This window comes from Psychroserpens luteus, from assembly GCF_015319355.1.
Taxonomy (GTDB): Bacteria; Bacteroidota; Bacteroidia; order Flavobacteriales; family Flavobacteriaceae; genus Psychroserpens; species Psychroserpens luteus.
This window is the reverse complement of sequence record NZ_JADILU010000005.1, coordinates 346,029-461,371: the sequence shown is the minus strand read 5'-3', so window position 1 is coordinate 461,371 and position 115,343 is coordinate 346,029. Positions and strand designations below refer to the sequence as shown.

Here is a 115,343-nt window from a genome sequence, read left to right as displayed (position 1 = left end):
AGCGACAACAGTTAAGCAAATTCCATTGTGAGCAACGCTTTGATCAATTTTTAATTCGTGAGTAATAGTACTTTTAACAGCTACATGTAAATTATCTTGTTCTTTATCAAGCTTTGTAACAATCCCTAAATCTTCAATAATACCTGTAAACATAGTGTCGAATAATTGGTTAAATTTGCAAGTATAAAATTACGTACAATTGATATATTCTATATGGAAAAAGATAAAAAAATAAAATTAGGGATTTCAATAGGAGACCTTAATGGAATTGGATCTGAAATTATACTCAAAACTTTTGAAGACAATAGAATGTTAGAGTTTTGTACACCTGTGATTTTTAGTTCGATCAAAACCATGTCTTTTTTCAAAAAACACTTTAATAGTAGTGTGAATTTTCATGGCATCAATCATACAGATCAAATTGTTGATGGAAAAATAAATGTAGTTAACGTTTGGAAAGAGAATGTCAATATTAATTTTGGCGAAGAAGATGTTAAGATTGGAGAATATTCAGTTAAATCATTAGAGGCAGCAACAAATGCTTTAAAAAATGATGCCATTGATGTTTTGGTTACTGCACCAATTAATAAACATAATATCCAATCAGATAGTTTTAAATTTCCAGGACATACCAATTATTTAGCTGAAAAATTAGGTGGAAAAAGTTTAATGTTCATGGTCACAGACACTTTAAAAGTTGGTTTGCTTACAGATCATGTGCCTGTAAAAGATGTGCCAAGTCAAATTACTGAAGAGCTTATTAATGAAAAGATTAATACCGTTTATAAATCTCTAGTACAAGATTTCAGAATTAGAAAACCTAAAATTGCAGTGTTAGGCATTAATCCACATGCAGGAGATAATGGAGTGATTGGTGAAGAAGATGATGCTGTTTTGAGACCAACATTAGAAGCTATAAAAGATAAAATGGTGTATGGACCATATTCTGCAGACAGCTTTTTTGGTTCAGGAAACTATAAAAACTTTGATGCTATAATAGCGTCTTACCACGATCAAGGCTTAATTCCTTTTAAAACAATAGCTTTTGGTCATGGTGTAAATTATACTGCTGGACTAAGTAAAGTAAGAACATCGCCAGATCATGGTACTGCATTTGAAATTGCAGGAAAAGGTGAAGCAGATAACGGTTCGTTTAAAGAAGCTGTATTTAAAGCTATAGAGATTTTTAAGAATAGACAAGAATATAATGAGTACTCTAAAAACCCTTTAAAAAAGTCGCCTAAACGTTTAGAAAAATCATCAAGATAAAGAGATTAATAGGTTATGAACATTTTTTGTTTATAACCATAGTTTAATTAATTAATATTTATATATTTGCAGGCTCAAAATGAATGCGATGATGAAGCCCTTAAAGGAATTTACAATACCATTTATTGGTCTTAAAGCTGAAAAGCACCATTTTGATTATCAGATTGATAAAAAGTTCTTTGAGTATTTTGAGTATGATGATTTTAATGATGTAGATATAAAAGCAGATTTGGTTTTTGAAAAGAAAACAACGTTTTTAGAATTATATTTTGAAATTTCAGGCAGTGTAAATGTAGACTGTGACATCACTAATGAGCCTTATGACCAAGTTGTTGAAGGTAAGTTTAAATTAATAGTGAAGTTTGGAGACGATTATAATGATGAATTTGAAGATATACTAATCATTCCTCATGGAGAATACGAACTTAATGTTGCACAATATATATATGAGTTAATCATATTATCAATGCCAGCAAAGAGAATTCATCCAGGAGTTGAGGATGGAACATTAGATTCAGACATACTTAAAAAGTTAGAAGAATTAAGTCCTAAAAGTTTAGGCGAAAAAGAAGAAACATCAGAGGAAACAGATCCTCGTTGGAATACATTAAAAAAACTATTAACGGATAAATAACATATAAAATGGCACATCCTAAGAGAAAAATATCGAAAACAAGAAGAGATAAAAGAAGAACACACTATAAAGCGTCTGTTCCTACTATAGCTACTTGTCCTACTACAGGAGAAGCACACCTTTATCATAGAGCTCATTGGCACGAAGGTAAACTGTATTACAGAGGTCAAGTATTGATTGACAACTCTGAAAAAGAAGAAAATTTAGCATAAGTATTATGCATGCATATAATAAAACGCTCATTCTTGGGCGTTTTTTTTATGTTTAATTTTTCAGAGTCTAAAAAAACCTTAATTTGCACGTTAATCGGCCAGGAATTAGTAAATTCATTAAAAATTCATCTTTTTTTTGCAAATTTCCTCTTTTTTTGAGTTGATATTAAAAATTTAATATGAGTAAAATCACAGCTGCGATTACAGGAGTAGGAGCCTATGTCCCTGAATATAAATTGACCAACCAAATATTGGAAACTTTGGTCGATACAAATGACGAGTGGATTACCAGTCGTACAGGTATTAAGGAACGTAGAATTCTTAAAGAAGAAGGAAAAGGAACTTCCTTTTTAGCAATTAAAGCAGCTCAAAATCTTATTGATAAAAAAGGAATCGATCCTAAAGACATAGAATTAGTAATTGTTGCAACCGCAACACCAGATATGAAAGCTGCCTCAACTGCAGCTTTTACTGCAACTGAGATTGGCGCAACTAATGCTTTTTCGTTTGATTTAGAAGCAGCTTGTTCTAGTTTTCTCTTCGGAATGTCTGTTGCATCAAGTTATATTGAGTCTGGAAAATACAAAAATGTCTTACTTATTGGAGCAGATAAAAATTCATCATTTATCAATTATAAAGATAGAGCAACATGCATTATCTTTGGTGATGGAGCTGGAGCAGTTTTGTTTGAGCCAAACCATGAAGGTCTAGGTCTTCAAGATGAGTTATTGAGAAGTAATGGAGAAGGACGTGAGTTTTTACAAGCCACATATGGAGGATCTTCGTATCCAATTACAGCAGATACATTTGCCGAAGGCAAACATTACGTATTTCAAGAAGGAAAAACAGTATTTAAAAATGCAGTTTTTAATATGGCAGATGTTACAGAGCGTATCATGAAACGAAACAATTTAACCAATGATGATATTTCATGGTTAGCAGCGCATCAAGCCAATAAAAGAATTATTGAAGCGACAGCAAATAGAGTGTCGTTAGATCCAGCTAAGGTGATGATGAATATTCATAAATATGGAAATACAACATCAGCAACCTTACCTTTACTTTTACACGATTACGAATCACAATTAAAAAAAGATGACAAGATAATTTTCGCAGCCTTTGGTGGCGGATTTACTTGGGGCTCAATTTATTTTAAATGGGCTTATAATTCATAACCAACTTTTTAACTAACTATTTAAAACGACTATTAATTATGGATATTAAAGAAATTCAGAACTTAATCAAGTTTGTAGCCAAATCTGGCGCAAGTGAGGTTAAATTAGAAATGGATGATATTAAAATTACCATTAGAACAGGTGGAGATGATAAAGGGGAATCAACGACCTACGTTCAACAAATACCTGTTAACCAAGCAGTAGCTCAAGCAATTCCTGCTGCAGCTCAAGCAGTAGCACCAGTAGTAGCAGAAGCAGTAGCTGCAGCTGCAGAAGATTCAAAATATATAACTATTAAATCACCAATCATTGGTACATTTTATCGTAAGCCATCTCCAGACAAACCTATGTTTGTTGAAGTAGGAACTTCAATCGGAGAAGGTGACGTACTTTGTGTTATAGAAGCGATGAAATTATTTAATGAAATCGAATCTGAAGTATCAGGAAAAATCGTTAAAATTTTAGTGGATGATGCTTCTCCAGTAGAATTTGATCAACCATTATTTTTAGTTGATCCATCATAACCAAATTTAAAGTTCCAAAATACAATTCTTTTATTATTAGGAATTTGGGATTTGAAATTTTAAATACAAAACAGTTATGTTTAAAAAAATATTAATAGCTAATAGAGGGGAAATAGCACTACGTGTTATTAGAACCTGTAAAGAAATGGGCATCAAAACTGTAGCTGTATATTCTACAGCAGATGCAGAAAGTTTACATGTTAAATTTGCTGACGAGGCAGTTTGTATTGGTCCTCCTGCAAGTAGCGAATCTTACCTTAAAATATCAAATATCATTGCAGCAGCAGAAATTACAAATGCTGATGCTATTCATCCTGGATACGGATTTTTATCAGAAAATGCTAAATTTTCAAAAATCTGTGAAGAGCATGACATCAAATTTATTGGTGCATCTCCAGAAATGATTGATAGAATGGGAGACAAGGCAAATGCAAAATCTACAATGATTGAAGCAGGTGTACCTTGTGTGCCAGGAAGTGAAGGCGTTATAGAAGATTTTGAAGATTGCAAAAAAGTAGCCCTAGAAACCGGTTATCCAGTAATGCTTAAAGCATCTGCAGGTGGTGGTGGAAAAGGAATGCGTGCAGTTTGGAAACCAGAAGACTTACAAAATGCATGGGAATCTGCAAGAGCAGAATCTAAAGCAGCCTTTGGAAACGACGATATGTACATGGAAAAACTCATTGAAGAGCCACGTCACATCGAAATTCAAATTGTTGGAGATTCAACAGGTAAGGCTTGTCATTTATCAGAAAGAGATTGCTCTATACAAAGACGTCACCAGAAATTAACCGAAGAAGTTCCGTCACCTTTTATGACAAAAGCTTTGCGTAAAAAAATGGGTGAAGCTGCAGTTAAAGCTGCCGAATATATTAAATATGAAGGCGCAGGAACTGTAGAATTTTTGGTAGATAAACACCGTAATTTCTACTTCATGGAAATGAATACTCGTATCCAGGTAGAGCATCCAATTACAGAGCAAGTTATTGATTTTGATTTAATTAGAGAGCAAATATTAGTAGCTGCAGGTGTTCCAATTTCAGGAAAAAATTATTTACCACAACTACATTCTATCGAGTGTCGTATCAATGCAGAGGATCCTTTTAATGATTTTAGACCATCACCAGGACGCATCACAACATTGCATGCTCCAGGAGGTCATGGTGTACGTTTAGATACGCATGTTTACGCAGGTTATGTGATTCCGCCAAACTACGATTCAATGATTGCAAAGTTGATTACCACTGCGCAAACTCGTGAGGAAGCGATCAATAAAATGAAACGTGCCTTAGACGAATTCGTAATTGAAGGTATTAAAACAACAATTCCTTTTCATAGGCAGTTGATGGATCATCCAGATTATTTAGCGGGAAATTATACCACTAAATTTATGGAAGATTTTGTAATGCAACCTATCGAAGAAGATTAAAATAGCAACTCCGAAATTAACGTTTCGGAGTTTTTTTATGCTGTTTCCCTTTTCCGCAGAAAGCTCCAAAGTGTCAGGCTCTCGTGGCTCGCTCTCTACGAGGAGCTCAAACAAACCACTTCATCCTTAACAGAGGTGAAAACCAAGGAGCACATCGCCTTTTTTGAGTTTTAGCAATCCAAAAATCACTATTTTTACTCAATAACCTAACAAACTACATCTTTGAATTTAAGTTACTGGGAAATAAAATCATGGCTCACCAATATTGATTACACCATTGTTGGTAGCGGTATCGTTGGACTCAATTGTGCATTACAACTTAAAAAACGTTTTCCTACATCTAAAATTCTAATTCTAGAAAAAGGAATGTTGCCACAAGGTGCAAGTACAAAAAATGCTGGATTTGCTTGTTTTGGGAGCTTAAGTGAAATTATAGATGATCTTAAAACACACTCAGAAGAAGACGTGTTTGATCTCGTAAAAAAACGGATTGATGGTTTGCGATTATTGAGAGAAACTTTAGGTGATTCAATAATAGATTATCAGGAGCTTGGAGGTTTCGAGTTGTTTACTAATACAGATTTATTAGAGCGATGTCAAGCTAAAAAAGAAGATATAAATTCGCTATTAAAACCACTTTTTAAAGAAGATGTATTTAGTTTTAAGTCTAATCCTTTTGGTTTTCAAAATTGTAATAATACTTTAGGGTTTAATCAATTTGAAGGTCAAATTGATACCGGGAAAATGATGGTGTCATTGACACAATTAGTATTGAGTGCAGGTATAAAAATTATAAATAGTATTACTGTCGAATCTTTTTCGGAATCACAGAATTCAGTAAAAATAAAAACAGATCAATTTGAGTTTTCTTCTTCAAAGCTATTAATTGCAACAAATGGATTTGCTTCAAGTTTAGATATTTCCGAAGTAAAACCAGCTAGAGCACAAGTGTTGATTACAAAACCCATAAAGGATTTACATATTAAAGGCACTTTTCATTTAGATGAAGGTTATTATTATTTTAGAAATATTGACAATAGAATCCTTTTTGGAGGTGGTCGAAACTTAGATTTCAATGGTGAAGAAACTACAGAGTTATCTCAAACCGAACTCATTCAAAATAAACTTGAAGAACTTTTAAAATCAACAATTTTACCAAGCACACCTTTCGAAATTGACCATCGTTGGAGCGGGATTATGGGAGTTGGTCAACAAAAGAAACCAATCGTAAAACGAATTAGTAATAATGTCTATTGTGGAGTTCGTCTTGGCGGAATGGGTGTTGCTATTGGCAGTTTAATTGGAAAAGATTTAGCAAATCTATTATAGTTTAACCATGAAATTTATAAAACGCTTCTTCAGATTTGTGTTCAAAACCTTGTTTTGGCTTTTCGTGTTTTCTATAGTCATCGTAGTTGTTTTTAAATGGGTTCCTGTACCAATAACACCTTTAATGGTGATTAAAAATATAGAGCAAACCGATGAAAGTAAAAAAGGTTGGGAGCATGATTGGGTAGCTATTGAAGATATTTCTAAGAATTTACAGCTCGCAGTGATTTGTAGTGAAGACCAAAACTTTTTAAAACATCATGGTTTTGATGTTAAAGCAATTGAAAAAGCTTACGAAAACAATAAAAAAGGGAAGCGTTTAAAAGGTGCAAGTTCTATAAGTCAGCAAACCGCAAAAAACATATTTCTTTGGCCACAGCGTAGTTATTTACGTAAAGGTTTAGAAACTTATTTCACGTTCTTAATCGAGTTGATTTGGAGTAAAGAACGCATCATGGAAGTTTATCTCAATAGTATTGAAATGGGTCCAGGAATTTATGGGGCAGAAGCTGCATCACAATATTGGTTTAAAAAATCGGCAGCTAGTTTAACTAAATACCAAGCTTCGGCAATTGCAGCAATTTTACCAAGCCCAATGAGATATAAAGCCAATCCTGCAACATCTTATATTGAAGGTCGAAAGACATGGATTGTCAAACAAATGAATTATTTTGGACCATTAAATTACCAAACACGCGATGACAAAGACGAATAATATCAAACAAGACTTGTATAGCCAATGTCTCACATTTGTTGATAATCGCTTACAAACGATTCAAAATACGATTAGTGAAATTCAAGAATCATTAACGTCAGAAACTAAAAGTTCTGCAGGTGATAAGCACGAAACTGGTCGCGCTATGTTGCATATCGAAAGAGAAAAAGCGGGACAGCAGTTAGCAGAGATTCAAAAAATTAACCAAGCACTCACTAAAATTAATGTTTCTGAGACTTCGGAAATCGTTGTACTAGGAAGTATTGTCTTCACAACTCAAGCTAATTATTTTGTAGCTGTAAGCGCAGGAGAAATAACAACATCTAGTGATAAGTTCTATGCCATTTCTGCGATTACACCAATTGCTCAATTGCTCTTAGGGAAAAAGAGTGGTGATGATATTCAATTTAGAGATCAAGTTTTCAAAATTATTAAGGTTATCTAATTCAATCTAAATCAATTTCGGCTTATCTTTAAGAAAAAGATTAGAAACGACATTGAATACTATTTCCTCAACTTTTGACATTATTATAGTTGGAGGTGGATTGGCTGGCTTGTCTAGCTCAATTCACTTATCAAAAGAGAATTTGAGGGTTTTAGTTATTGAGAAAAATAACTATCCTAAACATAAGGTTTGTGGTGAATATATCTCTAATGAAGTTCTGCCATACTTAGAGTTTTTAGATATTGATGTGTTTAAACTAGGTGCTAAAAAGATTAATAAATTTCAACTATCTACAACCAAAGGACAGCTGATTTCAGCAGATTTACCTTTAGGTGGTTTTGGGATTAGCAGGTTTTGTCTAGATGAAGCTTTGGCAAATAAGGCTATTGAAAATGGAGTTGAGATGCTTCAGGATACGGTTGAGGATATTCAGTTTTCTAATGATTCATTTTCTGTAGAAACAAAAAGCAGAAAAACATTCAAAGCTAAAATAGTTATTGGTGCTTACGGTAAACGTGCAAACCTCGATGTAAAGCTTGATCGTAAATTCATAAAAACGAAGTCGCCTTATTTAGCGGTAAAAACGCACGTAAAAGGTGATTTTCCAAATGATTTAGTGGCACTTCATAATTTTGAAGGTGGTTATTGTGGTGTTTCTAAAGTAGAGGACGACAGTATTAATTTGTGTTATATCACGAATTTTAAATCGTTTAAAAAATATAAAGATATTGATGAATTTCAAGAGAAAGTAGTTTTTAATAATGAGCATTTAAGAGCTATTTTTAGTGAGACAACTCCAGTTTTTGAGAAACCATTGACGATTAGTCAGATTTCCTTTGAAGATAAAAAGCCAGTAGAAAACCATATCATTATGTGTGGAGATACTGCTGCATTGATTCATCCGCTTTGTGGCAACGGGATGAGTATGGCAATTAGAAGTGCTCAAATAGCATCTGATTTGATTATTGATTTTTTTAATTCGGAAACTCCTAACAGAGAAGCCTTAGAAAAGCAGTATCTTAGAGAATGGAACGCAGCATTTAAATCCCGTTTAAAAACTGGTCATGTTGTGGCAGATTTTTTTAATCAACCTAAAATTTCCGAAGTCATGATGCAAGCCCTAAAATGGTTTCCTGGTATTTTACCTCATATTATAAAACGAACCCATGGAAAATTAATAAAAGTCAAATGAGTCTGTTAGTCAGTACAAAATATAGAAGCGAGGAAGAAGAAATCATGGATGATTTAGACTATAACGGTCCAATACTTCATGATGCGTTAGATAAATTGGCAAAGATCAATCAATGGTTAGGTGGAAACATAGTTACCATCAATGGACTCAAAAAAGCACTTAATAATCTCGATAAAAGCAAACCAATTACAATAATAGATTTAGGTTGTGGTGGTGGAGATATTTTGAGAGACGTATCCCGTTTTGGAACACAAAATGGTTATCAATTTAAACTGATTGGAGTTGATGCGAATCACCATACTGTAAATTATGCGGAGTCGTTATCGAAAGACTATAACAATGTTGAATTTAAAGCGATTGATATTTTCTCTAGAGATTTTGAAGATCTAGAATACGATTTAGTATTAACGACTTTATTTCTCCATCATTTTAAGGAAGATGCGTTGGTGACATTTTTAAAACCTGTTTTAGAAAAAGCCAAGTTAGGAATAGTGGTTAACGATTTACATAGGCATAAGTTGGCTTATTATTTATTTAAGCTTTTGTGTACGACTTTTAAAAACAAAACGATTGTAGAAGACGGATTAACCTCAGTTTTAAGAGGTTTTAAACGCAACGAATTAGAGGATATATCACAACAGTTAAATGCAAACTATCAATTGCGTTGGAAATGGGCTTTCCGTTTTCAATGGATTTTGAAGCAAAAATAATATGAGCGTAAAAATAACAGCAGTAGCAAAACAGTTACCAAAATATACAAGAGAGACTAAGGATATCATTCCGTTTTTGAATATTTGGATGGAGGGTCAAGAAGACCGTTATAAACGTAAAGTGATTAAGCTTTTTGAAAATGCAGGAGTAGATAGACGGTATTCTATAATGGATGCCGAAGAAGTATTTACAAACACCTCTTTTGAAGAAAAGAACAATATATACGCGCGTGAAGTTGTTAAATTAGCAGAGCAATCTTTGGTAAAAGCTTTGGATAAAGCCAGCTTAAAACCAACAGATATTGATTATATCATTACTGTAAGTTGCACAGGGATTATGATTCCGTCTGTAGATGCCTACTTGATTAATAATCTTAATATGAAACAGGATATTGTAAGACTTCCTGTGACTGAAATGGGATGTGCAGCTGGAGTCTCTGGGATTATTTATGCAAAGAATTTTTTAAAAGCAAACCCAAATAAACGAGCTGCAGTAATTGCGGTAGAATCTCCAACAGCAACTTTTCAATTGGATGATTATTCTATGGTTAATATTGTGAGTGCTGCTATTTTTGGTGATGGTGCTTCTAGTGTTATTTTATCCTCTTACGACAATGAAGAAGGTCCAGAAATAATTGATGAAGCGATGTATCATTTTTATGATGCAGAAACGATGATGGGTTTTAAATTAGTAAACACTGGGTTGCAAATGATATTGGATAAAGCAGTTCCTGAAACTATCTCAGAACACTTCCCAATGATTGTGCATCCGTTTTTAGAACGAAATAATATCACCATAGAAGATATAGATCATTTGATTTTCCATCCAGGTGGAAAGAAAATAGTGCAAACCGTTGAAGACTTATTTGGATCTCTTGGTAAAAATATTGATGACACTAAAGATGTGCTTAAGCTTTATGGGAATATGAGTAGCGCAACTGTGCTATATGTATTAGAACGCTTTATGGATAAGAAACTCCCTAAAGGAGATCGAGGCTTAATGCTCAGTTTTGGACCAGGGTTTTCGGCACAACGTATATTATTAGAATGGTAGTTTAATAATTATAATGTAGTTTTAATCAACTAGTCAACCTAAGATTGTTTTACGTAAAAAATGAATTGAAACGAAGGGTTAAACAAAAATCGTTTCTTTCAAAATATTTTTAGATAAGTTCGAAGTGATATTTTAGACTAATTAATCTGAAATTATAAGAATTTTATTTTTGTGCCAAAGTGAAAGAGATTTTTAGTAAAACAATGTTCAGTTTTGATTTTTTTGCTTCGTTTTTTTATCAAGAAAAAAATGAAGATAATTATTTTAGACTTTTGAGTAAACAGAATAGGAATGGAAGAATTCAAAAATAAAAACTATTGGGCATTAATTCTAGGAGGTTCAAGCGGATTAGGTTTAGCAACAGCAAAAAAGCTAGCCAAACATGGTATGAATATTTGTATCATTCACAGAAACTCAAGAACTCAAGAGGATGCCATTAATGCAGAATTTGACATTATAAAAGCTGAAGGAATTCAGTTTAAATCATATAATCTCGATGCCTTTAAACCTGAAAAACGAAAGCAAGTTATTTCAGAATTAAAAGAATTGTTTTCTTCGGAAGGTAAAATAAGAACACTCGTTCATAGTGTTGCAAAAGGGAATTTGAAACCGATGATTTCCGAAGAAAAATCCACGTTAAAAAACGACGATTTTAATATCACAATTAATGCGATGGCTATTAGTTTGTATGATTGGACGCAAGCTGTTTTTGAAGCGAAACTATTTGCAGACGATGCTAGAATTATCAGTTTTACAAGTGAAGGAAATACTAAGGCTTGGCAAAATTACGCAGCAGTGTCTGCAGCAAAAGTAACTTTAGAAGCCATCTCTAGAAACATTGCTTTAGAATTTGCGCCTTTTGGGATTAGAGCAAATTGCATACAAGCAGGCGTTACAGATACTGCATCATTACGAATGATTCCGGGAAGTGATCAAATAAAAGCACACAGCTTAAAACGTAATCCGTTTAAAAAATTAACGCAGCCTGAAGATGTCGCAAATGCAGTATATCTATTGTCAAAAGACGAGGCGAGTTGGATAAATGGTTGTGTGATTCCTGTAGATGGAGGCGAACATATTAGTTAGCAAATTCCTACGAAGGCAGGAATCTCATACTCGAAAATGCTGTTACTTTTTAAAGTAATAAGAAATCAAATGATTTGTCATTCCTGCGGAAGCAGGAATCTACAATCAAAAACAAAATATGACAAGTAAAGACATCATAAACCTTTTACCATATCAAGAACCATTTCTGTTTGTTGATGAACTAAACATGATTTCTTCGGAAGGTGTTACAGGTAATTATACGTTCAGTAAAGATGCGTATTTCTATAAAGGACATTTTAAAAACAATCCAATTACACCAGGCGTCATTTTAACAGAATGTATGGCACAAATTGGGCTCGTATGTTTAGGGATTTATATGCTGAAAGATGAGCTTTCAGAAGGGAATCCGCAAATAGCATTAACGTCAAGTCAGGTTGATTTTTTTCTTCCTGTTTTTCCAGGAGAGAAAGTGACTGTGGTTTCAGAGAAAGAGGTGTTTCGTTTTAATAAACTGAAATGTAACGTCAAGTTATATAATGAGAAGAATGAATTGGTTTGTCGCGGAAAAATCTCAGGAATGATACAGAAAGGTTAAATTATCCTGCAAGGTTTTAAAAACCTTGTAGGTATGAATAAAAAGTTTAAAGTTTTAGTTTAATTAAAAAGATTCCTGCCTGCGCAGGAATATGATATGAGTAGAGTCGTCATCACAGGTTTAGGAGTCGTTGCACCAAATGGAGTAGGGCTCGAAGCGTTTTCAAAAGCGATTAAAAATGGTGAATCCGGAATTACGTTCCATCAACAATTAGCAGACTTAAATTTTTCATGCTGCATTGGTGGTATTCCGCAAATTTCCGAAGAACAAAAACTCGAGTATTTAACACCTTTGCAGTTAAGAGGGTTTAATAGTTCTGGGATTTTGTATGGCTGTATGGCTGGAATTGATGCTTGGAAAGATGCTGGATTAGAAGTAGACGCAGATAGTAAATTAGACTTTGATAGCGGAACCGTTTTTGGGACAGGAACCTCTGGTGTAGAAAAATTTAGAGAAGCGATTTATAAACTCGATGATAAGCAAGTAAAACGTTTAGGAAGTACAGTTGTTGTTCAAACAATGGCTAGCGGAATTAGCGCGTTTCTTGGTGGAATTCTAGGTTTAGGTAATCAGGTGACCACAAATTCTTCAGCATGCACAACTGGAACCGAAGCGATTTTAATGGGTTATGATCGCATAAAAAGCGGACAAGCAAAACGAATGCTGGTAGGAAGTTGTAGTGATGATGGACCTTATATTTGGGGCGGATTTGATGCCATGCGAGTGATGACTTACAAACATAATGAGTCGCCAGAAAAAGGGTCAAGACCAATGAGTGCAACTGCTTCTGGTTTTGTGCCTGGAGCAGGAGCAGGCGCTTTAGTTTTAGAATCTCTAGAAAGTGCATTAGATCGTAACGCAACGATTTATGCTGAGGTTTTAGGCGGAAATATCAATTCAGGAGGACAACGTGATGGTGGAACAATGACAGCTCCAAATGCTGAAGCTGTGCAACGTTGTATCAAAGACGCGATTATAAATGCAAATATTTCGTCAAATGATATAGATACTATTAATGGACATTTAACAGCAACCTCAAAAGATGGTTTAGAGATTGAAAACTGGACTAAGGCTTTAAATAGAAAAGGTGATGATTTCCCATATATCAACTCTTTAAAATCAATGGTTGGACATTGTTTGGCTGCAGCAGGAAGTATAGAGTCTGTAGCAACCGTACTTCAGTTGAAAGAACAATTTGTGTTTCCAAATATCAATTGTGAGGATGTGCACCCTGAAATCTTAACATTAATTTCAAAAGAAAAAATTGTAACGCAAAAGTTAGAAACCGACTTAAATATTGCTATAAAAGCAAGTTTTGGTTTTGGTGATGTTAACGGTTGTGTTATCTTTAAAAGATATAATTAAGCTATGACAAACGACGAATTAATTGCCAAATTAAAAACTATTGTTCAGCCCTATATTCAGGATGAAGAGGCTTTTAAAAATCTAAATGAAGATACAGATTTTATTAATGATTTAAAAATAAATTCTGCCAATCTAGTCGATGTGATTTTAGATGTAGAAGATGAATTTGATATTAGAATCGAAAACGATGATATGGAGAAAATGATCTCTGTAAAAGCTGCCATGGAGATTGTAAATGAAAAGCTAGCTGCAAAATGATAGGCAATGATATTGTCGATTTAAAATACAGCGCTTCTAATTGGAAGCGTCCTCGGTTTTTAGATAAAGTCTTCACTCAAAATGAACAAGCCCTTATTTTTTCTTCGGAAAACAAACATGAAACGCTATGGTTGCTTTGGAGTATGAAAGAGGCTGCTTATAAAATTCATGTGCAGCAATTTGGTGAACGGTTTTTTAATCCGAAACGATTGGTGTGTGAGCTCATTTCTGAAGATAAAGGATTGATAAGAATAGATGACAATAATTATTTTACAACGTCGGCAATTACTGAAAATTATGTGCATACAATTGCAACACTGAGTGCGTCTACAACAAATATGAATTCTGTTTTTAAAGCTGAAATAGCATCACATCACATTCAAAGTGATATCTTGAAAAAAGCATTGCTAAAATCTATTTCTAAAACGAAACAATTGCCACTTCAAGATTTGGAGATTAAAAAAACGACGATTGGAGTTCCTGAATTATTTTGTGATGATTCTAAACTACCAATGTCTTTTTCATTGACACATTGCGGACGGTTTTCTGGTTTTGTGTATTAGATAAATTTAAAAAGCAGACCAACCGAAGTCAGCCCACTTTTTCCCTTTCTAAGGTATGCTATTTATTGCGTTTTCTTTTCTCTCTTTTAATTTTCCAAGGTGCATTTTTTTGCCAGTCTCCTGCCATAATGCTACCATAAGGCATGACTTCATCAATGACAGTACCTAAACCAAATTCGTCCATTTGTGCTCTTACCGTTTTTGCATTTTTATAAGCACTAGGTAACTCGGTAATATCAATTTCCTTTGAGAAAAATCGTGCATCAATGCCTCGAGTTTCTTCTTTAAAAATTTGCATGATGGTTCCTGTTTTACTTTTTCTATGTTGTGTTCTACTCACATTTCGACCAGCACCATGTGGTGCAAAACCTAAATTTGTTTTTGTTGTAGACCCTTCAACAATCAATACAGGTTCGCTCATGTTTAAAGGGATCAATCTAGGACCTGTAATATCTGGCATAAACCTAGCGTCTAATGGTGTTGCACCTTTTGCGTGGTAAAATAAATCACCATCCTTAAAGACAAAATTATGTTCGTTCCAGTATCTGTTATCAATATCAATCTCTAAATTTTGAGCTACAGCATCGTGCAATACTTCATGATTTTTTTTAGTCCAATCTCTTATGATTTGCAAGGCATCCCAATAGGATTGTCCTTCTTCGGTATCAAAAGGAATCCAAGCATTTTGCTTCTTTGTTTCAGGAGATAACTCTTTTCTATAACGTTCGGCAATTTTCATTCCTTTAGAATATAAACGTGCTCCTGGACCTCTAGATCCATGATGTGTCACCATCATTGTGTTTCCTGTTTTTTTAGAGGTACCAACAAATAAGAAATGATTACCATCACCTTGAGTTCCTAAATGTGATCTTGCAATTTGAAGCATGTTACCATCACTCAAAAAATAGTTAGACTCAAAAGCGTCTAATAATGCCTTCGGAAATTGAAATTGCGAATCTCTATCTCGTCCGCCAGGACCAAAATGCGTACTAGCATGTGCTGCATCTAAAATGTCTTTAGGATCTGCTTTTCCAAAATCGGTTAACATCACCGAACAGCAAATATCTGCACTATGCATTCCTGGATGAATAGCATTTTTTGCAACAGCAACACCACCAACAGGAATTGTTCCGTCTGGACCTGCAGGACAAGCATCTGGCATAATCGCGCCATCAACTAATGTTGGCGTTTTCATTAAGGTTTGCATAGAGTTAATCACTTTAGCGACGTTATCCTTTTCTTCTTCATTTTCTGCTTTTATATTGATGGAAAAATCAACTGATTTTGCATGTAATGCGATAGGATCTGGTGATTTAAATTGCTCTAAATATGAGTTCATAGCGTCACCTTCTAATTCGTTTTCATTGATATGAGCAATGGCATCTTTCATCCATTTTCCTTGTCTGAAACCTAAGGCGATTACATCGTGTCCTGTTATTTTTGTTTTCATTTTAATTTGTTTTTCATGAGATTCTTCGCTATGCTCTGAATGACATTTTAATTACACTACAAATATTATAGTGTACTACGCGATGTTTTTGCGTAGGTAAACTTATTATTAATTATTTTGATGAGATTCTGAAACAAGTTCAGAATGACGTTAATTTTATCAATCTCGCGTAAGCGATTGCAGCATTGTTGAAGCTCCTCGAAGAGAGCGACTGCGAAAAGCGCGACCCAAACTTTTTGGTTTGGGTTACGCCAAAATAATCCGCTTACTTATTCACAGAGAAAATATCTTTTAATTGTTCAATCACGTTACCGTTACCAGCAACTGTGATTTCGCCAATCTTATCGGCAATTTTCTCAACATATTCCATCTCTTTCAATTTGAACAACATGGTGTTGTCTTCCATTAATTTCGCAGTATTTAACAAGCTTCGAGTGGACGCAGTTTCTTCACGTCTTGTTACTACATTGGCTTGCGCTTTTTTATGAGCAATCAATACCTGATTCATGATGTCTTTCATGTCGCCTGGCAAAATCACGTCACGCATACCTGCATGCAATACGTTTACACCTAAAACTTTTGCCTGTGTTTTCACGTCTTCTAAAACCGCTTGTGCAATCGTTTCTTTTTGCTCTAACAATTCATCTAAAGTGTAAGCACCTACAAATGCTCGCAATGCCAATTGCAATGTAATGTACAATTGCTTTTCGTAATCTTTGTTATGCATCAAAGCGGTTTTGATATCTGTGACTTTGTATTGTGCATAAAAGTTAATACGAACGGTTGCTTTATCTTTAGTCAACAATTCTTGACCAGCAATTTCTAATTGCAATTGGCGCATATCGGCTTTTAAGATCTTGATGGTTTGTTCGTTTTTCCAGAAATGGTAGGTACCATGTTCAAGAATTTTAATGAACGTATCATCAACAATCATAATTGCCTTTTCAAAGGCTGCAACTTCAAATACACGAATGTATTGACGCAATTGCATAGTGCTAAACAAAACGTTGTTTACGTTTTCTGTAATGTCGATTTTACCTAAATCGACAGTTACAAATTTATAATCGACCAAGCTGTTCCAAAAGGTGTAACGACCAGCAGTCAATACACTTTTAAAGTTTTTGTTTTCGTATACCAAAACGATTTCGCTATCGGTGACTTCAACAACGGTCAACATGTTTGCCAAAGCTTGATCTTTAAGTAAGATCTCTAATGCTTTTGGTGCGTTGAAAGCTTGGGTCAAGTCATATTTTATGACCTGCTCGCTAAATCTTATCCAATGTTTTCCTGCTGTAATAACGCGAGCGTAATTACCGTTTTTAAACACTAAACCTACTGTACCTGCATGAATTCTTACTCTTTTCATGATTTCTAATTTTTTGTTCTGATGTTTTAATTATTTCAGAACGGTTAAACATTTATAATAGAATTCTCTTTTTGAGAATGACTACTCTAGTTAAAACAAAGCGAAAGAAAACCATCTTTCTAACTACGGAAATACAACCAATTTAAAGTGTTTTAAGTGTCGTTTTACAGATGATTGATTAACTCAAATTCATGAATTTCATAAATTGTTATTAAAGAATGAGTCTTTAAAAGAACCTCTAAAACTTCTCAAAATTCTTGTGTATTTCAAGGTGTTTTCTGGACTGCTCAAGCAACGAATTGCTATTGCCAGTTTTAATTCACTTTGTTTTTGCCATTTAAAGTGTGACGCACTTGTTGACCTATTTTTAAAAGTTGGTCTTCTTTTCTAAAGATGGATTTTAAGTCCATTGCATGCTACAACCGAAATGTAGTGTCTTTGACCGCTCGACCACAAAACCGTTAGGTTTTGGTAGGATTCGAACCTACGATTGCTTCTACTGCTATACCGCTTAGCTACTTCAATTAAATGAAGACAGGATTCGAACCTGTGTACATAGATGAGATTATTTATTTGGTCAAATAATCAAAAACCTTCAAGTCAAGTTGGATATAAAAGCCGAATACCAAATGGCAAGGATTTACACAATCGTGCTATACCGAAACACGTAACAAGACTTGCTTGATGTGGAAGCAGTAGGACTCGAACCTACATGCTTATAAAAGACCTGATTTACAGTCAGGCGAGCCAGCCAATTGCTCAATACTTCCATTTTATTTTTTAAAGAACTTTTTATTAAGCTCCACCAATTCCCTCGATTGGTGGAGCACTACTACCAAAGTCTGATTCCCATTTTCATGAGAATGACAGTTAACTGTTTTCTTGATGAAGACATCAAGAAGCTTTTAACAATTAGACTTCTTTATGATTACACTGCAAATATTTAACCCTATTGCGCAATCTTTTTGCGTAGTAATAAAAAAATATAAATTATTTATTTTTAAATGGTGGTTCCCAAATTTTCTTACTCATAATATCTTTGACTTCGTCATAGGTTAATGGGTAGAAATCGTGGCAATCTACACCTACATCAAAACTGTTCATTGTTGGGTCGTCTTTTAGACTTCCGTGAGAATGACCGTAGAGATGCCATGTGCCCCTAAAACTTGATCGCCAAACGCGCATTGCGTAATGCATGAGCATGATTTTTTGCTTACCGTTAGGTGCATTTGCATCATTGACATTGAGCTCGAAGTAATCTTTAATCCATTCAAATCGGTTAGGGTTTGCTTGTGCAGCACCTTCGTGGTTGCCTCGTATTAAAAATATTTTTCCGTTTAATTGCTCAAGAATGTCTCGCATTCGCTCTGCTTTACAGAGTCCGAAATCACCTAAATGATAAACCTTGTCGTGTTTGTTCACGCGACTGTTCCATCGTTTTATGAGTTCTTGATCCATTTCTTCAACACTACCAAATGGACGATTGGTGAATTTTATAATATTCTCATGACCAAAGTGATGGTCTGAAGTGAAATATATGTTTCTTGTTTTATTCATATTTTCTAATTCCTAACAAATCGGGAATCTCTTATTTAAAACCTACAAGGTTTTAAAAACCTTGCAGGTTGGTTATATTTTATTCTTTTTCTGCTTCCGTTTCTTCTTGTTTTTAGATTTGGAAGACTTCTTTTTCTTTAGTTTTAACTTGTTTTTGACTCTGTTCATTTCAGAATCTATAAACGAGGTATAACCTTTGTTGTAAACAAACAACTTCGCTTTTTTAAAAGTTTTTAATGCTTTTTTATACGCTTCTTGATATTCAAAAAGTTGAGCTTGTAAAACTAAAAGTTCTCCTTTCCCAACAGCTTTCACTGTTTGAGCAAAATCGATTAGTTTTTGCGCTTCGTCGAAATCGTGATTCCAGATTAAAACCATGATATACATTGGATACACTTTTATGCAATCCATTTTACTTGCTAATGCCTCAGCAAAATAGTATTTGGCTTTTTCGTAATCTTCAAACTGCTCTGCCTGCAAACGTCCCATGAGGCATAATGCATAAGCGTTATTACTCTCGTAAGACAGCGCGTAGTTTAAGTTTTCTACGGTTTCTTCTAATTCGTATGGATAAGCATCTATGGCTTTTAACACGTAGTTGTTTAACAAATTCGTGTCCATTATGTTTTATTTTAATAATTCATTTTGCGACACTTCGATTTAGCTCAGTGACCGCTTTGTGCGAAAAAATATTTCGCGTAAGCCCAATTGATGAGCTTAATATTCTAACTGTTTTGGAGGAGGTTTAACCGAAATGGTTAACGATTGAAAACAAAAAATCCGAAACAGAGTTTTACTTGCTTCGGATCTTTCATTTATAATTTTGGAAAGTTTATCTAACGATAATCACGAAGCATCACAAAAGGCGAAATTCCTTTTGGATTGTTTTGATATGTTATAAATAAACTCATAGTTTCTAATTTTTAATTCAACTTCTGTTTGTTGTATTCTGGTTGAAATGCGTTGCAAAGATTTACATTTATTTTTCTTTTTCCAGAAAATGGGCTGCCATAATACGAAGTATTATATTTTTTTGAAAAAAGCAAATATTTTGAAACAGTTTTTTGTTTTCTTCGGAAATTTTAGATTACGCATAATAGTTGCGTAGTAATTTTATACCTTTAATTCGGAATGTTATTTACAGTGTTTTTCTATGAAATTTAATTATGTTTTAGTCTTAATGTTTGCGTTTTTCTTTCAGTTTGGAAATGCTCAACTGAGTTATGATGACAAACAGGTTTTGGCTAGCTTACTTTCAGAAAAAATAAATACTTTAAGACAAGAAAAAGGGAAGCTAATACTTGAAAGACACGAAGATTTAGCAAAGGCTGCCGAATTACATTCTAAATATATTGCTAAACGAAATAAGCTTACTCATGTTCAAGTTAAAACCGCATTTCCTCATCCAAGAGATAGAGTAGAACACTTCAATAAGTCATTTACCAATATTGGAGAAAATGTGTTGTACACGAAGCCAATAAGGATAGCTGTAAATAAGGCAGATTTAAAGAAATTAGCTATTGATATGTATCGCTCTTGGAAAAATTCTCCTGGTCATTATGCGAATATGATTTCAGACGATTTTAAATACGGAGATTTCGGGTTTACTTTTAACGAAAAGTCTAAATGTGTTTTTGCGGTTCAAGTATTTGCTAAAAAAGGTTATGTGATAGAAAATCAATTGTCAGATAATGCTTTTTCTGTGCTACCAAGCGATCTTACTTGTGGTGATTTAATTGGAAATAAGGATAATGTTATAGTCAATGTTGGGAATGCTTTATCGATAACTAATGATGAGGTTTTTTTAGGGTATCACAACTTGAAAATGATAAAAGAAATCTTAGAAAATAGTAATGATGGTTTTGCTATTGATTTGGTTGAAAGGGAACAGCTTTCTTGTGGAGAAGATAATAGATTAGATGTGTCTGAAATATATGAAGGCGTCATGTTAAAACCAATTTATAGAGATGAATTACTTGCTAATAATATTGCTCAAAGTCCAAATAGACTTATTGTCTCTCTAGGGGAAATTCCAAATCACCTCAAAGGAAAAAGTTTGAGTGCTAATCTTATCGTAATCAAAAATGGTAAAAAATGCAGTTATAATGTTTCGTCTAGAATTCCTAGCAGGAAATATGATTTAAAGCACATTGAGCCAGAAATTTATTCGCCAGAGATTGTTTTAAAAACTCAAGGAATTAATGGTATTTATGAAGTTGATTTTGATTTTGAAAGTGGTCAAATAACACCTGTTAAAAATCCAGTTATTCAAATTGATGACAATAAGATTCACTCTATAGATATCAAAAGTTTTACATCTGTAGATGGAAACTCAAAGACTAATGAGAGATTACATAAAGAGCGGGCTGGGTATATTTCTGAATTTTTAAAACAACAGATTAATATTGATTCTGAATCTATCCATATTGACGCTAAAGAGAACTGGGAGCTTTGTTATTATCATATTGAGCTTTTGGGTTTAGAAGAAATTTTGGGTAGAGATAAAGAAAAAATTAAAAGTTTTTTAGCAAAAAATAAAGATGAAAACTGGAAAGAAGCTTTGAGTTTTCAAAGGCAATCTAAAGCCATAATTTATGTAAACGGAACATGGGAGTCTGATAATGCAAATCATTTAAATTATAATCTCACAGATGCATTATTAAATGAAGATTATAATTTGGCAAATAGAGTGCTCGCAGAAATGTATTTAAAAGAGTCTAGTAATTTATTTCTTAATGAAGAATTTATATTAGATAAGTTGTTTGATAAGCCTGAGTTGGTTCAAAATGTGTCTGCATTATTATTAAAGAATATTAATTTTTATGCGACAGATAATATTGTTTTTTTCGTTAGAAATTGGCTTTCAAAACCAGAAGTTCTTTCAGAATCTGCTCAAAAAAACCTGCTTAATTTATATACAATTACAGCAAGGAGATTACTAAAATATTGGGATAGTAGCTCTGATGATTTTTCAAAAGTGATGCACCCAGAAAAGGTTGAACCTTTATTTGATAGCTATAAAAATCAGGATAAAGTCAATCCTTTATTTCTCAATTATCATATGGCTAGTATAGAGTATTTTGGACAAATTAATTACAGTCCTAAAATTGGTGAGTCGTTTGAGTTTATATCTAATTATTTTAGAAATCACTCCAAGAGTATTGAGGATGATACAAATTTGAGTCTGTTTTTTAATAATTGGAGTATGTTTCACATGACTATTGAAAGCTTATCAAACAGATTTGATTATGATGAACTTGATGAAGCATTAACATTTGTACTTCTAAAAACGCTGGCTGCTTATCATAGTGATTATGCTATAGAATCATTTTTGGCTATTCATAAACTAGCTATAAAATTTAATAAGAAACGATGGTGTGAATGGATTGATGAAGATTTTCAAAATTTGCGACATGAAGGTGTTAAAACCCTCTTTTGTAAAACCTGTAATCCATAAAATATGGCAGTCAACAAAAACGCATTAATTAGATATAAAACTATAGATAAATGTCTTCAAAATAAGTTTAGACAATGGACGCTTAATGATTTAATTGAAGCAGTGTCTGATGCGCTTTACGACTATGAAGGTAAAGATGTAGATGTGAGTAAACGCACAGTTCAATTAGATCTTCAAATGATGCGTAGTGATAAATTAGGTTATAATGCACCAATTACAGTTTATGATCGTAAATATTATAAGTATGAAGAAGAAGATTATAGCATTACTAACAGTCCTATTTCTAATCAAGATTTGGGTAAATTATCACAAGCTGTTTCATTTTTAAAACAGTTTCAAGGATTTTCTCATTTTGCTGAGTTAGGCAGTATGGTTCAAAAACTAGAAGATCATGTGTATACTCAAAAAACTCACGAAAAGTCATTAATTGATTTTGAGAAAAATGATAACCTTAAAGGATTAGAATTTTTAGACCAACTTTATAAATTTATTCTGAAAAAGGAAGCGGTTGAAATGACCTATCAATCTTTTAAAGCGAGACATGAAAGCACGTTCACGTTTCACCCTTATTTGCTAAAAGAATTTAGAAATAGATGGTTTGTTATTGGAAAACGAAAGTCTAATGAGGGCATTATGAATTTGGCTTTAGACAGGATTATTTCCGTAGAAAAAAGTGATAAGAAATTCATTTTAGATCAGAGTTTTAATTCTGAAATCTATTATAAACAGGCGATTGGTGTTTCTGTAAGTCCAACTATGGAAACCGAAACTGTTTTACTTTATATCAATCATAAACACGCACCTTATGTGGTAACCAAACCTTTTCATCATTCGCAAAAAGAGGTTGCACGTGATAATTATGGTGTTACAGTGTCTTTAGATGTTCAGTTGAATTTTGAGCTTGAAAAAGAAATTCTCGCTTTAGGAGAAGGTGTCAAAGTGATTGCTCCAGAGCGTTTGAAACGAAATATAAAAGAACGATTATATGATGCAGTTGATGCCTATGAAACTGAAATAAATGACAAAAACTTGCGAACGATTGCAAAGCGATTAGAATATAAGGGTTTCGGAATATTGAAACATGTGTATTCTAAGCGTGACATTCGAAAGTTAAAAGCGAAATTTGATAATTACATTAAAAACCATGATGAACTCCCTTTTGGAATGCGAGAAGTGCTGGTTAAAATGCCAGAATTAAAGGAAATTCTATTTAATAAAAATTTCAAAAAGATCATAAAATCCATTAATAAGGATGTGTTTTTAACCAAGGCTATTTATTTTGATAAGTCTCCAAAAGATAATTGGTATGTGACTTGGCATCAGGATGTGCCAATTAATGTTTCAGAAAAAAAAGACGTGGATGGATTTACGTCTTGGACGAATAAAAAAGGAGTGATTAGTGCTTGTCCACCAGAAGCCATTTCGAAAAACACATTTTCTATGCGTATTCATTTAGATGATACGACTGTTAAAAATGGTGCTTTAAAAGTGATTCCTGGATCACATCAAAAACGATTAAATGATGATGAGATTAAGTTGATTACTTCAAATTCAATTCCTTTTGTTAGCGAAGTTGGTTCTGGAGGTGTACAATTGTTAAAGCCATTATTATTGCATGCATCGTCTGAATCTAAAGTTCAAAAACGAAGACGTGTGTTGCATTTGGAATTTTCGTCTATTGAATTACCTAATGGTTTGGAATATGCTGAGAGAGAGAATTTATGATTTTCTCTATTCATTTTGCCTTGATGCAAAACGAACCAAAAAATCATGCTGAAATGAGGAATTTTTATTCCGTTTCTTCGGAACAAAACCGAAAATAAGATCTAAAATTTTTCCAAGGCTTCAAAATTTATTCACGATTTTATTTTCATATTCTGCATTTCAGATGTCAATTCTCTGAATTGATTTGGGACATGTTTATTTACTTATTTTTAGATAGATGATTTTTTTGTTTTCAAGTTTACTGACATTCTCAAAAAATACTTTTTCATCATCTAAATCTGCTTCAACTAAATAATAATTTCCTTTAAAATAACTTTCAGTTACTGTTGCTTTAAGTTTAGATTCATCAACAACTTGAAGTTGATGAGCGTAAATAATCTTACCTTTTATAACATTAAACTCTCCAAAAAATGACGCTATTAATGGTGTTTTAGGATTTTTGTATAAAGCCTCTGGAGTATCATAAACTTCTATTATATTGTTATTGAGAAGTATCATTCTATCTGCAAAACCAAGTACATCGTTGTTGTCATGAGTCGCTACGATACAAGTGATGTTTTTCTCTTTTAAATATTTAAAAACATTACGTCTCAGGGATTGTTTTTTGAAATTATCAATATGACTAAAAGGTTCATCTAACAAAATAATTTCTGGTTGTTTTGCTAATGCTCTAGCTAAAGCAACACGTTGTTTTTGTCCGCCAGATAATGTCTTGACTTTCGTCTTAGCAAAAGGGGTAAGTTCTACCACTTCTAGTAATTCTGCTGTGCGCTCTTTCTTTTCCTTCGGAAAAAAATTAGAGAGGAACTTTCCTATGTTTTCTTCTACCGAAATAAATGGCATTAGTTCAAACTCTTGAGCTACATATTTCATGAAATCATAACCAACAACCAGATTGTGTTTTGGCCCAAGGATTTCATTGTCTTTCCAGTAGATATTTCCGAAGTTAAGATCATATTCACCATACAACACTTTTAGAAGTGTACTTTTACCTGAACCACTTTCTCCAATAATTGCCAAGTTTTCACCTTGTTCAATCTTAAAAGATAAGTCTTTTAAAATAGGTGTTTTGTTGTATGAAAAGGTAAGATTTTTTACGTTTAGCATTTGGTATATATAACTAGACCTACAAGGCTTTAAAACCTTGTAGGTCTGAAAATGATATTTTATTAATAATTATCCTTTTACTTTCTCTTTAATTTTGCTTGGTAATACATCAAATCCCATGTTGTAAAGCGTGAATCCAAAAATATCTGCATATTGCTCAATAGTTTTCGACACTGGAGTTCCTGCACCATGACCAGCATCTGTTTCAATACGAATCAATGTAGGATTGTTTCCTGTTTGTTTAGCTTGTAGCTCTGCAGCAAATTTGAAACTATGTGCTGGTACTACACGATCATCATGATCTCCTGTGGTTATCATAGTTGCTGGATACTGTACGCCTTCTTTTACATTGTGTACTGGAGAATAACCTTTAAGGTAATCAAACATTTCTCTGTTGTCATCTGCTGTACCATAGTCATAAGCCCAACCTGCTCCAGCAGTAAACGTATGATATCTCAACATGTCTAAAACTCCAACTGCTGGCAATGCTACTTTCATTAAATCTGGACGCTGTGTCATTGTGGCACCAACTAATAAACCACCGTTTGAACCTCCTCTAATTGCTAAATAATCACTAGATGTATACTTCTCAGCTATTAAATATTCTGCAGCAGCTATAAAATCATCAAATACGTTTTGCTTTTTAAGTTGAGTTCCTGCATCATGCCAAGCTTTACCATATTCTCCACCACCTCTAAGGTTGGGAACTGCATAAATACCACCTTGTTCCATCCAAACTGCATTTGCGATGCTAAATGAAGGTGTTAAACTAACGTTGAATCCGCCATAACCGTAAAGAATTGTTGGATTTTTACCGTTGAGTTTTAATCCCTTTTTATGCGTAATAATCATTGGGACTTTTGTACCATCTTTAGATGTAAAAAAGACTTGATTACTTTCATAATCCTCTGGATTGAAATCGATGTCTGGTTTTACGAAAATTTCTGACGTTCCATTCTTAATATCATATTTATAAATACTCCCTGGAGTTACATAGTTTGTGAATGAGTAATATAATTCTGTTTCTTCTTTCTTGGCACCAAATCCGCCTGCACTACCTAAACCTGGTAATTTTACTTCTCTTACTAGTTTGCCATCATAATCATATTGCATGACTTTTGAAACTGCATCAACCATATATTCTGCAAAGAAGTAACCTCCACCTGTTGATGGACTCAGTACATTTTTTGTTTCTGGTATAAAATCCACCCAGTTTTCTGGTCCTGGATTTGAAGCATCTACAGTTACAATTTTCTTGTTTGGTGCGTTTAGATTGGTCACCATATATAATTTACTGCCAACATTTTCAATAGGATATATATCACTATCTGTATGATTTAAAACTGTTACTAATGGACTATTAGACTTCGAAAGATCTTTTATGAATAGTTTATTTCCTGAAGTTGATACACTTGCAGTAATTATTAAATATTTATTGTCTTCTGAAACATTACCACCAACATAACGGTGTTTTTCAGCTGCTGTTCCTCCAAAAATTACAGGATCATTCTTTTGAGAAGTTCCTAGTTTGTGGTAATATAATTTGTGTTGATCTGTTTTAGCAGAGAGCTCACTTCCTATTGGTTTGTCATAACTGGAATAGTAGAAGCCTTCGTTTTTGTACCAAGACATACCGCTAAATTTAATATCGACTAAAGTATCTTCTACAATTTCTTTAGTTTCAGTATTCATAATGAGAACTTTTCTCCAATCACTGCCTCCTTCGGAAATAGCATACGCCAAGGTTTTTCCGTCTTTTGAAAAGCTTGCTCCTCCAAGTGAGATTGTTCCTTCATCATTAAAAGTGTTTGGATCTAAGAAAACTTCTGCAGATTTTGGATCATCACCTGTTTTATAGCGATAGATGACATACTGGTTTTGGAGACCATCATTTTTATAAAAATAAGTGTAGTCACCTTCTTTGAAAGGAGCACCTACTTTTTCGTAATTCCATAGTTTAGATAATCTTTCTTTTAACTCTTCACGATAAGGGATGTTGTCTAAATAACCATAAGTAGATTCGTTTTGAGCTTTCACCCAATTTTCGGTTTCGGCACTTTTATCATCTTCTAACCATCGATATGGGTCTTTAACTTGTGTTCCGAAGTAATCGGTAATTGTATCTACTTTTTTGGTTTCTGGATAATTTACCACAATATCTCGTTTTTGTTCTTTAGCCTCTTCTTTGCATGCGCTAAATGCAAGTATTGCTATTAATATCAATGAAATGTTTTTCATAATTCACACCTATTTTAGTTCTACCAAAAATAAACAAAAAAGCCTCTACAAATAAATGTAGAGGCTTTTTTTAGATTTTGTTAAAAGTTTATTGTTTAATAAACTTCTGACTTTTAATACTGTTACCAGAAACAATTCTTAAAATATAATTCCCTGTGTTAAGAGTGCTTACATCAATCGTGTTTTGGTTTAATTTAGAATTCATAACACGTTTACCATTGATATCAAAAATAGTATAAATAGCATCCTGTAAACTTTCTGTACTTGATATTTTTAATACGTCTTTAGTTGGATTAGGGTAAATTACCAAATCATTTACAAAAGAATTTTCTAAAGAAAGCGTTGCTCCTTCAATAACTTCAAGAGGTGTGTTAATTGCTGGGTCAGATATAACGTCGATTACACCAGATGGCCAGTAAATAGTTATATTATCAATTTCAGTTTCAGTTCCAATTCCGAAGTGTGTATTTAAAGTACTCATGAATTCAAATCCTTCTCCACTTCTTACATCTCTAATTTGAGTACCGTTACTAGTTGTAATTTCAACTCTTGCTCCAATACCATCAATGTTACTCTGTACACCAACTGTATTAATTGTAATCCAATTGTTAGGTGTTGTAAGGTTCCAATAGATGGTTCCGTTATAATAAGCATCTATAAAACCATCACTATTTAAATCTCCAAATGATCCGTTTTTATAGTTTAATTGCCCATTATCTGCGTCTTCGAATGTTAAATCTCCTTTTCCGTAGAGAATAGTACCATTACATAAGATATCTAAATACCCATCATTATCAATATCATAACTTACATTTTCATGTCCAGTAGGCGCTCCAGTAACTCCCGCTCCTGTAGTCACATCTGTAAATGTGCTATTTCCATTATTTCTCATAAGTTTATGATTTCCTGAACTTGCGCCAACGAATACATCCATGTCACCATCGTTATCATAATCTCCCCAAGATGAAGACCAAGTTTGAATAATATCGGCAAGGCCTAAAGCTTGTGCATTTTCACTAAAAGTACCATCACCATTATTAGTCATCATAATGTTTGTTCTTCTAGCTTCACTACCTCCACATTTAGCAATAAACATATCCATGTCTCTATCGTTATCATAATCTATCCAGATAGAGCCATAATTTCCTCCAGAAGCATAATCTCCTAAGTTTACAGGAGCGGTAGGAGTTACATTAGACTGGTAGAATGTAAGATTTCCTGATCCATCATTTATATAGTATACATTTGGCGCTACATCATGACAAACAAATGCATCGAGGTTACCATCATTATTGATATCTATAAAATTTGAGCGTTGAGAAAAAACATAGTCTGGTACAGAAAACTGTGTAAAACCTGTGCCAGTACTGTTTGACTTCATAAAACTTACACCACTACCAGAGCCATATAATAAATCTGTTTGCCCATCTCTATTATAATCTGCAGCTGCCATACTCCATCCAGGTAAGAAATCTGCGTTAGGAGTAGAGATATCAACTTCGTTAAATCCTCCTGTGCTTAATTGATAATGAACATTAACATTAGATGAAGACGCAGAGACAATATCATCTAAATGATCTCCATTCATGTCTACTACAGTAAGATCGTAATTTCCAATTGAAATTGATTGCGTTGAAAAATTAACACGAGAGTCTAATAATGTAGTAAAGGTTAAAGGACCAACCCAATTACTGTAATCTGTACCACCACAAAAACCTCTTACAAAAATCTCATAAGACGTAGATGAAGCCAATCCAGAAACTGGATAAGGGTTATTTGATGTTGTAGAAGTGCCAGAACCAGAAGGTATTCCAGAACCTGGAGCTTGTACAGCAATTTCCCAACTTGTTTCTGTACTACCTTGTTGCCAATATACATTAGCTGAATTTACATTAATATTAGATATGCTTAAATTTGAAATATTTGGACAAGCAGGAGGTATTTGAGAACTTATGGTAGGAGAATTAAAACAAAAACCATATCCCCAAATATTGTTGTCATCATAAGAAATTCTATATCTAAAGTTACTTAATTGATTTGTACTAAATGATGAGATATTTAATGGATCAGATGAAAAATTTTCATAAGTTCCAGAACAAAAATTATCTGTTGGCGGATTTTGAGTTCCCGATAATTCATTTCCCCAATTAACCCAAGAACCTGAATCTGCATCCCAATATTGAAGGATTAAAATTTCACCAAAATCATGAAACACATAACTAGTTCCAACAGTAATCCAAGTTTCAGTGGCATTGTAGGCAGCTGTTAAGTTTATCACAGGAGATTCTGCTGCAATATCATCGTCATGACCATTTAGAGCATCATCATCGTCATATGCGAAGTTTGTACTTACAGTAGGATCTGCCTCAAATATTGTTGCGCCTGTTAGATAATTACCTGTAATAGTCCAATTTGAGTTGGGCCAACTCGCAGGTTGATTTAAAGTTTGAGAAAAGCTAAAAAATGCACTAAATAAAAAAAGTGCGAGGGTAATTTTTTTCATAGTTGAAGTAATTAATGTGCTTAAAAATAGTAAAAAAAGCCTCTAAATTATTAATTTAGAGGCTTTAATGTTTAATATTTGATAAATTTTTGACTCTTTATCAAATTTCCTGATACAATTCGTAAAATATAATTACCAGGCGATAAATTGGAAATATCAATTGATGAGTCTTTAAGTTTAGAATTCAAAACTCTTTTACCTGTAATATCAAAGATTGTATAAATCATAGCGTCATTTAATTCTAATGAACTAATGTTTAAAACATCTTTTGCTGGGTTAGGATAAATGATTAATTCATTAGTTAGAGAGTTTTCTAAACTTAATGTATCTCCTTCAATAATTTCTAATGAACCATTAATAGTTGGATTTGTAATGGTATCTATTACACCAGAAGGCCAATAAATTACAACGCTATTAATAGTCGCATCTGTACCTATACCTATATGTGTGTTTAATGAATTCATATATCTAAACCCATCACCACTCTTTACATCTCTAATTTTAATACCTGATGGTGTGTGTACTTCAACACGAGCTCCAATACCGTTTATGTTACTTACAGTTCCTATAGTATGTATTTTAATCCAATTGTTATTGCTTTCAGCATTATTAAAATATATAGAACCAGAATTGAAAGAATCAATATATCCATCATTATTTAGATCACCGTAAGAACCAGATCCAGGAAAAACATTTGGGTAAACATCAAAAGTCATATCACCTTTACCATATAAAATGTTACGACCAGATACTAAGTCTAAGTTACCATCATTATCAAAGTCAAAGGTTACAGTTTCTGTTGAATTACTTGTAAGTGTACTAATACCTGAGCCTGTAGTTATATCTGTGAATATACCGTTATCATTTCTCATTAATTTATGAGATCCAGAACTAGCTCCAATAAAAACATCCATATCTCCATCACTATCAAAATCTCCCCAAGCAGCAGACCAAGTTTGCATTGGATCTGCTAAACCAATTGCAGCTGCATTTTCGGTGTAGTTTTCATTTCCATCGTTTGTATACATTACATTTGTACGACGAGCTACTTCACCACCGCATTTGGCAATAAATAAATCTAAATCCCTATCGTTATCGTAATCTATCCATATAGATCCATAATCACCACCTGAAGAATAATTACCTAGCTCATATGGAGCACTGGGATCATTAGATTGGTAAAAATTAAGGTTTCCGCTACCATCATTTAGATAGTAAACGTTTGGTGCAACATCATGACAAACAAAGGCATCGAGATTACCATCATTATTTATATCTACAAAGTTTGAGCGCTGAGAAAAAATATCTTCAGGACCAGAAATTTCAGTAAAACCTGTTCCTGTGCTATTTGCTTTCATAAACGTTACACCACTACCACCTCCATATAATAAATCCGTATAACCATTTCTGTCATAATCTGCAGCCACGAAACTCCAAGTTGGAGGGTAATCTGCATTTGAGGTTGTAATATTTTTAGTTGTAAAACCACCAGTGCTGTTTTGTTCTCTAATATTTACATTAGTTGAAGAAATAGAAACCATATCATCAAGGAAATCACCATTCATATCAACTACTCCAACTTTATAACTTCCAGATGTTCCAGAAGATTGTGAAGTAAAGGTAACTGGAGAAGGAGGAGGAGGAGTGTAATTAATAGCTTCTAAACAGAAAGCTACATCAGAATCTGTCGCAAAATCATAAATTTGAATAATTAAATCATCACCAATGTTCCAGCCATAGACATTTTCGGTTACAATTGTATTTGCGCATGTAATTTCAGTAGTTCCTGCTGCATTCCATATTACTATTCCAGGATATCCTGGACTGTTAGATTCAAAAAACAAAGCGTTAGTTGTTGCAGTCCATGTGAAGAATTGATCATTACCAGATGAGGTACAAGATCCTTGAAGACCACTATCTGTAGTTCCATCTGTTGAAAAAGGCAGATAAAAACTTGGTGAAGAACAACCCGTTCCTTCTGGAGAAGGGGTAATTGGAATAGCACCACTAATAACATCATTAGCCGGTTGTCCAAAAGATGGGACGCAAAATGCTATCGCCAAAATTGTTAATACGAGTAATTTTGATTTCATAATTTTATAATTTTAATTTATTGACATTCTCCACTAAGAGAGTTTATCCATTCTTCTATTAATCTAACACCTTCTTCATGTTTGAGAGTTCTTCCCAGTAAAGGCATTCTATTTTGTTCTTCAATTGATGATATTCTAAACGTTAATACAGAAGCATCTATATTTCCAGGCGCTACTATAAAAGATGTACCGTCAATTTGTGTATCTGGTTCTACACATACACCTTTGTTTGTATCATCTTCATTTTCATTAAAAGCAAAACGCATAGGTCTATATTCACAATAGCTTTCTTCTGAGTGACAATGCGCACAATTAATATCTAAGTATGAGCGTACTCTTAAATTTAAATCTAAAGTCTCATCTTCCCAATTAACTGTTGTGACTATTGATGTAGGAAGACTATTTTCTAAATACCCAATTTCAATCCATTTTTGTAATTGATTTGCAGTACTACCATCTTGATAACTTAAATCTCTATTTAAGTTTTGTGGTTTTGGCCCTATTGGCACAGGTGTACCAAACTTATTATGACAAGCAAAACATTCATTTATTGAAGGAACTCTATAAGTAGCATTTTTAATTATGCCATTTTCTACCCATTCAACATCGGTAACGCTTCCATCATCTGTAAATGTTGCTTCAGTTTGTTCGTTATTCCATATATAATTTGCGAAATCCCATCCGTCTGCTGTCATATACATTAACCTTGTTTCTATAATTCGCGATGTATTACTTGGTTGTACATTATCATAATAAAAATTTTTGATAAGAACAGACCCTACAGGGAAATCTAAAGGTGTAAAATCACTATTGTAATTTGCTTTAGTACCATCTGGCATCCATACAAATCTTTTTTTATGTGCGTAATCTGTAAATAATGTTGAATTTAAATCATAAGGTATTACACCATATGCTGGATTCAAATTATTCAAGGCGCCATCAAAAAAGTTGTATTCTGAAAGCGTATCGTAAGGCATTTCATCTAAATTGAAACTTACTGTAGATATTGGAGTTACAGTAATGTTGACCGTTCCTATTCCGCAGTTATTATTGCCATCACATATTGTATATTCAAATGAATCGCTTCCAACAAAGTCTATATTAGGTGTGTATAGTATAACATCATCTAATGGGTTGTTTGGAGTTGAATTTGGGTCTAAAACTTGAGTTGTTCCGTTTTGAGTTGTCAAAGCATCCAATATTCCGTTATTAGGGACATTAGTATCATTAACTAATACATCAATTGTTATAAAACTATTTTGAGATACTTCAACAACATCTATATTTGCGTCAATTGTTATTGGCACATAATTATCGTCATCGCCACATGAAATAAATCCCAAGACTAACGAAAATATACTCAAAAACTTTAGGTAATTTCTCAACATTTATAGTAAAATTTGGATAGTAAATATAATTACAAACTAATTCTAAATATAATTAATTAGTTGTAATGCGCTTTTTATCAGACAACAAGAAGTGGTTTGGTTGAAAAAACCATAAAAATCACTTGTTGTAAAATAACATCATAATGTTTCTACTAATAAAACAATTTGAGTCTACAAAACCCTACCTAAAAATGTGAAGTCACTATAATAAATTTCGTTTTAATAAATGTTCAGCAATTTGAATGGTATTTGTTGCAGCACCTTTTCTAAGATTATCACTTACAACCCATAAATTTAGAGTGTTGGGTTGTGAACCATCACGACGAATTCTACCAACGAAAACATCATCTTTTCCGTTAGCATAAATTGGCATTGGATATGTATTTACATCTATATTGTCTTGCACAACTATTCCTGGAGAATTGTTTAATAAATGCCTTACTTCAACTAAATCAAAATCATTCTCAAATTCAACATTTATAGCCTCACTGTGTCCGCCAGCAGTAGGAATTCTTACAGCAGTTGCTGTTACTGCAATAGTGCGATCATCCAATATTTTCTGCGTTTCTCTCACCAATTTCATTTCCTCTTTTGTATAACCATTGTCTTCAAAGACATCACAATGTGGAATTGCATTTTGGTGAATAGGATAAGGATATGCCATTTCACCTTTGATACCAGCCATCTCATTTTCTAATTGTTTTACAGCTTTTATACCAGTTCCTGTAATAGATTGGTATGTAGACACAACAATACGTTTGATTTTGTATTTTTTATGAAGAGGAGCTAAAGCCAAAACCATTTGTATGGTTGAGCAATTTGGATTTGCAATAATTTTATCTTCGGAAGTTAATTGATCAGCATTAATCTCAGGAACAACGAGTCTTTTTGATTGATCCATTCTCCAAGCCGAAGAATTATCAATAACAGTAATACCAGCTTCAGCAAATTTTGGAGCCCATTCTAAGGACGTATCACCACCTGCAGAAAATAATGCTACATTAGGTTTCATGTCAATAGCAGTTTGCATCCCAACCACTTCATAGTCCTTATCTTTAAACGAAATTAGCTTCCCAATTGAGCGCTCTGAAGCAACAGGAATTAATTCTGAAATAGGGAAATTACGTTCAGCAAGAACTTTAAGCATGACTTCGCCAACTAAACCAGTGGCACCAACTACAGCAACTTTCATAATATGAGATTTTAAAGGATAAAATTATAGTTTTTATTAGATTAAACCATTTTAGAAACATACTTTTTTTGTTAAAAAAACTAGTTATTAAGTGAGGTTTAATGATTTTAAAATCAAAATTTTAAGAATTCAATAAAAAAAACCGCTTCAGTTATGAAGCGGTTTAAGTTTAATTAAAATATATAATGTAGCGGTAAGCTATAAGTCATTATTTTTTTAATGCGTCTCTGATTTCCATTAATAAATCATTATCAGATGGTCCTGCTGGAGCCGGAGCTTCAACTGGTTTTTTTGTTTTGTTGTAAGCTTTTACAAGCATAAACATTACAAAACCAACTACGATTAAACTAACGATGGTGTCAATCCATGCACCATATTCTACAGCCGCAACGCCTGCTTCTTTGGCAGCTGCAACTGTTGCATAAACTTCATCTCCTGGAGTCCAAAACATGTCCGAGAAACTCTTCCCTCCAGTTGCTAAACCAATAAGTGGCATAGCAATTTTAGAAACGAAACCGTTTATAACAGCACCTAGAGCACCAGCCATAATAACAGCAACTGCAAAATCTATGACATTACCTGTCATAATGAAATTCTTAAATTCTTTCAACATAATTTTTAATATTTATTAGTTAGATAATTATAAGACACTAATGTAGTTAAAAAGTCACAGTTTTTAATGTAAATTATCTAATTATCTATAATTAAGCGTTTTACGCGTTGTGAGATTGCGGTGATAATTTCGTAGGATATTGTATTTGCTGTTCGTGCAAATTGAGAAGCGTTAGGGTGATTACCAAAAATAATAACTTCATCACCTTCATGGCAATCAATATCTGTGATATCAATCATAATCATATCCATACAAACATTTCCAATGATTAGTGCTTTTTTTCCATTTATAGTAACAAAGCCTTTTTTATTACCATATTGTCTGCCAATTCCATCTGCATGACCAATTGGTATTGTAGCTGTTTTTATTAAACCGTCACTTTTATATGCTCTATTGTAGCCTACGGTTTCTCCTTTTTTGATAATATGAATTTGGGAAATGACAGATTTGAGTGTTGCAATAGGAATTAGGTGTTCATTTTCTTTTTCAGAATTTCCATAACCATACAGCCCAATGCCAGTTCTCACCATGTCTAAATGTGCTTCAGGATAGTTTAAAATACCAGATGTATTTGCTAAATGTAATATAGGCTTATAGCCAATAGCGTTAGAGAATTTTTCTGAAATAGACTTAAATGTTTTTATTTGACGCTCTGTAAATGCTTTTTCAGTGAGATCTTCGCTTGCAGCTAAATGTGAAAAAATAGATTTCACTTTAATGGCAGATGTTTCCGAAGCTTTAGAAACCACATAATCCACTTCATTTTCTCCAAAACCTAATCTATTGAGTCCAGTATTAAATTTAATATGAACAGGATAGTTGCTTTGTTTTTCTTTGGAAGCAATAGTTATAAATTCATTTAAAATTTTAGCGTTATACAAACTCGGTTCTAAGCAACGTTCAATTAAGGTTTTAAAATTTATAGCTTGAGGATGGAGTACTAAAATTGGTGTTTTAATTCCAGCATCACGAAGAGCAACGCCTTCACTAAGGTAAGCAACTGCAAAATAATCTACTTCTAAATTTTGTAAATAATTAGCAATCTCATTAGCATCACTACCATAGGCAAATGCCTTAACTACCGCTAATATTTTGGTATTACTCTTAAGTTTTGATTTAATATACTCATAATTATGTTTGAGCGCTTTTAAATCTATTTCTAAAACAGTTTCTCTAGCTTTAGGCATTTTATTTACCGTCTTTATTTGGGATTTCTTGTGGGTCATTAACCTTCATTTGAGGTAATTTTTCACGTAACATTGCTTTGTAATACGCTGCACGACTAAGCGGTTCATATTCGTCAACTTCACCTAATAAAACGAGCGCTTCACTTGAGGCTTTTCTATAACTATATTGTGCTAAATTTCCTGTTCTAGTACAAACAGCATGGACTTTAGTGACATACTCTGCTGTAGCCATTAAATTTGGCATAGGACCAAAAGGATTACCTTTAAAATCCATATCCAACCCAGCAACAATAACACGAATCCCTTTATTAGCTAGGTCATTACAAACTCTAACAATCTCATCGTCAAAAAACTGAGCTTCGTCTATACCAACAACATCACAGCCATCTGCCAAAATTTGAATATTAGCAGCAGCAGGCACTGGAGTAGATCTTATCTCATTGGCATCATGAGAGACTACCATCTCTTCATCATAACGTACATCAACTGCAGGTTTGAAAATTTCAACCTTTTGCTTTGCAAATTGCGCACGTTTAAGCCTGCGAATTAATTCTTCGGTTTTGCCAGAAAACATTGAGCCACAAATGACTTCAATCCATCCAAATTGTTCTTTCTGATTTACTGTATTTTCGAGAAACATTTTGTAATTTTAACACTAAAACAAACATATGGTTCGTTTTTATAAAGGTGAAGCAAATTTATTAAAAATCAAAAACCTAATCGGGAATAAAAAATAAAAGTTATGAAGAAGAAGCTTGAAGCCGACTTAATAAGCATTGCACATAGAATTTTAAAGCTTAAAGGAAAAGAAGATGTTGTAAAATTACATGCAGAAGCTGGAATTTTATATGAAAAACTAAGTGTTCTCAAATTCGCAAACGAGAATTTTGAAGGTCATTTACCAACAATTGGAAACGATTCTTCATTTTTTGGAATGTTAGATACCGCATTTAATAATAAAGTAAGTGACAATATTGAGCATGACGATAAAATTTATGTCAATCTAGATGAACAAGAAGATGATGGTATTTACGAACCAGTCATGGAGAAAATTAAAGATATGTTTGCTCAAATGCCACAAGAGTCTGAGCAAGTAGATGATATGATTGAAACTGCTTTTGCAGATAAAGAAAAACTCAAAACACCAGAAGCACCAAAAACACATTTAGAAGATATTACTGCTGGCTTTGAGGAAATTCCTGTTTTTGAACCTGTAGATCAAGCTAATGAGAATTTTAGAAAGTCATTAAATGATAAACTCAAAAATGGCGGATTAAACATAGGTCTCAATGATAAACTAGCCTTTATAAAGCATTTGTTTAATGGTAAGATTGAAGATTACGAACGTGTTTTATCTCAATTAAATACGACCAATTCTTTTCAAGAGGCATCACACCTTCTTAAGGATATTGTTAAACCAGATTATAATAATTGGGCAGGAAAAGAAGAATTTGAAATACGCTTTCTAAATATTGTTGAACGTAAGTTTGAGTAAATGATTAATAGTTGAGGTACAACCAACCTATTAAAGGTTTTTGTCCAGTATTTAAATCTAGTATGTAGAAATAAGTCCCAACAGGAAGTTTCTCTGATGTTGATGGAATTCCCATATTTGGTTTACCGTCCCAATCATTTAAGTAATTGTTACTTTCATAGATTTGAACACCATATCTATTGTATATTTTAAGTTTATTGTCTGGAAACTCTTCAATACACTCAATATAGAAGGTATCATTTAGTCCGTCGTTATTTGGTGATAATCCATCTGTGATATAAAAGCAGTTATCAACAGTAACTTCAGCATCATCCATATTATTAGTAGCATCTCTATCTGGTTCATTTAAAGAACTAAGTGATGCAACGTTTAATAACTCTGTACTTGATGTTACTTGAGCGACAATAGTTAAAGTTTCAGATTGATTACTTGATAGCGCATCAATTGTCCATATAAAGGTTGAATTATCAAATATTCCTTCGGAAGCTGACGCAGACACAAAGTTCATCCCATTAGGAAACATATCAAGAATTTCAATGTTTGTAGCTTGCGTAGTACCAATATTTGTGGCTGTAATTTGAAATGTCACCTGATCTCCAATGGAAGCTTCTTGAGGAAATACATTTTTAAGTATTTCTATGTCAACATCTGAGCCATCATCTAAAACGGTAAGTGTTGCATTAGTTTGGGACGTGTCTATATTGTTTTGATTTTCAAAATTATTAGTATCGTTTAGATAAACTCCAGGAGTATTAGAAGTCACATCAACACTAAAAGTACAAGAGGCTACACCTTCTGGAAACATCAAATTTGAAATACCAGAAAAATTATCTCCACTATTACCTACAAAATTTGCAGTACAGCCATTTTGTGTGACCCATTGCGGTTGTGAGGTTAGCGTAATTTCCGAAGGAAAAACATCTGTAAACGAAATATTGATTTGTGATGAATTATCAGAAAGATTATTGACTGTAAACGTTAGTGTGCTCTGCTCTCCAACTGTAATTGTTGAAGGGTTGTAACTTTTTAGAAGTTTTGGTGCAACAACCTGAATGTTACTAATTGAGGTATTAGTTTCTGGAGATACTTCGCGATTATCATTGTCGTCTGGTGTTGCAATTGCAATATTATTATAAGCACCTCCAAAACTTGGTGCAGTAACTGGAATTCTAATTCTAATGGTTGAGCCAGCATCCATATTTGCAATAGTTCCTGTAACACTGTTGTTATTTGTTGTGAGATTTGTGATACAAGTTGCATTTCCGTTGGTGACCACACAGGTTGGTGTTCCTGTAATTGTAAACACATCATTTACGGTATCTTCAAAGGCGATGTTTATGGCATTTGAGCTGTTTACACTGTTGGTAATATCTATAATCCAATCAAAAGGTTCATTGACATTTACTTGAGTAAATTCTGGAAAAGTTTGAACCACCAAATCGACACAAGGCGCAAAAAAGGTGACGACTTCTGCTTCATTATCATTTAAGTCATTATCTACATTACTATTTGCATTACTTACATTTACAGCATTAGTTACAGGAATTGGATTTACAGAACAATCGGTATCCCAAAGTACAGTAAGCTCAAAAGTAACAGAACTATTTGCTGGCAAACTCCAATTATCTTCTGGCAAAATTTCCCAAAACGTATCTGGTTCTCCTCCTTGAGGAATGCCATCAAACTCTACACCAATATTGGTATTTAGAATTTCAAAACAAGACGCAGTTCCTGTAGTTGATATACAATCGACAGATACTAATGTACCTGTATAAGCAACCATTCCTGGTCCAGGAATAAATTCCTGTAATTCAATAAAGGTATCTAAATCACTTGGGTTATTTACTGTGATTTCATAAGTAACTTCACCCAATTCCATAGGGTTTTGAGCAGATTGGCCATTTGGTAATTCTGGGTTTATTTGTGTTTTTGTTACATTAAGATTAACAGTCTCACAAGCAGAAGTTGCTGGCAATGATACATAATCGTTTTGAGTATTATTTGTAATATTAGAATCTAAAATATCTGATTCTAAAACATTAATACCACTTCTAATGAGTGCTTGATTAGGCTCAGTACTTGGAGAGCAATCAGGTTCTAGAAAAACCGCGATTGTTCTCACAGTAACAGTTGCATCTACAGGCATTATAAATGCGTCACTCACCCAAAAAATGTTATTGTTATTGATATTAACATCATCACAAGTTATGGTTCCTGTTGTTCCAATACACGCTACAGATAAAATATCCCATTCTATTGTTGGAGCTAAATTTTGCAGAAAAAATGAAACATTTGCATCTAATGGTCCATTGTTGCAAACGGTTGTTTCAAAAGTGACTTCTTCGTTCCAATTGACTAAAGTTATAGGATCTGGATCTGTTTGTATGGTGTCTATGCAAACATCTGTAGTTTGACATAATTGAGATTCTAAAAGATTTGTAACTATTGGATTAGAAAGACTATTACCAGAATTAGTATGATCCAAAGTGATTTCTACTCTGCTTTGTACATTAATTGGATTTAATTCTATAGCGCAAGAAGGGTCTAAAAATTGATACACAACCTCAAAAGTAATAGATCCACCTGCAGTATAAACATGTGGTGTCAAATAGGTTAACAGATTTACAGTTGCACTTAACAAAACAGGATTTCCAGATATACCAGCAACATTTGGACATTCTGTGCCATTGGTTGCTTCTATACATTCCACAGATAAAAGCTGAATATTAGGTCGTCCATAATCTAAATTAGTCAGCAAAGTTAATCGCGCTTCAATGGCATCTACAGGGAAATCTATCTCACTATTATTAGTAATTGTAAATCGATAGGTTACAGGAGAATTCCATGATGGTATTGGTGTTCCTACCGTAGGAGAAATTTGTTGATGAGTAATAGAAAAGTTGATATCAATATCAATAACATCAATAGAAATTAAAGATTGATTGTTACTGGTATTCGTATCTGTTGTTCCGTTTGGAGGAGAAACCGATGCGTTTATGGCAATACCTCCAACCGATGAAGGTGCGGTAACTTCAATTTTTATGTCTACACTAGAGTCCGTTGGTAAATTTGCAACCGTTCCTGTCAATACATTTGATGCAGATAAATTAAAACCACCAGCATTAGAAGCGCCTCCTGTGTTATTTTGAGAGGTAATACTTGTAAGTGCGAGGTTTTGCAAATCCTCATCCATAATGATTTCAAAACTAGCATTACTAACTGCATTCCCTGAGTTTATAATCGTCACTATATATTGAAAATCTGCGAATATTTCAATCTGAGAAATGTCTGTGCCTGTTGTACTTTGAGCTTGAGCAACAATTGACAAATCTGTTGTTTGTGCGTTTAGTTGTGCACAGCAAAGGAAGAAAAATGTAAAGCGGACAATTTTTTCAATCATAAAACAGTTGGTTTCTATAAAGATGCTAAATATCTATAAAGGTTGCGTCAATATAAATGAAAACATTGTAAATTTGAAATGAAATCTCTTACCAAATGAGCAAACTCTATATTGTACCAACACCTATCGGAAATTTAAAAGACATGACTTTTCGTGCTGTTGAAGTTTTAAAGGACGTCGATTTAATTTTAGCTGAAGATACGCGAACCTCTGGAAAACTATTAAAACATTATGAGATTGGTACACAAATGCAAAGCCATCACATGCATAATGAGCATAAAATGGTTGATAATTTGATTCAGAAATTAAAAAGTGGAATTACAATTGCGCTCATCAGTGATGCAGGAACACCAGCTATTTCAGATCCTGGATTTTTATTGACTAGAGCATGCGTAGAAAATGATATTGAAGTAGATTGTTTACCTGGAGCAACTGCTTTTGTTCCAGCATTAGTAAACTCTGGATTGCCAAATGATAAATTTGTATTTGAAGGATTTCTACCTGTAAAAAAAGGACGACAAACGAGATTGTTATTACTTGCGGAAGAAACCCGAACCATCATTTTTTATGAAAGTCCGCATAAACTCATAAAAACACTCACTCATTTTTGTGAATATTTTGGAGAACAGCGTCCTGTTTCAGTATCTCGAGAACTCACAAAACTCTACGAAGAAACTGTGAGAGGAACTGCAAAAGAAGTTTTAGAACATTACACGAATAAACCACCAAAAGGCGAGATTGTGATTATTGTTGGAGGAAAGCCTTCAAAGGGTAATTAATTATTGTCATTCAGAACGAAGTGAAGAATCTCTTTCCTTTTATGAAAGATTCTTCAGTCGTTTCCTCCTTCTGAATGACAAAACACACTTTAGTAATGGAAAAACTATTACACGATATACGACAATGCAAAATCTGCGAAGCGCATTTACCACTTGGTCCACGTCCAATAGTTACAGCACATCAAGATTCTAAAATTGTAATTGTTGGTCAAGCTCCAGGAATAAAAGTTCATGAATCAGGAATCCCTTGGGATGATGCAAGTGGTAAACAACTACGTAAATGGTTAAATGTCACAGATGAGGATTTTTATGACGAAACCAAATTCGCTATAATACCAATGGGATTTTGCTATCCAGGAAAAGGAAAAAGTGGTGATTTACCACCCAGAAAAGAATGTGCTCCACAATGGCACCAACCTTTATTTGACCATATGGAAAATGTGGAATTGGTTATTTTAATTGGGATGTATGCTCAAAAATATTACTTGCAAGAACTAGCCAAACGTACATTGACGGAAACAGTTGCTAACTATAAAGAGTATTTGCCTAAATATTTTACGTTGCCACATCCTAGTCCGAGAAATCGGTTTTGGTTGACAAAGAATCCTTGGTTTGAGGAGGAAGTTTTGGGTGAGTTGAAAAAGGAAGTGAATAAAATCATCTGAGGTTTTATTAATGTCATTCAGAGAGAAGCGAAGAATCTTTATTTTCATAATAACCTATACCTTCAATTTTCGAGCGATCTAAATTTGCTATTATTTCTAATCGTTTTGTTTTATGATTTTCTATAATATTCCTTCTAATTGTTATTCCTAATTGGATTAAAAAATGAGCAATAAAATAAAATATAACTATCTGCCAAAATTCCATAATAAATATTTTTGCTATTCTAAGACCAACTCATACTTTCTAACGTGATATGGTTTGATATAAAGATTGTTTATTGTTTTAAAGAGCAAACATAATTGAAGAATTCTAATTAGAAAATGACATTTTAAATAATTGACAGTCAATTACTTAATTTTAAACTGTGTTTATTTTACTTCAAATTTTAACATTTTACTGCGATTTTAAAGGACACGATTGTACTAATTCTTTTCTATGTTAGTATCAACAAGGGTTGAGAGAGATTTTTATGCTTTAATTAATGTAATAAGTCATACTAGATTTGTCATTTTAACCAAAAAACCTCCAATTTCCGAAGCATCGAAAAAAAAGAGGTTTCATTATAATATTTACGTGATACTATTATTTAGTATTCAAAAATTTATTTCCCTTTTTAAGCTTGTGCTCTTCAAAAGAATTCACTAATCCATATCCTAAAAACGCAATGGCAACAAATTTCCAAATAATTCCTTGAAATAAAAGTTGAGGATCAATTGTGTACAGAAAGGTATAATATGCTAAAAGAAGAATTAATGCCAAAGAGATAAAAACCAATGGTTTTCTAGGTGAAAGAAAACCGAAGACAACAAATAATAAGCCTAAAATGATATAAAACATATAATCGGCCATTTCAAAGTCTCTATAGATAGCTAAAAAACCATTAAAAATCTGAAATCCACCTATAATATAAAGAATGAGTCTTACTTTATTTTGAGACTCTTTAGCGTTTCCAATTTTAGATTTATTTGCAATTTGTTTACCAATAAAAATAGATTTTTCTTTCTCAGTTCCAGATGTTGGAAATCCACAGTTAGAACAATCAAATTCTATTTTTGAAATCAATTCTTTACAGTTAGGACAATTAGAATCTTGCATATTTTAATATTTAGACCCATCATGCTTCCCAACCTCAAAACCATGCTTCCCTAAATATTGGTTTCCACTTTCAACAGCACCTTCCTCAATGTCTGTTCCCATAGAATCATTCCAGCGGTTGAGGTAACCAAATAAAGAAATAACACCAAGCATTTCTACAATTTCACCTTCATCCCAATGTTCATATAAACGTTTTTTGATATCTGCATCAACTCCGTTTGGTACTTGAGAAGCTGCCAAACTAAAATCTAGCGCAGCACGCTCAGCATCAGAAAACGCACTGTGTGTTCTGTACTCCCAAATATTATCTAATTGTTCTTGCTCAGCACCATAACGTTCTGCAGCACGAATTGCGTGTGCTTGGCAATAACGACAACCTGTTGAGTTACTAGAAACCCAAGCAATCATACGTTTTAAAGCAGATGTTACTCGACCTTCATTTGCCATAACCGCTTTGTTGAGGTTGATAAAAGCTTTTGAAATTGCAGGACGACGTTGCATCGTTAATACTGAGTTTGGACAAAAGCCAAGAGTCTCATTAAAAAATTCTGCTAATTTTTTTGTTTCTGGATCGTGTTCTGCAGATAAAGGAGTAACTAATGCCATAGTTTTGTTTTTTTTAGTGGTATTTTTGAGTTAACAATAAACGAAAAATTCTTTAGATATGTCTCATAAAGTAGTCACTCATTGGAAAGGAAACTTACAGTTTGAATCTGATAATCCTAGCGGAAGACTCCTCACCATAGATACCTCACAAGAAAATGGAGGTCACAATTCAGGATTTACTCCAAAAGCATTAATGTTGTCATCTTTGGCTGGTTGTTCTGGTCTTGATGTGGTGTCTATTCTTAAAAAAATGAAAGTACCGTTTTCCGATTTTAGAATTGATACTTTTGGAGAATTGACCGACGAGCATCCTAAATATTATCATACTGTTTCTGTTGAATATCATTTCTACGGAAATGAGCTAGACGAGAACAAAATTGAAAAAGCAGTTAATCTGTCTATAGAAACGTACTGTGGTGTGATGGAAATGTTCCGAAGATTTGCTGATGTAAAAACATCTATTCACTATCATAATTCCTAAAATAGGTCTGGTTGAGAGCAATTGAGGTCTCAAAAATTGGTAAGGTTTATTAATTTTTATCTAAACGAAACTTAAACACTATGAAACAATTATTAATTCTTACAACTTTTGTGTTTTTCAGTTCGTTTACATCACCATTATTAGCGCAAGAGGATCCTTTTATTAAGGACTTTTTAGAACGATTAGAAAATTCTCGAAAGTATTTAATTCTCGTAGCTGAAACAATGCCTGAAGATAAATACGACTTTAAAGCTTCTCCAGAATCATTGACTTTTGCTGAAAACTTAATGCATATAGGATATGCAGTAGATTGGCATAGTCAGTCTTTATTAGGCGCAAGAGCATCTAGAGATTGGGAAACCGATACCATATTTAAAGTTGCTAATAAATCTAAAAAGGAGATGATTGCTACGATTAATGAAACATTTGATTCTACTATAGATTTAATTAAGCAATTTGACACAAAACAACTTGGCGATGAGTTAGACTATTTTGGTTTAAACAGAACAAAACGACAAATTTTCTTATTGCTCGCAGATCATATAACGCATCACAGAGGACAAATGTTAGTTTATATGAGACTAAACGGACTCGTTCCACCTAGATATGTATTGTTTCAATAGTTAGAAACACTTTAGAAAATTTTAAAAACTATGCGTTGGACATTAAAGCCAAAACCAGATTCTAAAACCGTTGAAGACTTACAAAAAGCACTTCAAGTAGATCAATCTGTAGCAACCTTACTCGTTCAAAGAGGCATTGAGACCTACGAAGAAGCTAAACGTTTTTTTAGGCCTAGTTTTGAGGAGTTGCATGACCCATTTCTTATGAAAGACATGGATAAAGCTGTCGCTAGAATTGAAGCTGCATTAAGTAACAATGAAAATATTTTGGTGTTTGGAGACTATGATGTAGATGGAACAACGTCTGTTGCTTTGATGTCTTCATATTTAAAAACCAAATCAGATAGTATTGCCACATACATTCCAGATCGTTATGATGAAGGTTACGGGATTTCTTATAAAGGGATTGACTTTGCTCAGGACAATGACTTTTCATTAATTATCGCATTAGATTGTGGTGTAAAAGCTATTGATAAAATAAATTATGCTTCGGAAAAAGGTATCGACTTCATCATCTGTGATCACCATAGACCAGGTCCTGAATTGCCAAAAGCAGTTGCAGTTTTAGATCCAAAACGAGACGATTGTGAGTATCCGTTTAAAGAATTGTGTGGTTGTGGCGTAGGATTTAAATTGATTCAAGCTTTAGCATCAAAAGATGGAAAAACAATTGAAGATCTAGGAGAATATTTAGATTTGATAGCTACTGCAATTGGAGCAGATATTGTTCCTATTGTTGGAGAAAATCGTGCTTTGGCTTATTTTGGTTTGCAAATAATCAATACGCAACCAAGACCAGGAATTAAAGCCATTATTGAGCAAGTCAAAAAAGATGTACTCACAATTACCGATGTTGTTTTTATTGTTGCACCAAGAATAAATGCTGCAGGTCGTATGAAACATGGTAATTACGCAGTGACTTTATTGACAGAAACTAACGAAGAATTAGCAAAAGAATACGCACAAGAAATCAACGAATTTAATCTTGATAGACGAGAAACAGACCAACGAATAACTCAAGAAGCACTTGTTCAAATTGAAGAAAATAAAGAAGAAGATCGATTAACAACCGTTGTGTATCATGAAACTTGGCATAAAGGTGTCATTGGGATTGTAGCTTCTAGATTAATTGAAACACATTACAGACCAACATTAGTTTTTACAAAAAGTGGCAGTAAATTAGCAGCATCTGCACGATCAATAAAAGGTTTTGACGTTTATAATGCTTTAGAAGCTTGTGCAGAACATATTGAGCAATTTGGCGGACATAAATATGCAGCTGGATTAACACTTGATCCTGAAAACTATGAAGCTTTTAAGCAAGCCTTTGAGGATGAGGTCACCAAAACTATTGATAGAAGTTTACTTACTCCAGAAATTAGAATTGATTCTCAAATCAAATTAAAAGATATTACACCTAAATTTTATCGTATTATTAGTCAGTTTGCACCTTTCGGGCCAGGAAATATGACGCCAATTTTTATGACTGAAAATTTAAAAGATACAGGTTATGGAAAATGCGTTGGTGAGGATGATAAACATTTGCGATTAACTGCAACTCAAGGTAAAGATAAAATAGTCTGTATTGGATTCAATTTAGGTAATAAATGCGATTTAATAACACATAATAAACCTTTTGATGCTGTGTATTCAATTGATGAAAACCATTGGCAAGGGAATGTGAGTTTGCAATTAAAATTGAGAGATATTAAAGCCTAATGTATGTCTAAAAAAGATCCATACGCAGCATTACGTTATAGAGAATTCAATATGTTTTTATTGGTGCGTTTTGCACTAATTTTTGGTTGGTCTATGCAATTTATTGTGATAGAGTGGCAGGTTTATGCATTAACAAAAGATCCTTTGAGTTTAGGTCTAATTGGGCTTTGTGAATTTGCACCAGCATTTGTTATGGCTTTATTTGCAGGTCACATTGTAGATCAGCGAGAAAAACGAAACCTTTTAGCAGTATGTATCGCTGCTTTTTCATTAATAAGTTTTGGACTGTTTTGGTTGACTTCTCAAACTATTATTGAGTCTTGGTCAAAAAATAGTATCCTATATTCGATTTATGCTTTGGTGTTTTTTGGTGGATTTCTAAGAGCCTTTTTTGGACCTACTATTTTTTCTTTAGTCGCACTTATTGTTCCGAAGAAAATATATCCTAACGCAGCAACTTGGAATAGTTCTACTTGGCAAATGGCTCGGGTTTTAGGTGTTGCCTTTGCGGGTTTTTCATTTAGCTGGATTGGTGTTCACTGGTCTTTATGTGTTGTTTTTGGATTAGTGTTATTTTCATTTGTTATGATATTTCAAATTCCTAGAAAGCCAATACTTAATCCAAAAATTGGTGAGAATATTTTGTCTAGCTTATCAGAAGGCTTATCATTTGTTTTTAATACTAAAGCCATATTAGGTGCTATTACCTTAGATATGGTTTCTGTTTTATTTGGAGGAGCTATAGCTTTAGCTGCAGTTTTTGCACAAGATATTTTAAAAGTAGGCCCAAGAGGCTTTGGGATTTTAGTTGCAGCACCTTCTGTTGGAGCATTTTTGACGATGTTGGTGACAGCATACATCCCAATTAGTAAAAATGCAGGGATGAAATTACTCGTTGCCATTTTTGGTTTTGGAGTTTGCATTATCGTATTTGGGTTGTCGTCTATTTTCTGGGTTTCTGTCATTGCATTGTTTTTTAGTGGAGTCACAGATGGTGTATCAATGGTAATTAGACAAACGATTTTACAAATAAAGACACCAGATCATATGCGTGGTCGTGTGTCATCTGTGAACTCTATGTTTGTAGGATCTTCTAATGAATTGGGTGCGCTGGAAAGTGGACTCACAGCTAAATATATGGGAACAGTGACTGCTGTTGTTTTTGGAGGTACAATGACTTTGATTACTGTAGTCGTTACAGGTTTGGTTTCTCCTTCGTTTAGAAAATTAGATTTAAGAAAGGATATTGAGGAGCATGAGAAGGAAGAAGGTTAATTACTTATAAGTTTTCAACTCAAAATCCTTACCATCAAAAACACCATACGTAAAATAAGTGATCCAATCACCTAGGTTTACATATTTAGAATTTTGACCTAAATCCAAGTCCATAGGTAAATGACGATGACCATACAAGAAGAAATCACGATGTTGTTCTTGCAATTGTGATTTACTATATTGGATAAGCCACTCATTATCTTCTCCTAGATATTTTGCATCATCATCTCCAGAAATGAGTTTATTTTTTACAGATAAATATTGAGCTACTCTCATACCTATATCTGGATGCACCCATTTGAATAGAAACTTAAATACAGGGTTTGTAAACACTTTTTTCATGCGTTTGTAACCTTTATCATAAGGTCCTAATCCGTCGCCATGTGCAATGTAAAATGTTTTATCGTTGAAAGTAAATTCTTTAGGCTTATGAAATACAGGAATATTGAGTTCTTTTTCAAAATACCCATTCATCCAGAGATCGTGGTTACCAACAAAGAAATAGATTGGAATTCCAGAATCACTTATTTCAGCCAATTTCCCTAAAGTTCTTACAAACCCTTTAGGGACTACAGTACCATATTCAAACCAAAAATCGAATAAATCTCCTAACAGGAAAATAGCTGCAGCATCTTTCTTAACATCATCAAGCCAAGCTACAAATTTCTTTTCACGAGGTCGTGAAGCTTCATTAGTAGGAGCGCCTAAATGATTGTCTGATGAGAAGTAAATTTTCTTTCCCTCAGGAATTCTTATGTTGGTAGGTTTAGTCATTATCTGAAGCAAACCACTGTGCGTAAGAAGTTGCTGTTTCTTGTAATTTTAAAGAATGAAGCTTTATATTATTTGGGAGGCGTTTTTTGATTTTTGAGGCAAAATCAATCACCATCATTTCGCTTGTAGGTTGATAATCTACCAAAAGCACATTATGATCTCTCATTTGAAGTTCTTTTGCTAACTCTACATGTGGTGTGTTCTTATTGAAGACTGTAGCATGATCAAATACATCTACAATTTCTTCTTTCACGATTTTCTTTAAATCAGTAAAGTCAATAACCATCCCAAATTTCACATTGGTGTTATCTGTGATTGGTTTTCCAATAACCGTTACATTCAAACGGTAACTATGACCATGAACATTTTTACACTTTCCGTCGTAACCATATAAAGCATGGCCAGTTTCAAAAGAAAATAGTTTTGTGATGCGAATATTGCTCATTTAATTATGTGTTTTCAGTGCAAAGATATTCATTTTGCGAAAGTAATTGGTTTTTAGATTACATTTGCGCGCTTTTAACGTTGGAAGCTCAAATTTTATAAAAGGAAAGTCATGATTGAAGCTGTGCCTAATCAACTTTTTGAAGAGATTCCTTTTGTTGAAAACCCAGTATATGAGCAGATAATCCAAGATATCGGATTACAAAAATTTAGTATAATTGATGATTTCTTTTCTTCGGAAATCGTCTCACTTTTAAGACAATCTCTCCAAAACAAACATGAGGAAGATCGATTTAAAAAAGCTGCCATTGGCAATCGCGTTAATGAGTTAATCATAAAATCTATTAGAGGCGATCATATTTTATGGATTGATGAAACTAAAACTAATCCTGCAGAAGATTTATTTTTTAGTCAAATAAATGACTTGGTTTCTTATCTAAACAAAACCTGTTTCATGGGAATTTTACATAAAGAATTTCATTATGCATTGTACCCTAAAGGCACCTTTTACAAACGTCATATTGATACATTTCAAAATGATGATAGACGTAAATTATCTTTTGTATGTTATTTAAATACCGAAGATTGGAAACCAGAAAATGGAGGAGAACTCGTTTTATATATTGACGACCATGGTATTGAAACCGAAAAAGTAATTTATCCGTTTCCTGGACGCATTGTTATTTTTGAGAGTCAAATTATTGAGCACGAAGTTAAACCTGTAGAAACCGAACGTTTGAGCATTACGGGTTGGTTAAAAACGAGATAACTATCGTCTCTTGTTACGGTTGTAAAAATAAACGATGACTAAAACTATTCCTAAGATGAGGAAGAGTCCGCTTCCGCTAATAAATGACATGAAATCCATAAGCTTACTTTTTATTTTTAAAATATCTAAACAGAAAAATTGCAATAACAACTAGAATTATGAAAGGTAAATATTTACCAATTGAATAGCCAATAGTATATCCAGAATCATAAGCAGATGAATCTTGAATGAGATTTATTAAAAGCATAACTTAATTTAAGTTGATTATAGATCAAAGTTAAGTCTTTTGTGAAAGTGACAAAAATAGTTGTCTAAATTTTATGATTAACGGAAACCCTCTGGCAATAATCCATACAGTAAGCGCAATAAAAACCGCATATAATTTAAGACCATAACTGTCTAATAAAAATAGTAACGGGATAAATACAAGACCAGTTGAGAGCAAGAGTAAATTTCTAAGAAATTTCATTTTACCCATACCTTTAAACATGCCATCAAAAATAAAAGCAAGAGCACAAAGCGGTTGCATGGCAAGAACAATCCAAAATACGTTATAAAATTCTTCAAGTACTTTTAGGTCTTTTGTGAATATAGGACCAATAAAATTATAAAAGATTAGACCTAAAATAGTCAGTAGAAAACCTACACCAATGCCACATTTAATTAAGAAGTTGCTGAGTTCTACCAGTTTCTTGTAGTTTTTTTCGCCTAGCAATTTTCCGGAGAGAATATTTCCAGCACTTGCATAACCGTCAATAATAAAAGCACCCAAAAACCAAAGGTTAATTGCAATTGTATAAGCTGCAATGTACTCTGTGCCATAAGAGGTCGCAAAACGAGTTGCAAAATAAAGTGTTGCATTTAATGCGAGTGTGCGCACAAAAAGGTTAAGAATCATTAAGCTAAAAGTCTTGATTTCTGGATTTAGCGGAAATGTAACTCGCAAAGAAATATCTGTCTTTTTCAGTAAATAGTAAGCAGAACACAATGCCATTATTATTTGAGCAATCACACTTGCGTAGGCTGCACCTTTAATGTGCATTGGGTTGATAATACCTTCAATTCCATAGACAAAAGCGAAGTCTAAAATAATATTTACAATACTACCAATAATAGCAATAATCATTGGATAATAGGTGTTTTGAAGCCCTCTAAAGGTTCCAAAAATGGCGATTGTAAAGAGTGTAAAAGGAAATCCAAAAACGCGAATATTATAATATTCAACGCTATAATTTAAAATGGTACCAGACGCGTTGTAGAGTTTAAAAATTTCCGAAGAAAAAGGTAAAGTTGTTACAATGATGAGAATACTTATGGATGTGATAATGAAAATAGCTTGAGCAGGAAGGTTTTTAACATGATCCAATTTGTTGGCGCCAACATGTTGAGAAACGATAGATGAAATGGCGCTTCGTGTTTGACCTAAAACCCAAATGAGCATAGAAATAAAGGTGCCCACAATGCCAACAGCAGCTAGAGATTCCGGAGCATTATAATCTACATTACCAATAATTGCAGTGTCAGTTAATGATAAGATAGGTTCTGCAACTCCCGAAATTAATGCAGGAATGGCTAATTTATTAATGTTTTTTAATGAGATGTCTGTTTTCAAAATACGAACTCATAACAGTGAAAAGGATATTCACTTTGTTTTGGGAAATAGATGTTTCCTAATTTTTCATAACCACGACGTTCATAAAATTTCTGGTTTCTATAATTTTGTGAAAATGTATCTAGTCTTACAGAAGCATACTTATTTTGTTTTGCATAATTTTCGGCATAATCCATAAGTTTTTGAGCAAAACCTTGTCCTTGATGTTTCGGATGGATAGCTAAACGATGAATATACATATTATTTTTATTTGATGTGAGCCATTTTATAGGTTTGTATTCATCATCCATAATTGTCGAAATAACAATACAACCAGTAATTTCGTTTTTGATTTCTAAAACATAAAGTTCGTGTCTATCAATATCATTTTCAAATGCTTCACGTTTTGGGTAATGTTCATTCCATTGTAGGATACCTTGACTAATCATGTGGTTTGCACATGCTTTAGTGATTTCTAGAATAGTATCAATATCTATTGGTGTTGCTTTACGTATCATTATTAATAATTACCTTTGCCAAATAGTAACACAAAGTTACTTTTAAATATTTGATTATGAAGTCTATTCTTGTTCCTGTTGGATCCTCTAAAAATGCAGAAAGTCATTTACAATACGCTGTAGATTTTGCACGTACTTTTGGTGCTAAACTTTATGTGGTACAAATTTATAATGTCTATACAAAAGCAGGCACTATGATTAAGGTAGATCATATTTTGGAGCGAGAAAGTTTATCATTTTTGCAAGAACATGTTGCTAAAATAGATACCAAAGGAGTTGAGGTTGTTGTTAAAACTTTTAAAGGAAAATTAGTAGATACCATTGAGTTGGCTTGTGAGGCTTTAGATGTGGATCTTATTTTATTAGAACCAAGAACTAATTCTATTAAAGACGAAGTGTATTTAGGTAAGACTTCAGGAAAGATAATTAAGCAAACCAATATTCCTGCTTTAATTGTACCAGAAGGATATACATATAGACCTATTATTTATATTTTAATGGCGTTAAAATCTGCTCAGATTAAGAAACCTGAAGCGTTACAACCATTAAAAGAAATTAAGAATCAATTTAAATCTATTGTTAATTTATTACTAGTAAAAACAACGTTTTATAACGAAGGTGATTTTACTGTGAATGAAGATTTAGCATCTATGATTACTAAAACGACGTATTCTGAAAATCCAACAACTTTTCAAGGTGTTTTAGAACATCATCAAGCTAATAAACCAGATTTATTGTGTGTTGTGAGACGTAAACGTGGATTCTTCACTAAATTATGGGAAAGCAATACAATTTTAAAGAAAGATTTTCACAGTTCTAGTTTACCAGTATTGGTGTTAAGCGGATTGAAATAATCTGTTTTATAGATTATTCATTTATTTTGAAATTAATTAGTCTTTTATAAAATCAATACTTTTTTCAACTACGGTTTTTAATGCTATTGGCAGTTTATTATTCTCCCAAGGATGATTTGCATCAAATACGTGGTTAGAATTTTCAATTTCAATAAGACTATTTTTTGTATTCCAGGAGTGTAATGCTTCTGCTTCATCAAATGTTACGGAAGGATCATCTTTAGCATGAATAATTAAAACAGGAACATCAATTTGTTTTACAGCAGTTTCAATATGTAATCGTTGTTCATTAGCTTTAAAATCTTCATAAAATTGAAAATTATGAGGCATTTGCTGTTTTGTTCTTCCGTTTAAAACATATTTTACACCATCTTTTCGCCATTGTTTTAATTCTCCTGTGGTAGCAGTTCTTTTTTCAAAATCACAAATGCTAGCCCAAGTAATGAGCTTTGTTATGCGATTGTCTTCGTGTGTTTTTATGATTGAAATTCCGCCACCTCTAGAATGTCCAATTAAAGTGATATTTGATAAATCGATTTCATTTTTATGTTCAAATTCTTCGGAAATGAGATGATTTAATATCTCGTCTAAATCATTAAGTTCTTTGCTGTAGTTGTTTTGGGCAAAGGCTTCCAAGTCAGGAAAATCTATTGGGTTTTCAATAGTGCCACCATTATGTGAGAAGTTAAATTTTACAAAGAATAAATTCTGTTTACTAAAATGTTCTGCAACCAAATTCCAAGCTCCCCAATCTTTAAATCCTTTGTAGCCATGACAAAAAACAACTAAAGGTTTTCGTTTTCCGTTAGGTTGAAAAAAAGCATCCCAAACGATAGGTTTCTCTTGAGGTCTATTTAGAATTTGATTTTTGATAGTCATTTAAATTTCTTTTTCTTCAAAATATAAATCCTCATTAAAGATTTCTAAAATTAATTTTTTGAGCTCAATTTCAAATGCGTCTAAAGTTTCCGAAGTAATAGTATAATCTTTCGTTCTACTGTTTGATGAGGGTTTAGTCGCAAATTTTAATAACCCAGAACTTAAATTTTTAAAGGAGATGATACCAGCCTCTACAGGCAGGTTTATTTTATTATCCTTATGCATCATATAAGCATACATGAGGATTTGAAAGCTTTTACTGTATTTGTTATAATCTGTTGTGATGTCTTCCCAATCAACAATATTTACTTTTCCAGAATCTACTTTACCTGTTTTGTAGTCAATTATTCTAATGACACCATTGTATTCATCAACACGATCTACTTTACCTGTAAGGTTTACAGTTTTTGATAGTGATTCTAAATACATTGGAACTCTATTTTCTGTTTCTATTGCTAAGATTTTTATGCTATTTCCTTTTTTAATATCATTCATTTCAAGATCTAAAAAATTAGATATATACTGTTTTGAAATTTCAAATATGATGAGGTTTTTACCATTGGTAATATCTCCTTCTTTAAACTCTTCTTTAAAATGAAATGCAACTGTCTCTATGATTTTTGATCTCATTTCTTTAATGTGATTTACATCAAGGATTTGACCAACTAGAGGTTTATAAAAATCTTCTAGCGTATTATGAATTACTGTTCCTAAGGTGTTAAAAGCAACACTTTCTTCTACCTCTTCATATCTTTTAATACCTAAGATTTTTTCATAATAAAAATCCACAGGATTTCTCATATAGTTTGTTAAAGAAGAAGGTGAAAACCCTCTATTAGCAACCTTATTGAGTTTATCAATGACTTTTGATGTCTTTTTTATTTTTATTAAATTCTTCTCTAAAGAAGGCACTTGAGCAGAAACTATGTGATGTTTGATTTGATGCTTGTTTTCAATTTCAAGTTGCGTAATAAACCTGCTCTTTTCTCCTCCATTTAGTACATCTGGTTCTGTATTGTATAGAATGTAAGCGTTTTTTGCACGTTGTAATAAACGATAAAAATGGTAGGTGTAGACTGCATCTTTCTCTTTGTAAGTTGGTAACTTATTTTCGATTTTAACATCAAAAGGAATAAACGAATTATTACTTTTTCCAGCGGGTAAAATGCCCTCATTTACAGATGTAATTATGACTGTTTCAAAATCTAATACTCTTGATTCTAACATTCCCATAATTTGTAAACCTTTAAGTGGTTCTCCTTTAAAATCTAAGGTTTCACTTTTTATGAGTTCTCTGTATAGGCTGAATAATGTTGCAATTGAGTTAATATGAGAAAACGATTTGTTTAAAGTATCTAGAGTGTTAAATACTTGATTGAAACGAAATAAATATTCTAAGGGTAGAAGGTTATTAGATTTATTTTTTTCTAAACTTGTCTTAATCTTATAAATAAGGCTAGAGCAGTTTTTAAGAGCCTTTTCTGGTTGGTCTTCCCAATTGTCAAAAAGAATATCTATAAGATCACTATGGTCGCTAATAACCTCTTTAATATTCTCTAGAGTCAAGTAAACTTTATTGTTAACTTGAATATGATTAATCAACTGTTCTGCACTGTTTGAGGTTTCATTATCAAACAAAGGCATTACAAATGGGTTAGACAATAAATTAATTATGTCTTTATAATATAAGTTTAATGAAATCGATTTATGAATATTAAAAAGGCTTTCAAATAATGAGGCTAATGGAATTGATTTAAGAGGTAATCCCATTGTAATGTTAATTGCTTTAATAGATTTTGGAATAGAATTAAGCAACGGAATTAGTAATGTTTCATCACCAAGGATGACTGCAGTATTTTGGAGGTTTTGTTTTTTATTTAGTACCTGTTCTAAAAGTTCTCCAACATATTTAATCTGACTAATATTTTTTGGAGCACCAATAATTTCAATGTTTTTTTCTTCGGAATAATGTTTTTTTACCCAATCAAATTCGTGAGTATTAAAATAAGTCCAATTTTTTTTATGTGCTCTAGTAAACAATCCTGCATCATGAATTGGATTATCAATAAATGTTCTATCTATATCCCAATATATAAGAGCTAATTCTTGTTCTAGTAATTGTTGTATGATTAAATCTTCTGCTTTGTTTAGTGCATTAAAGCCAACAAAAACATGAGTTTTAGTTGAATTTAGGGCTATATATTGCTCAATATTATTTACAGCTTCCTTATATATTAATCCTTGATATCCTTTTTTCTTAGTTGCAAGCTGTTTTTGAAAATGAGAATAATAGGTTTTTAAACGATTCCAAAATTGAAGATAGTTTTTTATGTATTGTGTAGGTTCTTCATCTAAAGACCAATGTTGGTTTTCAATTTCTTTTATAGCAGTTAAATAATCAAAAATTTTGTTTGGTTGAATTAAATAACGATCTAATTCATTAAAATCTTGTAGTAATATTTGAGCCCATTTAGAAAACTTATCAAAAGGCTCTATATGTTCTTTAGGAGTGTTTTTAATATAAACATCATAGAACTCAAAAAGCAACTCAGCATTGGTTGCATATTGGAAATCTGAAAGCGTTTCAATAAATTCTTCAATAGAGACGATACTGGGAGAAAATATGGTCTTGTTTACATGTGTAGAAATTGCATGCTTTAAAAAAGTACCAGCACGTTTGCTTGGTAAAACAAATGTTAATTGAGAAATATCATAATCTTTCTTTATTAAATCTGTAATAACGTCATCTATGAATGTTCTCATAGTATAAAAATAAAAAACGCTCCGAATTTTGGAGCGTTTTTTTTACTTATTTATGTCGTGAATGTGAAACTTATTTAAGTTTTACTTCAACACGTCTGTTTTCTGCTCTACCAGCTCTTGTTTTGTTATTAGCGATAGGATAATCTTCACCGAAACCAGCAGCAGTTAATCTGTCAGCATTAATTCCGTTAGAGATTAAGTAATCTCTAACAGCATTAGCTCTTCTACTTGATAAAGCTTGATTAGTAGATTTAGAACCTACACTGTCAGTATGACCTTCTATTGCGAAATCTGCTCTTGGGTATTCTTTAAAGATTACAACCATAGCTTGTAATACTTTGTCAGTTTGCTTTTGGAAAGAAGCTTTACCAGTATCAAATAAGATAGATCTTGCGTAAGTGTTTAACGCTTTTACTACTTCTGGAGTTGGCTTAACTTCTGGGCAACCATTGTTTGCAACAGTACCAGCTTCGTTAGGACATTTGTCATCTTTATCTAAGATTCCGTCACCATCAGTATCAGGCCAAGGACATCCTTTGTTAGCAGAAGGACCTTTTTCGTTAGGACAAGCATCATCTTTATCAGAAACACCATCACCATCAGCATCTGGACAACCTCTTAAAGCTTTTAAACCAGCAACAGTAGGACAGTCATCATCCTTGTCAGCAACACCATCGCTATCTCCATCAGGACAACCGTTAAACTCAGCTAAACCAGCTTGATTAGGACAATCATCTTTAGAATCTTCGATACCATCGTTATCAGAATCTGGACATCCGTTGAATGCTTCTAAACCAGGAACATCTGGACAAGCATCATCTTTATCATATACACCATCACCATCAGTATCTTTTCCACCAAATTTGATAGCTAAACCAACAGTATGTTGCCAGTGACTAGGAAGGTAATCTTCAAAAGAATGTTTGTATGAAGTTTGAGCAGTAAGACCTACGTTTTCAGAAAACCAGAAGTTGATACCAAAAGTACCGTTTAAAGTACCAGCACCAATATCATCTATCCAAGTATAACCACCACCTGCACCCAAGTAAGGGTCAAGCCAATCTTTCTTGATAAGATTTTGAAAACTATAAGATACAGCACCATCTAAACCGTAGTAAGATAAATCATCAGCGCTAGAATCTCCAATTTTGCTTATTTCATTGATAGAACCAGCAGCAGTAAATGTAAAACCACTATCTATATATCTCGATACAGAAAGAGATGATAATGATGGTAACATATTCCAGTGGTCTTCAGCATTGAAGAATTCATCAAAATACTCACCACGTGGTGCGTCTTCTCCTACAGGATAAAGATCAACTGCATTAGCACCAAGAACGATTTTCCAAGGATTGTCGCTATCTTGTGCATTTGCATTGAAGCTTAATACTAGCAACAAAGCGAAAAATAATCTGCTAAGATTTTTCATATTCAAAATAATTTAATTTTTAAGTGTTAATTAAAGACAAAAGTAAGTTGTTAAATTTTATTAACAAAACAAATATATAAAAATATTGATTACTAGTACTAAAAATAGGGTGTTTGGAATTATTTTAAATAATCTCTAAAGCTTTTCCAACCTTAATAAATGCAGTGATTGCCTTATCTAAATGCGTTTTTGTATGTGCAGCAGATAGCTGTACTCGTATTCTAGCCTTGTCTCTTGGTACTACAGGAAAAAAGAATCCTATAACATAAATCCCTTCTGCTAAGAGCATTTTAGCCATAGTTTGAGATAATTTTGCATCATAAAGCATTACTGGAACAATTGCAGAATCTCCATCAATAACATCAAAACCAGCGTTTATCATTCCTTTTTTGAAATAATTAGTATTGCTTTCAAGTGTGTCTCTTAATGATGTATCATTAGCAAGCATATCAAAAACTTTAATTGAAGCCCCTACAATAGCAGGAGCTAACGAATTTGAAAACAAATAAGGTCTAGAACGTTGACGTAAAATTTCAATAACTTCTTTCTTAGCAGTTGTATAACCACCCATTGCTCCACCCATGGCTTTACCAAGAGTTCCGGTTATGATATCTATACGACCCATCACACCTTTTTCTTCAAGAGTTCCTCTTCCCGTTTTACCAATAAAACCGGTTGCGTGACACTCATCAATCATGACTAGTGCATCATATTTATCTGCCAAGTCACAAATCTTATCTAATGGAGCAACGATGCCATCCATAGAAAACACACCATCTGTTACAATAATTTTAAATCTTGCACCATTTTCATTAGCTGCAATTAGTTGTTGTTCTAAATCTTGCATGTCGCTGTTGGCATAACGATAACGAGCAGCTTTACATAAACGTACTCCATCTATAATAGACGCATGATTTAAAGAATCTGAAATTATTGCATCTTCCTTTCCTAGCAATGGCTCAAAAACGCCTCCATTTGCGTCAAAAGCTGCTGCATATAGTATGGTGTCTTCTGTACCATAGAAATCTGCTATTTTTTGTTCTAATTCTTTGTGGATATCTTGTGTTCCGCAGATAAAACGAACAGATGACATACCAAATCCATGCGTATCCATTGCATCCTTTGCAGCTTGAATAACATCTGGATGAGAAGATAAACCTAAATAATTGTTGGCACAAAAGTTTAAAACAGTTTGTCCTGTAGATAAACTTATTTCTGCTCCTTGAGGAGATATGATAATACGTTCTTCTTTAAAAAGACCATCATTTTTTATAGATTCTATTTCGTTTTGTAAGTGTTGTTGGATTTTCCCGTACATAATTGATTTGATTTTTTACAAAGTTAAAATTCTTTTATCACAATATCTTCGTTAATATAGATCAAGATTTTTTTTATGACTTTAAAATTCATCTCTTCTAATATGTATTGATAATCAAATAGTTGCTCTTTGTGTTTTGAATCTTGTAATCCAGTTTTATAATCAATTATTGTGGCTTGATTGTTTGAATCCACAACAACTCTATCTGGTCTAAATATTTTTCCGCTATTAGATAAGATATCTCGTTCATTATATATGGTCTTAGTATTATCAAAATACGATTGTAATTCCTCGTGATTTACAATGCGAGTAATAAGATCATGAAGTTCTTCATATTGATTAAAGTTAATGATTCCTGAATTTAGGAAATGTTCTAATGCAGAAACCACGTCGGCAGCTGTTTTAATGTGAGCCATAATATGGTGTACAAGATCACCACGTTCAATCGCTTTTTCTTGGGCAGTATCCCACAAGTATCCAGAATTAGTAATTATATTGAGATTGTGTTCCTCTTTTCTTGTAGAAATCAATTGATTTTGCTCAATTGTAATGTGCTGTTCTTCTTTTATTTTTTCTTCGGAAGTTTTTCCAACCTCGCCAAAGTTATATTCCATTTCATTGTCATTCCATTGACCAATAGATTTAATATAATTAATGAAAAGTCCCGAATAATGCGTTAGTTTTTCACTCTTAGTTTTTTTATCTACATCGTATTCTGAAATAATATACAATTGCTCAATCGCTCTCGTCAAAACAACATAAAGAAGATTTAAACTATCTAATTCTAATTGCGAACGATAATTCGTGTAAATATAAGCTCCCAAATCATTAAAGGATTCTAAATCCTTATTCATATTAATATATAGGTAAGAGAATCCATTAAAATCGTCCTTATTTACAGGAAACCAAATTTTAGGGGTCATATCAAAATAGATATCTTGATTTGCATATGGAAAAATAACTACCGGAAATTCTAATCCCTTAGATTTATGAATGGTCATAATCTGTATGGCATCCTTACCAGAAGGAGATACAATACTTAAACTATCTTTTTTTCGTTCCCAATAGTCTAATAGTCCTTGAAAACTTGCGTTATACTTTTGAGAGTAATCAAAAACTTCATCTAAGTAAAATTGTAAATATGCGTTAGACGTTTTATTTAATTCAAATCCTCGAATGATACTTTCTATGGCTTCATAGATTGGAAGTTGCAAAAACTCATTATAATTAAATTCAAAACCATGAGTATTTAGTTTTTCAAAAAACGTATTATTTTTTAAGTGTACAAGACCTTCATAAAAGTTGTGCTTATCATCTAGTTGTAATTTGTTTTCAGCAATGAAATTTAAAAGCGTTGTTTTTATTTCATCATTCTCTGGTTGCAAACTCAATGTAATAATCTGACTTATAAATTGAACTTCTGGGGAGTTTTTGATGAGTAAACTTTCCGAAGAAATAATATCAATATTTAAATCGCTTAGAAATTCTGCAATAGCAAAGCCTTCTTTCTTTTTTCTAACAATGATGCAAATGTCTTTTCTTTTAAAACCGTTGCTTTCTGCTTTTTTTATAGTGTTTAAAACCGCTTCACATTGTAATTGGTTTTTATCTTCATCTTCAGTATTTAAAAAGGATATTTCTACATAACCCGTTTTATCAATAATGACATTTTGTGATGCGTTTTTATAGATTTGTTGGTGCTTTTCATTCGTAAATGCAACATCTGCAACATGGTTAAAAAACGTATTGTTAAACTCTACAATAGTTTTATGACTACGATAATTATCTGGCAGGTTTTTAACAACTTGTTCTATAGCAAGAGGTTTTGAGTCTTTATTATAAAGATCTATAAATTGTTCTGCACGTCCGCCACGCCATCTGTAAATCGCCTGCTTTGCATCACCAACTAACATAGCTGTTCCTGTTTCTCCTTTTAAATTTTCTCCAGAAACCACATTATTTATTAACGGAATTAAATTCTCCCATTGCAATTGTGATGTATCCTGAAATTCATCAATAAAATAATGTTTAAATTTCTCACCTATACGTTCATAAATATATGGAGCAGGTTGTTCTTTTATTTCAGTATTGATAATAGCATTAAACTCAGATATCAATAAAATATCATCTTCCTCCTTAATAACTTGAAGCATTTTACTTATTGCGCTCAAAATAGATAAAGGTGTAATGTTTTTTAGAGCGTTTTTTAAAAATTTGATTTTAAATAGTGCAGTTTTTGTGCCTAAAAAAGCATCAATCAATTGAGAACGTAAACTTTCAATTGTATCTCCCACTTCAGGTGATACTCTTTTAGGACACATGGAGCCTCCTTCTATTAAATCAATTTGCCACTTAGTAGAAAAAGAGGCATTAAAATTTTTTTCTGAAAGTTTGATAAAATGTTTTGGTAAATAGCTGCTCGTAAAATCATTATGTTCTAACTGTGACTTTTCAATTAAAGACAGAACACTATTTGCAACTTCAGTAATATGAGAAGTCAATACTTTAAGTTGTTGCTGTAAATTTGTTTTAAGAGTTTTAAAGTCACTTAAGTTTTTATCCTTTAGATCATTTAAATATTCAATATCATTTTCTTTAACTAAGAGTTGAGCTATAGCATTAAAGTCATAAGAAATGTCCCAACTTTTATCGTCATCGGTCTTCTCAATCGCAAAATCGACCAATACTTTAGTAAGCTCTTCATCACTTCCAGCTTTATCAATAAGTTTATCTACCGCTTTTGCTAAAATAGAAGCTGTATCTAATTCAACTTCAAAATTTATTGGTAATTTGAGATCAAAAGCAAAAGTTCTAATGAGTTTATGATTAAACTTATCTATTGTAGAAATATCAAAAGCAGCATAATTATGAACAATAATCTCTAATAATGTTTTTGATTTATAATGAAGATCTTTTTGAGAGATAGCAAGTTCTTTTGCTAAATCTTTAAACATGTCATTTGGTTTGTCAATTATTTTTTCTTCGGAAAATTCTTTGAGCATATCAATAATGCGCTCTTTCATTTCACCAACAGCTTTATTTGTAAAAGTTAACGCTAGAATATTTCTAAACGCCAACCTGCTTTTAGATTGAAACAAAAGCCTGAGATAATCCTTAACGAGTGTATAGGTTTTCCCGCTTCCAGCAGAAGCATTATAAATTGTAAATTGAGATTTATTTTGCACGCTTAAAATTATATTAAATATCTATGAACTCATAGATATTTAATATTTTTAATTGCGCTGTATTATGCTTAAATTTGAATGAATTAAATATTAACATTTAAAACCAATAATATTATGGCTTTCGAATTACCGAAATTAAAATATGCATACGACGCTTTAGAACCAAATATTGACGCTCGTACAATGGAAATACATTACACTAAACATCACCAAGGTTATACTAATAAATTAAATGCAGCAATTGAAGGCACAGATTTAGAAGGAAAATCTATTGAAAATATCTTAGGTAATCTAGATATGAAAAATAGTGCTGTTAGAAATAATGGAGGAGGTTTTTATAACCATTCTTTATATTGGGAAGTAATGAATCCAGAAGATAGAGGGTATCTTTCTGGTGATTTAAAAGATGCTATTGATGCAGCTTTTGGATCTAAAGATGCTTTTATTGAAACTTTTAGTAAAGCTGCAGCAACACAATTTGGTTCAGGATGGGCTTGGTTATGTGTTCATAAAGGAGGAAAAGTTGAAGTATGCTCAACACCAAATCAAGACAATCCATTAATGCCAGGAGTAACATGTGGAGGAACACCAATTTTGGGAATAGATGTTTGGGAACATGCATATTACTTAAACTATCAAAATAGAAGACCAGATTATATCGATGCCTTTTTTAAAGTTATCAATTGGAATGAAGTTGAGAGACGTTACGCAGAAGCAAAATAAATTATAACCTCATTGTGGTAGAACGAATTTAAAGCCACAAATGTGTAGAAATTTTATAATACTAAGAAAGCAAACTCAATTGGGTTTGCTTTTTTTTATGCTTCGGAAATAGAAAAGTTAAAATCAGGTATGGACTGAAAATGAAAAAAGGTGAACAGATGTTCACCTTTTTTGCCCCAAATCTACCATAAACTTAACCTACTTATGTTATGGTGAAACAAATATAACAGCACTTTTAGTTAATGCATTAATTTTTAGACCAACGACGAATAAATTGGCTTAAACGAGAAAATGAGTCTTTTCTTTAGGAAATGTATGTTGTAAGAATGCATATTGAATACTGTTTGCACACAAACAAATTGTCTATAACATAAAAATTTAGGGGTAAATCACGAATTGTTTGTTGAAAACACGAGAGTTTTATCCATAAAAAAAGGTGAACAGATGTTCACCTTTTTTTGCCCCAAATCTACCATGAACTTAACCTACTTATGTTATGGTGACTCCAATGTATGCGTTATTTGGATATACGTTGATAAATATTAGATAAAAAGCACATTTATCAGTCAAGAAGCATATTATCTTAGATAAAACGACAATTTCATGTCGTTTATCTAGTAAGCTCTTTCTTTATTTCCTTCGTAAAAATTCACAAATGCTCTGTTAACCACACGATTACCACCAGGAGTTGGATAGTTACCTGTGAAATACCAGTCTCCTAAATTTTTAGGACATGCCTTGTGTAAGTTTTCGATAGGTTGGAAAATAGTCTTCACTTTTGCTTTCACAGAAGGAGCAGAAATTAACTCAGCAATCTTATCTGAAATTTCATCTGCAGTGAATTGACGATATAAATCCTTTACATAATTTTTAACTTCTTTATCCTTAAGCTCTAATTGAGCTTTACATTTATGATAAACTTCCTCTATAAGATGATATTTATTATTCTCTTTTAATAATGCTAACATTGCTCTAAACGCTATCAGGCTTTCAAGATTTGCCATATCAATACCATAACAATCTGGATAACGGATTTGAGGAGCAGAAGACACAACAACAATTTGTTTTGGGTTGAGTCGATCCATCATTTTAATAATACTCATTTTAAGGGTTGTACCTCTAACAATACTATCATCAATAATAACAAGATTATCTGTAGGTTTGATAACACCATAAGTGACATCATAAACGTGAGCTACTAAATCGTCACGACTACTATCTTCTGTAATAAAAGTTCTTAGCTTAACATCTTTAATGGCTATTTTCTCAATTCGAGGTCTTTCAGATAGAATTTCGATAACTTGTTCTTCAGAAAGTTTTCCATTACCATCCAATATTGCTTGCGTTTTACGTTCATTTAGATGTTGTTCTACGGTTTCAATCATTCCGAAGAAAGAAGTTTCCGCAGTATTAGGAATATATGAAAATACCGAATTTTTTGTATCTCCATCAATCGCTTCTAATACTTTAGGCATTAATAATTTACCTAATGTTTTACGTTCTTGATAGATTTCGGCATCACTTCCACGAGAAAAATAAATACGTTCAAAAGAGCAAGCTTTGCGTTCTAGAGGTTCTAGGATTTGTTCTATAAATACTTCTCCAGATTTCTTTGTAATAATTGCATGACCAGGAGCAAGTTCTTTAACATCATCAAAATCAACGTTAAAAACAGTTTGTATTACTGGACGCTCTGAGGCAACAACAACAATTTCATCATCTTCATAGTAGTATGCAGGACGAATTCCAGAAGGATCACGCAATACAAATGAATCTCCATGACCTAATAATCCAGCCATAGCATAACCACCATCCCAGTTTTTAGCTGCTTTTTTTAATATTTTAGCAACATTTAAACGCTCTGCAATTAGTGGAGAGCATTCATTTTTATTATAGCCTTCTTTCTTTAATTTTTTATAAATTTTAGAAACTGCATCATCTAGAAAATGACCAATCTTTTCCATGATGGTTATAGTATCTGCCTTTTCTTTTGGATGTTGACCGATTTTTACTAATCCATCAAATAACTCGTTAACATTGGTCATGTTGAAGTTTCCTGCAACAATGAGGTTTCTGTGCATCCAGTTATTTTGTCTTAAAAATGGATGAACACTCTCAACACTGTTTTTCCCGAAGGTACCATAACGAACGTGACCTAAAAAAAGTTCACCAATATAAGGGATATGTTGTTTTTGAAGCGCCACATTATCTTGGTATTCTGGATGTTCTGTTAGCTCATCATTAATGCGCTCATTAATTTGAGCAAAAATATCTTGAATAGGTTGCTGCGCGATGGAGCGTACTCTGCTTATATAACGCTCACCAGGTTTTGTGTCTAATTTTATACTTGCGAAACCTGCGCCATCTTGTCCGCGATTGTGTTGCTTCTCCATTAAGAGGTACATTTTATTGACTCCGTAAAATGCACTTCCATACTTTTCTTTGTAGAATTCTAATGGTTTTTTGAGTCTTATGAGTGCAATTCCGCATTCATGTTTTATAGCATCGCTCATTGGTATGTTATTGTTGTTTTATAGTATTCCAAAATTATAAATTTTGGATTTAGTATTAAATAAAAAACGCGCTCAAAATTGAGCGCGTTGGTTTATGATAATTCAATATTATATTGAGTGAGTTTTTTAAAATCTTTTAATCGATACTCGACGTCATCTTTTGTTAAGTTTTGCATTCGTTCTGTTCCAAATTTCTCTACACAAAAGGATGCTAGCGTTGATCCATAGATAACTGCATTTTTCATATTTTCAAAACTATAATCTTCTGTTTTTGCTAAATAACCAGCAAATCCACCAGCAAATGTATCTCCAGCTCCAGTTGGATCAAAAACTTCTTCTAATGGTAGAGCAGGTGCATAGAACATATTGTCATCATGAAATAATAAAGCGCCATGTTCTCCTTTTTTAATGACCACATATTTTGGTCCCATTTCATGAATTTTTCTTGCTGCAACAACTAATGAGTATTCTCCAGTTAATTGTCTTGCTTCTTCATCATTAATAGTAATAACGTCGACATTTTTTATAACTGCATGTAAATCGTCAAGAGCAATGTCCATCCAGAAATTCATAGTATCTAAAATAGTTAATTTAGGTTTTTTAGTCATTTGGTCTAAAACGCCTTGTTGAACCATTGGGTGTAAATTCCCAAGCATTACAACTTCAGCGTCTTTATATGCTTCTGGAACGACAGGGCTAAAATGTTCTAAAACATTTAACTCAGTCACTAATGTATCACGAGAGTTCATATCATTATGATATTTACCACTCCAGAAAAATGTTTTTCCTTCTTTTACAATCTCGATACCATCTATATTGACGTTCTTGTTAGATAAAAGATCTAAATATTCCTGCGGAAAATCACCACCAACAACAGATACTGCTGCTGAGTCCACATTAAAATTTGATGCAGATAAACCAATATAGGTTGCTGCTCCTCCTAAAATTTTGTCTGTTTTTCCAAATGGTGTTTCAATAGCATCAAAAGCTACTGTGCCTACTATAACTAATTTGCTCATAAAATCTGTGTCAAATTTTTTGCAAATATAAGTTTTTTAAGTCCGAAGTAAAGAATTTATTTTCTACCAAAATCCGCAGGAATTTCTCCCCAAGCTTTAGTCTCCCATTTAACAATGGTTGTTTTGTAATCATTTTCTTTAAGCCATTGTACTGCACGATCTACCAAATCATAAACAGGTTTGTTTTTTTCATTGCGCTCTAACTTAGAGTTACACGTTTTTTTGCGCACCCAACTCATCGCAGTTTTAGAATCTGTATATAAGATGCGGTCACTATTATGTTTTTTTAAGAATCCTAAACCGTGCACTAATGCTAAAAATTCACCAATGTTATTCGTGCCTTCTGCAAATGGCCCTTGAATAAAAAGTTGCTTTTTCGATTTCGTATCAACACCACGATACTCCATGATGCCTGGATTGCCCGAGGAGGCAGCATCAACAGCTATCGAGTTATAATTTGGCTTTCCAATTTTTTTAAGTTGCTCGTGTGTGAGCTCACTTTTAAACGACTTGTTTTTACCTATATAATCAAAGTAATTCCCTTCTAATGCTTTTTCGGCTTCATCAAGCGTAGGAAATGATTTGTATTGTGCACCTTGATAATCTTTAATTTGGGCTTTACAAGCGTTCCAAGTATTAAAGACTCCTTTTTTATGGCCTTGCCAAACAGTATAATATTTTTTTTTCTTTTTACTCATGTAATGTTTTAGAAAAATAGATTCTTCTATGTCCTTTAGGGAAATCTTTAATCTCACCAATAGAATTGTACCCGTTTTTGAGATAAAAATCTTCAGCTCGAAAATCAAAAGTATCAATCATTGAGATATAAGCACCTTTTTCTTTAGCAATATTTTCGGTGTATTCTAGGAGCTTTGTTCCAATTCCTTTTTTTCTATGGGTTTCTTTTACCCAAAGTATTTTTATTTCAAGTCCATTCCAATAGCCTATTCCTGCTAAAACACCTCCAATTTCGGTTCCATTTTCATCTTTTATAACAAATTCTAAACGCGTCCAAATTTTAGCAAGTGCAGAAACCTTACTTAGATTGTATTCATTAATACCATCAACAATAGTCTTAATGTTGTCCTTGTTACAAGATTCAATTATATAATCAGTCATTATGCTTTAAGTTAAAAGCTTTTCAACGACTTTAGGGAAATGTTCCATTTCTAATTCATGAATCTTATCTGCAACATCTTGCGCAGAATCAGTCTCTAATACAGCACATTTGGCCTGAAAAATTATAGCACCTTCATCATAATGTTCATTTACATAATGTATTGTGATGCCAGTTTCATTTTCTTTATTAGTGACAATTGCTTCATGAACATTCATACCATACATTCCTTTTCCTCCATATTTTGGTAACAACGCAGGATGAATATTAATGACTTTATTTGGAAATTCGTTTATTATTTTCTTCGGAAACATCCATAAAAAACCAGCTAATACTATTAAATCTGGTTTAGAATTTCTAAGAATGTTTAAAACATCATCAGTCTCAGTAAATGCTATTTTGTTGAATGATAATGCGCTAACTTTTAGTTTTTTTGCACGATCTAAAACTTTGGCATGAGGATTGTTAGTAAGAACCTGAATGACAGAAGCATTTTCTCTGTTGTGAAAAAACTTAATTAAATTTTCAGCATTAGTGCCACTTCCGGACGCAAAAATTACAATACGTTTCATTTACAGACAAATAGTTAGTGTTATTCAAAACAAAAAAAAGAATAATAATTAACAATTAGAACGTAAAACACAAATTCTTCAAAGTAATTTTACTAAATTACCATCACATTTTTAAATTAAAGGTGTGTATTGAAATAAAGTTTTTTTATTTTTGCGAACTAAATTAAAAATTAAATTAAAAAATTATGTCAGACATTGCATCAAGAGTAAAAGCGATTATAGTAGACAAATTAGGAGTTGATGAAAACGAAGTTGTAACTGAAGCGAGCTTCACAAACGACCTAGGAGCAGATTCATTAGACACTGTTGAATTAATCATGGAATTTGAAAAAGAATTTGATATTCAAATACCAGACGATCAAGCTGAAAATATTGCAACAGTTGGTCAAGCGGTCTCTTATATAGAAGCAGCAAAATAATCCAATAAATATTTATGGAATTAAAGCGAGTTGTAGTTACTGGTTTAGGAGCACTTACACCTATTGGCAATACCAAAGATGAATTTTGGGACGCACTTATAAGTGGTAAAAGTGGCGCTGCACCTATAACATATTTTGATACTGAAAAGTTCAAAACGAAGTTCGCTTGCGAATTAAAAAACTTTAATGTTGAGGATTTTATCAACAGAAAAGATGCTCGTAAGATGGATAGATTTGCACAGTATGCTATGGTAGCCTCAGACGAGGCTATTGTAGATTCTAAGCTAGATCTAGAAAAAGTAAATAAATTACGAGTAGGTGTTATTTGGGGAGCAGGAATTGGAGGTTTGGAAACATTTCAACAAGAAGTATTAAACTTCGCAGATGGAGATGGTACACCGAGATTTAATCCGTTCTTTATTCCAAAAATGATTGCAGATATTGCGCCAGGAAACATATCTATTAAACATGGATTTATGGGACCTAATTACACAACAGTATCTGCGTGTGCATCTTCTGCTAATGCTATTTTTGATTCATTAAATATGATTCGTTTGGGTCATTGTGATGTTATCGTAACAGGCGGAAGTGAGGCAGCAGTAACCATTGCAGGAATGGGTGGTTTTAATGCGATGCACGCACTATCAACAAGAAATGAAAGCCCAGAAACAGCCTCTAGGCCTTTTGATGCGACCAGAGATGGTTTTGTTTTAGGTGAAGGTGCTGGAGCTATTATTCTTGAAGAATATGAGCACGCAAAAGCAAGAGGAGCTAAGATTTATGCAGAATTATTAGGAGGTGGTTTATCATCTGATGCACATCACATGACAGCACCACATCCTGATGGTATAGGTGTTATTGCTGTAATGAAAAATTGTTTAGAAAATGCTGGTATAAAACCTGAGGAAGTTGATCATATCAACACGCATGGAACATCAACACCTCTTGGAGATGTTGCTGAACTTAAAGCGATTTCTGAAGTGTTTGGTGACCATGCACAAAATATTAACATCAACTCTACAAAGTCCATGACTGGACATCTATTAGGAGCTGCAGGAGCTATAGAATCTATTGCGTCAATTCTCGCGATGGAACATGGTATCGTGCCTCCAACAATAAATCACAAAGTAGTTGATGAGAATATTGATCCTAAACTTAATTTAACATTAAACAAAGCACAAAAGAGAGACGTTAAAGTTGTTATGAGTAATACGTTTGGATTTGGCGGTCACAACGCCTGTGTATTATTCAAAAAATTAGATTAAATCCCGAATGAGCTTCATTCGTAACATATTAAAAAATTCCCGTTCTACTAAAGACGGGAATTTTTTTTTATTACTCAACGAGATTCTTGGCTATAAAGTTAAGAACCAGTTGTTATATATCACAGCATTTACTCATCGTTCTATGAATATCAAGGACAAAAAAGGGAATGCTTTAAATTATGAGCGATTAGAATTTGTTGGCGACGCTATGCTAAGTGCAGTAATTGCTGCTTATTTATTTGAAAAAGTACCTCATGGAGATGAAGGGTATCTAACCAAAATGCGTTCTAAAGTGGTGAGTAGAGAACACCTTAATGAATTAGGAAAGGAGTTGAAACTTATTGATTTGGTGGAGAGTAAAATTCCTAAATCTAACTTCGGAAACAATATTCATGGAAACCTTTTTGAATCCTTAGTTGGTGCCATTTATTTAGACAAAGGATATCAGTACTGTGAAAATTTTATTTTTAAACGTGTAATTAAACCTCATGTAGATATTGAAACCTTAGAAGGTCGTGTGATTAGCTATAAGAGTTTATTAATTGAGTGGTGTCAAAAAGAAAAGAAAACCTTTGACTATAACGTATATGAAGATACGGGAAATGACGAATTAAAACACTTTTCTGTAAAGCTCTCAATAGATGATAAAGTCATTGCTAAAGCAAGAGCAACCTCTAAGAAAAAAGCAGAAGAAAAAGCTTCAAAACGTGCTTTTTTTGCATTTCAGAATGAAATAAGTAAAGCATTCTAAATGACTTATTAATTTTATAACCAATCTTTACAACTACAACGTTTTCGCTTGGTTGCGTCATTAAGATTAACTAAAAGTTCACGTTTTAATAGTTAGATTGTCCTATATTTACAACATGTAGTTGATTGAATATGGCATTACACAAATTACTTGTTGACGATTTTTATGATGCTTCGTTTTCGCTAATTGCGATTCACTGTAGGCTAGAAGACTATCGTCTAGCTTATCTTCTTAATAAGCATTTAGAGCTTAATTTACGACGTAAGGAACACGATTTAGATTACAATTATTTTGATGCATCATTCGCGATTTTTGAATGGGAAAACGAAAAGATTGATAGTGTATGGCATCTTGTATCTAACGTGTGTAAGAAAGAAGAAGCTGCTTTGCAAAGCTCAGGATCTTTATTTGCTAACCAAACAACAGTCACAAGAACTGTTAATTTACTACCAGAATTAAAAAAAGTAGACTATCTCATTAAAGTATCAAATGAACATAGGAATTTTGATGAAAAGCTCATTTTAAATAAAATACAAACAATACCACAAGTTATAACAACGTATAGCGTTGATATAGACCAATTAAAATCTAAGGAACACTTAATTTTTGACTAATGCTAAGAAGAAAAAAAACCAAAATAGTAGCCACACTAGGACCAGCAACAAGTACTAAAGAAGTACTCAAAAGAATGTTGGAAGAAGGCGTAAACGTATTCAGAATCAATTTTTCACATGCAGATTACAAAGATGTTGAAGAGCGCGTAAAAATGATTAGAGACCTTAACGAAGAGTTTGGTTTCAATGCTTCTATTCTTGCAGATCTTCAAGGCCCTAAGTTAAGAGTTGGTGTGATGAAAGGAGAAGTTATCGTCAATAAAGGTGATGAAATCATTTTTGCTACCGGAAAACGTTTTGAAGGAACAAAAGAGCGTGTTTACATGACCTATGATAAGTTTCCACAAGATGCAAATCCAGGAGAGCGTATCCTTTTAGATGATGGGAAATTAATTTTTGAAGTCGTGTCTACAGATGGTAAGTCTGAAGTATTAACACGAGTTATTCAAGGAGGACCATTACGTTCTAAAAAAGGTGTCAACCTTCCAAATACTAATATCTCACAACCTGCTTTAACAGAAAAAGATATTGAAGATGCTATTTTTGCTTGTAGTTTAAAAGTGGATTGGATGGCATTATCATTTGTACGTCATGCTGAAGATTTAATGCAATTAGAGGAATTAATTAAAAAACATAGTGATCATAAAATTCCAATTATAGCAAAAATTGAAAAGCCAGAAGCAGTAGAAAATATTGATAAGATTGTTGCTTACTGTGACGGATTGATGGTTGCACGTGGAGATTTAGGAGTTGAAATTCCAGCAGAAGAAGTGCCTTTAGTTCAAAAACAATTAGTGTTACGTGCTAAACGTGCCAGAATCCCAGTGATTATTGCAACCCAAATGATGGAAACGATGATTACAAGTTTGACACCAACACGTGCTGAGGTTAATGATGTTGCGAATTCTGTAATGGATGGAGCAGATGCAGTAATGTTATCTGGAGAAACATCTGTTGGTAAATACCCAGTAGAGGTCATAACTCAAATGGCAAATATTATTAGAAGTGTTGAAGACTCAGATTTGATTAAAGTCCCACAATTACCACCACATATAAAAACGAAGCGTTATATCACAAAGTCTATTTGTTATCACGCAGCAAATATGGCAAATGATATTAATGCAAAAGCAATTTCTACATTAACAAACTCAGGTTATACAGCATTTCAAATTTCTGCTTGGCGACCAAGTGCTCATATTTTAGTATTCACTTCTAACAAAAGAATCTTAACGCAATTAAGTATGCTTTGGGGAGTTGAATCCTTTTACTACGATAAATTTGTTAGTACAGATGAAACAATAGAAGATGTAAACGCTATTGCTTGTAAAAAAGGGTATCTCGAAGTTGGAGATATGCTCATTAGTTTAGCAGCAATGCCTATTCAAGAAAAAGGGATGGTAAATACATTGAGAGTTACAGAGATTAACAGTTGTAGTTTCTAAAACTATTTAGGGCTGAGCTATTCTAAGTGTAATTTGGGCGTTACCTAAAGGTCACGCTTTCACTACTCGCTCTCTTTGAGGAGCTCAAACAGACCGTTCAATCGCTAACGCAAAAAGAACATTAACCTTGCTAATTAATATTAGTGAGGTTTTTTTATGTAAACAAATTTATTTTTAAACAAATGTTTTATTATTTTGTTTTAATACAAAAAAACTATTATATTTATATTCTAATTTGAATATTCTAGATATTCAATATTATCTCGTGTGGTGAATAAATGCAGTCTTTGTATTTGGTACTCATCAAAAAATCAAATCTAATACTATCATAAGTCACGTTTAACAATATGTTATAACGATAGCTATACTTATGTTTAAATTTTAAAAATTAATATAATGACTCAAGAAGAAATAAATCATATAGAAATACTAGATAATGATACTCTTAACAAAAAAATTATTCTTATTCCTTTAGATTTAAATAAAAAAGGAAATTTTAAAGACAGTTACTATCTTAGAGAAGAATTAATGAATTTAGGTTTTGGATCTAAAGGTCTTAATTCACTAAGTAATGAAGATCAAGAGCTGCTTAAAAACAATAAAAGTATTCTTTTTAGCATAGAAGCAAATGGGTTTACTAATAATGATGAAATTCAAGATCATTATAAAAAGTATTGGTTAATAGATAAATTATATAACTCTAGTGATGCAGTTCTTATTTTAAATTATTTTCAAAATAATTTTCAAAGCACAAATAGTAATTTGAGGTTAAAAATAAACTTAGAAGCTCATAATATTCTTAAAACAGCATCAAAAAATTCTTTAACCTTATTATCTAATAAATTATATCAAGAGCTTAATAAGAAAACAGACTTCAACTATTCTAAAACAAAGATTTTTAAAACTATTAAAAAAGAAGTAAACAAACAATCAAAAAAATTAAACAATAGAAGCAGTTTTCTTACAAAAGTATTTTCCAAAAATAATGTGACAGAGGTATATTATCAAAATATATGTAATGATTTGAACATTGTTCTACATGTATACCAAAATAAAAACACAACATACTTTGAATATACAACACTAGAAAAAGTAAAGGAAAGAACAGGTTTAAGTTTGAACGAACAACCATTTGTGGTTTTTAAAAAGAATAACAAATGGATTAAAAGCGAATTGAAAATTGACTTTTCATATAATGATGGAATTTGTTCAAAAAACGAGACTGTTTCAATTGAAGAGCAAGAACATTTTAAAACTAGAATAAAAGAGTTTATTGACTTTTCTTATTTAAGTAAAACTCAAAAGGATTACTACCAAATAGAGAAAAGTGTAAAAAAAATTCTTGAAAATGAATTTTATAAAGATGTAAAACTTAAAGTAGTTACATGGATAGAGCCTCAAGATAATGAGTATAGTCCTAATCGTTATATAGATGATAGATACAATACAAAGGGTGTAAGTCTATTTCAATCTAAGAGTCTTCAAAATTTTCAAACTTCACAACATGCAGATATTTTAATAGACATAAAAATATCTAAAGGCGGTAAGATATCTATTAGTAATAAAGTTAATCCAAAGTACCTAAAGCAATATGAGGCTAAATGGGTGAAAGAAGCAAAATTAAGAGGCTTAGAGGTTAATATACCAGAATTAAGACGACGAGTTCATAGAGATATTGAGAACCTTGCAAAAGCTGCCGATGAGTTGAGCTTTTATACCAAGTTTATTCAAAATACAAAAGCTCTTTTTCATGATAATATTGCAAGTTATGTTGAAGGTATTGCTGCAACTCAAAAAATAGCGAAAAATGTTTGGGATGTAGGCATCATTAATGAAGATACTTGGCATACCAATGGCGAATTTGCAGAGCAACATAAAAAATGGCCAGAATATTGTCAATTTCATCCAGTAATTGGTGGTATTGAAGATGGTGTTATAGATGAAATTGTTGGAATACCTATGGCTATAAAAGGGGTTTATGAGTTAGTAGTAGATGAAGAAAAACAAGAAGCTTTCAAAAATATTTTTACCAAAGATGGATTAGGAAATCTCTATGAAGGTCTAAAGCAAGAAGTAAAAGATACTTATAATGACTCTGAGAAAAGAGAACATTTTGGTGGTAAAACAACAGTTTCTGTTGTTTCAATGATGAGTGGTGCGGGATTGTTTAGTACAATAAAGAAACTTGACGATGTCGTTGATGTAACTTCAGATTTAGAAAAAGTTATACCAGACGCTAAGACTACTAAATTTCTAGATGACTTTAGAAAAGCTGACAGACATGTTGACACAGATAAAGCCTTAAAAGAAATAACAGAAGAAGTAGGAGGAGAAAACTTAAGTGATGCTGTAGATGAACTTACAGATTTAGCAGAAAACGCAACCAACAAGGGAAAAAAATATTCTTGGAAAGAAGTAAAAGCCTTTTTTAAACGGGGTAATGATTTTAATGCTAAATCAAAAGATTTGAGATGGTATGATAATAATGAAATATGGATGACACATCCCACAAAAAAATATCCAAAAGGACATAAGTTTGAAGGAAAACCTAGAAGATATCGTTTAGATTCTTGGGATATAAATGGAGACGGGAAAATTGTGTCAAGAAAAGCGACAGATTTGGATAAAATAAAAACAAGAACTTTTGAGAATTATTGCAGAGAAATAGGTGAAAAATACCTGCCAGGTTCTAAAATAGCAAATCCAGATATTGGCGATAAACTATTTGGTAAATACTATTTAGAAATACCAGATGTAAATCTTAATTTTTCTAAATTAGATGAGTATATTAAAATTGCAGAAAAATATAAAGTAATTATAATCTTTAAACCAGAATAATATGACAATACAAGAAAAAGTAGCAAAAATAGCCTACCAAGCTTTTAGAAATATAGACTTTGTAAATAAATTAAAAACTGGATCGTTAAAATATAAATTTCCTTTAGATGATGTCATGAAAAAAATGGATAAAAAAGAAAATTTGAAAGTTTTAAAAAAGTTAGGATATGATTTTAAAATTTTTACCCCAGGTCAACACTATAAATATGAAGAGGTTTTTGGAAATATTAAGCTGATATTAAGTTGTAAAATAAGTGGTGGTATTATTAATGACTATATATATATATATATTAACGGAGAAAAAATAGATGTTAATTTACTTCAATCTAATTTAGCTTTTATATATAGATATTTAATAAATGATTTGAATGCAGAAATCAGTGCATTTAAGTTCAGAGATTATATAGATTTTAAAAATGCAATGAGAGACATAACAAATATATATGAAGCGTTTAAAATTGAGTTTTTAAGGCTTATGAAAGAACAAAATATATTATCAGTGAGTTAATATTGATTAACTTATCATTGTAAAAGCTACCTATTTAAGGGAGCTTTTTTATTACGTAAATAATGTGTTTGTAACCATTTTAGAGGGTATTGCTCAAAACCAAAAAAGTGTATCAGAGAATGAGAAGATTAAATATTTAGGACTTACAATTCAAGATATTTTAAATATGTATAATAACTATTTGAAATGGCGAGATGGATGGGCAAAACAGAAAGAAAATAAATATTATGGTTGGATTCTCAAAGGTGTAAGTCGTGTTTCACATTTTATTGGTCAGTCCGTTCAGTTCTATAATAATATATGTATTTAACATTTTATTAAATACTGTTGACATCCATATGGAACTGAATTATATTTTACAATTTGTAAATCAGGCTCAAAAGAATTAATTACGTATTATCTAGAACAGGATATAACTCAAGACATAAAAAATCAGATGCTTCATTTTTTCTTACAGATAAAAATGAGGCCTTATTAAGCCTAATGATAGAAGATGAAGGGAAGTTAGTTTATGGCAAGGAATGTTATGCAATGAGCTTATCTGAAGAACTCATACCGCTTACAGAAACTGACTATGACTTCAATTAGTTGGATTCAAATGGAAATACTATCCTTATGAATTACACTTTATGCGAAGAAGTTTTTGAAGGTGATGATGCTTTTTTTTTTGAGACGATAAAGTTTTTGGTAGAAGAGGCTGGTGTAAAAACTGATATAAAAAACAAAGAAGGCAAAACTGCCAAAGAACTTGCTGTAAACCCTGAGATTAAATCTTATTTAGAAAGTCTTTAAAACTCAAACCTTAACTACACACTAACAGACTCTTCCTTTTATCTGCTTTCTTTTTTTTAGCATGAAAATTTCCTAATAAATAATAATTGGAACCACAAAAAAATGCGTTAATCTAAAAAGTTAACGCATTTATTATTTTGAAAGTTATTTTTCTATAAATAACTTATACAGCTGCACGTAGTTTTTCTACAATAGTCTTCTTCGCTGTCTTAACTTCAAACTGATTACTTGTATTATTTTCTCCTCCTGCTTTTAAAGCTTTTTCTCCAGCAAAAAATGATTTATGATCATCACCAAGATCAGATCCAGCCATTCTTTGATGTTTTACACAAGCAACTCCTTTTCTAATTTCTTGTCGTTGTACACCTTTTACATAAGCCAACATGCCTTCTTCACCAAAATAACCTTCTGTTAAATCATTCATGTGTAATGCAGTTGTGTGGTAGGTTGGAAGCGTAATTAAGTGATGAAAAATTCCAGCCTCTCTTGCACCATCTAGTTGAAAAGTCTTAATTTTCTCATCTGCACGATAGCACAATTCTGTCGCATCATATTGTGCATCCATTAAATTATTTCTATCATAAGCTGTCATATTTTCTCCTTCTGCTAGCATTTTATCATATACTTGATTACGGAAGTTTAATGTCCAGTTAAATGATGGAGAATTGTTATAAACTAATTTAGCATTAGGCACAATTTCTTTCACTCTGTTTACCATATGTGCAATTTGCTTCACATTTGGTGTTGGAGTTTCAATCCAAAGTAAATCTGCTCCATTTTGAAGACTTGTAACGCAATCTAAAACAACTCGATCTATATTAGTTCCATCTTTAAATTTATATAAACCGTTTGGTAATCTTACAGGACGAACCAATTTACCATCTCTTTTTAGTAATACATCATCTTCTCTGGCTTCATTGATAGCAATCTCTTCAGCTTCAACAAAAGCTAAATATTGAGAAGCTAAATCTCCTGGTTCTTGACTTACTGGAAGTTTTTGTGTTAAACCAGCGCCTTCAGAATCTGTTCTTGCTACAATAATTCCGTTATCAACTCCTAATTCTAAAAAAGCATAACGAACAGCATTTAATTTAGCAATAAAATCTTCGTGTGGTACTGTTACTTTTCCATCTTGGTGTCCACATTGTTTTGCATCAGACACTTGATTTTCTATTTGAATTGCACATGCTCCTGCCTGAATCATTTTTTTAGCTAATAAATAGGTAGCTTCTTCATTTCCGAAGCCAGCATCAATATCTGCTATGATAGGAACAATATGGGTTTCAAAATTATCTATTTGATCTTGTACATCTTCTCCCTTTTTAAGTCTTTTGAATAAATCATTTAATTCTATAGCATCTGCCTGACGTAAAAAATCATAGATTTCTGCTATAAGACTAGGTACTGCGGTTTTTTCGTGCATAGATTGATCTGGTAATGGTCCAAATTCTGAACGTAATGCAGCAACCATCCAACCAGAAAGGTATAAGTATCTTTTGCTAGTTGTTTTATGATGCTTTTTAATTGCAATCATTTTTTGCTGTGCAACAAAGCCATGCCAGCAACCTAAAGATTGTGTGTAATTTGAAGGATCTGTATCATAAGCAGCCATGTCTTCTCTCATAATAGCAGCTGTATGCTTAGCGATATCTAATCCTGTGTTAAAACGATTTTGAGCAACCATTCTAGCTGCACTTTCCGGATTTATGGCATTCCAAGAGTTGCCATACTTTGCTTTTAGGTTTCTTACAGTTTCTAATGCAGAACCATAAGTGCTTTGTGCTAAATTTTTCATAATTTTGTGTTTACTTATTAAGGTTTTTTCTAGATTTTGATAATGTAGTCTCGCATACTATTCCAGTAGTTGCGAGACATTTTTTTATATGTATTGGTAAGCAGGAAGCGTTAAAAACTCTTCAAATTTTTCTTGTGTTACTAGTTTATTAAACAATTCTATTGCTAATTTAAATTTGGTGTTTACGATGTTATCTTGGCCTATTTCTGTAATAATCTTTTCAACTTCGTTATCAAAAATGTCATCAAATAATGTTCTGGTAAATAGTCTTCCATCTTCTAGTTTGACTTCATTTTTTAACCATTGCCAAACTTGAGTTCTTGATATTTCTGCAGTCGCAGCATCTTCCATTAAATTATAAAGTGCTACAGCTCCATGACCTCTTAACCAAGCTTCAGTATATAAAATACCAACATTTATGTTTTTTCTAATTCCAGCTTCTGTTACTGTTCCTTGAGGTATTTCAACCAAATCTTGCTCTGTGATATGTACATCTTCACGTAAAACTTGTAATTGGTTTGGTGTTGACATGTATTTATCAAACTCCTTCATAGCGACTTCCACTAAATCTGGATGCGCAACCCAAGTACCATCGTGACCATTTTTTACTTCACGCTCTTTATCTTTTCGTACTTTTTCTAAAGCTGCAGCATTGGCTTCTTCATTATTTTTAATAGGAATTTGCGCAGCCATTCCGCCAATAGCAAGAATTCCTCTTTTGTGACAACGTTGTATCACTAGTTTAGAATATGCATCCATAAAAGGTGTCGTCATTGTTACTTGATCACGATTAGGAACCACAAAGTTTGGATGATTTCTAAATTTCTTGATATATGAAAAGATGTAATCCCAACGTCCACAATTTAAACCTACAATATGATCTTTAAGTTCGTAGATGATTTCGTCTAATTGAAAACTTGCAGTAATCGTTTCTACTAAAACCGTTGCTTTAAAAGTTCCTTGTGGTGCATTTAGATAATCTTCAGCAAAAGAAAACACCTCATTCCACCAACGAGCCTCTAAGTAATGTTCTAACTTCGGAAGATAAAAATAGGGAGCAGTTCCGTTATCTAACATGGTTTTGGTATTATGAAAAACGTACAAACCAAAATCTACTAAACTTCCTGAAGCTTCTTCATTATTAATAAGAATATGTCTTTCATTTAAATGCAAACCTCTTGGCCTCACTAATAAAACAGCAGTTTTAGGATTTAATTGATACGACTTGTCTTTTTTTGCATCATATAAAGAGATTGTCTTTTTATTAGCATCTATTAAGTTTTGTTGACCTTCAATTGTATTTGCCCAAGTTGGTGTATTACTATCCTCCAAATCTGCCATAAACGTTTTTGCTCTAGAGTTTAAGGCATTAATGATCATTTTTCTGTCTACAGGACCTGTAATTTCAACACGTCTGTCTTGCATATCTAATGGGATACTTCCTGCAGTCCAATCACCATCTCTAATGTTTTTAGTCTCTCTTGGAAACTCAGGGAATTTTCCAGTATCAAAAACATCTTGTTCGTGTTCGCGTCTTTTTAATACATTTAATCTTTTAGAATTAAATTTTTCATGCAATGCAGTAATAAAAGCTAAGGCATCATCCGTAAGTATTTCTGGATAGTAATTTTTAACTTCTTTAGCGAATTGTGTTTTCGGTTGTTTTAAAAGCTTGTTTTCCATCTTATTATAATTTTACACTACAATGATATAATAAACTTTTTAAAAATCCTAGCGAACGTTCGCTAAAAATATTTATTCGCCGAAAAAGTATATTCGCAAAATAGATTATATTTGCTACTATGGAAGAAGATTATATTAAACTCATATTTGGCTTAAAGCTAAAGCAGATAAGGACTGAAAAGAATTTATCCTTATTTGGTTTGTCCAAACTTTCTGGTCTTTCAAAATCGTATTTAAACGAAATTGAAAAAGGAAAAAAATATCCGAAACCAGATAAAATTTCTATGCTTTCAGATAAACTTGACGTTCCTTATGATCAAATGGTGTCTTTAAAGTTGGATAAAAATTTAGCTCCAATAGGAGATATATTACAATCAAAAATTTTAAAAGAAATCCCGTTAGAACTTTTCGGGATTAAGGAAAGTAACTTAATAGATATTGTGGCTAATGCGCCAGCAAAAGTAAACGCATTTATAAGTACTATCATTGAAATTGCTCAGCATTATAATTTTAGTCGAGAAAGTTTTTTCTTGGCTTCTGTACGAACATTTCAGCAAGCAAATAATAATTATTTTGATGATTTAGAACAACAGGTTTTAAAGTTTTCAAAAGCGTATCTCGTTGATTTAACAAAGCCAGTGTCGTCAAAAGATTTAGAGGAAATCTTAATTGAAGAATATGGATATGTTATCATAGAAGATGAATTAAGTAAATATGAAGCTTTAGAAAATTTACGTTCTGTTTTTGTGCCTAAAACTAAAACATTATTACTTGCAGATGGAATAGATGAAGCACAACGTTCTTTCATTTATGCTAAAGAAATAGCATGTAATTTTTTAGAAATTAAAGACCGATTATATACATTTCCATGGATAAAATTTGAGAATTTTGAACAAGTTCTTAATAATTTTTATGCTTCATATTTTGCAGGAGCATTACTTATTCCTAAAGCAAAATTGATATCTCAATTAGATGCAGTTTTTGAAAAAGACACATTTGATGAAGCCTTATTCATTGAAGCAATGAACGCTTTTAACGCATCACCAGAATCATTCTATCAACGTTTAACTAACATCTTACCAAAAGCATATAATATTCAAAATTTATTCTTTTTAAGATTTACTCATAAAGCAGGCAGCGAGAAATTTCATTTAAATAAAGAGCTTCATTTATCATATCAGCATTCGCCTCGTGCTAATCAAACCAATGAGCATTATTGCAGGCGTTGGGTTTCCTTAAACGTTTTGAAAGATATTAGTAAACATAAAAAAACGCATGAATTTGATCTTCAAATCTCTAATTATAAGGATGATGATGCCAAATATTTAGTATTGTCATCTGCTACTAAAGATCCTTTTAGAGATCATCAATATAGAAGCATTACTGTTGGGTTATTGATTAATAACCAATTAGAACGTAAACTAAAATTTCTGGGAGATAAAACTATGAAATCTCAAGAGGTTGGTGTCACCTGTGAACGATGTTCTATCAAAGATTGTGATGTAAGACAAGCACCAGCATTAGTTTTGGATCGAGCTGCTAAAAACAAAAAAATAGAAAATATTGTTGAAGTGTTGAATCAAAAATTTGATTGATGTATGGAGTTTAAAATTCAAACTTTAACTGCACACTAACAGGTTCTTCTTTTATTTCTTTTTTCTTCTTTTTAGAATCCTCAGTATTCAAATTAGATAAAGAAATTCCTAACAAGCGTACCGAATTACTCATTTTTTCCTGAAACAACAAATCTTTAGCAGTTTCTAGAATAATGCTTTTATCACTAACAAAATAGGGCAAGGTTTTGCTTCGTGTTTGTAATGTAAAGTCACTATATTTTATTTTGAGTGTTACTGTTTTTCCGGAGACTTTACTTTTGCTGAGTCGCTTGGCAACCTCTTCTGCAATATGCTCTAGTTTTTCTAGCATGAAAATTTCCGAAGATAAATTCTCACTAAACGTACGTTCTGCAGCGAGCGATTTTCTAATTCGGTTGGGTTTCACTTCACTCGTGTGAATACCTCTAACAACATGGTAATAGTAACGTCCTGACTTTCCGAAGTTATCATCTAAATACTCTAATGATTTTGATTTTAAATCCTTACCGGTAAAAATCCCTTTTTGATACATTTTTTCGGCAGTAACTTTACCAACACCATAAAACTTCCTGATATCTAAATCCTCTAAAAACTGAAGGACTTCCTCTGGATTCACGGTTTTTTGTCCGTTGGGTTTGTTATAATCACTCGCTACTTTGGCAATAAACTTGTTGATAGAAATTCCTGCAGAAGCTGTTAAACCTAACTCATTAAAAATGCGAGTTCTAATCTCCTGAGCTAATAACGACGCACTCGGATTTCCTTTTTTATTCTCAGTCACATCCAAATAAGCTTCGTCTAGAGACAAAGGCTCAACGAGATCTGTATAATCAAAAAAGATGCTGCGTACCTTTTTTGAAATCTCAGTATAACGTGCAAAATCGGTTTTTACGAAAATAAGATGTGGACACAATTTGATAGCCAATCGACCTGACATGGCACTTTTTACGCCAAATTTTCGTGCCTCATAGCTAGCAGCATTTATAACACCTCGAGTTCCACCACCACCAACAGCAATGGCTTTACCTTTTAGACTTGGGTCATCCATTTCTGCTACAGAGGCATAAAATGCGTCCATATCTACATGAATAATTTTTCTAATTGGTAATTCGCTTAGCATAAAACAAATTTATAATATCTTTGATTTAATCGATGCGCAAAACATGAAACTTATATACACTCTTTTAGGATTAATAGTTTTATTATTGATTTGGTCTGCTATTGATCCTTTTGAATATTTCACGTGGTTTTTGGAGGTTTCACCTGCTGTGATTGGTGTTTTGGTGCTTATATTCACTTTTAAAAAATTTAGATTCACAAATTTTGTCTACGTACTCATATTTTTTCACTGCGCCATTTTAATCATTGGAGGTCATTACACGTATGCCGAAGTTCCTTTGTTTGATTGGCTTCAAGAAACCTTTAACCATACCAGGAATAATTATGATAAGGTAGGTCATTTTGCTCAAGGTTTTGTGCCAGCAATGATTGCAAGAGAATTATTAATTCGCAAAAAAGTTGTGAATTCAAAAAGTTGGCTCAATTTTATTGTGGTTTGTATTGCTATGGCAATTAGCGTGACTTATGAGTTTATAGAATGGGCAGTTTCATTGGGAACTGGAGAAGGAGGAGATTCTTTTTTAGGAACTCAAGGTTATATTTGGGATACACAATCTGATATGCTTTATGCTACGATTGGAGCTGTTTTGGCTTTGATTATCTTCGGAAAACATCATACTAGCGAAATAGAAAAGTTGAATGCATAATGTTAATAATAAGATACCACTTTCGTGGGCATTACTATGATAGAAATAGAACGTAAATTTTTAGTGACTTCGGAAGCATTTAAAACCGAATCCCATAAACACACAAGGATCATTCAGGGGTTCTTAAATACAAATCCAGAGCGAACAGTTAGAGTTCGAATAAAAGGTGATAAAGGTTTTTTAACCGTTAAGGGAAAATCAACTAACGATGGCTTATCGCGTTTTGAATGGGAGAAAGACATCTCAAAACAAGATGCAGAAGCGCTTTTAAAACTATGTGAAAAAGGTGTGATTGATAAAGTTCGATACGAAGTTAAAATGGGAGAACATGTTTTTGAAGTTGATGTGTTTCATGAAGAAAATGAAGGTTTAACAGTAGCTGAGGTTGAATTAAATCATGAAGACGACATCTTTAAAAAACCAAATTGGTTAGGTGAAGAAGTTACAGGTGATAAGCGTTATTATAATTCTCAATTAAGCCAACATCCTTTTAAGAATTGGTCATAAAAAAACCACTCAAAAGAGTGGTTTTTTAAATTTTATGTAGCTTGAATTAAGCTTTTTTAGCACAACAGTCTTTTTTACAATCCTCTGCACAAGCCATTTTTTCAGCTTCTGTTTTGTTAGCACATTTTGCTTTACAAGCAGCTTTTTCAGCCTCTGTCTTGTTTGCGCAATCTGCAGAACACTCATGTTTTTCCGAAGAAAAATCTTTTACAGTATGCATGTCTTTTACTTTGTAAGTATCTCCTGCTTTTGCAACAGCTTCTTCTAAAGTTTTTGGAGTTACCATAGCCTCATCATACTCAACCATTGCTAATTCTTTTTCAAAATCTACTTTTGCAGATTTTACACCATCCATTTTAGCAATCTTTTTCTCAATAGTCTTTGCGCAACCCATTGCACAAGTCATACCTTCAATACCAAATTCTGCTTTTGCGTAAGTTGCATTAGGATCTAATTTTTTAGCAGCATTTGTATTGATTTCTGTTGTAGTTTCTACCGTTTTAACTTCAGGTTCTTTATCACTTTTACAAGCAATAATTGATACAGAAATCAAAGCGATAGCTAATATGTTTTTTAATGTCTTCATAGTATTAATAGATAATAATTTAAACAAATTTAATAAATATTGATGTTCCTTGCGTTAAAATTAACGAATTTTGTGAATTAGCTAAGAAAACCTATGAATGACAACTCTAAAAAATGGCTTTTTCTCTTAATTTTATCACTTATTTGGGGTAGCTCTTTTATCTTAATTAAAAAATCATTACTAGGTTTAACACCTTATCAATTAGGTGCATTGCGAACAATAATTACAGGAGTTTTTTTATTTGCTGTTGGTTTAAAAAGCTTGAAATCCATTAAGAAAAGTGAATGGAGATGGGTTGTTGTCTCAGGTTTTTTAGGCTCCTTTATTCCTGCTTTTTTATTTGCCATTGCAGAAACAGAAATTGATAGTGCAATCACATCGATTCTTAATTCTTTAGTACCTTTAAACGCTATTTTACTAGGTTTCGCAATTTTTAAAATTGGTTTTACCAGACGTCAATTTTTAGGAGTGATTATAGGTTTTATTGGTACGAGCATATTAATTTTACAAGGAGCAGACTTAAATCCAGATCAAAATTACCTTTACGCTGGTTTCGTTATAATTTCAACAGTGATGTATGCTCTTAATGTAAATATCATTAAAAAACATCTTCAAAATGTGAAGCCATTGAGTATTGCAACGGGAAATTATGTGGCCATTATTATTCCAGCCATTGTTATATTATTGTTTACAGATTTCTTTTCTGAAAGTACATTTGCACATCCAGACTTTGAAATGTCAATAGTTTATGTTGTTATTCTTTCTTTCTTCGGAACTGCGCTCGCTAAAGTTCTATTCAATACATTGGTACAAATCTCGACACCTGTTTTTGCATCGTCAGTGACATATTTGATGCCAGTTGTGGCTTTGTCTTGGGGTTTATTAGATGGCGAAATTTTTGGACCTTTACAGATAGTTGCTAGTGTGATTATATTGTTAGGAGTTTATCTGGCTAATAAAAAGAAGGCATAAAAAAAATCCGAAGTAAAATTACTCCGGATTTTTAGAATTTATGTATTTAGATGATTAGTCAAAATCAGCATCTGTAACACCTTCGTTTACTTTTACAGATTTTACTGCAAAATCAAAACGACGTGGTCCAGCTGTTTGTCCAATTTTGAAAGGAAATTTAATTCCTCCAATATCTGTATAATCAGCATAGAATACAGATTGAGAACCGGCTTCTGATGTTTCAACTTGTTTGATTTTCAAACCTGTTTCAACACTGTAATATAAAGTCTTGTTGTCACCAACATTAATTTTATAAGCATTTTCACCGTCAATATTTTCAATTTTTTCTAAAGTAACACCACCATTTAGGTAGTTAACTTCAGGAAAAGGAGAAGATTCTACTTTAGCTTCTACTAACTCTTCTGGAGTCATGTCTTTACGTTGGCCTTGAACAACAACATATCCACCTTCACCATCAACAACAGACTTCATAAATGATTGTCCCATTGCAGTAACCTCAGACATTGATTGATTTTTAGATGTTTTCTTTAATTCTAAATTCATCATTACTCCTGGTTGTAATTCAGCTTCTGCAGTCATATAAACAGAGTTCACTTTATCTAGAGCTGCTTTTCCTCCAATAGCATCGATATATGATTGCATTACTTTAGTCGCATCCATATCTGCAGGCATTTCTATATCGTAAGTTGGCTTATCTGTTGCAGTAGCATATTTATCATAGTATTTAATTGGAATACCTGTTTTTTCAAGGTTTTCTAATACTTCGCTACCTTTCCCGATAACAACAATACGAGCATTTTCAGTTTTAAAATACTTGTTAGCAACACGATTTACATCATCTGCAGTAACTGCATTTATTTTTTGTAAATATGTTGTGTAGAAATCATCTGGAAGATCATTCAACTTAATATTTAAAGCATAACGCGCAATAGTTTGAGGGCTTTCTAAAGCCAATACAAAATCTCCAACATATTTAGCTTTTGCATTCTTAAGCATATCTTGCTCAACAGGTTCGGTCTTAATGCGATTAATTTCTTTCAACGTTTCAACCACAGCACTATCTGTTACCATGTTTCTAACAGCAGCACCTGCACTAAAACGTGATGCGTACTTATCTGTTCCAATACCAGATCTAGCGCCATAAGTATAACCATGTGCTTCACGAAGATTCATGTTTAAGTAACTATTAAAACCGCCTCCTAAAATTTTATTTGCAATTAATACAGAGTGGTAGTCGTCATCTTTCATTTCTAAATCTACATTATTAGTTAATGAGATATTAGATTGAACAGCGTTTGGCATATCCACAAAATTGATTTGTGTGTATTGTGCATTAGGAGCTTCATCTTTAACGGTATAATCTACTCCTACAGATTTTTCCCATTTAGAAAAATGTTTTTCTATTTGTTTTTTAACATCTTTAAACTTAACATCACCAACAACAACTAAATAAGCATTGTTAGGGGTGAAATAGGTTTCATAAAAAGCAACAGCATCTCCAAAAGAGACATTGTTTACAGTTTCTTCTGTAGTAAACTCGCCATAAGGGTGATTTTTACCATAAGATAAAGCAGATCCAACTCTACCTGCTACAGCATCTACACTATTTTCTTCAGTTTTTAAGCCATCAATAAGTTTCGCTTTTTCTTTCTCAAACTCTTCTTCAGTTAATAATGGATTGATTGTAGCATCTGCCATTAATTCTAAAATACGATCTGAGTATTTAGATAATGAGCTAGCAAAACCACCGCTGAATCCAAAGTTTAGTCTTGCGCCAAGAAAATCAACTTCTTCATTAAATTCATCTTTAGAAATGTTTTCAGTTCCATTACCTAACATAGAGCCAATTAAACTCTCAACACCAGCTTTATCACCAACAGTCATTGGTTTGTTGTCAATAGTTAACGAGTATGAAACTCTAGGTAATTTATGATTTTCTACAACTAAAACAGTTAGACCATTTTTTAATGTAAATTCTTGAGGTTTCTCCAGTGAGATTTTTGGAGCTGGTCCTGGTTCTGGCATTTTAGATCGATCAAGTTGTGCAGATGCACCAACCGACATTAAAAATGCTACTATTAATACTGATATTTTTAATTTCATTTTCATTTATTTTTAGTTGGCAGTTTTTTCTTTTGGTAAATATTCCAATTCTACACGTTGATTAGGATTCAAATATTTTTTTACAACATCTTGAATTTCTTGTCTTGTGATAGATCTATAGATTTCAATTTCAGAATTAATTAAATTGATATCATCATATAACATATAGTTTCTTACTAAAGAATTTGCGATACCTTGAATGCTTGAATTTGAATTTACAAATCTGTTTTCAAATTTATTTTGAAGTTTTTGATAGTCATTTTCTGAAATGAGCTCAGTTTGCATTTTTGCGATTTCAGAATCCATTTCGGTAAGTAATGCATCTAAAGTTGTGTCTCCCAGCGGAAGACCATAAATAGCATAAATACTATAATCCATTTGATCAATATTAATAGCACCAACTTGAAGTGCCATTTTCTTATCATCAACAATTGTTTTATATAATTTAGATGTTTTACCATCACTTAAATATGCAGAAACCATACTTAATACATAAGCATCACGTTCTTTAAAACCAGGAGTTCTATAAGCAGTTATGATTGCAGGAATTTGAATGTTTGGATCGTAAAATTTAGCATCAATCTTCTCTGTAATAGGATCTTCTTTTGCAAAGTTTCTTGTAGGTATTGGTCTACTTTTAATTTCTGAAAAGTACTTTTCAACTAATTTTTTAGCTTCTTTACTGTCAATATCACCAGCAACAACTAAAGCTGCATTATTTGGTCCATACCAATCTTTTAAATACTGCTGAAACTCTTCTAAAGTAGAGGCATCTAAATCTGCCATCTCACCAATATTCTTGTTTTTGTATGGGTGTTTAGTGAATAAATTTTCACTTACAGCTGCTAAAAACTGACCATAAGGAGAGTTATCATAACGTAAGCGTTTTTCTTCTTTAACCACTTCATTTTGTGTATCAACACCAACCTGATCAATAACAGGATGCATCATACGCTCAGATTCCATCCAAAGACCTAATTCTAAATTGTTAGAAGGAAATACCTCATAATAGTATGTTCTATCAAGGGATGTGTTGGCATTGTTGCTTCCACCATTTGAAGAAACGATTGTGAACCATTCTCCACGGTCTATGTTTTTAGTACCTTCAAACAAAAGGTGCTCAAAAAAGTGAGCAAATCCTGTACGAGGAGCATCAGCAGTTCCTCCTAAATCTTTTCCTCCAACATTGTACATGACACCTACGGTTACTACTGGTGCAGTATTGTCTTGGTGTAAAATAACGTGAAGTCCGTTATCTAAATCAAATTCTTCAAATTCAACCTGTTGAGCTTTGGCAGAAAAGCCAACAAGCACCAAAGAGGCTAGAATTAATAGGTAATTTTTCATTGTGAGTTTGTTTTAATTAATTGTGATTTTGTTTTAATTTTTTTAAATGCGTAATACAAGTGTTCCATTTTGTTAAAATGTTACACTTATTCCACAAAAATAACGAATAGCATTGCTTTTATTAAAGTTTTATTGTAAAATAAATCTTAAAATCAAGCTATAAAGCTTTCAAATAAATATCTCTAATGGTGTTATTTTAAAATTTTAGAAGGATAAAAAATAGATGAAAACATACATTCTACTTCAAAATAGACATATCGTTTGTAAATTAAGGAATTAGAATGTATATTTGCACCCGCTTTCTGAGGAGAAAGCACACATTTTAATAAAAATAATTAATAAAAACGTTACGCTATGTACGCAATTGTAGAGATAGCAGGGCATCAATTTAAAGTTGAAAAAGACCAAAAAGTTTTTGTTAACCGTTTAGCAACAGAAGAAGGTAAGAAAGTAGATTTCGATAACGTTCTTTTAATTGGTGATGGTGACAATACAACTTTAGGCGCCCCAGCTATAGATGGAGCACTAGTAAGTGCAAAAGTCTTAAGACACCTTAAAGGTGACAAAGTAATAGTCTTCAAAAAGAAAAGAAGAAAAGGTTACCGTGTAAAAAATGGACACAGACAATCTTTATCTGAAATCGTAATTGAAAGCATTACTACTTCTGGAGCTAAGAAAGCTGCTCCAAAGAAGGAAGCTAAAAAAGAAGAAGCAAAAGCTGTTGCTCCAAAAACTGAAACTAAGAAATCAACTGATAAAGCTGATGACTTGAAAAAAGTTGAAGGTATTGGACCAAAGATCGCATCAACTTTAGTTGAAGCAGGAATCGCAACATTTGCTGACTTAGCAAAAACAGATTCTGCTAAAATTTCAGAAATCATCGCAGATGTTCGTGGAAATCACGTAACAGATACATGGCCAGCACAAGCTCAAATGGCTGCTGATGGTAAATGGGATGAGTTACAGAAATGGCAAGACGAATTAGATGGTGGTAAAGCATAATTGCTAAATCACTTAAGTATAACAATATAAAACCTTAAGACAATGGCTCATAAAAAAGGAGTAGGTAGTTCTAAAAATGGTAGAGAATCAGAATCAAAACGTTTAGGCGTTAAGATCTTTGGTGGACAAGCAGCAATAGCTGGTAACATTATCATTAGACAAAGAGGTAATACACATCATCCAGGTGAAAATGTGTATGGCGGAAAAGACCACACTTTACATGCTAAAGTAGATGGTTTAGTAAAATTCACAAAGAAGAAAGATGGTAAGTCTTTTGTTTCTATTGAGCCTTTTGAAGCTTAATTGAATTTTACCTTACAATATTAAAAACCCATTCTAATTTAGAATGGGTTTTTTGTTTTTAGTCATTCAGAGCAAAGCGAAGAATCTTTGAGACTAAAAATAAAAAAGTGAGATTCTTCGCTACGCTCTGAATGACATATTGCAATAATTTTTTTTGGAATTAATTATATTAGAGCCAACCCTTTACTTCTGTTATTTTAATTAGAATAATAGCATATAAGACTAATCCACAATCTCCATTTTCTTCAATAAGAAACTCGCATTCATGTTCTGGCAAATCCCCTTTTTGAATTTATAATCAAAATAGAGTTCGTCGTTAACGATTTCAGCATCAAAATAATAGTTTTTCACTTCGCTGAGTTCCTCGGAAATTTCGCAAAGACTCAAATCGTGTGTTGCAATAATACCTGTAGCGCTTCCAGCCACCAATTTCTCGACGAATTTTCGTGAACCAATAGCTTTATCAGTACTATTTGTCCCTTTTAATATTTCATCTAAAATAATAAAATAAGGCTCTTTTACTATGGCGTCAACAATGAATTTTAATCGTGTTAATTCTGAAAAGAAATAACTGCTATCATCTGTCAATGAATCATTTGTTCTCATGCTTGTGATGAGTTTTACAGGAGAATAGATACTTGAAGTAGCACAAACAGGCAAACCAACATTTGCCATAACAATATGTAAGGATATTGTTCTTAAAAATGTGCTTTTACCTGCCATATTAGCTCCAGTGACAATGAAGAATTCTTTGTTTTTGATTAAAACATCACTGTTTACACGTTTTGTTTTTTCTAATAATGGATGTCCTAAATCTTTAGCGTCGATGACAGCATTCTCTTCGGAAATTTTAGGATAAGTTCCTTCTTGATGATTAAAAGCATAATTTCCTAAACTGTTATACGCGTCAAAAAAGGAAACGACTTCAAACCAATCGTCTACTTTATTTGCATAGGTTTTAATCCATTGCTCTACTTTGTATGCATTCCTAATGTCTAATAATAAATACCCATTTCCTAAGAGCGCTCCAAAGAGATTATTTCTATTATCTAGTGCATCTAAACACTTAGAGAATTCTGAAAATATTAAGGAAGCTTTTTTGTCTTCAGATTGTATTTTTTGTTGTTTTTCTTGTAGTAGTTTAGAAGTAAATGTTTCGTTTTCTATTTGCAGTAATAATGATGCGTATTGCCTAAAAGTATCTTTTGTTTTATCTGTATTTGAGGCTAGAATATTGATGTTTTTGAGGTATATGCCTGTAATACCTAATCCTGCAAAAATCCAATATCCGAAAAACTCGATCCCTATAATTTGAAAAATTGCTATTGCTAGTAATGCAACTGATATGAAAGTAAATAACCATGTTGCCCAAACCATTCGTTTTGGAACAAAGGTTATATGTGTTTTTAACCATTTAATTATGGTAGGAGCAGAAGTTTCGGTTTTTATGAGACTTGCTGTAGCTGCATAAAGTTGAGTCCATTCCGTTTTTTGTGATAATTCTTTAATGGCTTCTTGTCTATCTTCAATATTAGAAACGTTATTTGCTTTTAACGCGTTTGCTATTTGCGATTCACCTTCCGAAGAACTTGTGCGATTGATATATTGAAAGAAAGACCCTTTTCCGAAGAGGTCGATATCTAAGCTATAAAAATGTAACGGATCTTGAAATTGTTCTCCTGTTGGTCTATGATGAAATTCTCCAGTTGCTATTTTTAACTCTTCTTCATTTATAGTTACTAATGATTTAAGGAGTTCTCGTTTTGCCTTTTTATTGGTGTATTTAGATAATAGAAAAAGAAAAATTGCTAATGCTAAAACACCTATACCAATTGCAATTTGCCAATTTGGAAGTACTAGGTAAATGGTAAAACCTGCAAGTAGAAATATAGTTAAGCGCAACATACTGTACAATAGCAGTTGCTTATGAAGTACACTAACTTCATTTTTATGTGTTTCTAGTTGTGATTTATAAAATGATATTGAATAATCCATAAATTAATTTAAGGTATAAAGAAACGAAAAAACCCAAGTCGTTACAACTTGGGCTTAAATATATTTATATTATAATGAGTTTAGCTTAACCTTTAAGCGATGCTTTTAAATACTCACGATTCATACGAGCAATGTTCTCTAAAGAAATCCCTTTAGGGCACTCTACTTCACAAGCTCCAGTATTGGTACAATTACCAAAACCTTCTTCGTCCATTTGCTTAACCATGTTTAAAACACGATCTGTAGCTTCTATTTGTCCTTGAGGTAGTAGCGCAAACTGCGAAACTTTAGCACCTACAAATAACATTGCTGATGAGTTTTTACAAGAAGCAACACAAGCGCCACATCCAATACATGTTGCAGAATCAAAAGCGGTATCTGCATCGTGTTTATTAATAGGAATTGTATTTGCGTCAATAGTATTTCCAGATGTATTTACAGAAATAAATCCTCCAGCATGTTGAATACGATCAAAAGAAGTTCTATCTACAATTAAATCTTTAATTACAGGAAATGCAGTTGCTCTAAATGGTTCGATAGTAATCGTGTCTCCATCTTTGAACATACGCATGTGTAACTGACATGTTGTTACACCACGATCTGGTCCATGAGCTTCTCCATTAATATATAAAGAACACATTCCGCAGATTCCTTCACGACAATCGTGATCAAAAGCTACAGGTTCTTCATCTTTATTAATTAGTTGTTCATTTAAAACATCTAACATTTCAAGGAAAGACATATCTGGTGAAATGTCGTTGACTTTGTAATCAACCATACTTCCTTTATCACTTGCGTTTTTTTGACGCCAAATTTTAAGTGTTAAATTCATAGTTTTCCTTATTTATAACTTCTTTGTTTTAATTCAATATCTTTAAATTCCAACTGCTCTTTGTGTAACACAGCATCACTGGGTTCTCCTTTATATTCCCAAGCAGAAACATAAGCAAAGTTTTCATCATCACGTTTTGCTTCTCCTTTTTGCTCTCCATCTAATTCTACTGCATCTTCTCTAAAATGTCCACCACAAGATTCTTCTCTATTCAAAGCATCTTTAGCGAATAATTCTCCTAATTCTAAGAAATCTGCAACACGACCAGCCTTAGCTAACTCTTCGTTGTACTCTTCGTTTGTTCCAGGAACTTTTACGTCTTTCCAGAATTGGTTTCTAAGCTCTTTTATTTCAGAAATAGCTTCCGTTAACCCTTTAACATTTCTAGACATTCCAACTTTGTTCCACATAATTTTTCCTAATTTCTTATGGAAATAATCTACAGAGTGAGAACCATTATTATTAATTAAATGATCGATATTTTTTCTTACTTCAGCTTCAACTTCAGCAAATTCTTTAGTATCTGTAGAAATTGGTCCTGTACGAATATCATCTGACAAATAATCACCAATTGTATATGGTAACACAAAATAACCATCTGCTAAACCTTGCATTAATGCAGAAGCACCAAGTCTGTTTGCACCATGATCTGAGAAATTAGCTTCTCCAATACAGTATAAACCAGGAACAGTTGTCATTAAGTTGTAATCAACCCAAACACCACCCATTGTGTAGTGAACTGCTGGATAAATCATCATTGGTGTGTTGTATGGATCTTGATCTACAATCTTCTCATACATTTGGAATAAGTTTCCGTATTTATTTTTGATGACTTCTTGTCCTAGTTTTTTAACAAGAACTGCATCATTTTCATCTAAACCTTTTACGTGAGCAGTTTCTTTACCATAACGTTGAATTGCCGAAGCAAAATCTAAGAATACAGCTTCTCCAGTTGCATTAACACCAAAACCAGCATCACAACGTTCTTTTGCTGCACGAGAGGCAACATCACGAGGTACTAAGTTTCCGAATGCAGGATAACGACGTTCTAAGTAGTAATCTCTATCTTCTTCAGCTAATTCTTTTGGTTTTAATGTTCCAGATTTAATAGCCTCCACATCTTTCATGTGTTTTGGCACCCAAATTCGTCCATCGTTACGTAAAGACTCAGACATCAATGTTAATTTAGACTGGTGATCTCCAGAAACTGGAATACATGTTGGGTGAATTTGTGTGTAACAAGGGTTTGCAAAATAAGCACCACGTTTGTGAGCTTTCCAAGCTGCTGTTACATTACTTCCCATCGCATTTGTTGATAAGAAGAATACGTTACCATAACCACCAGTTCCAAGAACTACAGCGTGAGCTGAATGTCTTTCAATTTCTCCAGTAATTAAGTTACGTGTTATAATTCCACGAGCTTTTCCATCAACCTTAACAATGTCTAACATTTCGTGACGATTGTACATTTTGATTTTACCACGACCAATTTGACGGTTCATGGCAGAATATGCTCCTAATAATAATTGTTGTCCTGTTTGTCCAGCAGCATAAAATGTTCTTGAAACAAGAACTCCACCAAACGAACGGTTATCTAATAATCCACCATATTCACGAGCAAAAGGAACACCTTGAGCCACACATTGGTCAATAATATTTGCAGACACCTCGGCCAAACGATATACGTTAGCTTCACGAGAACGGTAATCACCACCTTTTACAGTATCATAAAATAATCTGTAGGTAGAATCTCCATCTCCTTGGTAATTCTTAGCTGCGTTAATTCCACCTTGTGCTGCAATTGAGTGTGCACGTCTTGGAGAATCTTGAAAGCAAAATGCTTTTACGTTATAACCAAGCTCTGCAAGAGTTGCAGCAGCAGATCCACCTGCTAAACCTGTACCAACAATAATAACATCAATGTTACGCTTGTTTGCAGGATTTACTAAGTCGATGTGATTTTTATAATCTGTCCATTTATCTTTAATTGGACCTTTTGGTGTTTTTGAATCTAAAGCCATATTAGCTAATTTTTAGTGTCCTGTTAAATGATGAAATAATGCAATGAAAATGAAACCTAATGGAATACCTATTGCATAAACCTTACTGAAAGTTTTTAATCCTTTTGTATATTTATTATTAGCTCCAACAGATTGAAATGCCGAATTAAAACCATGTAATAAATGTAATGCCAAGAATACAAATGCAATAATATAAGCTCCTACACGAAGTGGACTATGAAATTTCTCAACTAATTCATGAAAATACCTGTATTCACCATTGTGCATACCTGTCATATCTCCAATGATATATTTGGTGTTGATTTCTGGAATCCAAAAATCAATAAAGTGAAGTACGATAAAAGCTAGAATTGCTAAACCGCTCCAAATCATGTTTCTACTCATCCAAGACGAGTTAGCACCACCGTTGTTTTTAGCATAACTAATTTGCCTTGCTTTGTTGTTTTTAATCTCTAGAACAAAACCCATGACAAAGTGAAAAATCACACCAAAAATCAATATGGGTTGCAGTAAATACTGAATTGCCCAAAACGTTCCCATAAAGTGAGATACCTCATTAAAAGCATCTGGACTAAAGACAGATAGAATGTTAATGACAAAATGTTGTAATAAGAAAATCATTAGGAAGAGTGCCGAAAGTGCCATGGCAAACTTTCTTCCAATAGACGAATTTAAAATTCCGCTCATTATAATTGTAGTTAATTATTTGTATAACAAAGATAAGGTTCATTGTGTTGTACAACAAATTTTAGCTAGAATTTTGATTATTTAGAATGGGTTTAATTAGAAACACTTGGTATTAAACCCCTAAGTCCCATATCTACGACTTGTTCTCCTGCTTCTGGTTCGTACTTTCCATCTGCATTTATTTCGGTCCACTCAAAACTATTATTGATAGAAAATGATAGAGTTACAGTGATATCTTGAGTTTCATTACCAGTAAGAGTTAGTCCGTTTTCAAATTCACCAGTTACAATGCAAGATCCTGTAGGAATAGGTGATGTGTTAGATAACGGGTTTGGTACTGTTGTAGCACCTTCTGGCGCTTGACCTTGAGCAGTAAACCCTAAAGCTTCAAAAGCCCAAAAGCCTTGTGCTTTATTTTCGTTTACATTAATTGTACTGCCATTAAGGTCAAAAGAGGTGATGTATGAATTGTAACCTACAAAACTTGCCAGTGTTCCTATAATATCCTGACCATTTGCTAAAACGTCAATGTCACCTTCTTGATACGCTAACGACACTCTAACCCATTCATAGTTTCCAGACGAAACATCACTTAGTGGGATTGTTAAAAACGTTTCATTATCACCAGCAAAAATGGCGTTTTGAAAATTAATAGCCTGATTACCTCCAGCAGTGGTCTCTTCACCATTAAAAATAATTTCACCTGTTCCTAAAGCTGTAGTAGCAGTTGGAGCAAATTCTATATAATTGGCACTCATTTTATTTATTGATGGAGATTGGGCAGCATTTCCAGAACCGACTGAAACAGGTTGACCTAAGTTACCCAAACGTTCTTGAGTTGGGTCAAACTTTAATTTTATTATTAAATTAGGGTTACTAGGTTGCAGTGAATCATCTTGATCTTCACCACAAGACATGAATAATCCAAAAACAATAATTGGCAATATTTTGATTAGTTTCATTGATTTAGAGTTTTTTATATAACTCTAAAAGTATTAAAAAAGTATTGAATTTATGATTTTTCTACCGCATCACGATTCTTTATAAACATAGATTTATAGTAGGCATAAGACTCATCATCATAATCATCTTTCGTGTTTTCTAAAACATCCAATGCTTTTTGATAATAGCGTTTGGCTTCTTTATTATTACCAGATTTTAAATAGGCCTCTGCTGTACTATCATAAAGATTTGCATTGTCTGGATATAATGAAATGGCCCAATTAAAAACACTTAATGCCTCGTCGTTTTTTTTGTAATACAAACAATCATAACCAAAGGTGTTAATTTGATCTACGGAAGGTAAAACCTCATAACCTGCAAATTCTGAAAGTTGAGAATAAAACGATTTAAGATCATCAACAAATAAAACACTCTCATCCTTAATTAAATCTTCTAATTTTTCTTCGGAAATCGTCCATATTTTAGCCATTTCAGAAAACGCTCTATTAATAGTGTAAATAGGAGTTGTAGAATGATTTTCTCCTTCTAAAACTTTAAAGTGATATTCTAAGTGTTTTGGGTTATGGTACTTAATAATTGCGTCTAAATTTCCTGAAGCTTTTCTAAAGTTGTTTTCCATATCACCAACCGTTCCAGCAGACACATAAATGAATTTCTTTAAAGTGTCGTGAGTTTTAAAATAGGTGTCAAAACGGTTATTTATTTGTCTATTGTCATACATTAAATTAGGACTAATAGCAATTACAGCCTGAAAAAACGCTGGTTTACTCAATAAAGAATTAAGTACAAATGTGCCACCAAGAGAATGTCCAATTGCTAATCTAAAAGGTTGTGTTCTATATGTTTTTTCAATTAATGGGAAAACTTCATTTTGTAAATGGTTTTCTAGAATGTGTGCTTCTCCAACTTTGGTTTCTCCCCAACCTTCTTGTGTTTTTTCATCTGTGTACATTGGTGTAAACTCTCGTGCACGTTGGGTTGTTTTAATACCAACAATAATGTATTCGTTAAATTCTCCAACTTGAGACATGTAATCCATAGTGCTACTTGTCATATCAAAAAGCGCATCAAATTGACCGTCAAACAAATAGATTGTTGGGTATTTTTGAGTCTTATTTTCAGTATAAGAAAATGGAAGATAAACATGAATTTCACGCTCTGCTTCAAATGCTTTTGAATCAAATTTGTGCGTTTTTGAAATCCCAGAATAGTCTTGAGAAAATGAAGAGTAAAAAGATAATATTGTAAATATGATTAAGATATTGATTTTCATAATGTCGTTTTTTGATGATGATGTAATTGTTATTCTATAAAATTAAATTGATGAATTGAAATTAGTTTGTTGCGTATAGTTTTGGTTCTATAATCCCTTTTTCTTTTAAATAACCTTCTTTGTTCATTCTAAAATGCATCTTGGTCATTTCATTTAAATACACTTCTAAAGGTTCAAGACCAATAGATTTTCTTCTTTTATTGACATTAATGCTGTCTTCAAGTGTTTTGGGATAGGCTTGTCCTGTGTTAAAATTATAGGTGACTTGAGTGCCATAAACCTGAGCTTTTCCTGTATTGAGATTAACACGATCAACTAAAAGACCATAATTACTCGGTTTGGCATTTTTATTACCAACTTCAATTTTCATTTTTTCTAATACCTTATTTTGAAAATCTGGATTATGGTCACAATGTTGAACCATTAACCAGAAATTTTTAGAGCCTTCTTCTCCTGCTAAATCATATCCAACAAATCCGTTTTTATTAAAAATGTCTTGAAGTCGTTTTTCGTGAGTTGTAAATACACTGTCTTTAAATGTATTCCAATCTTCTTCAGATAATTCTTTGTGTTTTCCTTGCGGAATGTAAGCTGCTACTTGATCTGTTTCAACCATTTTTTTGAGTTCATCAACTAGAGCTTGATTGAACGCTATTTTGCTTTCGTTAATTACGACCTCTTTAGGCGTTTCTTTACATGCCATTGTAATGAAACAAACACTAATTATGGTGAAGATTTTATTCATGAGCTTTTTAGCTTGTATACCATACAAACCTAAGTGTATAAAATCTTAAATAATAGGATAAATGGGACAGGTCTATTATTTAGACTTTAAAACTGTCCAAAAAGTATCTTCGGTTCCTAAGTGAGATAAATTACCAAAGAATTTTTTAGGATTAAAACCAGTCACTTTTTTAAAATGCTTTATAAAATCTGACTGATCATAATAGTCATTTTGATATGCTAAATCGGTTAATGCAGGTTTATGTTCTTGATAAGTGTTGATTGCTTTTCTAAACTTCACGAGATTAGAAAATTCTTTTGGTGAGCAGTTGAGGTGTTTATTGAAAATGCGAAGCAACGTTTTTCGGTTGATGTTCAGTGCTTCGGAAATCTCTAAAACATTCAAATCTCCTTTAAACATTAAATCTATAGCTTCGATAAGACGGTTGTCTTTAAAAGGTTGAATCTTCTGTTTAAAAAAGGAATCTAATAGGTTTACTTTTTTATCAAAATCTGTAGTTTTATAGACTTGATCTAAAATAAAAGCGAAGTCATTTCCGAAGTAATTAAAATTAGGTTTTGGATCTTCAGTAATGACAGAAGTAAGCGATTCTACTAAAAAATTATTAAGCCCTAAAGGCTGAAAAACGATGCCAATCTTATCAAAAGGTGCAATGATTTTTCCAGACCGACTATTGGGATGAATTCCTGTGTAAATTATTTCAAAATCTTTATGTGTACTAGGAATTACTTTAGAAGCATTGCCATTAAAACTGATTTCAGAATTTTTATAAACCGTTATAGAATTTCTATAATGCGGATAAAAAATAAATGATTTTGTGTAATCATTTTCTTTAGAAGCATTAAAATAATAATAAGCGATGTATTTGGATAGTACATCGCTTTTAGGTTTTAATGTTTTATAGGTTTCTTTTGGCATTTCAATGCTATTGAAAAGTTACTATCGTATGATTTTTAATCATTTGTTTCGTTTAATTTATAAATATCATTGGAAATTATATCAACGCAACAAATTCCGATTAAAATATTGATGTAATTCTCATCTTTGATGTCAATTTTTTTTCTTCTAATTCTACCAACAAAATTATTATTGGAATAAACCATATTCCCAAATCCGTTGCTGATAAGTTTAACTTCCGAATTTTTAGATTTATAAAATGATTTATTTGAAAATCCAATATGTTTTATTGGATTATGAAATTTCCAATTCTCATTCTTCCCAGAATCGATTATTTCAAAGTCATAATTTTTATTTCCTTTTAAAATAATCTCACAATTTGTTCTGTTTATAATGAATACTTTGTCTTTGATGTTTTGCTTAGAAATATCCAAAAATGTTAATTCATTTGATAAATCACTTAAAAACTCAATTCGTTTTAAATTTCTAAAAATGAAATTATCATAAATGAATTTACCATTAAAATGATATAAGTCTTTTAATTCAATGAATTTTGACATTTGGTTAGATTACATTTAATGTACAATTTTAAAAAAACAGAAAATCTATATCCAAACGATTATTTAACCTCAAATGTTGTTTTCTCATCATTAATTTGAATGGTGTAAACTCCTTTTGGTACATAATACTTGTCATTTTTAGCCTTATTAATGTCTATACTAGTATTTTCTTTTAATAATGCTTTTCTACCTTTTTCAGTAACTGTTAAATCATAAGTTGTATAGTTAAAACCTTTATCTGCTGTAACTTTCATTTCGTTTAAAAGTGCTCCTTTTTCAGAATAAATTTTAATCGTTTTTTCTTCGGAAACATTAGAATAAAAAGTGATGTCTATTTCTGGCTCATAAGCATCAAACCATTTGCTCCACGCACTTCCCCAACGTGAAGAGTATCTTGTACCATTAGCTTTAAAAAGCGTAGTGTTTTTAGATTGCATGTCACTACTCATTTGTTGTAAAGGCTCAATGTCTGTCTGGTAAATGCTTCTACCATGTGTTCCAATCAATAAATGTTTTGCTTCTGGTTGAATCACAATATCGTGTACTGCAACATTTGGAAGTCCGTTGCTAAAAGCTTCCCAGCTCGTTCCATTATTGAAAGATATATAAGCACCATTATCTGTTCCCAAATAGAGTATATTTTCATTTTCAGAATCTTCTCTAATCACATTAACAGGAGAGGTTGGAATATTTGAACTTATGTCTTCCCAGGTTTTTCCATAATCATCACTCATATACGCATATACTTTAAAATCATCAAAACGGTAACCGTTTAATGTTGCGTATACACGCTCTTTTTTATGCTGTGAAGCTATGACACGACTTACCCAAGGGTCTTTTGGTAATGCGTTAGAAATATTTCTCCAGTTTCCTCCACCATCATTGGTGACATGGATTAGGCCATCATCACTACCTGTATAAATCAATCCAAATTGAAAAGGAGATTCACTAATAGTTGTTAATGTACCATAAGCTACATTTCCTTTTTTGCCACCATTTGTGAGATCACCAGAAATAGCTGTAAAATTGGTTCCTTGATTCATAGAACGCATGAGTTTATTTCCACCTAAATATAAAATGTCCTGATTGTGAGGTGAGAGTAAAATTGGAGTTTGCCAATTAAAACGATACGGATTTTCTCCCAATTCATGTTTAGGTTGGATGTAAGTTTGCTCGTCAGTTTTTAGATTAAGTCTGTAGTAATTTCCAAATTGATAACCTGTATAAACAACGTTGTGATCTCTACTATCAATTTGAATTTGCATTCCGTCGCCACCCATAATGCTTTTCCAAGGGTATTGACCACTTTGATGCCAATATTTATCTTCAGGAGCACCAAAAGGGCCTTTCCAAACACCATTATCTTGTAAACCACCATATACATTATATGGTTGCTCATTATCTACATTAATAGCATAAAATTGACCAACTGAAGGTGAATTGTTTTTAATCCAATTTTCACCATCATCATACGTGATATTTACACCACCATCATTACCATTAATTAAGTGATTTGGATTTTTCGGATTGATCCAAAGTGCGTGATGATCGGCATGTACATTTTCGGCGCTAATAGATGTGTATGTTTTACCTCCATCTTTAGATTTAACGATTGGCACACCATAAATGTAAATATTGTCTGCATTATTTGGAGCTACATAAATATGACCAAAATAATAACCGTAACTATAGTAAATATCATCTAAGTAATCGTCGTGCGTTTTTTTCCAAGTGATGCCACCATCTGTACTTTTATAAACTTCGGTACCAATAACAGGTGTGTCAAATAACATAGAATTGGCATCTTCTAAATAATTAGCAAGATCAATTGGCTTTACATTACCGCTTCTCACCATTTGTTTGACGTTTTCTGCTCTATATTTTTCTTGAAAGCCATTCATTTTCAAATAGCCATTCAATTTTTTGTCTTCTAATTTTAGAAAATCATCAGTAGTCATCGTTTTAAAATCATCTTTTGACAATAGGTTTGAGCTTTCTTTTTTTTCTTCGGAAGGTCTACGAAACTGACTATCATGAACCGCATAAACAATATTATCATCGTAAACTGCTAATCCAATTCTACCAACACCTTGACCAGTTGGGAAACCACTTTTTTCCGTAGAAACTTTAGTCCATGTGTTACCAGCATCTGTACTTTTATAGATTGCAGAATTATTTCCATTACCATCAAAATTCCATGCTTTTCTATCTTTGGTCCATGAGGATGCAAACATCAAATTGTAATTATTGGGATTGGTTTGTACATCTATGATTCCGCTCATATCATCAACAAATAATTTTTGTGACCATGTGTTTCCGCCATCTGTTGTTTTATAGATCCCACGTTCTTGGTTTGGAGAGTATAAATGACCAGTGGCACCAACGACAACTTCATCAGGATTATTGGGATTGATTAGTATGCGACCTATATGATGAGAATCTTTGAGTCCCATGTTTTGCCAAGTTTTACCATTATCTGTTGATTTTAAAACGCCAATTCCTGCATAGCTGGAGCGTGATGCGTTATTTTCTCCAGTACCAACCCAAATGGTTCTCGTTTTCCAATCAACAGCAATATCTCCCACGTTTTGAGTTTCCGAAGTATCTAAAATTGGAGAAAAAGTGGTTCCATTATTAATAGTGTGCCAAACGCCTCCTGAAGCATAGCCAACGTAAAATTCTGTCGAGTTTTCTGGATTTACTGCCAAATCAGTAACGCGACCACTCATGACTGTTGGTCCTATATTTTTGAAAGCAACATTTTTCACTAAAGACGTTTTTGTGAGTTGTTCCTTTTTATTTAACGCATCTTCTATAATTTGCGATGAGGTTGACGTTTGTTGGGCATTAGCTATTAGCGTTGCTCCAAAAATAAAATAACAGATGTACTTTAACATAATGGGTGGTTTTGATTGGTCTGATTTGAAATTATGAATTCAGAAACCTAAAGGTAATAAATATAGCTCATTGAAGTTTAAAAAAAGTTTAGGAGTAATTAAGCTCACTTGTGATTATTAAAAAAGGCGCTCATTTTAAAATGAACGCCTTTTTTGTTTTTTGAATAATGTTTTTTATCTATTCTACAATAAATTTCTTTGTAGTTGATACATTTTCTAAATCTATTTTAATAAAGTATACACCTGTTTGTAATTGAGTTACATCAATAGTATTAAGGCTATTTGTTGAATTTAAATTTTTAGTAATTACTTGTCTTCCTCTTACATCAAAAATAGTTGCTAGCTCCAATTGTAAGTTTGAAGACGTAGCAATATTTAAATTGTTTTTTGTTGGATTTGGATATATTGAGATATCATTTGATAAGGTAAATTCATCTACTCCTAATGTTGAACAAGCTGATGCTGTCATTGCTCCTTCACTACAAACAGGACTGTTAATATTTCTCACCATAACATCATTTGCTCCAGCGATATCACTGGCACCAAGATCTCTACTATTTTGACCATTAGCTATTGAGAAATGCATCACTTCACCTGAATTAATAATATGAGCTAATTGATGACCATGACCTAACTCATGTACTGCAACACTCTCAAAGTCAACTTCAAAACCTGTTGCTGTTCCTGGTCCAAATTCCCAAGATAAGACGGATAAATTTCCTGTAAACACATCGTTAAAAACAATGTCTAATTCATTTACGAATACATCAATTCCTCCAGGTGAAGCAAAATTACCACAAGCATCAAATCTTGATGTGCAACGACCTAGAACACCTTCAGGTAATTCTGTACCATTATCAAATCGAATAATATTAATTTCATCTGCTGCGATAACATCAACAGTTGTTGCAGCTCCAATCTCCCAATTAATACCAGTGGTACAAACCCAAGAGTCAAAAGCTCTAGTAAATGATGCATTTGCTGCTGCATTAGCTTCAAAGCTTGTTTCCATTTGCCATGTGTATCCTCCTGAGCCATTAAGGTCTACATGTTGCGATTGAAAAGCATCTGTATCATTTGCTGGATTTATTTGAGAATAAAAAATGGTAAGATCAGTGTTGGATGTAGTTGTAAAATCAAATGAAGTAACAACTTGTATATCACCTGTTCCTGCTCTGGAAGGGACTTCTACTACAATTTGAGAATCAGTCCAACTCACTATTTGAGTATCTAAAGCTGTAAAGTATTGACTACCTCCAAAATTAGCATCTCTAAAATTGACAGTACCTTGTGTGTTACCAAAGCCTATTCCATTTATTGTAAGTAAATCTCTAACACCACCATTTAAAGTCGTTGGCGAGAAACTGGTTATTCCTATTGCTCCATTAGTATCACGATTTGCGATACTGTTATTATAAACTAGTTGAGCATCAAAATTTGAAACTTCTATAATATTTGGATTATTGGTTAATGCGGTAATGTTGTTGTGAAATACAGTTGAAATACCCTCTCTACTCATAAAAGGATTAAAGACGTTGTTAGTTTTTAAATCATATTTGTAAAACCCTTGTGAAGAAGCATATGGTTTAAACTTACTTTGAGAAGTACCATTAGTAATTGAGATGTTGTTCTCATGAAGCATAAAAACACCAACCTCTCCTACATTAAGGGTTAGGCTTGGAGTTACAACTTCAGAGTTATTGCCAACTGATCCTCCAGGAGTAATAATCTCAAGAGTTTCAGAAATGGTTTGTCCTTTAAAAACTTTGTAAACCTCAATAGTGTTTACTGTATAAATATTATGGTGATTGTCATCCCAAAAAGAAGTCTTTGAAATTACTTTACCTTCAATAATTTGAGAAGACGATTGTACTTGTGTGCTAAATGGTACTTCAATCATAAGCTCTTGAGCTAATGCTGTGAAAGTCATCGCTATAGTTAAAAATAGAGCAATTAATAAAGTAGGTTTTGTGTTTTTTTTCATATTAAATAGATTTGAGAATAGACTTAAAAATGCGTTTTAACGAGCAAATATATCAATTAATCGATAATTTGATATAATTAGTTAATCTATTTACCTTTACACTATAAAATAACAACTAAGAGACGAGCATGTTAAAAGTATTAGTATTCAAACGAATGATTAATAGCGAACAACATGAGACCTATAAATAAATAATAAAAATAATCGAATGAAATACGACAAAATAAATAGTACACTTTTTATAAAAAACCGAAAAAATTTCATGTCAAAAATGAAACCTAGCAGTTTAGCGGTTTTTAATTCTAATGATATTTATCCTATAAGTGCAGATAGTACTTTGCCTTTTGAACAACATCGAGATATTTTCTATCTAAGTGGAGTAGATCAAGAAAAAAGTATTTTGGTTCTGTTCCCTGATTGTCCAAAAGAGAATCATAGAGAGATTTTATTTTTAACAGAGACTAATGAGCACATAGCTGTTTGGGAAGGTGAAAAACTAACCAAAGAAGCAGCATTACAAACTAGCGGAATCAAAACAGTTTACTGGCTAAAAGACATGGAGAAAATCATGTTTGAGCTTATGACGCAATGTGATACCGTTTACATAAATACGAATGAGCATTACAGAGCAAATGTAGAAACCGAAACTCGTGAAGACCGTTTTACTAAATGGTTAAAAGATAAATATCCTGCGCATAGCGTTGCGAAAAGTAATCCTATTTTACAACGATTACGTTCAGTCAAAGATCAAATTGAAATTGACTTAATGCAACACGCCTGTGATATTACAGAGAAAGGGTTTCGTCGCATATTAAATTTTGTAAAACCAGACATTTGGGAGTTTAATATCGAAGCAGAGTTTATGCACGAGTTTTTAAACAATCGCTCTAAAGGTTTTGCCTATACTCCAATTATTGCTTCTGGTAATAACGCCAATGTATTACATTATATAGAAAACAACCAACAATGTAAAGCAGGTGATTTAATATTATTTGATGTTGCTGCAGAGTATGCAAATTATGCGAGTGATATGTCTAGAACGATTCCTGTTTCTGGACGTTTTACAGACAGACAAAAAGCAGTGTATAATGCTGTGAATCGTGTTAAGAACGAAGCAACAAAACTATTAACACCAGGAACATTGTGGGCAGAGTATCATATTGAGGTTGGAAAATTAATGACTTCGGAATTATTAGGTCTTGGGTTGTTGGATAAAGCCGATGTACAAAATGAAGATAAAGATTGGCCAGCTTACAAAAAATACTTCATGCATGGAACATCTCATCACATTGGATTAGACACACATGACTACGGAATTCTAACAGAACCAATGCAAGCTAACAATATATTCACTGTAGAACCTGGGATTTATATTCCTGCGGAAGGTTTTGGGATTCGTTTAGAAGACGATGTCGTAATTCAAGAAAACGGAGAACCTTTTAATTTGATGCGCAATATCCCAATTGAAGCTGATGAGATTGAGGATTTGATGAATTCTTAATTGATTTATTGATAAAGTTTAAAAGCCTAAATATTTAATTTAGGCTTTTTTTATTTTTTAATGGGATTGATTTTTAAGCTTTGGATTAATCAATCCAACTACCAAACAAGCAACCAAAGCTGGTAAAACCCATCCCAAACTAAACTGAGCCAAAGGAATATATTGAGTGATTTTTCCTAAACCTTCCGAAGGAGAAATAAAACCAATCACATCTGGAATACTAAATATAAAGGTTACAATCACAACAGCTCTAAAAACCAAAGGTGTTGAAAAACGTTTAGGGAATACATTGAGTAAAATAAGCACTATTGTTATTGGGTAGATAAACAAAAGCACAGGAACTGCTACAATAATGATAGAATTGAAATCTAATTGTCCAACAACAATTCCAAGCGCACTTGCTAAAACTGCTGTGACGATATAAACCAATTGAGAATCATCAAGCAAGCCTTTGAAATAATCTGCTGTACCTGCAATAATTCCTATTGCAGTCGTAAAACAAGCTAAAGAAATTAAAATACTTAATACTGTATTTCCAAAATCACCAAGAGAAGAAAGACTTATTTTTCTTAATAAATTGGCACGTTGCATATCGCTTGGTAATGTGTCGTTGATACTAATTTCTGATCCGTAATACGCACCAACCGAAATCAATCCAGCATAAATTATAAAAAGTCCAATACCAGCAATCCAACCGGATTTTGCTATGAGTGCTCTTTTTTCTTCAAAACTCCCTATGTGTCGTAAGTTGATAGAAATAATAATAACAGCACCAACAACGACTGCTCCAATAGCGTCAAAGGTTTGATAGCCTTCTAAAATCCCTGAGACTAAAGGTGTTTCAATTTGTGATGTGGTTGTGAGCATTTCCGAAGAAAAAAGTCCGATACCAATCACCAACAATAACATGATGACAATTAAAGGTGTGAGGAACTTGCCAATAAAACCTAATATTTTTGAGCGATTAAGTACAAAAACTAAAACGAGAATAAAATATACAGTACTCGTCAATAACGGACTCGTACCAAAAGTAGGATGAATCGCTATCTCATGAGTAGCTGCTGCTGTTCTAGGCGACGGAATTGCAACCGCAATCACATAGATTAAAATGCAATAAATGAGACTAAATTGTGGAGATACTTTTTTTCCGAAGTCATATAAAGTTCCTTGTAGTCGAGCATGAGCTAAAATACCAAAGATGGGAATCACTACAGCTGTAATCATGAAACCAATGGCAACCCAAAACCAATTCTCTCCAGCATTGTAGCCTAAAAGAGGTGGTAATAATAAGTTTCCTGCTCCAAAAAACAGAGAGAATAATCCAAAGCTGGTAATAAAAAGTTCCTTTCTAGAATTCAATTAGTTGGTCTTTTTAAGGTTAAGGTCTTGAAAATCAAAACTAAAATCTGTAATTGGTGCAATATAACTCATGGTTGCACCAATTGCGTTTCCAGTTTCATCAAATGAAAAATGAACATAAACGTCTGCATCGTAACTTCTATTGTTCCATTTAGCAACAAATGTTGTCGCATTGAATGGTAATAATTCGCCCTGTAAATTTGGAGAACGTTCACATTTGATGCTATAGATTTTTCCGTTATTAGAAATGGTAATGTTACCAAACCAATCGTCAGTGTAAGTTCCTATAATTTGAGATGGTTTTGGTAGGCTTTTGTCTTTTTTGGCGAGATCAACTTTAGCGTAAACTGCTTTTTTAATACTGTCATTGTAAGTGATGTATTTTGTGTTTCTATCACCATAATTTTTGAGCCAATTTCTGTTTTCATAACCCAAATAACTATCTTTTACAGTATTTGTAATGGTATTAAAAGCAGAGCCAACCATTTGATTGGTCAACACCACAATAGCCAAATCTAAATCTGGAATCATAGTAAACTGAGTCACAGTTCCCATTAATCCACCAGTATGATAAACTTGTTTGTGTCCGCCTTTGACATCTGTTAAAAACCAGCCTAAACCGTAACCTCTAAAGTTAGAGTCGTAACTATCATTTTTTCGTACACTTAAAGGTGTTTGTAATTGCCAGAGTTCATGAAATTGTTTTTCGCTTAACAATCTTTTTCCTTCGGAAGTCACGCCATCATTCATTAAAAATTTTGCCCAAGTCAACATATCTGGAACATTACTCATAATACCTCCTGCTGGATTTGCAGTAGGACTCCAATCATGCGGAATTTGAATAACTTCACCATCTGCTCTCGTATGTGCGTCAATAATATTTGATTGATCGGTCACACGATTATAAGATGCTTTACTATTAATCATCCCAACCGGTTTCATGATTTTGGTTTCAATAAATTCTTCCCAAGATAAACCGCTCACACGTTTTAAAACTTCACCTGCAATAATGAACATGTTGTTGTTATAAGCAAATTCACTTCTAAAAGAGCTTTCAGGTTCTAAATACTTCACATTTGAAATTACATCGTTGACGTCAAAATTATTGCCATCAGGAAAAAACATTAAATCTCCAGCACCTAAACCCATACCACTTCGATGTGTCACCAAATCTCTAACTGTAAATTCTTCGGTAACCCAAGCATCATGTAGTTGAAATTCAGGGATATGTTTTCGTACTTTATCGTCCCAATTAAGTTTACCTTCGTCTATCATCATAGCCAAAGCAAAACAAGTAAACCCCTTACTGTTTGAAGCTACACCAACTAAGGTGTTTTCATTCATGTCTTTTTTATTGGTGAGTGATCTCACTCCATGACCTTTTGCATAAATGATGTTTCCATCTTTTAAAATTCCAACAGAAATCCCTGGAACATCAAATGTGGTTAAGGTTTCTTTTATGAGGTCATCTAATTGTTGTTCTTCAATTTGAGCTTGAGAAATTGTAACTGAAAGAAAAAGTAGGAGTAAAAGATAATTTTTAATAGACATATTTTTCGTTTTTAAGCTTGTCAATTTTAATCAAATATAGCAAATACTTATTTGCATGCATTAGACAAGCTGTATCTTTGTAGATATGATTTTACAGTTTAAAAATATTCCAGTTTATTATGAAGATGATGGTCAAGGTGATGCTATTGTTTTACTACATGGGTTTTTGGAGAATTCTACAATGTGGAAAGATTTAAAACCTGTATTATCAAGAAGCCATAGAGTCATTTGTATTGACATGTTAGGTCATGGTCAAACAGATTGCATAGGTTATAGTCACTCAATGAGTGATATGGCAGATGCTGTTTTAGCAGTTTTAAATCATTTAAAGCTTAAAACGTATACGTTAATAGGTCACTCTATGGGTGGATATGTGGCATTGGCATTAGCAGAGAAAAATCCAAAAGCTGTTTTGGGTTTATGTCTTATGAATTCTACGTATCATGCAGATGATGATGAACGTAAGGCATTACGTAAAAGAGCAAACCAGATGATTCAAAGCAATTTTGAAAGTATGGTAAGGATGTCTGTCGCTAATTTATTTTCTTCGGAAAGTAGAACAACTCACAAAAAAGAGATTGAAAAAGTCATAGATCAGGCTTTAAAAACATCACCTCAAGGTTATATCGCTGCTCAAGAGGGTATGATATTAAGAGAAGATAAGTTTGAGTTTTATAAAAGTCTCAAAACCCGTAAATTAATTATTATAGGTATGAAAGACCCTGTTATTGAAGGCGAACGTATTTTACTGGAAACTGAGCATACAAATATCGAGTGTGAAAAATTATCACTAGGACACATGAGTTATATTGAAAATAAATCAGAATTATCTTACATATTAAATCACTTTATCGAATTTATAGACTTATAAACGTTTATAGTGACTTTTTTTTCTAAGTTTACATCCCACAAACTCGATAATTATGAAAAAATCTACTACAAAGACTGCCAGTTCATTAAAAATTTATTGCGATATATTTGGTCACAAGTATGAGATGACAAAAAAAGTGACGTCTCATGTTAAAGAATATACATGTAAATGCTGTAAGCGTCAATTAACTACAAGTGGAAATGGCAAGCTTACCGAACTCACTCCAAAATATCAAGAGATTAATACCCTTTTATCAGACATTTATACGAGAAGAATGTCACGTTTGAAGCAAAAAACGATCACTTCGTCGATATGTTAGAGTAAAGTCGTACGTTATTATTTGGTTTTCATATATTTAGATATCCTCTAAAATAATAACTAATTAATAGCAAACTAAATTGAAAAGTATCTACTGCTCATTTTTTGGACATCAATACGAAGTCTCAAAAAACATTACCTATCACGTAAAAGAATATAAATGTTCACATTGTAATTCTCAAGTGACTACAAGTGGAAATGGTGGTTTAACACCATTAACTCCAAAATATCAAGAAATCAATTCTGTTTTATCACGAATTCATAATAGAAGAGTGGCTCGAATTAAACACAAAACAAATTCAGAACAATACGAAGAAGTGATTTTAAATTTTATACCTCATTTTTCATAGCGTTCCATCCTTTTGCAATAATTGGTACTGCTTGCTCACCACGAGTGATTAAGTGCATACCTCTGGCTTTTTCGGTAATATAGCCTATAACAGTTAAATTAGGATTGCCTTTTATTTTAGGGAAATCTTCTTGAGAAATTGTCATTAATAGTTCGTAATCTTCACCACCATTTAAAGCAATTGTTGTGCTATCAATTTTAAATTCTTCGCAAGTAGAAATGACTTGTGGATCTAAAGGTATTTTATTCTCATAAATCTCTGCACCAACATCACTTTGTTTGCATATGTGCATGATTTCCGAAGATAATCCGTCACTAATATCAATCATAGACGTAGGTTTTACTTCCATTTTTTTGAGTAATTCTACAATGTCTTTTCTTGCTTCTGGCCTTAATTGTCGTTCAATAATATATGTATATGGATCTAAATCTGGCTGATTTTGTGGGTTCACTTTAAAGACTTCCTTCTCGCGTTCTAGAATTTGCAATCCCATATAAGCAGCGCCAATATCTCCAGTAACAACTATTAAGTCATTTTGTTTTGCTCCACTACGATACACGATATCTTCAGGTTCTAATTCTCCAATTGCTGTTACCGAAATAATAAGACCAGTAGTTGATGAGGTTGTATCTCCACCAACAACATCTACGTTATAAACTTTAGCTGCAGTTTCAATTCCTGCGTATAATTCTTCTAATGCCTCTAATGGAAATCTATTAGAAACAGCAATAGATACCGTAATTTGAGTCGCACTAGCATTCATTGCATAGACATCACTCAAATTAACAACAACCGCTTTGTATCCTAAATGTTTTAGAGGTACATAACTTAAATCAAAATGAACATTCTCAACAAGCAAATCTGTGGTGACAACAATTTGTTTAGATTTAAAATCTAGAACTGCAGCATCATCTCCAATACCTTTGATTGTAGATTTTTGATTGATTTCAAAATTTTGTGTCAAATGATCTATAAGACCAAATTCTCCAAGTTGATCTAATGAGGTGCGCGATTGGTTTTTATCTTCTATCATGCTGCAAAAATAAGTAGCTTTTTTGAAGCAAAGTGTAGATTTAAGGTATTTTTAAGTGCTTCGGAAATTTTAAAACATGCATTTCATCGAAAATAATAGTATTTAGACGGAATTTTTAAAATTTTGAATTAATTTAGTACTCCCAAATTTATTGACCTACTATGAAAACAACTACTAGCAAATTGCTATGTTCAGTTTTTGGACATAATTTGAAGTATACTTCAAAAAAAGCAAAAAAAGCACATGTTCTATCTTGTGCAACATGTCAATCTAAACAAGACGATAGTGACCTTGATAGTTTACACATGTATCCCTTTGAAAATAAAGAAATAAGAACCGCTTTACAAGAGCTTTTTATTTTACAGAGCCAATATTCTCGCAAGCACATTTCCGTATAAAAAATCATTATTATTTTCTCCTTTCCAATTGATGCTAGATTAACTTTTAAGCATTAGTATTTCTTATACTATCATTTGCTAATATAATGTTAGGATGCATGGTAAAAATCGACTTATGTCGTATATTCGCAATCTATTTAGACAATATCTATATAACAAATGATAAAAGTATCGGAAACAGCAAAAAAGAAAGTCATTGAACTAATGAGTGATGATGGCTTTAATGCAATCTCAGACTTTGTACGCGTTGGTGTAAAAAGTGGTGGATGCTCAGGGTTGTCGTATGATTTAAAGTTTGATAAAGAACAAAAGGAAGATGATAAAGTCTTTGAAGATAATGGTGTAAAAATCATTGTTGATAAGAAGAGCTTTTTATACTTAATAGGAACAACTTTAGAATATTCTGGAGGTTTAAATGGTGCAGGATTTGTGTTTAACAATCCTAATGCTAATAGAACTTGTGGTTGCGGAGAATCATTTTCGCTATAATTCACATCTTAACCTTCCTGAGTGGAAGGAATTAAAAATGTAAACATATTATGTCAAAATATACAGAAGACGATTTAAGAGAAGAATTAAAAACCAAAGAATACGAATATGGTTTTTATACAGACATTGAATCTGAAACATTCCCAATTGGATTAAACGAAGATATCGTTCGTGCTATTTCAAAAAAGAAAGAAGAGCCAGAATGGATGACAGAATGGCGATTGGAAGCTTTCAAAGCATGGAAAGAAATGACTGAGCCAGAATGGGCAAATGTACATTACAAAAAACCAGATTTTCAAGCCATAGCGTATTATTCTGCACCTGTAGCTATAGACCCAAATAAAACATTAGACGATGTAGATCCAGATTTACTAGCGATGTACAAAAAGTTGGGTATTTCTGTAGATGAACAGAAGATGATGAATAATGTAGCAATGGATATTGTTGTAGATTCTGTTTCTGTTGCAACAACTTTCAAAAAGACTTTAGGCGAAAAAGGAATCATTTTTATGAGTATTTCTGAAGCGATTAAAGAACATCCAGAATTAGTAAAAAAATATTTAGGGACAGTTGTTCCGCAGAAAGATAATTTCTACGCAGCTTTAAATAGTGCAGTTTTTAGTGATGGTAGTTTTTGCTACATCCCAAAAGGTGTTCGTTGCCCAATGGAATTATCAACATACTTTAGAATTAATCAAGCAGGAACTGGTCAGTTTGAAAGAACACTGTTAATTGCAGATGAAGGTAGTTATGTATCATACTTAGAAGGTTGTACAGCACCTAGTCGTGATGAAAACCAATTACATGCAGCTGTTGTTGAACTGATTGCTTTAGACGATGCAGAAATTAAATACTCTACAGTACAAAACTGGTATCCAGGAAATGCAGAAGGTAAAGGAGGCGTTTACAATTTTGTAACTAAAAGAGGTTTGTGTGAGACCAATGCAAAAATCTCATGGACACAAGTAGAAACAGGAAGTGCTGTCACTTGGAAATATCCATCATGTATTTTAAAAGGTGATAACTCAGTTGGAGAATTTTACTCTATTGCTGTGACAAATAATTATCAACAAGCCGATACAGGTACGAAGATGATTCACCTTGGAAAAAACACAAAATCAACAATTATTTCTAAAGGAATATCTGCTGGAAAATCGCAGAACTCATATAGAGGATTAGTGCAAATAAGCTCAAGAGCAGATAATGCTCGTAATTTCTCACAATGTGATAGTTTATTGATGGGTAATGAGTGTGGAGCTCATACGTTTCCTTATATAGAAGTTAAAAATAAATCTGCTCAAATTGAGCATGAAGCGACGACTAGTAAAATTG

At 32.7% G+C, this 115,343-nt stretch carries 101 protein-coding genes and 1 tRNA gene (2 of these 102 cut by a window edge); 50 read left to right on the top strand and 52 right to left on the bottom strand.

The annotated features are described in order from the left end of the window. A protein-coding gene (locus IM744_RS14045) for a riboflavin synthase (protein WP_194508771.1) crosses the window boundary here: on the bottom strand, window positions 1-153 show its 5' end (the start). 438 nt of this gene lie to the left of the window's left edge; the window shows 153 of its 591 coding nt (coding positions 1-153); the start codon lies at window positions 151-153; the stop codon falls past the left edge of the window. A 60-nt stretch (window positions 154-213) separates the two neighbouring features. Between IM744_RS14045 and pdxA the strand changes: the two genes are divergently transcribed. From pdxA to IM744_RS13960, 17 genes are all read left to right on the top strand, one after another. Next, the gene (gene pdxA, locus IM744_RS14040) at window positions 214-1,269 is read left to right on the top strand and encodes a 4-hydroxythreonine-4-phosphate dehydrogenase PdxA (RefSeq protein ID WP_194508770.1); all 1,056 of its coding nucleotides are present in this window, start codon (window positions 214-216) and stop codon (window positions 1,267-1,269) included. Between the two features lie 91 nt (window positions 1,270-1,360). Then, on the top strand, window positions 1,361-1,903 hold the full coding sequence (locus tag IM744_RS14035; protein WP_194508803.1) for a YceD family protein: 543 nt from the start codon (window positions 1,361-1,363) through the stop codon (window positions 1,901-1,903). An 8-nt stretch (window positions 1,904-1,911) separates the two neighbouring features. Then, window positions 1,912-2,115, top strand: coding sequence for a 50S ribosomal protein L32 (gene rpmF, locus IM744_RS14030; protein WP_040279531.1), 204 nt, complete (start codon window positions 1,912-1,914; stop codon window positions 2,113-2,115). 179 nt (window positions 2,116-2,294) lie between these two features. Further along, window positions 2,295-3,290, top strand: coding sequence for a beta-ketoacyl-ACP synthase III (locus IM744_RS14025; protein ID WP_194508769.1), 996 nt, complete (start codon window positions 2,295-2,297; stop codon window positions 3,288-3,290). A gap of 38 nt (window positions 3,291-3,328) precedes the next feature. Continuing rightward, window positions 3,329-3,814: an acetyl-CoA carboxylase biotin carboxyl carrier protein gene (gene accB, locus IM744_RS14020; RefSeq protein ID WP_194508768.1), complete on the top strand. Its 486-nt coding sequence runs from the start codon at window positions 3,329-3,331 to the stop codon at window positions 3,812-3,814. A gap of 76 nt (window positions 3,815-3,890) precedes the next feature. Further along, the gene (gene accC / locus IM744_RS14015) at window positions 3,891-5,243 is read left to right on the top strand and encodes an acetyl-CoA carboxylase biotin carboxylase subunit (RefSeq protein WP_194508767.1); all 1,353 of its coding nucleotides are present in this window, start codon (window positions 3,891-3,893) and stop codon (window positions 5,241-5,243) included. 222 nt (window positions 5,244-5,465) lie between these two features. Then, window positions 5,466-6,572 carry an NAD(P)/FAD-dependent oxidoreductase gene (locus tag IM744_RS14010; RefSeq protein ID WP_194508766.1) on the top strand — a complete coding sequence of 369 codons (1,107 nt, stop codon included), beginning with the start codon at window positions 5,466-5,468 and terminating at the stop codon, window positions 6,570-6,572. 7 nt (window positions 6,573-6,579) lie between these two features. Next, a complete protein-coding gene (gene mtgA / locus IM744_RS14005) occupies window positions 6,580-7,287 on the top strand; it encodes a monofunctional biosynthetic peptidoglycan transglycosylase (protein WP_194508765.1) in 708 nt (235 codons plus the stop codon). Continuing rightward, complete coding sequence (locus IM744_RS14000) at window positions 7,271-7,732, top strand: 3-oxoacyl-ACP synthase (RefSeq protein WP_194508764.1); 462 nt, start codon at window positions 7,271-7,273, stop codon at window positions 7,730-7,732. The genes mtgA and IM744_RS14000 overlap by 17 nt, the downstream gene beginning before the upstream one ends. Before the next feature lie 61 nt (window positions 7,733-7,793). Next, window positions 7,794-8,924 (top strand): NAD(P)/FAD-dependent oxidoreductase, encoded by a 1,131-nt coding sequence (locus tag IM744_RS13995; protein WP_194508802.1) that lies wholly within the window; start codon window positions 7,794-7,796, stop codon window positions 8,922-8,924. Further along, a complete protein-coding gene (locus IM744_RS13990; RefSeq protein WP_194508763.1) occupies window positions 8,921-9,634 on the top strand; it encodes a methyltransferase domain-containing protein in 714 nt (237 codons plus the stop codon). Before IM744_RS13995 ends, IM744_RS13990 begins: the two co-directional genes overlap by 4 nt. 1 nt (window position 9,635) lies before the next feature. Then, window positions 9,636-10,688, top strand: coding sequence for a type III polyketide synthase (locus IM744_RS13985; protein WP_194508762.1), 1,053 nt, complete (start codon window positions 9,636-9,638; stop codon window positions 10,686-10,688). Between the two features lie 291 nt (window positions 10,689-10,979). After that, window positions 10,980-11,774, top strand: coding sequence for an enoyl-ACP reductase FabI (locus IM744_RS13980; protein ID WP_194508761.1), 795 nt, complete (start codon window positions 10,980-10,982; stop codon window positions 11,772-11,774). Window positions 11,775-11,892: 118 nt separating this feature from the next. Beyond that, window positions 11,893-12,330, top strand: a complete 438-nt coding sequence (locus tag IM744_RS13975; RefSeq protein ID WP_194508760.1) for a 3-hydroxyacyl-ACP dehydratase FabZ family protein — start codon at window positions 11,893-11,895, stop codon at window positions 12,328-12,330. Window positions 12,331-12,426: 96 nt separating this feature from the next. Then, window positions 12,427-13,695, top strand: a complete 1,269-nt coding sequence (locus IM744_RS13970; protein ID WP_194508759.1) for a beta-ketoacyl-[acyl-carrier-protein] synthase family protein — start codon at window positions 12,427-12,429, stop codon at window positions 13,693-13,695. A gap of 3 nt (window positions 13,696-13,698) precedes the next feature. After that, window positions 13,699-13,953: an acyl carrier protein gene (locus tag IM744_RS13965; RefSeq protein WP_194508758.1), complete on the top strand. Its 255-nt coding sequence runs from the start codon at window positions 13,699-13,701 to the stop codon at window positions 13,951-13,953. Next, window positions 13,950-14,516 (top strand): 4'-phosphopantetheinyl transferase superfamily protein, encoded by a 567-nt coding sequence (locus tag IM744_RS13960; RefSeq protein ID WP_194508757.1) that lies wholly within the window; start codon window positions 13,950-13,952, stop codon window positions 14,514-14,516. The genes IM744_RS13965 and IM744_RS13960 overlap by 4 nt, the downstream gene beginning before the upstream one ends. A gap of 58 nt (window positions 14,517-14,574) precedes the next feature. Here the strand turns inward: IM744_RS13960 and IM744_RS13955 are convergent, their stop codons facing one another. From IM744_RS13955 to IM744_RS13935, 5 genes are all read right to left on the bottom strand, one after another. After that, complete coding sequence (locus IM744_RS13955) at window positions 14,575-15,966, bottom strand: RtcB family protein (protein ID WP_194508756.1); 1,392 nt, start codon at window positions 15,964-15,966, stop codon at window positions 14,575-14,577. Between the two features lie 265 nt (window positions 15,967-16,231). After that, a complete protein-coding gene (locus tag IM744_RS13950) occupies window positions 16,232-17,332 on the bottom strand; it encodes a slipin family protein (RefSeq protein WP_194508755.1) in 1,101 nt (366 codons plus the stop codon). A gap of 687 nt (window positions 17,333-18,019) precedes the next feature. Continuing rightward, window positions 18,020-18,102 (bottom strand) — tRNA-Tyr (locus tag IM744_RS13945). 220 nt (window positions 18,103-18,322) lie between these two features. Beyond that, entirely contained in the window at window positions 18,323-18,889 is a 567-nt protein-coding gene (locus IM744_RS13940; RefSeq protein WP_194508754.1) for a metallophosphoesterase family protein, read from the bottom strand. A 72-nt stretch (window positions 18,890-18,961) separates the two neighbouring features. Then, complete coding sequence (locus IM744_RS13935) at window positions 18,962-19,510, bottom strand: tetratricopeptide repeat protein (protein ID WP_194508753.1); 549 nt, start codon at window positions 19,508-19,510, stop codon at window positions 18,962-18,964. Window positions 19,511-20,042: 532 nt separating this feature from the next. Here IM744_RS13935 and IM744_RS13930 point away from each other — a divergent pair. Beyond that, entirely contained in the window at window positions 20,043-22,346 is a 2,304-nt protein-coding gene (locus IM744_RS13930) for a CAP domain-containing protein (RefSeq protein ID WP_194508752.1), read from the top strand. A gap of 3 nt (window positions 22,347-22,349) precedes the next feature. Then, window positions 22,350-24,071: a WYL domain-containing protein gene (locus IM744_RS13925; protein WP_194508751.1), complete on the top strand. Its 1,722-nt coding sequence runs from the start codon at window positions 22,350-22,352 to the stop codon at window positions 24,069-24,071. 195 nt (window positions 24,072-24,266) lie between these two features. Here IM744_RS13925 and IM744_RS13920 read toward each other — a convergent pair whose 3' ends face one another. From IM744_RS13920 to IM744_RS13880, 9 genes are all read right to left on the bottom strand, one after another. Next, complete coding sequence (locus IM744_RS13920) at window positions 24,267-25,178, bottom strand: ABC transporter ATP-binding protein (RefSeq protein WP_194508750.1); 912 nt, start codon at window positions 25,176-25,178, stop codon at window positions 24,267-24,269. Between the two features lie 69 nt (window positions 25,179-25,247). Beyond that, entirely contained in the window at window positions 25,248-27,416 is a 2,169-nt protein-coding gene (locus IM744_RS13915; protein ID WP_194508749.1) for a prolyl oligopeptidase family serine peptidase, read from the bottom strand. 88 nt (window positions 27,417-27,504) lie between these two features. Beyond that, window positions 27,505-29,919 carry an FG-GAP-like repeat-containing protein gene (locus IM744_RS13910; protein ID WP_194508748.1) on the bottom strand — a complete coding sequence of 805 codons (2,415 nt, stop codon included), beginning with the start codon at window positions 29,917-29,919 and terminating at the stop codon, window positions 27,505-27,507. Window positions 29,920-29,990: 71 nt separating this feature from the next. Then, entirely contained in the window at window positions 29,991-32,012 is a 2,022-nt protein-coding gene (locus IM744_RS13905) for an FG-GAP-like repeat-containing protein (protein ID WP_194508747.1), read from the bottom strand. A gap of 17 nt (window positions 32,013-32,029) precedes the next feature. Beyond that, the gene (locus tag IM744_RS13900; RefSeq protein WP_241738332.1) at window positions 32,030-33,376 is read right to left on the bottom strand and encodes an Ig-like domain-containing protein; all 1,347 of its coding nucleotides are present in this window, start codon (window positions 33,374-33,376) and stop codon (window positions 32,030-32,032) included. 226 nt (window positions 33,377-33,602) lie between these two features. Beyond that, window positions 33,603-34,592: an aspartate-semialdehyde dehydrogenase gene (locus tag IM744_RS13895; RefSeq protein ID WP_194508744.1), complete on the bottom strand. Its 990-nt coding sequence runs from the start codon at window positions 34,590-34,592 to the stop codon at window positions 33,603-33,605. A 208-nt stretch (window positions 34,593-34,800) separates the two neighbouring features. Next, entirely contained in the window at window positions 34,801-35,205 is a 405-nt protein-coding gene (mscL, locus tag IM744_RS13890; RefSeq protein WP_194508743.1) for a large conductance mechanosensitive channel protein MscL, read from the bottom strand. Between the two features lie 77 nt (window positions 35,206-35,282). Continuing rightward, the gene (gene alr, locus IM744_RS13885; RefSeq protein WP_194508801.1) at window positions 35,283-36,392 is read right to left on the bottom strand and encodes an alanine racemase; all 1,110 of its coding nucleotides are present in this window, start codon (window positions 36,390-36,392) and stop codon (window positions 35,283-35,285) included. Window position 36,393: 1 nt separating this feature from the next. Further along, complete coding sequence (locus IM744_RS13880; RefSeq protein WP_194508742.1) at window positions 36,394-37,032, bottom strand: thymidine kinase; 639 nt, start codon at window positions 37,030-37,032, stop codon at window positions 36,394-36,396. 102 nt (window positions 37,033-37,134) lie between these two features. Between IM744_RS13880 and IM744_RS13875 the strand changes: the two genes are divergently transcribed. Beyond that, entirely contained in the window at window positions 37,135-37,887 is a 753-nt protein-coding gene (locus IM744_RS13875; protein ID WP_194508741.1) for a hypothetical protein, read from the top strand. 4 nt (window positions 37,888-37,891) lie between these two features. On the opposite strand, the gene IM744_RS13870 is transcribed toward IM744_RS13875, so the two are convergent. Next, window positions 37,892-41,287, bottom strand: a complete 3,396-nt coding sequence (locus IM744_RS13870; RefSeq protein ID WP_194508740.1) for a DUF7933 domain-containing protein — start codon at window positions 41,285-41,287, stop codon at window positions 37,892-37,894. Window positions 41,288-41,382: 95 nt separating this feature from the next. Here IM744_RS13870 and rsmI point away from each other — a divergent pair, with 95 nt between their 5' ends. Together rsmI and IM744_RS13860 are read left to right on the top strand one after the other, a co-directional pair. Further along, window positions 41,383-42,066, top strand: a complete 684-nt coding sequence (rsmI, locus tag IM744_RS13865) for a 16S rRNA (cytidine(1402)-2'-O)-methyltransferase (protein ID WP_194508739.1) — start codon at window positions 41,383-41,385, stop codon at window positions 42,064-42,066. A gap of 95 nt (window positions 42,067-42,161) precedes the next feature. Beyond that, complete coding sequence (locus IM744_RS13860; RefSeq protein ID WP_194508738.1) at window positions 42,162-42,731, top strand: uracil-DNA glycosylase family protein; 570 nt, start codon at window positions 42,162-42,164, stop codon at window positions 42,729-42,731. A gap of 583 nt (window positions 42,732-43,314) precedes the next feature. Here IM744_RS13860 and IM744_RS13855 read toward each other — a convergent pair. Both IM744_RS13855 and IM744_RS13850 read right to left on the bottom strand, forming a co-directional pair. Beyond that, on the bottom strand, window positions 43,315-43,827 hold the full coding sequence (locus IM744_RS13855) for a hypothetical protein (RefSeq protein ID WP_194508737.1): 513 nt from the start codon (window positions 43,825-43,827) through the stop codon (window positions 43,315-43,317). 3 nt (window positions 43,828-43,830) lie between these two features. Continuing rightward, window positions 43,831-44,433 (bottom strand): carboxymuconolactone decarboxylase family protein, encoded by a 603-nt coding sequence (locus IM744_RS13850; RefSeq protein ID WP_194508736.1) that lies wholly within the window; start codon window positions 44,431-44,433, stop codon window positions 43,831-43,833. Window positions 44,434-44,491: 58 nt separating this feature from the next. Here IM744_RS13850 and IM744_RS13845 point away from each other — a divergent pair, with 58 nt between their 5' ends. From IM744_RS13845 to IM744_RS13830, 4 genes are all read left to right on the top strand, one after another. Beyond that, a complete protein-coding gene (locus tag IM744_RS13845; protein ID WP_194508735.1) occupies window positions 44,492-44,914 on the top strand; it encodes an OsmC family protein in 423 nt (140 codons plus the stop codon). Between the two features lie 80 nt (window positions 44,915-44,994). After that, window positions 44,995-45,537, top strand: a complete 543-nt coding sequence (locus IM744_RS13840; RefSeq protein WP_194508734.1) for a DinB family protein — start codon at window positions 44,995-44,997, stop codon at window positions 45,535-45,537. Window positions 45,538-45,567: 30 nt separating this feature from the next. Beyond that, window positions 45,568-47,256, top strand: a complete 1,689-nt coding sequence (gene recJ / locus IM744_RS13835) for a single-stranded-DNA-specific exonuclease RecJ (RefSeq protein ID WP_194508733.1) — start codon at window positions 45,568-45,570, stop codon at window positions 47,254-47,256. 3 nt (window positions 47,257-47,259) lie between these two features. Next, entirely contained in the window at window positions 47,260-48,531 is a 1,272-nt protein-coding gene (locus IM744_RS13830) for an MFS transporter (RefSeq protein WP_194508732.1), read from the top strand. Here the strand turns inward: IM744_RS13830 and IM744_RS13825 are convergent, their stop codons facing one another. Then, entirely contained in the window at window positions 48,532-49,287 is a 756-nt protein-coding gene (locus IM744_RS13825) for a UDP-2,3-diacylglucosamine diphosphatase (protein ID WP_194508800.1), read from the bottom strand. Window positions 49,288-49,297: 10 nt separating this feature from the next. Further along, a complete protein-coding gene (locus tag IM744_RS13820; RefSeq protein ID WP_194508731.1) occupies window positions 49,298-49,750 on the bottom strand; it encodes a 6-pyruvoyl trahydropterin synthase family protein in 453 nt (150 codons plus the stop codon). Window positions 49,751-49,861: 111 nt separating this feature from the next. Between IM744_RS13820 and IM744_RS13815 the strand changes: the two genes are divergently transcribed. Next, window positions 49,862-50,518 carry a 2OG-Fe(II) oxygenase gene (locus IM744_RS13815; RefSeq protein WP_194508730.1) on the top strand — a complete coding sequence of 219 codons (657 nt, stop codon included), beginning with the start codon at window positions 49,862-49,864 and terminating at the stop codon, window positions 50,516-50,518. 277 nt (window positions 50,519-50,795) lie between these two features. Here IM744_RS13815 and IM744_RS13810 read toward each other — a convergent pair whose 3' ends face one another. Further along, a complete protein-coding gene (locus IM744_RS13810) occupies window positions 50,796-52,130 on the bottom strand; it encodes an MATE family efflux transporter (protein ID WP_194508729.1) in 1,335 nt (444 codons plus the stop codon). Then, the gene (locus IM744_RS13805) at window positions 52,127-52,627 is read right to left on the bottom strand and encodes a GNAT family N-acetyltransferase (protein ID WP_194508728.1); all 501 of its coding nucleotides are present in this window, start codon (window positions 52,625-52,627) and stop codon (window positions 52,127-52,129) included. Before IM744_RS13805 ends, IM744_RS13810 begins: the two co-directional genes overlap by 4 nt. Before the next feature lie 56 nt (window positions 52,628-52,683). Here IM744_RS13805 and IM744_RS13800 point away from each other — a divergent pair, with 56 nt between their 5' ends. Continuing rightward, window positions 52,684-53,481 (top strand): universal stress protein, encoded by a 798-nt coding sequence (locus tag IM744_RS13800; RefSeq protein WP_194508727.1) that lies wholly within the window; start codon window positions 52,684-52,686, stop codon window positions 53,479-53,481. A gap of 36 nt (window positions 53,482-53,517) precedes the next feature. Here the strand turns inward: IM744_RS13800 and IM744_RS13795 are convergent, their stop codons facing one another. From IM744_RS13795 to IM744_RS20850, 5 genes are all read right to left on the bottom strand, one after another. After that, a complete protein-coding gene (locus IM744_RS13795) occupies window positions 53,518-54,360 on the bottom strand; it encodes an alpha/beta hydrolase family protein (RefSeq protein WP_194508726.1) in 843 nt (280 codons plus the stop codon). Further along, entirely contained in the window at window positions 54,361-57,123 is a 2,763-nt protein-coding gene (locus IM744_RS13790) for a PD-(D/E)XK nuclease family protein (protein WP_194508725.1), read from the bottom strand. A 70-nt stretch (window positions 57,124-57,193) separates the two neighbouring features. Next, window positions 57,194-58,552 carry an OmpA family protein gene (locus IM744_RS13785; RefSeq protein WP_194508724.1) on the bottom strand — a complete coding sequence of 453 codons (1,359 nt, stop codon included), beginning with the start codon at window positions 58,550-58,552 and terminating at the stop codon, window positions 57,194-57,196. A gap of 124 nt (window positions 58,553-58,676) precedes the next feature. Further along, a complete protein-coding gene (kbl, locus tag IM744_RS13780) occupies window positions 58,677-59,870 on the bottom strand; it encodes a glycine C-acetyltransferase (RefSeq protein WP_194508723.1) in 1,194 nt (397 codons plus the stop codon). A 23-nt stretch (window positions 59,871-59,893) separates the two neighbouring features. Next, window positions 59,894-63,055 (bottom strand): UvrD-helicase domain-containing protein, encoded by a 3,162-nt coding sequence (locus IM744_RS20850; RefSeq protein ID WP_194508722.1) that lies wholly within the window; start codon window positions 63,053-63,055, stop codon window positions 59,894-59,896. 114 nt (window positions 63,056-63,169) lie between these two features. Here IM744_RS20850 and IM744_RS13770 point away from each other — a divergent pair, with 114 nt between their 5' ends. Next, window positions 63,170-63,778 carry a superoxide dismutase gene (locus IM744_RS13770; RefSeq protein WP_194508721.1) on the top strand — a complete coding sequence of 203 codons (609 nt, stop codon included), beginning with the start codon at window positions 63,170-63,172 and terminating at the stop codon, window positions 63,776-63,778. Window positions 63,779-64,392: 614 nt separating this feature from the next. Here IM744_RS13770 and IM744_RS13765 read toward each other — a convergent pair. The 5 genes from IM744_RS13765 to purN all read right to left on the bottom strand — a co-directional run bounded on the left by IM744_RS13765 (window position 64,393) and on the right by purN (window position 68,999). Beyond that, window positions 64,393-66,291, bottom strand: coding sequence for an amidophosphoribosyltransferase (locus tag IM744_RS13765; protein ID WP_194508720.1), 1,899 nt, complete (start codon window positions 66,289-66,291; stop codon window positions 64,393-64,395). Between the two features lie 92 nt (window positions 66,292-66,383). Further along, window positions 66,384-67,310 (bottom strand): PfkB family carbohydrate kinase, encoded by a 927-nt coding sequence (locus IM744_RS13760; RefSeq protein WP_194508719.1) that lies wholly within the window; start codon window positions 67,308-67,310, stop codon window positions 66,384-66,386. Between the two features lie 56 nt (window positions 67,311-67,366). Beyond that, window positions 67,367-68,008 carry a ribonuclease H1 domain-containing protein gene (locus IM744_RS13755; protein WP_194508718.1) on the bottom strand — a complete coding sequence of 214 codons (642 nt, stop codon included), beginning with the start codon at window positions 68,006-68,008 and terminating at the stop codon, window positions 67,367-67,369. After that, window positions 68,001-68,429 carry a GNAT family N-acetyltransferase gene (locus IM744_RS13750; protein WP_194508717.1) on the bottom strand — a complete coding sequence of 143 codons (429 nt, stop codon included), beginning with the start codon at window positions 68,427-68,429 and terminating at the stop codon, window positions 68,001-68,003. Before IM744_RS13750 ends, IM744_RS13755 begins: the two co-directional genes overlap by 8 nt. Before the next feature lie 6 nt (window positions 68,430-68,435). Further along, a complete protein-coding gene (gene purN / locus IM744_RS13745; protein WP_194508716.1) occupies window positions 68,436-68,999 on the bottom strand; it encodes a phosphoribosylglycinamide formyltransferase in 564 nt (187 codons plus the stop codon). A 185-nt stretch (window positions 69,000-69,184) separates the two neighbouring features. Between purN and IM744_RS13740 the strand changes: the two genes are divergently transcribed. The 9 genes from IM744_RS13740 (at window position 69,185) to IM744_RS13700 (ending at window position 77,628) form a co-directional block, all read left to right on the top strand. After that, entirely contained in the window at window positions 69,185-69,418 is a 234-nt protein-coding gene (locus IM744_RS13740; RefSeq protein WP_013869581.1) for an acyl carrier protein, read from the top strand. A 14-nt stretch (window positions 69,419-69,432) separates the two neighbouring features. Next, window positions 69,433-70,683, top strand: coding sequence for a beta-ketoacyl-ACP synthase II (gene fabF / locus IM744_RS13735; protein WP_194508715.1), 1,251 nt, complete (start codon window positions 69,433-69,435; stop codon window positions 70,681-70,683). Between the two features lie 7 nt (window positions 70,684-70,690). Further along, window positions 70,691-71,434 (top strand): ribonuclease III, encoded by a 744-nt coding sequence (rnc, locus tag IM744_RS13730; RefSeq protein ID WP_194508714.1) that lies wholly within the window; start codon window positions 70,691-70,693, stop codon window positions 71,432-71,434. Window positions 71,435-71,565: 131 nt separating this feature from the next. Beyond that, the gene (locus IM744_RS13725) at window positions 71,566-72,048 is read left to right on the top strand and encodes an IPExxxVDY family protein (RefSeq protein ID WP_194508713.1); all 483 of its coding nucleotides are present in this window, start codon (window positions 71,566-71,568) and stop codon (window positions 72,046-72,048) included. Next, entirely contained in the window at window positions 72,048-73,490 is a 1,443-nt protein-coding gene (gene pyk, locus IM744_RS13720) for a pyruvate kinase (protein ID WP_194508712.1), read from the top strand. Before IM744_RS13725 ends, pyk begins: the two co-directional genes overlap by 1 nt. Window positions 73,491-73,886: 396 nt before the next feature. After that, window positions 73,887-76,328 (top strand): hypothetical protein, encoded by a 2,442-nt coding sequence (locus tag IM744_RS13715; protein ID WP_194508711.1) that lies wholly within the window; start codon window positions 73,887-73,889, stop codon window positions 76,326-76,328. 1 nt (window position 76,329) lies between these two features. Beyond that, the gene (locus IM744_RS13710) at window positions 76,330-76,836 is read left to right on the top strand and encodes a hypothetical protein (protein ID WP_194508710.1); all 507 of its coding nucleotides are present in this window, start codon (window positions 76,330-76,332) and stop codon (window positions 76,834-76,836) included. 64 nt (window positions 76,837-76,900) lie between these two features. Next, window positions 76,901-77,146: a hypothetical protein gene (locus IM744_RS13705; protein ID WP_194508709.1), complete on the top strand. Its 246-nt coding sequence runs from the start codon at window positions 76,901-76,903 to the stop codon at window positions 77,144-77,146. 305 nt (window positions 77,147-77,451) lie between these two features. After that, window positions 77,452-77,628 (top strand): hypothetical protein, encoded by a 177-nt coding sequence (locus tag IM744_RS13700; RefSeq protein ID WP_194508708.1) that lies wholly within the window; start codon window positions 77,452-77,454, stop codon window positions 77,626-77,628. A gap of 163 nt (window positions 77,629-77,791) precedes the next feature. Here the strand turns inward: IM744_RS13700 and IM744_RS13695 are convergent, their stop codons facing one another. Both IM744_RS13695 and aceB read right to left on the bottom strand, forming a co-directional pair. Next, entirely contained in the window at window positions 77,792-79,423 is a 1,632-nt protein-coding gene (locus tag IM744_RS13695) for an isocitrate lyase (RefSeq protein ID WP_194508707.1), read from the bottom strand. Window positions 79,424-79,507: 84 nt separating this feature from the next. Beyond that, window positions 79,508-81,106, bottom strand: a complete 1,599-nt coding sequence (gene aceB, locus IM744_RS13690) for a malate synthase A (RefSeq protein ID WP_194508706.1) — start codon at window positions 81,104-81,106, stop codon at window positions 79,508-79,510. Window positions 81,107-81,225: 119 nt separating this feature from the next. Here aceB and IM744_RS13685 point away from each other — a divergent pair, with 119 nt between their 5' ends. Next, on the top strand, window positions 81,226-82,701 hold the full coding sequence (locus IM744_RS13685) for a helix-turn-helix domain-containing protein (protein WP_194508705.1): 1,476 nt from the start codon (window positions 81,226-81,228) through the stop codon (window positions 82,699-82,701). Between the two features lie 10 nt (window positions 82,702-82,711). On the opposite strand, the gene dinB is transcribed toward IM744_RS13685, so the two are convergent. After that, window positions 82,712-83,821 (bottom strand): DNA polymerase IV, encoded by a 1,110-nt coding sequence (gene dinB, locus IM744_RS13680; protein ID WP_194508704.1) that lies wholly within the window; start codon window positions 83,819-83,821, stop codon window positions 82,712-82,714. Between the two features lie 43 nt (window positions 83,822-83,864). Between dinB and IM744_RS13675 the strand changes: the two genes are divergently transcribed. Continuing rightward, window positions 83,865-84,467, top strand: coding sequence for a DUF2238 domain-containing protein (locus IM744_RS13675; RefSeq protein ID WP_194508703.1), 603 nt, complete (start codon window positions 83,865-83,867; stop codon window positions 84,465-84,467). 36 nt (window positions 84,468-84,503) lie between these two features. Then, the gene (locus IM744_RS13670) at window positions 84,504-84,974 is read left to right on the top strand and encodes a CYTH domain-containing protein (protein WP_194508702.1); all 471 of its coding nucleotides are present in this window, start codon (window positions 84,504-84,506) and stop codon (window positions 84,972-84,974) included. Window positions 84,975-85,020: 46 nt separating this feature from the next. Here IM744_RS13670 and IM744_RS13665 read toward each other — a convergent pair whose 3' ends face one another. After that, window positions 85,021-85,560, bottom strand: coding sequence for a cation transporter (locus IM744_RS13665; RefSeq protein ID WP_194508701.1), 540 nt, complete (start codon window positions 85,558-85,560; stop codon window positions 85,021-85,023). Between the two features lie 93 nt (window positions 85,561-85,653). Here IM744_RS13665 and IM744_RS13660 point away from each other — a divergent pair, with 93 nt between their 5' ends. Next, window positions 85,654-86,532: a DMT family transporter gene (locus IM744_RS13660; protein ID WP_194508700.1), complete on the top strand. Its 879-nt coding sequence runs from the start codon at window positions 85,654-85,656 to the stop codon at window positions 86,530-86,532. Between the two features lie 54 nt (window positions 86,533-86,586). Here the strand turns inward: IM744_RS13660 and IM744_RS13655 are convergent, their stop codons facing one another. Both IM744_RS13655 and IM744_RS13650 read right to left on the bottom strand, forming a co-directional pair. Further along, window positions 86,587-88,635 carry a M16 family metallopeptidase gene (locus tag IM744_RS13655; protein WP_194508699.1) on the bottom strand — a complete coding sequence of 683 codons (2,049 nt, stop codon included), beginning with the start codon at window positions 88,633-88,635 and terminating at the stop codon, window positions 86,587-86,589. A 12-nt stretch (window positions 88,636-88,647) separates the two neighbouring features. Further along, window positions 88,648-89,982, bottom strand: a complete 1,335-nt coding sequence (locus IM744_RS13650) for a M16 family metallopeptidase (protein ID WP_194508698.1) — start codon at window positions 89,980-89,982, stop codon at window positions 88,648-88,650. A 354-nt stretch (window positions 89,983-90,336) separates the two neighbouring features. Here IM744_RS13650 and rplU point away from each other — a divergent pair, with 354 nt between their 5' ends. Both rplU and rpmA read left to right on the top strand, forming a co-directional pair. Next, entirely contained in the window at window positions 90,337-90,984 is a 648-nt protein-coding gene (rplU, locus tag IM744_RS13645; RefSeq protein WP_194508697.1) for a 50S ribosomal protein L21, read from the top strand. Between the two features lie 42 nt (window positions 90,985-91,026). Then, window positions 91,027-91,287, top strand: coding sequence for a 50S ribosomal protein L27 (gene rpmA, locus IM744_RS13640; protein WP_194508696.1), 261 nt, complete (start codon window positions 91,027-91,029; stop codon window positions 91,285-91,287). A gap of 222 nt (window positions 91,288-91,509) precedes the next feature. Here the strand turns inward: rpmA and IM744_RS13635 are convergent, their stop codons facing one another. The 11 genes from IM744_RS13635 to IM744_RS13585 form a co-directional block, all read right to left on the bottom strand. Then, window positions 91,510-93,282, bottom strand: a complete 1,773-nt coding sequence (locus IM744_RS13635) for a MutS-related protein (RefSeq protein ID WP_194508695.1) — start codon at window positions 93,280-93,282, stop codon at window positions 91,510-91,512. An 85-nt stretch (window positions 93,283-93,367) separates the two neighbouring features. Then, entirely contained in the window at window positions 93,368-94,114 is a 747-nt protein-coding gene (locus IM744_RS13630) for a succinate dehydrogenase/fumarate reductase iron-sulfur subunit (protein WP_194508694.1), read from the bottom strand. 8 nt (window positions 94,115-94,122) lie between these two features. Next, window positions 94,123-96,135: a fumarate reductase/succinate dehydrogenase flavoprotein subunit gene (locus tag IM744_RS13625; RefSeq protein ID WP_194508693.1), complete on the bottom strand. Its 2,013-nt coding sequence runs from the start codon at window positions 96,133-96,135 to the stop codon at window positions 94,123-94,125. Between the two features lie 12 nt (window positions 96,136-96,147). Then, the gene (locus tag IM744_RS13620) at window positions 96,148-96,822 is read right to left on the bottom strand and encodes a succinate dehydrogenase cytochrome b subunit (RefSeq protein ID WP_194508692.1); all 675 of its coding nucleotides are present in this window, start codon (window positions 96,820-96,822) and stop codon (window positions 96,148-96,150) included. Window positions 96,823-96,914: 92 nt separating this feature from the next. Then, the gene (locus tag IM744_RS13615; protein ID WP_194508691.1) at window positions 96,915-97,784 is read right to left on the bottom strand and encodes a hypothetical protein; all 870 of its coding nucleotides are present in this window, start codon (window positions 97,782-97,784) and stop codon (window positions 96,915-96,917) included. Window positions 97,785-97,834: 50 nt separating this feature from the next. Then, on the bottom strand, window positions 97,835-99,058 hold the full coding sequence (locus IM744_RS13610) for an alpha/beta hydrolase-fold protein (RefSeq protein ID WP_194508690.1): 1,224 nt from the start codon (window positions 99,056-99,058) through the stop codon (window positions 97,835-97,837). Window positions 99,059-99,119: 61 nt separating this feature from the next. After that, entirely contained in the window at window positions 99,120-99,803 is a 684-nt protein-coding gene (locus IM744_RS13605) for a DUF6624 domain-containing protein (RefSeq protein ID WP_241738331.1), read from the bottom strand. Window positions 99,804-99,878: 75 nt separating this feature from the next. Continuing rightward, window positions 99,879-100,721, bottom strand: a complete 843-nt coding sequence (locus IM744_RS13600) for a helix-turn-helix domain-containing protein (RefSeq protein WP_194508689.1) — start codon at window positions 100,719-100,721, stop codon at window positions 99,879-99,881. A 35-nt stretch (window positions 100,722-100,756) separates the two neighbouring features. Next, complete coding sequence (locus IM744_RS13595) at window positions 100,757-101,260, bottom strand: hypothetical protein (RefSeq protein WP_194508688.1); 504 nt, start codon at window positions 101,258-101,260, stop codon at window positions 100,757-100,759. A gap of 59 nt (window positions 101,261-101,319) precedes the next feature. Continuing rightward, window positions 101,320-104,157, bottom strand: a complete 2,838-nt coding sequence (locus IM744_RS13590) for a VPS10 domain-containing protein (RefSeq protein WP_194508687.1) — start codon at window positions 104,155-104,157, stop codon at window positions 101,320-101,322. Window positions 104,158-104,335: 178 nt separating this feature from the next. Further along, window positions 104,336-106,141, bottom strand: a complete 1,806-nt coding sequence (locus IM744_RS13585) for a T9SS type A sorting domain-containing protein (RefSeq protein ID WP_194508686.1) — start codon at window positions 106,139-106,141, stop codon at window positions 104,336-104,338. Window positions 106,142-106,349: 208 nt separating this feature from the next. Here IM744_RS13585 and IM744_RS13580 point away from each other — a divergent pair, with 208 nt between their 5' ends. Beyond that, a complete protein-coding gene (locus tag IM744_RS13580) occupies window positions 106,350-107,642 on the top strand; it encodes an aminopeptidase P family protein (protein WP_194508685.1) in 1,293 nt (430 codons plus the stop codon). A 57-nt stretch (window positions 107,643-107,699) separates the two neighbouring features. Here the strand turns inward: IM744_RS13580 and brnQ are convergent, their stop codons facing one another. Together brnQ and IM744_RS13570 are read right to left on the bottom strand one after the other, a co-directional pair. Next, window positions 107,700-109,001 carry a branched-chain amino acid transport system II carrier protein gene (gene brnQ / locus IM744_RS13575; RefSeq protein WP_194508684.1) on the bottom strand — a complete coding sequence of 434 codons (1,302 nt, stop codon included), beginning with the start codon at window positions 108,999-109,001 and terminating at the stop codon, window positions 107,700-107,702. Continuing rightward, window positions 109,002-110,552, bottom strand: coding sequence for a serine hydrolase (locus tag IM744_RS13570; RefSeq protein WP_194508683.1), 1,551 nt, complete (start codon window positions 110,550-110,552; stop codon window positions 109,002-109,004). An 85-nt stretch (window positions 110,553-110,637) separates the two neighbouring features. Between IM744_RS13570 and IM744_RS13565 the strand changes: the two genes are divergently transcribed. Both IM744_RS13565 and IM744_RS13560 read left to right on the top strand, forming a co-directional pair. Continuing rightward, window positions 110,638-111,423, top strand: coding sequence for an alpha/beta fold hydrolase (locus tag IM744_RS13565; protein ID WP_194508682.1), 786 nt, complete (start codon window positions 110,638-110,640; stop codon window positions 111,421-111,423). Window positions 111,424-111,821: 398 nt separating this feature from the next. Further along, complete coding sequence (locus IM744_RS13560; RefSeq protein WP_194508681.1) at window positions 111,822-112,091, top strand: hypothetical protein; 270 nt, start codon at window positions 111,822-111,824, stop codon at window positions 112,089-112,091. Here IM744_RS13560 and thiL read toward each other — a convergent pair. Next, window positions 112,072-113,124 (bottom strand): thiamine-phosphate kinase, encoded by a 1,053-nt coding sequence (thiL, locus tag IM744_RS13555; protein WP_194508680.1) that lies wholly within the window; start codon window positions 113,122-113,124, stop codon window positions 112,072-112,074. The two genes, IM744_RS13560 and thiL, sit on opposite strands and share 20 nt — an antisense overlap. 161 nt (window positions 113,125-113,285) lie before the next feature. Between thiL and IM744_RS13550 the strand changes: the two genes are divergently transcribed. From IM744_RS13550 to sufB, 3 genes are all read left to right on the top strand, one after another. Next, window positions 113,286-113,522 (top strand): hypothetical protein, encoded by a 237-nt coding sequence (locus IM744_RS13550; RefSeq protein ID WP_194508679.1) that lies wholly within the window; start codon window positions 113,286-113,288, stop codon window positions 113,520-113,522. Between the two features lie 159 nt (window positions 113,523-113,681). Then, on the top strand, window positions 113,682-114,011 hold the full coding sequence (locus tag IM744_RS13545) for a HesB/IscA family protein (protein ID WP_194508678.1): 330 nt from the start codon (window positions 113,682-113,684) through the stop codon (window positions 114,009-114,011). A 50-nt stretch (window positions 114,012-114,061) separates the two neighbouring features. Further along, window positions 114,062-115,343, top strand: partial view of a Fe-S cluster assembly protein SufB gene (sufB, locus tag IM744_RS13540; protein ID WP_194508677.1) — the 5' portion only. 167 nt of this gene lie beyond the right edge of the window; the window shows 1,282 of its 1,449 coding nt (coding positions 1-1,282); the start codon lies at window positions 114,062-114,064; its stop codon lies off the right edge, out of view.

Bases quoted from the DNA above. Each gene is read 5' to 3' on its own strand.
- recJ (WP_194508733.1), top strand. From the start codon at position 45,568: ATGCGTTGGACATTAAAGCCAAAACCAGATTCTAAAACCGTTGAAGAC.
- IM744_RS13725 (WP_194508713.1), top strand. From the start codon at position 71,566: ATGGCATTACACAAATTACTTGTTGACGATTTTTATGATGCTTCGTTT.
- IM744_RS13545 (WP_194508678.1), top strand. From the start codon at position 113,682: ATGATAAAAGTATCGGAAACAGCAAAAAAGAAAGTCATTGAACTAATG.
- accC (WP_194508767.1), top strand. From the start codon at position 3,891: ATGTTTAAAAAAATATTAATAGCTAATAGAGGGGAAATAGCACTACGT.
- alr (WP_194508801.1), bottom strand. From the start codon at position 36,392: ATGCCTAAAGCTAGAGAAACTGTTTTAGAAATAGATTTAAAAGCGCTC.
- IM744_RS13960 (WP_194508757.1), top strand. From the start codon at position 13,950: ATGATAGGCAATGATATTGTCGATTTAAAATACAGCGCTTCTAATTGG.
- IM744_RS13955 (WP_194508756.1), bottom strand. From the start codon at position 15,966: ATGAAAACAAAAATAACAGGACACGATGTAATCGCCTTAGGTTTCAGA.
- aceB (WP_194508706.1), bottom strand. From the start codon at position 81,106: ATGGAAAACAAGCTTTTAAAACAACCGAAAACACAATTCGCTAAAGAA.
- pyk (WP_194508712.1), top strand. From the start codon at position 72,048: ATGCTAAGAAGAAAAAAAACCAAAATAGTAGCCACACTAGGACCAGCA.
- IM744_RS13550 (WP_194508679.1), top strand. From the start codon at position 113,286: ATGAAAACAACTACTAGCAAATTGCTATGTTCAGTTTTTGGACATAAT.
- IM744_RS13950 (WP_194508755.1), bottom strand. From the start codon at position 17,332: ATGAAAAGAGTAAGAATTCATGCAGGTACAGTAGGTTTAGTGTTTAAA.
- IM744_RS13920 (WP_194508750.1), bottom strand. From the start codon at position 25,178: ATGCTAAACGTAAAAAATCTTACCTTTTCATACAACAAAACACCTATT.
- IM744_RS13715 (WP_194508711.1), top strand. From the start codon at position 73,887: ATGACTCAAGAAGAAATAAATCATATAGAAATACTAGATAATGATACT.
- IM744_RS13595 (WP_194508688.1), bottom strand. From the start codon at position 101,260: ATGTCAAAATTCATTGAATTAAAAGACTTATATCATTTTAATGGTAAA.
- IM744_RS13975 (WP_194508760.1), top strand. From the start codon at position 11,893: ATGACAAGTAAAGACATCATAAACCTTTTACCATATCAAGAACCATTT.
- IM744_RS13620 (WP_194508692.1), bottom strand. From the start codon at position 96,822: ATGAGCGGAATTTTAAATTCGTCTATTGGAAGAAAGTTTGCCATGGCA.
- IM744_RS13785 (WP_194508724.1), bottom strand. From the start codon at position 58,552: ATGAAAAATCTTAGCAGATTATTTTTCGCTTTGTTGCTAGTATTAAGC.
- IM744_RS13930 (WP_194508752.1), top strand. From the start codon at position 20,043: ATGAAATTTAATTATGTTTTAGTCTTAATGTTTGCGTTTTTCTTTCAG.
- IM744_RS14035 (WP_194508803.1), top strand. From the start codon at position 1,361: ATGAAGCCCTTAAAGGAATTTACAATACCATTTATTGGTCTTAAAGCT.
- IM744_RS13845 (WP_194508735.1), top strand. From the start codon at position 44,492: ATGTCTCATAAAGTAGTCACTCATTGGAAAGGAAACTTACAGTTTGAA.
- IM744_RS13570 (WP_194508683.1), bottom strand. From the start codon at position 110,552: ATGTCTATTAAAAATTATCTTTTACTCCTACTTTTTCTTTCAGTTACA.
- IM744_RS13755 (WP_194508718.1), bottom strand. From the start codon at position 68,008: ATGAGTAAAAAGAAAAAAAAATATTATACTGTTTGGCAAGGCCATAAA.
- IM744_RS13630 (WP_194508694.1), bottom strand. From the start codon at position 94,114: ATGAATTTAACACTTAAAATTTGGCGTCAAAAAAACGCAAGTGATAAA.
- IM744_RS13665 (WP_194508701.1), bottom strand. From the start codon at position 85,560: ATGAAGACATTAAAAAACATATTAGCTATCGCTTTGATTTCTGTATCA.
- IM744_RS13980 (WP_194508761.1), top strand. From the start codon at position 10,980: ATGGAAGAATTCAAAAATAAAAACTATTGGGCATTAATTCTAGGAGGT.
- IM744_RS13605 (WP_241738331.1), bottom strand. From the start codon at position 99,803: ATGAATAAAATCTTCACCATAATTAGTGTTTGTTTCATTACAATGGCA.
- IM744_RS13870 (WP_194508740.1), bottom strand. From the start codon at position 41,287: ATGATTGAAAAAATTGTCCGCTTTACATTTTTCTTCCTTTGCTGTGCA.
- IM744_RS13760 (WP_194508719.1), bottom strand. From the start codon at position 67,310: ATGAGCAAATTAGTTATAGTAGGCACAGTAGCTTTTGATGCTATTGAA.
- IM744_RS13695 (WP_194508707.1), bottom strand. From the start codon at position 79,423: ATGAAAAATTTAGCACAAAGCACTTATGGTTCTGCATTAGAAACTGTA.
- IM744_RS13795 (WP_194508726.1), bottom strand. From the start codon at position 54,360: ATGACTATCAAAAATCAAATTCTAAATAGACCTCAAGAGAAACCTATC.
- IM744_RS13670 (WP_194508702.1), top strand. From the start codon at position 84,504: ATGATAGAAATAGAACGTAAATTTTTAGTGACTTCGGAAGCATTTAAA.
- IM744_RS13915 (WP_194508749.1), bottom strand. From the start codon at position 27,416: ATGAAAAACATTTCATTGATATTAATAGCAATACTTGCATTTAGCGCA.
- IM744_RS13855 (WP_194508737.1), bottom strand. From the start codon at position 43,827: ATGCAAGATTCTAATTGTCCTAACTGTAAAGAATTGATTTCAAAAATA.
- IM744_RS13600 (WP_194508689.1), bottom strand. From the start codon at position 100,721: ATGCCAAAAGAAACCTATAAAACATTAAAACCTAAAAGCGATGTACTA.
- IM744_RS13700 (WP_194508708.1), top strand. From the start codon at position 77,452: ATGAATTACACTTTATGCGAAGAAGTTTTTGAAGGTGATGATGCTTTT.
- IM744_RS13625 (WP_194508693.1), bottom strand. From the start codon at position 96,135: ATGGCTTTAGATTCAAAAACACCAAAAGGTCCAATTAAAGATAAATGG.
- rplU (WP_194508697.1), top strand. From the start codon at position 90,337: ATGTACGCAATTGTAGAGATAGCAGGGCATCAATTTAAAGTTGAAAAA.
- IM744_RS13940 (WP_194508754.1), bottom strand. From the start codon at position 18,889: ATGAATAAAACAAGAAACATATATTTCACTTCAGACCATCACTTTGGT.
- dinB (WP_194508704.1), bottom strand. From the start codon at position 83,821: ATGCTAAGCGAATTACCAATTAGAAAAATTATTCATGTAGATATGGAC.
- IM744_RS13770 (WP_194508721.1), top strand. From the start codon at position 63,170: ATGGCTTTCGAATTACCGAAATTAAAATATGCATACGACGCTTTAGAA.
- IM744_RS13765 (WP_194508720.1), bottom strand. From the start codon at position 66,291: ATGAGCGATGCTATAAAACATGAATGCGGAATTGCACTCATAAGACTC.
- IM744_RS13590 (WP_194508687.1), bottom strand. From the start codon at position 104,157: ATGTTAAAGTACATCTGTTATTTTATTTTTGGAGCAACGCTAATAGCT.
- rsmI (WP_194508739.1), top strand. From the start codon at position 41,383: ATGAGCAAACTCTATATTGTACCAACACCTATCGGAAATTTAAAAGAC.
- IM744_RS13800 (WP_194508727.1), top strand. From the start codon at position 52,684: ATGAAGTCTATTCTTGTTCCTGTTGGATCCTCTAAAAATGCAGAAAGT.
- IM744_RS13685 (WP_194508705.1), top strand. From the start codon at position 81,226: ATGGAAGAAGATTATATTAAACTCATATTTGGCTTAAAGCTAAAGCAG.
- rnc (WP_194508714.1), top strand. From the start codon at position 70,691: ATGAGCTTCATTCGTAACATATTAAAAAATTCCCGTTCTACTAAAGAC.
- rpmA (WP_194508696.1), top strand. From the start codon at position 91,027: ATGGCTCATAAAAAAGGAGTAGGTAGTTCTAAAAATGGTAGAGAATCA.
- kbl (WP_194508723.1), bottom strand. From the start codon at position 59,870: ATGTACGGGAAAATCCAACAACACTTACAAAACGAAATAGAATCTATA.
- IM744_RS13965 (WP_194508758.1), top strand. From the start codon at position 13,699: ATGACAAACGACGAATTAATTGCCAAATTAAAAACTATTGTTCAGCCC.
- purN (WP_194508716.1), bottom strand. From the start codon at position 68,999: ATGAAACGTATTGTAATTTTTGCGTCCGGAAGTGGCACTAATGCTGAA.
- IM744_RS13860 (WP_194508738.1), top strand. From the start codon at position 42,162: ATGGAAAAACTATTACACGATATACGACAATGCAAAATCTGCGAAGCG.
- mscL (WP_194508743.1), bottom strand. From the start codon at position 35,205: ATGTTGAAAGAATTTAAGAATTTCATTATGACAGGTAATGTCATAGAT.
- IM744_RS13905 (WP_194508747.1), bottom strand. From the start codon at position 32,012: ATGAAATCAAAATTACTCGTATTAACAATTTTGGCGATAGCATTTTGC.
- IM744_RS13750 (WP_194508717.1), bottom strand. From the start codon at position 68,429: ATGACTGATTATATAATTGAATCTTGTAACAAGGACAACATTAAGACT.
- IM744_RS13850 (WP_194508736.1), bottom strand. From the start codon at position 44,433: ATGGCATTAGTTACTCCTTTATCTGCAGAACACGATCCAGAAACAAAA.
- IM744_RS13565 (WP_194508682.1), top strand. From the start codon at position 110,638: ATGATTTTACAGTTTAAAAATATTCCAGTTTATTATGAAGATGATGGT.
- IM744_RS13895 (WP_194508744.1), bottom strand. From the start codon at position 34,592: ATGAAAGTTGCTGTAGTTGGTGCCACTGGTTTAGTTGGCGAAGTCATG.
- IM744_RS13815 (WP_194508730.1), top strand. From the start codon at position 49,862: ATGATTGAAGCTGTGCCTAATCAACTTTTTGAAGAGATTCCTTTTGTT.
- IM744_RS13970 (WP_194508759.1), top strand. From the start codon at position 12,427: ATGAGTAGAGTCGTCATCACAGGTTTAGGAGTCGTTGCACCAAATGGA.
- IM744_RS13675 (WP_194508703.1), top strand. From the start codon at position 83,865: ATGAAACTTATATACACTCTTTTAGGATTAATAGTTTTATTATTGATT.
- IM744_RS14000 (WP_194508764.1), top strand. From the start codon at position 7,271: ATGACAAAGACGAATAATATCAAACAAGACTTGTATAGCCAATGTCTC.
- IM744_RS13610 (WP_194508690.1), bottom strand. From the start codon at position 99,058: ATGAAAATCAATATCTTAATCATATTTACAATATTATCTTTTTACTCT.
- IM744_RS14025 (WP_194508769.1), top strand. From the start codon at position 2,295: ATGAGTAAAATCACAGCTGCGATTACAGGAGTAGGAGCCTATGTCCCT.
- IM744_RS13790 (WP_194508725.1), bottom strand. From the start codon at position 57,123: ATGAGAACATTCATAGATGACGTTATTACAGATTTAATAAAGAAAGAT.
- thiL (WP_194508680.1), bottom strand. From the start codon at position 113,124: ATGATAGAAGATAAAAACCAATCGCGCACCTCATTAGATCAACTTGGA.
- IM744_RS13830 (WP_194508732.1), top strand. From the start codon at position 47,260: ATGTCTAAAAAAGATCCATACGCAGCATTACGTTATAGAGAATTCAAT.
- IM744_RS13805 (WP_194508728.1), bottom strand. From the start codon at position 52,627: ATGATACGTAAAGCAACACCAATAGATATTGATACTATTCTAGAAATC.
- rpmF (WP_040279531.1), top strand. From the start codon at position 1,912: ATGGCACATCCTAAGAGAAAAATATCGAAAACAAGAAGAGATAAAAGA.
- IM744_RS13740 (WP_013869581.1), top strand. From the start codon at position 69,185: ATGTCAGACATTGCATCAAGAGTAAAAGCGATTATAGTAGACAAATTA.
- IM744_RS13580 (WP_194508685.1), top strand. From the start codon at position 106,350: ATGAAATACGACAAAATAAATAGTACACTTTTTATAAAAAACCGAAAA.
- IM744_RS13710 (WP_194508710.1), top strand. From the start codon at position 76,330: ATGACAATACAAGAAAAAGTAGCAAAAATAGCCTACCAAGCTTTTAGA.
- IM744_RS13935 (WP_194508753.1), bottom strand. From the start codon at position 19,510: ATGGACACGAATTTGTTAAACAACTACGTGTTAAAAGCCATAGATGCT.
- IM744_RS13840 (WP_194508734.1), top strand. From the start codon at position 44,995: ATGAAACAATTATTAATTCTTACAACTTTTGTGTTTTTCAGTTCGTTT.
- IM744_RS13585 (WP_194508686.1), bottom strand. From the start codon at position 106,141: ATGAAAAAAAACACAAAACCTACTTTATTAATTGCTCTATTTTTAACT.
- IM744_RS13875 (WP_194508741.1), top strand. From the start codon at position 37,135: ATGAAGAAGAAGCTTGAAGCCGACTTAATAAGCATTGCACATAGAATT.
- mtgA (WP_194508765.1), top strand. From the start codon at position 6,580: ATGAAATTTATAAAACGCTTCTTCAGATTTGTGTTCAAAACCTTGTTT.
- IM744_RS13910 (WP_194508748.1), bottom strand. From the start codon at position 29,919: ATGAAAAAAATTACCCTCGCACTTTTTTTATTTAGTGCATTTTTTAGC.
- IM744_RS13660 (WP_194508700.1), top strand. From the start codon at position 85,654: ATGAATGACAACTCTAAAAAATGGCTTTTTCTCTTAATTTTATCACTT.
- IM744_RS13985 (WP_194508762.1), top strand. From the start codon at position 9,636: ATGAGCGTAAAAATAACAGCAGTAGCAAAACAGTTACCAAAATATACA.
- IM744_RS13990 (WP_194508763.1), top strand. From the start codon at position 8,921: ATGAGTCTGTTAGTCAGTACAAAATATAGAAGCGAGGAAGAAGAAATC.
- IM744_RS13880 (WP_194508742.1), bottom strand. From the start codon at position 37,032: ATGTTTCTCGAAAATACAGTAAATCAGAAAGAACAATTTGGATGGATT.
- IM744_RS13615 (WP_194508691.1), bottom strand. From the start codon at position 97,784: ATGAAACTAATCAAAATATTGCCAATTATTGTTTTTGGATTATTCATG.
- IM744_RS13650 (WP_194508698.1), bottom strand. From the start codon at position 89,982: ATGAAAAATTACCTATTAATTCTAGCCTCTTTGGTGCTTGTTGGCTTT.
- pdxA (WP_194508770.1), top strand. From the start codon at position 214: ATGGAAAAAGATAAAAAAATAAAATTAGGGATTTCAATAGGAGACCTT.
- IM744_RS13925 (WP_194508751.1), top strand. From the start codon at position 22,350: ATGGCAGTCAACAAAAACGCATTAATTAGATATAAAACTATAGATAAA.
- fabF (WP_194508715.1), top strand. From the start codon at position 69,433: ATGGAATTAAAGCGAGTTGTAGTTACTGGTTTAGGAGCACTTACACCT.
- IM744_RS13820 (WP_194508731.1), bottom strand. From the start codon at position 49,750: ATGAGCAATATTCGCATCACAAAACTATTTTCTTTTGAAACTGGCCAT.
- IM744_RS13655 (WP_194508699.1), bottom strand. From the start codon at position 88,635: ATGAAATTAAAAATATCAGTATTAATAGTAGCATTTTTAATGTCGGTT.
- IM744_RS13635 (WP_194508695.1), bottom strand. From the start codon at position 93,282: ATGGATTATTCAATATCATTTTATAAATCACAACTAGAAACACATAAA.
- accB (WP_194508768.1), top strand. From the start codon at position 3,329: ATGGATATTAAAGAAATTCAGAACTTAATCAAGTTTGTAGCCAAATCT.